We start from the raw sequence: 115,343 nt of genomic DNA on the forward strand, positions 1-115,343 counted from the left end.
CCGTATCGGCCAGGGCATAGAATTCGACTATTGCTGCGTCCATGCGGCATTGGCGCTGCGCGAAGACGGTTATGAGACCATCATGGTCAACTGTAACCCTGAGACGGTATCGACCGACTATGACACCTCTGACAGGTTGTACTTCGAGCCTGTGACCCTGGAAGACGTGCTGGAAATCGTCCGCATAGAACAGCCCAAAGGCGTCATAGTCCAGTATGGTGGCCAGACGCCGCTGAAACTGGCCCGTGCCCTGGAAGCCGCAGGTGTGCCGGTAATAGGCACCAGCCCGGATGCCATCGACAGAGCCGAAGACAGGGAGCGTTTCCAACAGGCGATTCAGCGCCTGGAAATGAAGCAGCCGGAAAACGAGACAGTTACCACGGTCGAAGGCGCAGTCATCGCCGCCGAGCGTATCGGCTATCCGCTGGTGGTGCGTCCATCCTATGTACTGGGTGGCCGGGCGATGGAAATCGTCTATGACAAGCAGGACTTGCTGCGCTACTTCAACGAGGCCGTCAGCGTGTCCAACGCCTCGCCCGTGCTGCTGGATCACTTCCTCGACGATGCCATCGAAGTGGATATCGATGCCGTCTGTGACGGTGAGACAGTGGTGGTTGGCGCCATCATGGAACACATAGAGCAGGCCGGGGTGCACTCGGGCGACTCGGGTTGTTCGCTGCCGCCTTACACCCTGAGCCAGGATATCCAGGACCAGATGCGCGTCCAGGTGCGCAAGCTGGCGATGGAACTTGGGGTTGTGGGTCTGATGAACGTCCAGTTCGCGGTCAAGGATAACGTCATCTATATGATCGAAGTTAACCCACGTGCCGCCCGGACCGTGCCCTTCGTCTCCAAGGCGACGGGTGTGCCTCTGGCCAAGATTGCCGCCAGGGTGATGGCGGGTCAGAGCCTGAAGTCACAGAACTTCACCGAAGAAGTGATCCCACCCTATTACTCGGTAAAAGAAGTGGTGTTGCCATTCAACAAGTTCCCCGGCGTCGACCCACTGCTCGGCCCTGAAATGCGCTCTACCGGTGAAGTCATGGGCGTGGGTGAAACCTTCGCCGAAGCCTATGCCAAGGCGCAGCTGGGCGCCACCTCAGAAGTACCCAAGTCTGGCCGCGCCTTATTGTCCGTGCGTAACAGCGACAAGAAGCGGGTCGCCGATTTGGCCGCCAAGCTGATCGAGCTGGGCTACGAGATAGATGCGACCCACGGCACCGCCATAGTCCTGGGTGAAGCCGGCATCAATCCCCGTCTGGTCAACAAGGTACACGAAGGTCGGCCACACATTCTTGACCGCATCAAGAACGGCGAATACACCTACATAGTCAACACCACAGAAGGACGTCAGGCGATCGAAGATTCGCGCCAGCTGCGTCGTGGTGCCCTGCGCTACAAGGTGAATTACACTACGACCCTCAATGCCGCGTTCGCGACCTGTATGGCCCATGCCGCCGATGACAGAAACAATGTCAACTCGGTGCAGGAGCTGCATCAGCGTATACTGGCAAAATGAGCCTAGGCTCATAGCGTGAGAAAGGCTGCAGTTATGCAGCCTTTTTGTTTTTCAGCACTTTCGTTATTTGAATTCGATATGGACCTATGCCATGCAAGCACAAGCCGACCCTTTCATCGCCCCCAGGTGTGATGCCGCCATAGACGTCCTGTATCAGGATGAGCACTTGTTATTGATCAATAAGCCCAGCGGCTTGCTGAGCCTGTCGGGCAAGCATCCGGCCAATAAAGACTCGGTGCATTATCGATTGGTGCAGGACTTTCCGGGCGCGACCCTGGTGCATAGGTTGGATTTTGGCACTTCGGGTATCATGCTGGTGGCACTGAATAAGACCATCAACGGCGCCCTCACCAAACAGTTTCAGGACCGCAGCATAGACAAGAGTTATACGGCGCTGCTGCATGGCCATCTCAGTGCTGACAGCGGCCGTATCGAGTTGCCGATAGCCAAGGATGTGGAGCGTTTCCCGCTGCAGAAGATCTGTTTCGCCACGGGCAAGCCGGCGGTGAGCGAATATCGGGTATTGGAACGCCTATCCACACCCAAGACGACCCGCGTCTGTTTCACGCCGGTTTCCGGCCGCACCCATCAGCTGCGTATCCACAGCCAGCAGATGGGCCATCCTATCCTGGGGTGCGATCTTTATGCCTCGGATGAGGCTTTTGGCCTGGCCAAGCGGCTGATGCTGCATGCCACCTCGATTGGCTTCGCGCATCCTGTGACGGGGGAGCGCATCCTGGCTGAGAGCCCTTGTCCTTTCTAGCAGGACAGCCGCCGCGGGCTAAACTATCGGCCGCGCCTATGACTGTGATGACGCCTATGCCCCTGGGCCAGGCGCAGCCGGCGACCATGATAGTAATGCCAGAGAAAACCACTGAACAGGGTCAGGCCCAAGGAGCTGTGGAGCAGGCTGGCGAAGAGCTGGCCCTGCTCAGATCCCAGGTAATACAGACCTATGCCGCTCAATGCCAACAGCAGCAGGCTGAAGGACATCAGCAGGCCGCTGTGGTGGTTATTCCGTTTGCGCCAGCCGGCACGGATATGGCTATGCCAGAGTGCGCCCAGCAGCATCAGCAGCAGCCAGCCGAAGAAGACATGCATGACGACGGCCGGCAGACGCAAGCCTGGCGCCAGCTCGACGCCCGGATCCCATTGCAGCTTGAATTCCAGCACCCAAGGCAACATGAAGAGCCCTGTGAGGGTGGCCGTCGCCGTGGCGGTGATGATCAGCCAAAAGAACCAGTTCGGGTAGCCACTCAGTCGTTTCATAAAATTGTTCGTTCATCTTGGTTAAAGCCGAGGATTTTACCCCCCAAGGCGGCGATTCGGCCAGTGCAATCCGCATCCGTCAGGTAACTTGCAACCTTGGTCAGGGCATCGGCCCGCCAGGCGAAACGGGCGGCCACGCTGACGACCCGCTCGGGAGCCTGCTCTGCACTATGGGGGCAGGCGGCAGGCTCCGGCATTGATGCCTCACCCGTGGGGAGCAGCAGGGCGGGATAGTCAGGGTCCAGCGTTAATGACACCCTGGAACTCGCCAGCGCCATCTTGCTGATCTGCAGCGCCCGGCTCATGCCCTGGGCGTTGCGTTGCTGCACCGCCAAAGAAGCACTGCCAAACACCTTGAGATCGCCACCGGCATTGACCCAACCGCCGGCCAGCCCCGCCTTCTTCAGCTCGGTCACGGCCACATCGACGGCATACCCCTTGGCAATGCCGTCCAGGGTGACGGCGATTGGCCGCAGCAGCTTGGCGCTGCCATGCCCCAAGGCGATATCCTGCCATGTACCTTGAGGCAGCACAGGGTGGGAGATATGCCCGGGCAAGGCGCGGCGGCGGATCAGCTCGCCGCCGACTGTGCAGTTGAACTGGTTGTCACTGGCCTTGCCCATCGCTTTGGCGAGGCGCAACACCCTCAGGGCGTCCAGGCTCATGGGCTGCCACTGCCCCGGGGTGGCGTTGAGACGGGACAGCTCGCTGTTGCCGTCATGGAAACTCAGGCTGCGGCCTATGGCGGCGATGCGTGCGAACGCCGCGGCTATGGCCTGATTGACCTCGGCATCATCCTGTGATGGTTTGGCCAGGGCGGCTATCTCGACCAAGGTGCCGAGCAAGGGGCGGGCGCGACGGATCAAGAGATTGGGTCTTGTGCCAGAAAGAGTTTATGTATCGCCAGCAGACGCTTAACCCCGTCGAGCAGGTTACGACAGCTCAGGGTAGCACCGCTGATGTTGCTGACGTCATTATCCAGCTTGAAGGGATCTTTGAGGGTCTTGCCTTTGAACTGTTGTCGCCAGGCGGCATCACGCACCTGCCCACCATGGGTCTCACGGTAACTGAGGATTTCCATGCTCAGCACTTCGCCTGCCGGGCTGATGCCTACGGCATAGGTGATGTACTCATGTTTGCCGACCACATCATCGACGATAAACCAGCCGAGGAATTTCCCTTCCTGTTCGACCCGCCAGATGGGTTGCTTATCATGACGCTGGCGCACACCGGCGAGATCTTTGATCTGATCTTTGGCGTCACTGGTCAGCAGTTTGCCTTGGTCGGTAAATTGGGCACCGGCGGGGAAGATCAGGGCCTGTGCCTGGGGAATTGTCAGGTAGTCGGCGGCAAATGCCGGTGCCGTGACCACGGCCATGGGCATGAACCAGAGGCTATTCCAATAGTTATGAGACATAGCTGTTCCTATCGAGTATAGGTTGAAATTAAAGGCAAACGCCGGCTGAACTGAAACGAATCAGTTAGCCGGCGTCCCTGCGCAATTCAGGCAAATTAGAAGTTAAACGCCACTTTCAATCTGACTTCCTGCTCGGTTTTTTCGATCAAATGCAGGCCGGTATCGGCCTGACCTTCGTATTGCTCACCGCCGCCGCTCAGCTGTGGCAACCAGGTCAGGGTCGCCCACCATTGTTGGCTGCCGTAATGCAGTGAAGGACCGGCGAAGACAGACCAACGTTCCTGACCCACTTCGGTTTCGAATTCGGTTTCAAACAGCACTTCGGCGCTCACGAACCAGTTGGGAGCGAAGCGGTAGCTCAGGCCCGTCCCCAGCTTGAGTTCGATTTCCATCTCGGGATCTGTTGGCCAGTCGAAGTCTTCCGGCAGGTTGTCTATGGCGGCGCGATCGGCATAGGTGGCTTCTGTGCCTATGTTGCCCACCCAGACCAGCTCGCCTTCGAGCATGTATTTCTGGGTTTGCAGGCCCAGATCCAGTGACAGTGTGTCCTTGTCTTCGCCCGAGTGCTTGTCCAGCCAGTCGTAGTCCAGGGAAACGGACGCCGACAGGCCTATGTCATCTTTGGCTGGGCTGAGGAACATATAGCTCAGGCCAAGCTCGGCACCCGAGGTCTTGAAGCCTATGTCTTTCTCTTCGGGCAGGTAGCCGTCGACGATCAGGCCTTCATTCTTGAGCGACATGAATTTGAAGGAACCGGAAACGGAGAACTTGTCCGTGGAGCCGTATTCGACTTCGGTTTCATAGTCTATGCCCCTGTAGGTGCCCTGGCCCTTGTCATCACGCAGGGTGACTTTCTGGTAAACTTCCATCGCCCCCTGTGGCAAGGCTTCTGCACCTTTGACATAACCGAATAAATCTTCACCTGCAATGGCACTATGGCTTAAACCAGAGGTAACGAGTGCCAGGGTGACCAGGCTGAAAGAATGACGAACTAAGGGTCCCATTTAAACAAATCTCCAAACTGCTGTTTACATAATGGGGCGGATTCTAAGCAATTGGATGCACTAATGCAAATCATTATCATTAGTGTTTTTTGATTTTTTGGCTGTGCCGGGGGAATTAGGAGAGCTTATGTAAATTAACCAATGGCTTACATCTTTAAACTGTCATCATTTTTTCAGGCCAAGGGGCCGTTGGCTAAAGGGTAATGAGCAGAATGGCACAATAGAGGCAAAGGAGCAGCACTATTGACGTCAGGCAGCGGCGCCGAAAACGCAGGCCATCGGTGTTGAGCAGACTGGGGAAGAGCATGAAATTCAGTGGATTGAAGAGGGTTTGATAGCAGAAGATGCCAATCCCTGGATTGCGGCCACGGTAAATCATCTTGGCGAAGTAGAACATGAACCTGAATAACAGCACTGGAAAGCTGATATAGATGAGCAGGGTCAGGGTCAGTTCGATCGAGACGCCCAAATCATTCATGCTCAGCATTCGCCCCTTTTGCCAGACTTCGGTCAGGCTGTTGGAAAACCACAGCAGCATGCCGAGTGTCATCAACAGGGAAAATGCCAGAAATAAGAGGGCATAGCGGAGTAATCTATACCAGTTGAATGTGATAGTTTGCATCTCAGGTTCGGCCCCACGTTCAAGCAACCAGAGGGAAGGCCGGCGTAGAGTCCATGTTGAAGGCCTTTATCAGCGCTAGCGTCGTGGGGTTGCGGTGCATCCTTCAACGAATATCCACAGTCCTGCCTTATAAATTTAGAGCATTCCCGACAAAAGGTAAGCTTAAACGGGACATTTTTGCGCCGCCTGCCTATGGCCTAAATAGCCTTGCAGCATGCCCGCCAGAATGATCAGGCTGCAGCCGAACAGTTGCATTCCATTCAGGGTTTCGGCAAACAGCCACCAGGCAAATACCACGACCGCCACGGGTTCGACATAGGCCAGGGTACCGAAGGTCGCTGCCGGAAGGTGGCGCAATGCCTTGACTGCAAACAGGATGGCGATAAAGCCGGGTAACACTCCTATGGCGACCAGCCAGCAGGCCTGAGTCAGGCTGGGCTGCAGCGGATGCTGGATGACCAGTGGCAGCATGCAGAGGGCACCGACCGAGAGTTGCACCAAGGTGCTCTGGTAGGGCGTGCTCTGGCTGGGTTTGCGGTTTATCAGCATGAATCCGCTGTAGCTCAACAGGGCCAACAGGGCATACAGATAACCTCTGGTTGCATTCACGTTGCCGCCGTCCGAGGCCGACTGTGGCAACATGAGCGCGAAACCTGCCAGTGCCATGACGATAGTCAGGCCACTGGCCTTCGCCAGCTTCTCACCCAGAAAACAGTGGGCAATGACGGCAGTCAGTGGCGGTGCCAGATAGATGAGCATCACAGCGTTGGCCATGTTGATGTACTGAATGGCTTCAACATAGAAGGTCATGAAACCGGCCAACATCACGCCATTGAGCAGGGTGCGCTTGCTCGGTCTATGGCGTATTTGCTGCGCCTTGCCCGTCACTGCCATATAGCTCGCCAGGCAGCATGCGCCGAGCAAGAGGCGGTAGAAGGTGATGTGCTCCGCGGGTAGGGCGGCATACCTGGCCAGTACGCCTATGGTGCCCATGAAAATGGCGGATAACAGGGCCAACAGGATGAAAGGCATGATGCTTGCTCACAATTAGGCTTGACTCGGGATGGACTGGTTTTTGGCTTTTGGTTCGGTCTTTTCGTTCGGCCTTTTAGTTCGGCTTAGGGCCGTACTGCGCCCATGCTAACTCAAGGCAGATGCCAACAGAAGCCGGCAAGGGTAAAATAGTCAACCCGAGCCGGCTGGTTGCCGGAACTTGGCTGGCGTAAGGCGACAGCCGTCCGGGACGGCGGAAAATTTACCAGGGCCTCTGGTAACTGAGACGCTGCTTGGTTAAGCTGTAGCTGGCATTCAGGGGGTGTATCCGCTGCATACTCGGGGTAGAATAGCTGTCTCGAGCTGCCAGGCCAGTGCCTTGCATTGGGCTGAGATATTAGCAGGTTTACACCGCTCGGGTTGCTATACCACCGACGCTTGTCTGCAGTTGGCATGAATTTGGGTATAATCCACACGATTTTTTTACTCTGTTGGCCCAGGTGCCGGCGGGGAAGCTTTTGTTTTAAAGGAGACGAAAGAAGTTATGACTAAGGTTCCTATGACAGTTGTTGGTGCTGAGCAACTGCGTAAAGAGTTGGATATTCTCAAATTTGAGCGTCGCCCTAAAATTACCGAAGCGATCGCCTCGGCCCGTGAACTCGGAGATCTCAAGGAGAATGCCGAGTATCATGCGGCGCGGGAAGAGCAGGGGATCTGCGAGGCGCGCATTCGCGATATCGAAGGCAAGTTGTCGAACGCCCAAATCATAGATGTGACCAAGATGGTCAACAGTGGTCGCATCATCTTCGGTGCCACTGTGACTATTTTGAATCTGGATACCGAGGTCGAAGTCACCTATCGCATAGTGGGCGATGATGAAGCCAACATCAAAGAGAACCTGATTTCGGTCAACTCGCCCATCGCCCGGGGCTTGGTCGGCAAGAACCTGGACGATGAAGTGTCGATTACCACGCCGGGTGGTCTGACAGATTACGAGATCACTGCGGTCGAATATCGTTAATTTCCTGCCTCTATGGCAAGAGCCAATAAAAAGCCACCCAGAGGGTGGCTTTTTATTTTGTCTGCTTGTCTGGCCAGGGCCAGAGCCGGAGAGCCTTACTTTGCCTTGGGTAAAGCAATCTTCATTTCTACCGACTGACGGTAAAGCACCAGCACATGACCTATCAGCTGCACCTTGGCGGCCTGGGTTTCACGTACTATGGCGTCTACTATGGCGTTTTTCATCTCTCTGTCGCTGGAGGCAACTTTCACTTTAATCAGTTCATGATGTGTGAGCGCGCTATCGATTTCAGCTAGTACACCTTCAGTCAGACCATTGGCACCAAGCAGCACCACTGGCTTTAAATTGTGCGCCAGACCTTTTAAATGCTGTTTTTGTTTGGTTGTTAAGTTCATTTCTACCAACTTTTGCTGAGTTACTGTTGAAAAGCGGCTATTCTACCCCTATATAGCCCTTGTGTAACTCTCATTTGTTGCGGATTTTAAATGTCAGCTAAAAAACGTACGGCCAGTTCCACCCGTTGGATGCAGGAACACTTTGATGATCATTATGTCAAACTCGCACAGAAACGGGGATTGCGTTCGCGCGCTGCGTTTAAATTGGAAGAAATTCAGCAAAAAGATGTGTTGATCCGCTCAGGTATGACAGTGGTCGATCTCGGCGCCGCCCCAGGCGGTTGGTCCCAGGTGGCGGTCAAGCTGGTGGGTGACAAGGGCAAGGTTATCGCCTGTGATATTCTGCCCATGGATCCCATAGTAGGTGTCGATTTCTTGCAGGGCGACTTTCGTGAAGATAAAGTACTGGACGCCTTGTTGACCCGGGTCGGCGAGGCCAAGGTGGATGTGGTGTTGTCCGATATGGCACCCAATATGAGTGGTTCCGATGGTGTCGATCAACCCCGCGCCATGTACTTGGTGGAATTGGCGCTGGACATGTGTCATCAGGTATTGGCACCCAACGGCAGTTTTGCGGTTAAGGTCTTTCAGGGGGAGGGCTTTGACGACTATATGAAAGCGGTCAAAGAAGCTTTCAAAACCGTTAAAACACGTAAACCTGATTCCTCGCGTGCACGCTCGCGGGAAGTCTATCTTGTGGCGACCGGGTACAAGTTGTAGTACTCTAGCCTTAATAATCGCAAGACTTTAATGAGGTCGAGTAATTTGAGTGACATGGCTAAAAATCTAATACTCTGGGTCGTCATCGCAGTGGTGCTGATGTCGGTGTTCCAGGGTTACTCCCCGTCTTCTACGTCATCGCAGAAGATGGAATATTCTACTTTCCTAGACAATGTCCGTGACGGTCAGATTGCCAAGGTAGTGGTCAAGAGTGATGAACGCACCATAGAAGGGACCAAGCGTACCGGTGAGAAGTTCACTACCATCATGCCCATCTACGATAAAGATCTGATCAACGATCTCAATCGTCAGCAAATAGACTTCGATGGCCAGGAAACCGAAGAGTCGGGTTTCCTGACCCAGATCTTCATTTCCTGGTTCCCCATGTTGTTGCTCATAGGTGTGTGGATCTTCTTCATGCGCCAGATGCAGGGCGGTGGCGGTAAAGGCGCCATGTCCTTTGGCAAGAGTAAGGCCAAACTGATGAGCGAAGACCAGATCAAGACCACCTTCGTCGATGTCGCCGGTTGCGATGAGGCCAAGGAAGAAGTCAAAGAGCTGGTGGATTACCTGCGTGACCCGACCAAGTTCCAGAAACTGGGTGGCCGTATTCCGACCGGCGTACTCATGGTTGGCCCTCCTGGTACGGGTAAGACACTGCTGGCCAAGGCTATTGCCGGTGAATCCAAGGTGCCTTTCTTCACCATCTCGGGCTCAGACTTTGTCGAAATGTTTGTCGGTGTCGGTGCCTCCCGGGTACGTGACATGTTCGAGCAGGCGAAAAAATCCGCCCCTTGCATCATCTTCATCGATGAAATAGATGCCGTCGGTCGCCAACGCGGTGCCGGCTTAGGCGGTGGTCACGACGAACGTGAACAAACCCTGAACCAGATGCTGGTGGAGATGGATGGCTTCGAAGGTAACGAAGGTGTGATCGTGATTGCGGCCACCAACAGACCCGACGTGCTGGATTCCGCCTTGCTGCGCCCCGGTCGTTTCGACCGTCAGGTGGTGGTGGGGCTGCCGGATGTCCGCGGCCGTGAGCAGATTTTGAAAGTCCATATGCGTAAGGTGCCCTTGTCGGATGACGTCAAGGCCAGTGTGATTGCCCGTGGTACCCCAGGGTTCTCGGGTGCGGACCTGGCCAACCTGGTCAACGAAGCCGCGCTGTTTGCCGCCCGTGGTAACCGCCGCGTGGTGGGGATGGAAGAGTTCGAACGTGCCAAGGATAAGATCATGATGGGCGCCGAGCGCCGCTCCATGGTGATGTCTGAAGCCGAGAAGGAAATGACTGCCTATCATGAAGCGGGTCATGCCATTGTGGGCTGCATGGTACCGGAGCACGATCCCGTGCATAAGGTCACCATCATCCCCCGTGGTCGCGCCCTCGGGGTGACCTTCTTCCTGCCGGAAGCCGATGCCATCAGTCAGAGCCGTCGCAAATTGGAGAGCCAGATCTCTGTGGCCTATGGTGGCCGTATTGCCGAAGAATTGATCTTCGGTACCGAGAGAGTCTCCACCGGCGCATCCCAGGACATCAAGTATGCCACTTCCATCGCCCGCAACATGGTGACCCAGTGGGGCTTCTCCGACAAGCTGGGACCCTTGTTGTATGCCGAAGAAGACGGTGAAGTCTTCCTGGGCCGCAGCATGGGTAAGGCCAAGCATATGTCCGACGATACCGCCAGCATCATAGACACGGAAGTCAAGGTCTTCATCGACAAGAACTACGACAGGGCCAAGCAGATACTGACAGATAATCTGGATATTCTGCATGCCATGAAGGATGCCCTGATGAAGTACGAGACCATAGATTCGCTGCAGATCGATGATCTCATGCATCGCCGTGAAGTGCGTCAACCTGCCGATTGGAACCTGGATGAAAATGGCGATTCCAACCGCGGTGACAGAGGCGGTAAGCCTGAGGCACAAGCGGGTGAAGATGAGCCTAAAGTGGATGCAGATCTTAAAGACATAGATGAATCACCGGCTAAATAATTATTTGATTTGAAAAAGAAAGCCCCGAAAGGGGTTTTCTTGTTTGCGGGAGTAATAAAGTGTTTGAGCTGATTGCTGCAAATAAGCGGTTGTCGCTGGCGTCCCCCCTGGTCATGGGCATAGTCAATGTCACCCCGGACTCTTTCTCCGATGGCGGCAACTATGCGGCGTTCGATGCCGCTTGCCGCCATGTGGACCTCTTGGTGAGTCAGGGGGCGGCCTTCATAGACATAGGAGGGGAATCGACTCGCCCCGGGGCCGCGGAAGTGACTCTGGCTGAGGAGTTGGAGCGGGTTATCCCTCTGGTCGAATATGTGGCCATGCACCACCCAGTGTGGATCTCGGTCGATACCAGCAAGCCGGAGGTGATGGCCGCTGCTGTCGCCGCCGGCGCCCACATGATTAACGATGTCAGGGCACTGCAACAGCCGGGGGCCTTGGCCATGGCGGCGAGTCTCGGGGTGCCTGTCTGCCTGATGCATATGCAGGGGCAACCCGACAGCATGCAACAGGCACCCGAGTATCTGGATGTGGTTACCGAGGTGAAGGCGTTTTTAACCGAGCGGGTGCAGGCTTGCCTGGATGCGGGTATCCGGCGCTCGCAGCTGGTCATAGATCCCGGCTTCGGTTTCGGCAAGAGTCTGGCACACAACTATGAGCTGCTGGCCAGGCTGGGGGAGTTTGCCCTGCTCGGGTTACCGCTCCTGGTCGGTTTATCGCGCAAGAGCATGCTGGGCAACCTCTTGCATAGGCCGACTAAGGAGCGCTTGGCCGGCAGTTTGGCCGGCGCTATGCTGGCGGCTCAGCAGGGAGCACACATCATTCGGGTACACGATGTGGCCGAAACCTTGGATGTGCTCAAGGTCTTGCAAACGGTACGGAATACAAAATAAGCATACTGAGTTCAGCTCAGATTAGGTTAATGTGAGTACACTGCCCCATGGGGGGGCAGTGTGATGGAGTTAAGCGTGAAGCAAAGAAAATTCTTCGGTACAGATGGTATTCGCGGCAAGGTAGGTTCAGGGCAAATGACTCCCGAACTGGCATTGAAACTGGGTTGGGCGGCGGGACGCGTCTTATCCAGAACCGGCACCAAGAAGGTTATCATAGGGAAAGACACCCGCATCTCAGGCTATCTGTTCGAATCGGCACTCGAAGCAGGTTTGTCTGCCGCTGGCCTGAATGTGATGCTGATGGGACCCATGCCGACCCCGGCCGTGGCCTACCTGACCCGCACTTTTCGCGCCGAAGCCGGGGTGGTGATCAGCGCCTCCCACAACCCCTATTATGATAACGGTATCAAGTTCTTCTCCACCGACGGCAGCAAGCTCGATGACGAGATAGAGTTGGAAATTGAAGCCGAACTGGAAAAACCTCTGGTGTGTGTCGAGTCCCACCTGCTGGGTAAGGTATCACGCATAGAAGATGCTGCCGGCCGTTACATCGAATATTGCAAGGGGAACTTCCCCGCAGATCAGACGCTGACCGGCTTGAAGATAGTGGTCGATTGCGCCAATGGCGCCACCTATCACATAGCGCCCAATGTGTTCCGTGAACTGGGCGCCGAGGTGATTGCCATAGGTGATAAGCCCAATGGTTTGAACATCAACGATAAAGTTGGCGCCACCTCCATGGGCAAGATCTGCGAGACAGTGGTCGCCGAGGGGGCCGACTTGGGTATCGCCTTGGACGGCGACGGCGATCGCATCATGATGGTCAACAGCAGGGGTGAAGTGATAGACGGGGATCAGATCCTCTACATCCTCGCCTGTGATGCCAAGAAACGCGGCATCCTGCGCGGTGGCGTGGTAGGCACCCTGATGTCGAATCTGGGCCTGGACCTGGCGCTGCAGGCGCTGGATATCCCCTTCAGCCGCTCCAAGGTGGGCGACCGCTATGTGATGGAACAGTTGAAAGCCCAGGATTGGCGCATAGGCGGCGAGAATTCGGGTCACATACTCAACCTGGATCACGGCACCACGGGTGACGGCATAGTGGCGGGCATCCTGGTGCTGGCGGCCATGCGTCGCCAGAATGCGACCCTGGATGAATTGACTGCGGACATGACCATGCTGCCCCAGGTATTGGTCAATGTGCGTTTCGAAGGCAAGCATGATCCTCTGACATCGGAGAAAGTGTTGGCGGCCCAGTCCTTGGTCGAGTCGCAGCTCGGCGCCCGTGGCCGGGTACTGCTGCGCAAGTCGGGTACCGAACCTTTGATCCGCGTCATGGTCGAGGGTGAAGTTCACGCCGACGTATTGGCGCACGCCAACGCCATTGCCGAGGCGGTCAAGGCGGCGTTTTAAGCCGTTTATCGCCAGGCTCATTTGGGATAACGGCTAAAAATTAGTACTTTAGCCGTTTAAATGACCCGAATGCTGGGTCGAAGGGTAAAAAACAAGCATTCCGACGCGATATCGTAAATATTCGGCATTTAGCTATTGTAACTTCATAAGTGGTTCGCTATTATTCACGCCGCTTTCAGAGGAGACAGTGATGGCACTCAGACGTCCTATGGTTGCTGGCAATTGGAAGATGAACGGCAGTGTGGCCTTGGCCAAAGAGTTGTTCGGTAAATTTGCCACTAAGCTCCAAAATGATTCTGCGGAAGTGGTTTTATGCCCGCCTTCTATATACCTGGAAAGCGTCAGGCAGCTGCTAGAAGCAAACAAGGAAGCCTTGGAAGGTTCCCTTGTCAGGATAGGCGCCCAGAACTTGAGTCAACATGACTTCGGTGCCTATACCGGTGAAGTTTCCGGTCAGATGCTAAAAGATTCAGGATGTCGGTATGTGATTATCGGCCATTCGGAACGTCGCCGTATGTACGGAGAGACGAGTAATATAGTAGCGGAGAAGTTTGCCGCTGCACAAAAACATGGACTCACACCGATACTCTGTGTTGGTGAATCAGGTCCGGCACGAGAGGCGAGACGCACCTTCGAGGTGATCGCAGAAGAGCTGGACATAGTGATTGAGAAAAACGGTACCATGGCTTTTGATAACGCCATTATCGCCTACGAGCCATTATGGGCGGTAGGGACAGGTAAGAGCGCTACACCAGAGCAGGCCCAGGAAGTACATGCGTTTATACGCAAACGCCTCTCTGAAGTGTCTCCGTTTATCGGAGAGAATATCAGGATACTCTACGGTGGCAGTGTGACCCCGAGTAATGCGGCAGACTTGTTTGCCCAACCTGATGTTGATGGTGGACTGATTGGCGGTGCCAGCTTGAACTCGAGCGAGTTCTTAAGTTTATGTACCATAGCGATGAGCGCATGATATGTATGAAGTTCTGATAGTTATTTACTTGTTGGTTGCCTTGGGTCTGATTGGTCTGATCCTCATCCAGCAAGGCAAGGGCGCAGACATGGGGGCCTCTTTCGGCGCCGGTGCATCTGGTACTCTGTTCGGTTCGAGTGGTTCAGGTAACTTTCTTACCCGTAGCACTGCAGTGTTGGCAATTGCGTTTTTCGTTCTCAGCCTGGTTATCGGCAACCTGAGCGCAAACCACACTAAACAAGAAGATCAATGGAAAGATTTAGGTTCGGCTGAGCAGGTCTCTGACCAGGCGCCAGCAAAAACCGAAAAGTCAGATACGAAAATACCTGACTAGTAAAAAGGTGTCGCCGAGGTGGCGAAATTGGTAGACGCGCAGCCTTGAGGTGGCTGTGACCTAACGGTCGTGCGGGTTCAAGTCCCGCTCTCGGCACCAAAATATAACCGATAGAGACGAGATAAGTTCTTTGTTGGTTATTGCAAGCAATGACAATAGTCAATATACTTGCACACAGTTGACGCGGGGTGGAGCAGTTTGGTAGCTCGTCGGGCTCATAACCCGAAGGTCGTCGGTTCAAATCCGGCCCCCGCAACCAGCTCCAAGCAATGAATAAAGTTTTGAATTCATTGCTGTTTACAGGTTCTTGAACATAATGACCTCGTGATTACGGGGTTTTTTGTTATCTGGGACTTTTAAATGTGTCGTAGTCGTCATAGGTTGCGACAGGGTAATGGGGCTATTAAGCCCTTTTTTGTTTTTTTGGGGGTCCTATTTGGCAACGTTAGAATTCAGACTGGCAGAAATGCTGAGAGTCCCGGTGGAAGCTTTGGGTTTTGAGCTTTGGGGCATAGAATATGTTCAGGCTGGTAAGCATTCCATTCTGAGGGTTTTTATCGACAGTGAAAATGGCATCAATATCGAAGATTGCGCCAATACCAGTCGTCAGGTCAGTGCTGTTCTCGATGTTGAAGACCCCATTTCTACCGAATATACATTAGAAGTCTCTTCGCCAGGTGTCGACAGACCCTTGTTTACCGCCGAGCAATACGCGGCCTATGTAGGCGAAGATGTAAAAGTTCAGCTGACTATGCCGGTTGCTGGTAGTCGCAATTTAAAAGGTGCCATTCTCAAGGTTGATGGGCAGATGCTCACACTGAAGGTGGATGGTAAAGAGTTGGTTGTCGCGCTGGATAATATCCGTAAAGGCAACTTGCTCGCTAAGTTTTGATGGTTTCAAGGTGAACGAGGCAAGACGAGATGAATAAAGAGATTCTGCTAGTCGCTGAGGCGGTTTCAAACGAAAAAGCTGTTCCACGCGAGAAAATTTTTGAGGCGCTGGAAATAGCGCTGGCCACGGCAACCAAGAAGAAATACGAAGGCGATATCGATGTGCGTGTTGCTATCGATCGTAAAACCGGTAGCTATGAGACCTTCCGTCGCTGGATGGTGGTTGAAGATGCCGGTGAGGCGTTGGAAAACCCTTACCGTGAAATCACCTTGGAAGCCGCGCGTTTTGAAAACCCGGATATCCAGCCGGGCGAGTTTATCGAAGATGACATCGAGTCTGTGGTTTTCGACCGCATCACCACTCAAACTGCCAAGCAAGTCATAGTGCAGAAGGTGCGTGAAGCCGAACGTGCCCAGATAGTCGAACAGTTCAAGGACAAAGAAGGCGAGCTGATCACAGGTATCGTCAAGAAGGGCACCCGTGACAGCGTGGTGGTCGATTTGGGCAGCAACGCCGATGGCGTGCTATTTCGCGAAGATCTGATTTCCCGCGAATCTTTCCGCCCAGGGGATCGCGTGCGTGCCTTCCTGTATTCGGTTCGTCCCGAGGCCCGCGGTGCCCAGTTATTCCTGACCCGTACCAAGCCTGAGATGTTGATCGAGCTGTTCCGTGTCGAAGTGCCGGAAATTGCCGATGAGATGATCGAAATCATGGGCGCTGCCCGTGATCCTGGTGCCCGTGCCAAGATAGCCGTCAAGTCGAACGATCGCCGCATAGATCCTATCGGTGCCTGCGTCGGCATGCGTGGTGCACGTGTACAGGCTGTATCGAATGAATTGGGCGGTGAGCGGGTCGATATCGTGCTGTGGGATGATAATCCGGCACAATATGTGATCAACGCCATGGCACCGGCCGACGTGGCTTCCATCATAGTGGATGAAGATAACCACTCCATGGATATCGCGGTTGAAGCCGACAGCCTGGCCCAGGCCATTGGCCGTAACGGCCAGAATGTGCGTCTGGCCACTCAGCTGACCGGCTGGGAACTGAACGTAATGACAGTGGAAGACATGAATAGCAAACACCAGGCCGAAAGTGCCAAGGTGGTTGACCTGTTCATCGCTTCTCTGGATGTCGATGAAGATTTTGCACAGGTATTGGCGGACGAAGGCTTTACATCGCTGGAAGAAATCGCCTATGTACCTGCCTCTGAATTATTGGCGATTGAAGGTTTCGACGAAGATCTCGTTGAAACCCTGCGTGAGCGTGCTAAGGCGGCGATCTCGACTCGAGCTCTCGCATCCGAAGAAGCACTGGATGGTGTAGAGCCAAGTGATGATTTATTGGCACTGGAAGGTCTGGAAAGACACTTAGCCTATGTTCTTGCGAGCAAAGGTGTGGTGACTTTGGAAGATTTGGCTGAACAAGGCATTGATGATTTGATCGAAATTGAAGAATTGACAGAAGAAAAAGCAGGTGAGCTCATCATGGCAGCCCGCAATATCTGTTGGTTTGGCGAAGAAGCATAAGTCGATCAACAGGGGGATTTAACTGATGGCAGATACGACCGTAGAGAAGCTGGCCACGGAAGTGGGTAAAAGTGTTGAACGTTTGATTGAGCAGTTCTCTCAGGCTGGAATTAACAAGAAGCAAGCAGACACTGTGTCTGAAACTGAAAAACAGCAACTGCTGGACTTCTTGAAGAAACAACATGGTGGCGAGAATGCGCCAACCAAGATGACCTTGCAGCGCAAGACTGTTTCGACCCTGAGTGTTGCCGGCAGCGGCGGCCAGGCGAAAGACGTCAAGGTTGAAGTGCGTAAGAAACGTACCTTCATCAAGCGTGACGGCAACGAAGCCGCGCTGAAGGCCGAAGAAGAAGCCAAGGCACAAGCGGAAGCCGCCGCCAAGGCCAAGGCAGAAGCCGATGCCGCAGCAGCCAAGGCTGCCGCCGAGGCGAAAGCCAAAGCCGATGCCGAAGCCAAGGCGAAAGCGGCTGCTGCGAAAGCCGCAGCCGAGCCTAAGGTAGCGAAAGACCTTTCTCCTGAAGCCGAAGCGGCCAGACTGGAAGCCGAGCGTATCAAGGCGGCTCAGGAAGAAGTGGCTAAGCGTAAGCAAGATGAAGAAGCGGCCAAAGCGGCTGAAACGGCCCGTCAACTGGCCGAAGAAAACTCCAAGCGTTGGGCCGAAGAAGAGCGTTTACGTTTGGAAGCCGAGAAGAATGGCGATCATCACATCACTACCTCTAAAGTTGCCCGTGCAGCCGAAGATACCTCGGATGCCGATGAAGAAAAACGTGGTCGTCGTGCCCGTAATAAGAGCACTGCCAAGAAACGTGGTGGTAAGGATGCCCGTGACGGTCGCGAAAGACACATGCGTAACCGCAGCACCGCTCCCGAGTCCATGGCACATGGCTTCAACAAGCCGGTTGCCGCGGTAAACCGCGATATTCGTATCGGCGAGACGGTAACTGTGGCCGAGCTGGCACAGAAGATGGCGGTCAAGGCTACCGAAATCATCAAACAGATGATGAAGATGGGCTCCATGGTCACTATCAACCAAGTGCTGGATCAAGAAACGGCACAACTGGTAGCCGAGGAGCTGGGCCATAAGGTGGTACTGCTGCGTGAAAACGAGCTGGAACATCAGGTTCTGCAAGATCGTGATGAAGACGTCAAGTTAGAGTCTCGTGCGCCTGTGGTCACCATCATGGGTCACGTCGACCATGGTAAAACGTCTCTGCTCGATTACATACGTCGTGCCAAAGTGGCTGCCGGCGAAGCCGGTGGTATTACCCAGCACATAGGTGCATACCATGTCGAAACCGACAATGGCATGATCACCTTCCTGGATACCCCTGGTCACGCCGCATTTACTTCGATGCGTGCCCGTGGTGCCAAGGCGACCGATATCGTTGTCTTGGTGGTGGCTGCCGATGACGGCGTGATGCCGCAAACCATAGAAGCTATCCAGCATGCCAAGGCCGGTAACGTACCTTTGATCGTTGCCGTCAACAAGATGGATAAGCCCGAAGCCGATATCGAGCGCGTCAAGAGCGAACTGTCTCAGCATGGCGTCATGTCGGAAGACTGGGGCGGCGATAACATGTTTGCCTTCGTTTCTGCCAAGACGGGTGAAGGTGTCGACGAGTTGCTCGAAGGCATCTTGCTGCAAGCCGAAATACTGGAATTGAAAGCGGTACGTGACGGCATGGCGGCCGGTGTGGTGATCGAGTCACAACTGGACAAGGGGCGTGGTCCGGTAGCGACCATCCTGGTTCAGGAAGGCACGCTGCGTCAGGGCGACATCGTGCTCTGTGGTCTGGAGTACGGCAAGATCCGTGCGATGAAAGACGAAAATGGCCGCGCCATCACAGAAGCGGGTCCTTCATTCCCTGTCGAGATCTTGGGTCTGTCGGGCGTACCTTCTGCCGGTGATGAAGCGACAGTCGTGCGTGACGAGCGTAAGGCGCGTGAAGTGGCCTTGTATCGTCAAGGCAAGTTCCGCGACGTTAAGCTGGCGCGTCAGCAGAAATCCAAGCTGGAAAACATGTTTGCCAACATGGAAGAAGGTGAAGTACAAGAGCTGAATATCGTCCTGAAAGCGGACGTCCAAGGTTCACTGGAAGCGATTTGTGATTCGCTCATGGGTCTGTCTACCGACGAAGTGAAAGTCAACATCATCGCCCGTGGCGTAGGTGCACTGACCGAAACCGACGCGACTCTGGCCGCCGCATCCAACGCCATCATGGTTGGTTTCAACGTCCGTGCCGATGCACAGGCGCGTAAGACCATAGAAAATGAGAGCGTGGATCTGCGTTACTACAGCGTCATCTATAATCTGATTGATGAAGTCAGAGCGGCGATGACAGGCATGCTGGCTCCTGAGTTCAAGCAACAGATCATAGGTCTGGCCGAAGTACGGGATGTGTTCAAGTCGCCTAAGATAGGTGCTATCGCAGGCTGTATGGTGACCGAAGGTACCATCAAACGCAGCGCGCCTATCCGGGTACTGCGTGACAACGTGGTTATCTACGAAGGTGAACTCGAATCACTGCGTCGCTTCAAAGACGATGTCAGCGAAGTTCGCAATGGCATGGAATGTGGTATCGGTGTGAAGAACTACAATGATGTTCGTGTTGGCGATCAGATTGAGGTCTTCGAAACCATCGAAGTGGCCCGTACCCTGTAACAACCAAGAGGGCGGCATTAGCCGCCCTTGTTGATTTTATGACTCCAGCTATGGCAAGAATATTATGGCTAAAGAATTCAGTCGTACCCGTCGCATAGCGCAACAACTCCAGCAAGAGCTGGCTGTGATATTGCAGCGCGACATGAAAGATCCCCGCATCGGCTTTGTGACTGTGAATGACGTCGACGTCTCACGGGATCTCAGCTATGCCAAAGTCTTTGTCACCTTCTTCGAAGAAGACAAGGATGTGGTTGAACAGAAGTTGGCGGCCTTGACTGCCGCCGCGCCTTATGTCCGCACCTTGGTGGCTGGGCGGATGAAGCTGCGTGTCATGCCTGAACTGAGGTTTGTCTATGACAGCTCCCTGGTGGAAGGTATGCGCATGTCTAACCTGGTGAGCCAAGTGATCACCCAGGATAAGGCCAAGCAGGAAGCATTCGGCACTGAAGAACCAGAGGCGGACCCGGACTCAACACCAGCGCAAGATACACCCGACTCGGAAGAGGGGGTTTAATGGCGCGTCGTCCCAAGGGCCGTTTCATCGACGGCATAGTGTTATTGGATAAAGCGACAGGCATGAGTTCCAACTTTGCCCTGCAGAGAGTGAAGCGCTTGTTCAATGCCGCCAAGGCCGGGCATACGGGCGCGCTCGATCCCCTGGCGACCGGCATGCTGCCCGTGTGCCTGGGAGAAGCGACCAAGTTCTCCCAGCATCTCCTGGATGCAGATAAACGTTACCTGGTGACGGCCAAGCTGGGACAGCGCACGGACACCAGCGACTCAGACGGAGAAGTGGTTCAAACCCGGACCGTCGATTTCAGCGAGGCACAGCTGCTCGAGGCGCTGGAGCATTTTCGCGGCGATACCCAGCAGGTGCCGTCCATGTACTCGGCGCTCAAGTATCAGGGCCAGCCCTTGTATAAGTACGCCCGCGAAGGCAAGACAGTCCCCCGGGAAGCGCGGCCGATCACAGTATTCGAGCTGAACTTCATCGGCCTGGAAGGCGATGAGTTGACCCTGGACATACATTGCTCCAAGGGCACCTATATACGCACCATCATAGACGACTTGGGGGAAATGCTCGGCTGTGGCGCCCATGTCATCATGCTGCGCCGGACTCAGGTAGCAGCTTATCCTTACGATAAGATGGTGACCCTGGAACAGCTCGAAGCCCTGGTGGCGCAAGCGGCCGAGACTCAGGTGGAGCCTTGGAGCCTGCTCGACCCCCTGCTGTTACCCATGGATACGGCGGTGGCCAATTTCCCCGAGATCAATCTGCCACAGGCGGTTGCACCCTATCTGATGCAGGGCCAGGCGGTACAGGCAGCTGGACTCAAACCGGACGAATTAGTGCGCATCACCATAGGTGAGCAGCACAAGTTTGTCGGTATAGGTGTCATGAATGAGGATGGCCTGCTGGCACCCAAACGCCTGATAGTCTTGCATGACGAGCCAGCGCCGGCATAAGCCATGGCCTGCTGGTTGCGCTGGGGACAGATAATGGGTAAAATAGCGCGCCCTCCGGCTGAGTTAGTGATCGGCTGGAGATACTTTATATTATTTTGGAGAAAACCATGTCACTAAGTACTGAAGCAAAAGCAAAAATCCTGGCTGAATTTGGCCGTGGCGAAAACGACTCAGGTTCAACTGAAGTTCAGGTTGCTCTGCTGACTGCACAAATCAACCACCTTCAAGGTCACTTTAAAGAGCACATCCACGATCACCACTCACGTCGTGGTCTGTTACGTATGGTTAGCGCACGTCGTAAATTGACTGCTTACCTGAAGCGTACCGACAATGCTCGTTACACTGCTCTGATCCAGAAGTTAGGTCTGCGTCGTTAATTCGATACTCACCGTAAAAAAGGAGGCCTTAGCCTCCTTTTTTATTGCCCGATTTTTGTATGGCTTTGCATGCACTATTTGGTAGTGGTAGCAATCTGATGGCAGGTCGTTGCCGGCAGTGTATTTTTAAGTTCGGCCATAGCCCGGTAAATTGACTGGCTCTCCTTGCCCAAAGCCTACCGATGATGCTGGTTACACGGCACTGATCCAGAAGTTAGGTCTGCGTCGTTAATTCGACACTTTCCGTAGAAAAGGAGGCTTAGGCCTCCTTTTTTATTGTCCGATTTTTGTATGGCTTTATTGGTATTGGCAGTAGCAACAATCTGATGGCATGCCGTTGCCGGCAGTGTATTTTTAAGTTCGGCCATAGCCCGGTAAATTGACTGACTCTCTTGGCCCAAAGCGTACCGACAATGCTGGTTGCACTGCTCTGATCCAGAAGTTAGGTCTGCGTCGTTAATTCGACACTTTCCGTAAAAAAGGAGGCCTTGGCCTCCTTTTTTATTGTCCGATTTTTGTATGGTCATGTGGCCTCTAGGCGCGCGGCAGCGGCGGAATCTTAGGCTAGGCAGGCTCCATCAGAGCAGCGAGACCTTAGTGTCGTGAGCCTGGACGTAGCGGCTTTCAAACTCGCTCAGCGGCAACGGCTGACTGAAATAAAACCCCTGGCCGATGGCGCAGTTATGGGTCTTAAGCCAGTCGAGTTGTTGCTCGTTTTCTATGCCCTCGGCGACTATGTTCAAGTTCAGTTGTTGTCCCAGCATCAGGATGGTGGCCGCTATGGCACTGTCGCCGGGGAGATCCGAGACGAAGCCCCTGTCTATCTTCATGGTGGTGATGGGCAGGTGGCGCAGGTAGGACAATGACGAGTAGCCGGTGCCGAAGTCATCGACGGCGATGCCGAAGCCGGCGGACTTGAGCTGTTGCAGCTTGTTGATCGCCAATTCTATGTCATTGATCAAGGAGGTTTCGGTGATCTCTATTTCCAATAACTCCGGCGGGATCTGATAGCGTAATGCCAGCTGTTTGATATCCGGTACCAGACTGGCATCGGCAAATTGCTGCGAGGCGACGTTGACGGCTATGGGGATGGCGTATTGGTATTTCTTTTGCCAATGCCTTATCACCTTACAACTCTCTTCTATGACCCAGCGACCTATGGGGATGATGATCCCGGTTTCTTCGGCGACCGGAATGAACGACATGGGGCTTATCAGCCGGCCTTCCTTCTGCCAACGGATCAGGGCTTCACAGCCTACGACCTTACCTGTGCTTAAATCGAATTTAGGCTGAAAATGCAGCACAAATTCCTCGTTTTTGAGGGCGTCGTGCAGTGAGGCTTCGGTTCTGAGGCGCACGGCGGCGCGTTCTGTCATCTGTTGTTTGAAGAAGGCCCATTGATTCGAGCCCGAGGCCTTGGCGCTGTACATGGCGATATCTGCATGGCGGATCAGATCTTCGGCACAGTTACCGTCTTCCGGGTAGATGGAAATGCCCACTGAGGCTGCCGGGTGTATCGCATGCTCGTCGAGCTGGACCGGGGTATTCAACTGAGACAGTAACCTGCCGACGAAGTCTGCCGCCTGATCCGCTGTCTGTACTTCGTCTGCCAGTATGACAAATTCATCGCCGCCCAGGCGAGCGACCGAGCCTTGGTCGCCTACGACCCGTTCCAGGATGCGGGCAATGCGGGCGAGAAACTGATCGCCCAGGGCATGGCCGAGGGAGTCGTTGACGTTTTTAAATCTATCCAGGTCGATAAACAGCAAGGCAAAGTTGCGTTTATGCAGCCGGGATTTCTGTATTGTGCTGGCCAAGGTTTCAAGCAGCAAGGCGCGGTTGGGTAGGCCTGTGAGTGGATCCCGGGTCGCCATTTTTCTCAGCTTGCTTTGGGTGCGACTGAACTGAATGAGGATCTGGTTGAATTTAGAGGTGACCAGGCCTAACTCATCGTCCTTGTGTGCCGTCGCCATGGGTAACAGGTTTTCATCCGGCGAGTCGGTATCTATCTTGTCTATGGCTTCACTGATCCTGGCTATGGGTTGGGTGAGGAAGCGATGAAACACCAGGGACAGCACTAAGGTCAGCAACAGGGCTCGCGCCAGGGTAGCCAGGAAACTCAAACGCAATTGGGAAAACAGGGTATCTGTCAGATCCTGGGTATCGTACCTCAGGGTGAGGGTGCCTATCTGTTGGTTGGCCTGGGTGCCCTCGAAGTAGGAGGGGCGGTACAGCAGGTGGGAAACAGTCTCCAAATCGGCGAATAACCAGCGGCTCAGCAGGCTAAAAGGGTGCGAATACTCGGCTTTGGGATTGCTGACGGCGACGAAGTCCGAGCCGTCATCCAGGATAATTTGGGCGGCGGCGAGATGTTCGACCTTGATGGCGCCCTGGAGTGTCTGTCTGGCGAGGTTGTCATCCAGCGCCCAAACCGCGTTGGCGGCCGGTTGTTCCACTGAACTCAGGAGTTCCTGTTGTTTCAGTATCAGTTGCTGCTTGGTCGAAATGACGACCAGGGCAATCTCGACCATGAAGACCACAATGGCGAAGAAGAGTGCACTGAATACCACAAGGTGAGTCTGTTTCCAGGTTAATGACTTGAAACGCCCTGTCATAGGTTTGGCTCTTGCCGGCAATTTTTCATCATAGGGGAGCGATTCCGTGTCAAAGTTTATGGCAACTCACTGTTGTTATGTCCACTTTAGAGAAAAGAAGGATCTTTGTCATCATTATCTGCTCTTTATCTATGTATGCTTATTGCAGTATACTTACGCGCGTAATTTAAGGTCATTAATTAAGGAATGGGTCACGTGAATCCTATTGTAAAGAGTTTTGAGTATGGTCAACATACAGTCACCCTGGAAACAGGTGTAATCGCACGTCAAGCCGATGCTGCCGTTTTAGCCAGCATGGGCGACACGACAGTATTAGTGACAGTGGTCGGTAAGAAAGAAGCCGATCTGAGCCGTGATTTTTTCCCTCTGACTGTTAATTATCAGGAAAAAACCTACGCAGCAGGTAAGATCCCTGGTGGTTTCTTTAAGCGTGAAGGTCGTCCTTCTGAAGATGAAACGCTGATCGCACGCTTGATTGACCGTCCCATCCGTCCTCTTTTCCCTAATGGTTTCAAAAACGAAGTCCAGGTTATCATCACTGTGGTATCTGTCGATCCTCAGATCGAGCCGGACATCATTTCCATGATAGGTACCTCGGCAGCCCTGGCTATCTCGGGTATTCCTTTCAGCGGTCCTCTGGGTGCCGCCCGCGTGGGTTATATCAATGGTGAATATGCCTTGAACCCAACGGTTGAACAGCTGGAAAGCAGCGAGTTGAACCTGGTTGTTGCCGGTACTGCGGGTGCGGTATTGATGGTTGAATCCGAAGCCAAAGCGCTGCCGGAAGAAATCATGCTGGGCGCCGTGGTTTATGGTCATGAACAGCAACAGGTTGTGGTTAGCGCCATTGCCGAGTTCCAAGCCGAAGCCGGTAAGCCAACCTGGAACTGGTCAGCACCGACACAAGATCAAGACTTGGTCGCCAAGGTTAAGGCCCTGGCCGAGGAAGGCTTCACCGCCGCATACCAGATCATCGCCAAGCACGAGCGTCGTGATGCCGTCATCGAAGTCAAGAATGCCGCCATCGCCAAACTGGTTGAAGAAAACCCAAGCCTGGATTTACGTGAAGTAGACGGCCTGCTGGGTAGCCTGGAGAAGAAAGTAGTGCGTGGTCGCATCATACGTGGTGAGCCGCGTATCGATGGTCGTGAACCCGACATGATCCGCGCCTTGAGCGTATTGGCCGGCGTCTTGCCACGTACTCACGGTAGCTCTCTGTTCACCCGTGGTGAAACTCAGGCATTGGTGACTTGTACCCTGGGTACAGAGCGTGATGCACAGAAGATCGACAGCATCATGGGCGAGCGCACCAACCGTTTCATGCTGCACTATAACTTCCCTCCATATTCTGTCGGTGAGACGGGTATGGTCGGCTCACCTAAGCGTCGCGAAATAGGTCACGGCAAGCTGGCATGGCGTGGTATCAACGCGGTTATGCCATCGGCTGCCGAGTTCCCATACAGCATTCGTGTGGTTTCTGAAATCACAGAATCCAACGGTTCAAGCTCCATGGCATCTGTCTGTGGTACTTCACTGGCATTGATGGATGCGGGTGTGCCTATCAAGACTTCGGTTGCCGGTATCGCCATGGGTCTGGTTAAAGAAGGCGATGATTTCGTCGTACTGTCTGACATCCTGGGTGACGAAGATCACTTGGGCGACATGGACTTCAAAGTGGCAGGTACCCGTGACGGTATCACTGCACTGCAGATGGATATCAAGATCGAAGGCATCACCAAAGAGATCATGGATATCGCACTGCAACAGGCCTATGGCGCCCGTGTGCATATCCTGAACGTGATGGATAAGGCTATCGGTTCACACCGTGACGATATCTCAGATCACGCTCCGCGCATCACCACCATCAAGATCAACCCTGAGAAGATCCGTGATGTGATAGGTAAAGGCGGCGCCGTTATCCGTGCTCTGACCGAAGAAACTGGTACTACTATCGAGCTGGATGACGACGGTACTGTGAAGATTGCTTCTTCAAACGGTGAAGCGACCAAGGAAGCCATACGCCGTATCGAAGAGATCACCTCGGAAGTCGAAGTGGGCCGTATCTACAATGGTAAGGTTATCCGCATCGTCGACTTCGGTGCCTTCGTTAACATTCTGCCGGGTAAAGATGGCTTGGTTCACATCTCGCAAATCAGCGATGAGCGTGTTGCCAACGTGTCGGATCACCTGGAACTGAACCAGGAAGTTGCCGTTAAGGTGATGGAAGTGGATCGCCAGGGCCGTGTCAGATTGTCTATTAAAGAAGCGCAGACTAAAGAAGCTGCTGCCGAATAATTTAATAGGCTGATAAAAAAGGAGATCTTCGGGTCTCCTTTTTTGTGCCCGGAATTTACGAATTGATCATTTATCGTGATTCGTCGATAGCCCTGCCGCAGTGGGGTTGCTATTATGGAATACAGTGGCATGACAGGCGCGTATGAATATGAGCGTCTCGATCCATGGCGTCTTCGACTGTAAAGGTAGGAATGGATGAATTTTAAACTAGCAAGCACCCTGGCAGCGTTATTGGCCACGGCCAGTCTCTCGTTAAGCGGCTGTGCATCGACCTCGTTGGATGACAGTCACGCAGATATCGCCGGCAAGCTGGTCGTCGCCCCCGTGATGCCTGACTATAAACTGGAAATTACCCTGGCCAAGCTGAATGAGATTTTGGCCATGATGGAGCTGACCGACGAGCAGAGAGCGAGGTTTCATTACGACAGGGGAGTGATCTACGACAGTGTCGGCCTGAGGTTGCTCGGACGCATCGACTTCCATCAAGCCTTGAAGCTGCAACCCAATCTCGCCGATGCCTACAACTACCTGGGGATCTACTACACCCAGGAAGGCGAGTTCGAGAGTGCCTATGAAGCATTCGAAGGGGTATTGGAGTTGGCCCCAGATTATGATTACGCCTATCTGAACCGGGGGATAGCGCTTTATTATGGTGAGCGCAATGAGCTGGCCATCGCCGACATGAAGTCCTTCTATCAGAAGGACGAGCACGATGGTTATCGCGCCTTGTGGTTGTATCTCATCGAAGCCGCCGTCGATGCGCCCGGCGCCAAATCAGAGCTGATGGCCAATCGCAGTAAGCTGGATGATGCCGCCTGGGCGACTGTGTTGGTGGATTACTACTTGGGTAAGCGCAGCAAACAAGCCGTGTTTACCGCCGCCAAGACGGGCCTGAGTCAACCCAAGGAGTACGCCGAACGCCTGTGTGAAGCCTATTTCTATCTGGCCAAGATGGCCAGCGCCAAGGGCGACTATCAGGAAGCGGCCAACTATTTCAAGCTGACACTGGCGACCAATATCTATGATTTCGTCGAGCACAGGTATGCCAGAATCGAGCTGGCCAAGGTTCAGCAACGGTTGGAAAATCGGGATTAATCACCCCAAGCGGGACTCAGCCCAGCCTTTGCCTAGCCAAGGCTGGGCTGAGACGGTATAATTTGCGCCTTTTTAGCGATCTCAGTGCACAGGTTAACATGTCAGGCAATAGAGTAGAGGTGGACAAACGTCGTACCTTCGCCATCATTTCGCACCCCGATGCGGGTAAAACCACCATCACGGAAAAAGTGCTGTTGTTCGGAAACGCTTTGCAAAAAGCCGGTACCGTCAAGGGCAAGAAGTCCGGTCAGCACGCTAAGTCTGACTGGATGGAAATGGAGAAAGACAGGGGTATTTCCATTACCACCTCTGTGATGCAATTTCCCTATGGCGGCGCCTTGGTTAACCTGCTCGACACCCCGGGCCACGAAGACTTTTCCGAAGATACCTATCGTACTCTGACCGCCGTCGACTCCTGCTTGATGGTGATAGATTCGGCCAAAGGTGTCGAGGAACGTACCATCAAGCTGATGGAAGTCACCCGGCTGCGCGACACCCCTATTGTCACCTTCATGAACAAACTCGACCGCGATATTCGCGATCCCATAGAGTTGATGGATGAAGTCGAAGACATACTCAAAATTGCCTGTGCGCCCATCACCTGGCCCATAGGTTCGGGCAAGGAATTCAAGGGGGTGTACCATCTGTTGCGTGATGAGGTGATCCTCTATCAGGGCGGCATGGGCCACACTATTCAGGACGTGCGCATCATCAAGGGCCTGGATAACCCAGAGCTCGAGACTGCCATCGGCAGTTATGCCGCCGACTTACGCGAAGAAATGGAACTGGTTGCCGGTGCTTCCCACGAGTTTAATCTGGAAGCCTTCTTGAAGGGGGAATTGACCCCGGTATTCTTCGGTACGGCTCTGGGGAACTTCGGTGTCGATCATATCCTCGATGGGATAGTCGAGTGGGCACCCAAGCCTTTGCCGCGCGAGAGTGATGTCCGCGATGTGACCCCAGACGAAGAAAAGTTTTCGGGTTTCGTGTTCAAGATCCAGGCGAACATGGATCCCAAGCATAGAGACAGGGTTGCCTTCATGCGTATCTGTTCCGGGCGTTATGAGCAGGGCATGAAGATGCACCATGTGCGCATCGGCAAGGATGTCAACGTCAGCGATGCCTTGACCTTCATGGCCGGCGACCGTGAGCGCGCCGAAGTGGCTTATCCGGGCGATATCATAGGCCTGCATAACCACGGCACCATTCGCATCGGCGATACCTTTACCCAGGGCGAGAAGTTGCGTTTCACTGGGGTGCCTAACTTCGCTCCCGAGATGTTCCGCCGCATTCGCCTGAGGGATCCGCTGAAGCAGAAACAACTGCTCAAAGGCTTGGTTCAGCTGTCCGAAGAGGGGGCAGTGCAGGTCTTCAGGCCGTTGGACAGTAACGATCTCATCGTCGGTGCCGTCGGGGTGCTGCAGTTTGAGGTGGTCGTAGGCCGCCTCAAGAGCGAATATAATGTCGAAGCCATCTACGAAGGTATCAATGTGGCGACCGCCCGTTGGGTTTACTGCAAGGATGAGCGCAAGTTGGAAGAGTTCCGCCGTAAATGCAGCCCCAATCTGGCGCTCGATGGCGGTGATAATTTGACCTATATCGCACCTACCATGGTCAATTTGAACTTGTCGATGGAAAGGTATCCGGATGTCGAGTTTGCCAAGACCCGCGAGCACTGAGTCCAGTGATCGAGGTTTTGAATGAAAGAGGCGGCTAATCACCGCCTTTTTTGTTGCCTGAAACGCAACTCCCTCGAGGGGATAAGTGCTATAACTTACATCGCTGGCCGGCGTTGCCAGATGTGGCTCAGGGTCAAAGGCTCAGATATTGGCTTTGCATTCAAGGGATAACCTCAAGAGGATTGCTATGTTGATAGACACGCATGCGCATCTGGACTTCAGCGAGTTTGATCCCGACAGAGCGGCGGTGTTTGCCGCCATGGCCGCCGTTGGGGTAACAGGGGCTATCATTCCCGGGGTGTCGCCGCGTCATTGGGATAAACAAGTGGCGGTGGCCGCCGAGTTTGACTGCTATTTTGCCTTGGGGATCCACCCCTGGCATTGCCCGCCGGCACTGGAGCCGGCCATGAGCGAACTAGAGGCCTTGGTGAATCGGCATCTCGGCAACAAACGTTTGGTGGCGATAGGCGAATGTGGCCTGGACAAGCGGCATTCACAGCCCTGGCCCTTGCAAGTCGCTTACGTACAGGCGCAACTCGATTTGGCCAAGCGGACCGACTTGCCCCTGATACTGCATGTGGTCAAGGCCCATGGTGAGATGCTGGCGCTGTTGAAGGCCTCCCGCCCGGCTCGAGGAGGGGTAGTGCATGCTTTCTCCGCCGGCCCAGAGGTGGCCCATGAGTATATCAAGCTGGGTTTCAAGCTGGGTGTCGGCGGCCTGGTGGTGAATCCCAATGCAAAGAAACTGCATAAAACCCTGGCTGAAATGCCGCTGAGCGCCTTCGTTTTGGAGACGGATTCTCCCGCCATGACCCCGATAACCTCTGCGGTTTCCCGCAATGACCCCACCAATCTAGTGCAATTTGTCGACGAAATAGCCCAAATCCGAAAAAAAACCAATGTTCTGATATCAGAACAACTCCAGGTCAATGCGCGTCAACTGTTTGACCTTTAGTTATTTTTGAATAAACAGGTTGTCGGGAGGTCTGACTACTTGAATAAACTTCTGAAATTTAGCGTCAAAAAGGCGATGAAAACAACGATTTTCAATTTTGGCTCGGGTATAATCTCCCGCGGAATATAGGTTGATTAACAACATAATTAAAAAATGTTAACAATAGGGTGATGGTTGATGAATATATTAATGAGTTTAGTAGGGGTGGTCACCCTGCTTGCGATAGGTTACCTCCTGTCGAATAACAAGAAGGCCATTAACTGGCGTACCGTTGGTGGCGCCTTGGCTATTCAGGCGGCCTTCGGTGGTTTCGTATTATACGTTCCCGTCGGTAAAGACATTCTGAAAAGCGTGTCTGATGCCGTATCCAGTGTCATAGGCTACGCACAAAACGGTATCGGCTTCTTGTTCGGCGATCTGGCTCACTTCAAGCTGGGCTTTATCTTCGCCGTCAACGTACTGCCGGTTATCGTGTTCTTCTCTTCGCTGATTGCCGTGCTTTATTACCTGGGCATCATGCAGTGGATTATCCGCATCATAGGCGGTGGTCTGCAGAAAGCCCTGGGTACCAGCCGTACCGAGTCTATGTCTGCTACGGCAAACATCTTCGTGGGTCAGACTGAAGCGCCTCTGGTTGTGCGTCCCTTCATTCCTACCATGACTCAATCTGAACTGTTCGCCATCATGGTGGGCGGTCTGGCTTCTATCGCAGGTTCAGTACTGGCCGGTTATGCCCAAATGGGTGTGCCTATCGAGTATCTGGTTGCGGCTTCTTTCATGGCGGCACCCGGTGGTCTGTTGATGGCCAAGCTGATGCACCCTGAAACTGAAACCACCAAGAACGAAATGGACGAGCTGCCAGAAGATCCGGACAAGCCGGCTAACGTGCTCGACGCGGCTGCCGCAGGTGCTTCATCTGGTATGCACCTGGCGCTGAACGTTGGCGCTATGTTGCTGGCCTTCGTGGGCCTGATCGCCATGATCAACGGTATTCTGGGTGGCGTAGGTGGTTGGTTCGGTGTTGAAGGTCTGACGCTGGAACTGATCCTGGGCTATGTGTTCATGCCTCTGGCATACCTGATAGGTGTACCTTGGAATGAAGCCTTCATCGCAGGTTCATTCATAGGTCAGAAGATCATAGTCAACGAATTCGTTGCTTACCTGAACTTCGCTCCTTACCTGAAAGACATCGCCGATGGTGGTCTGGTTGTTGCTGAAACTGGCCTGGCCATGACTCACAGAACTCAGGCTATCATTTCTTTCGCCCTGTGTGGTTTCGCTAACCTGTCATCTATCGCGATCCTCCTGGGTGGCTTAGGTGCCATGGCGCCAACGCGTCGTCATGATCTGGCTAAGCTGGGCATACGTGCCGTCATCGCCGGCTCTATGGCTAACCTGATGAGTGCGACTATTGCAGGCTTGTTCATCGCCCTCTAAGGCGAAGCGCTTCTCTGCAGCTAACTGGGTCCTGTGCCTCGAGGGCAGGACCCTAGTTAATCCAACCATTTTCCGAAGTAGATTTTTATTTATGTAGTTCAGGGCATTACCCATGCTGTGGGCTCTGGCTGTTGAAGTCCAAGACTGGCTTGTAGTTGTAAAGCTGTATACAAAAAGTCGCGACTTTGTTCACATTTAAGAATTTTGTGTTTGTGATTTTACCTCTGGTGATTGTGCTTTTTGTTAATCCAGGTAAAATGCGGGCGCCATAAAAAAAGAACGCTGTCCTCGATGACGGCACATTAAGATAAATGGGGTTGATGATGAAAAATGTTAAGTCTTTAGCACTGGCGGCTACCGCCGTTGCAGCTATCTCAGGTAACGCTTTCGCTGCCGATCGTACCGATCTGCACGCCACTGACTATAAGTGGATGCAGTTCAATGCCATGTACTCTATCGGCGAAAAGCCAGATAATCCAGCTTCAGGCGATCAACACAACTACCTGGAAATGGAATTCGGCGGTCGTTCTGGTGTTGTCGATCTGTACGGTTATGTTGACGTGTTCAACCTGGCTAACCAAACCACTGAGCATGGCGACAAGAACCCAGGTTCAGGCACCAGCAAGATCTTCATGAAGTTCAATCCACGTTTCTCACTGGATGCCATCTTCGGTAAAGACTTGTCTGTCGGTCCTATCCAAGAAGTCTACTTCTCTACCCTGTTCAACTGGGATGGCCAAAACGGCAACGGCGTTAACTCTACCTTCTGGGGTGTGGGTGCCGATGTTATGGTGCCTTGGTTAGGCAAAACCGGCATGAACCTGTACGGTTACTATGACATGAACGCTAAAGAGTGGAACGGTTACCAGTTCTCTGCCAACTGGTTCAAGCCTTTCTACTTCTTCGATAACAAGAGCTTCCTGTCATTCCAAGGTTACATCGACTATCAGTTCGGTGCCGATGCGGACAAAACTGCATTCGTACCTACCACTTCTACCGGTGGTAACATCTTCTTCGGCCTGTACTGGCACTCAGATCGTTATGCCCTGGGCTATGGCCTGAAAGGCTTCAAAGACGTGTATCTGCTGGAAGATAAAGCCGGTGCTCTGGCACTGGAGTCAACAGGCTGGTCACACTACCTGTCTGCGACATACAAGTTCTAATGTGTCTCCGGGCCGCAGTCGCTGCGGCCCGGTTTTTCTCTGCTATCTGAATCTTTATGTAAGCATGCTCTATCTCAGTCGAGCTTATTTAGCTAAAGGTTTGTGATTTTCTCGCGCTAAAATGGAATTTTCGCGGAAAGGCAGGAATCTAGTCTCTAGTTCCCCTTCCCGGTCTTCAAGGATTCAAGTCGTGACCCTAGCGCCAGCTAGTTGTTATCAACATTGAATACCCTAAAAATAAGGTGTCCTGCTCGTACAGGATGCCAGGCACAGCCCGAAGGCCCGGCCATAAGAATAATCAAGAAATGCCACTTCTATGCGTAGCCAAACGACGGATTGCTATTACTTTAATTTTCGTTTCGGAGAGCTAAAATGACAGACTTAAAACAAGCGGCCCAACGCGCCATCGAACTGATGGACTTGACCACACTGAACGATGACGACACTGAGCAGAAGGTCATAGAACTGTGCCACAAGGCCAAGACGGCGGCGGGCAACACTGCCGCCATCTGCATCTATCCCCGCTTCATTCCCATCGCCCGCAAGACCCTGGAAGAAATTGGCGCCGAAGATATCAGAATAGCCACAGTCACCAACTTCCCCCATGGTAACGATGATATCGCCATCGCGGTATTGGAAACCCGTGCAGCCATCGCCTACGGCGCCGACGAGGTCGATGTCGTCTTCCCTTACCGTGCCCTGATGGATGGCAACGAAACCTTGGGTTTCGAGCTGGTCAAGGCCTGTAAGGAAGAGTGTGGCGATGAGGTGTTGCTCAAGGTCATCATAGAATCCGGCGTGTTGGCCGATGCGGCGCTGATCCGCCGTGCCTCCGAGCTGGCCATAGATGCAGGCGCCGATTTCATCAAGACTTCGACCGGCAAGGTGGCTGTGAACGCCACTCTGGAAGCCGCGGAAATCATGTTGACTGTGATAGCCGAGAAGAATACCAAAGTGGGCTTCAAGCCTGCCGGTGGGGTGCGTGATGCGGCCCAGGCCGCCGAATTCCTGGGCGTCGCCGAGCGTATTCTGGGCGCCGATTGGATCAGCCCTCGCACCTTCCGTTTCGGTGCTTCCAGCCTGCTCAACAGCCTGCTGCATACACTGGAATTGGCCGATGCGCCTAAGCCTGCCCAGGGCTATTGATCTCTGTGATATAGCGGATGTCGGTGCTTATCGCCTTGGGGGTAAGCAGCCTATGCCGGTCATGCTACCGGCAGAAGAGCAGGACAAATCTTGCCGAATGTGAATTCGGCACAGTTTGGGAGGCAGTAAGATGTTTCTGGCGCAAGAAATTATTCGCAATAAACGCGACGGTAAAGCCCTGAGTACAGAAGAGATTCAATTTTTTGTCAAAGGGATCACAGACAATTCGGTATCCGAGGGCCAGATAGCGGCGCTTGGGATGGCGGTCTATTTCAACGACATGAATATGGATGAGCGCATCGCCCTGACTGAGGCCATGCGCGACTCAGGCACTGTGCTCGATTGGCAGTCACTCGGACTCGATGGCCCAGTCATCGACAAGCATAGCACCGGCGGTGTCGGCGATGTCATTAGCCTGATGCTCGGCCCCATGGCCGCCGCCTGTGGCGGCTATGTGCCGATGATTTCCGGCCGTGGCCTGGGACACACGGGCGGCACCCTGGATAAATTCGATGCCATCCCAGGTTATCGGACTGAGCCCGACAGCGCTTTGTTTCGCAAGGTAGTCAAAGAGGTCGGGGTGGCTATCATAGGCCAGACCGGCGACCTGGTGCCGGCGGATAAGCGTTTCTATGCTATCCGCGACAATACGGCCACAGTCGAGTCCATCTCGCTCATCACAGCCTCTATCCTGTCGAAGAAACTCGCCGCCGGTCTCGATGCCCTGGTGATGGATGTCAAAGTCGGTTCGGGCGCCTTCATGCCAAGCTACGACGCCTCCGAGGCGCTGGCGCGCAGCATCACGGCCGTCGCCAATGGTGCCGGCACCAAGACCACGGCGCTGCTGACGGACATGAATCAGGTATTGGCCTCGAGTGCCGGTAATGGGGTCGAAGTGAAGGAGGCGATCGACTTCCTCACCGGGCGCTACCGCAACCCCAGACTCCATGAGATCACCCTGGGCTTATGCGCCGAGATGCTGCAACTGGGCGGCTTGGCGGACAACGAAGCGCAGGCCAGAGCCAAGCTGCAGCGGGTGCTGGATAACGGCAAGGCGGCAGAGGTGTTCGGCCGCATGGTCTCCGGCCTGGGTGGCCCCACGGATTTTGTCGAAAATTATGCCAACTACTTGCCACAGGCACAGATCATTCGCCCCGTGTATGCCGATGTTTCAGGTTTTGCCCACAGCATGGATACCCGCGAGCTGGGACTGGCTGTGGTGACGCTCGGCGGTGGCCGGCGTAAACCCGGCGATGCCCTGGATTACAGCGTCGGCCTGAGCCGGGTCTGTGCCCTTGGAGATGAACTTGGCAGCGACAAGCCGCTGGCCTTCATCCATGCCCAGTCCGAGGATGCCTTCGCCGAGGCGGCCGACGCGGTTAAACGCGCCGTGCATGTCGCAGATACCAAGCCGGAAAAAACACCCGAGATTTATCGCCACATTCGTGCCGGCGATCTCTAAAGGAAATACAATGAAACGTACCATAATTATGATGCTGGACTCCTTCGGCGTAGGCGCCGCAGGCGATGCCGCGGCCTTCGGTGACACTGGCTCAGATACCTTCGGCCATATCGCCCAGGCTTGCGCCAATGGCGAGGCCAATGACGGGCGCGAAGGCCCATTGAAGCTGCCTAACCTGGCGCGTTTGGGCCTGGGACATGCGGCAATGGAAAGCACGGGCGCCTTCGCCGCAGGTTTCGATGACAAGGTCGAACTCATAGGTGCCTATGGCCATGCCCAGGAGCTGAGCACGGGCAAGGACACCCCGAGTGGTCACTGGGAAATGGCCGGCGTGCCTGTGTTATTCGATTGGGGCTATTTCAGCGACCTTACCGAGTCCTTCCCGAGCGCATTGACGGACAAGATCTTGGCCCGCGCCGGGCTGAGTGGATTTCTTGGCAATTGCCACGCTTCGGGCACCACTATCCTGGAGCAGCTGGGTGAAGAGCATATGCGCTCTGGGCTGCCGATTTTCTATACTTCGGCGGACTCGGTATTCCAGATTGCCTGCCACGAACAGAGCTTCGGCCTGGACAATCTCTACCGTCTGTGTGAAATCGCCCGCGAAGAGTTGGCACCCTACAACATAGGCAGGGTGATTGCCCGGCCTTTCGATGGCACGGGACCGGCGGATTTTGCCCGTACCGGCAATCGCCGTGATTATTCTCTGACGCCACCGGCCAAGACTGTGCTGGATAAGCTGAGTGACGCCGGCGGCGAGGTAGTGAGTGTCGGTAAGATAGCCGACATCTATGCCCACTGCGGCATCACCAAGAAAGTGAAGGCCAACGGGCTGGAAGCCTTGTTCGATGCCACTCTGGAGCAGGTCAAGCTGGCGGGTGACAGGACGATAGTGTTCACCAACTTCGTCGATTTCGACTCTCACTATGGCCATAGACGCGATGTGGCCGGCTACGCCAGGGCGCTCGAATATTTTGATTCACGCTTACCCGAAATACTGGCCATACTTGGCAAAGAAGATCTGCTGTTGTTGACCGCAGATCATGGTTGCGATCCCACTTGGCCGGGCACGGATCATACCCGTGAACATGTGCCTGTGCTGGCCTATGGCGCCGGACTGGCGGCGGGATCTCTGGGGCTGCGCCAGAGCTTCGCCGACATGGGCCAGTCGATTGCCAGTTACTTCGGGCTGGAACCTATGGAATATGGCGAATCATTCATCGCTGGCAGGTGAATTTGCCATGCGGCATAGCAGATTTGCATAGAAGGTTGGCGCCTCGCCGACGAATAGAATTTGCCGGCCCCATCTTGGGCCGGCAGTAAACAAAGACTCGAGTCTTACTAAAAATAAACAGGGGTTATTTCAATGGCAACACCACATATCAATGCTGTCGATGGCGCATTTGCTGAAACCATGCTGTTTCCCGGCGATCCGCTGCGGGCAAAATACATAGCCGAAACCTTCTTGGAGAATGTTGAGCAAGTCACAGATGTGCGCAACATGCTGGGTTTCACTGGAACCTACAAGGGCAAGCGTATCTCAGTCATGGGTTCAGGCATGGGCATCCCTTCCTGCTCCATCTACGCGACCGAACTTATCCGTGATTACGGCGTGAAAAACCTGATCCGTGTCGGTACCTGCGGTGCCATCAGCACAGATGTGAAAGTGCGCGACGTCATCATAGGCATGGGTGCCTGCACGGATTCTGCGGTCAACCGTCTGCGTTTCAAGGGCCAGGATTTTGCCGCCATCGCCAACTATGAGCTGATGAACGCGGTGATCGAGTCTGCCAAGAACAAGGGCACCAAGATCCGCGTCGGTAACATCTTCTCGGCCGATCTCTTCTACACCCCGGATCCACAGATGTTCGATGTGATGGAGAAGATGGGCGTGCTCGGCGTCGAAATGGAAGCCGCCGGTCTCTATGGCGTCGCCCACGAGTTCGGTGCCCGAGCCCTGTGTGTGGTTACCGTATCGGATCATATTCGTACCGGTGAGAAGACCTCTTCCGATGAGCGTCAAACCACCTTCAACGAGATGATCGAAATGACATTGGACGCCGCCATTACCCTCTAATGGCCGCTGAATGCAAAAGCCCCTGTGCGCTCGCGCCCGGGGGCTTTTTTATGTCCTGTGCTGCGACTGTCGTTGCCCGCTCAGGCCTGGTTGCCTGGCTTGGTTTTTTGTTGGCTGATTTGCCTCTGCTTCAGCCTATGGCGGCGGCGATCGAATTCGGCCCGCTTGAATGACAGGGCCCTGGCCAGCAGCAGGCCTATTACCCCTGCGACTATCAGCATTATCTGTTGCTGTTGCATGTTATGCAGATGGGCTTCTTTGATCTCATCGAAGAAGCGTTTGGGATCCAGCCTGACTTCCACATAACCCAGGTTCTTGCCGCCCTGAACCACGGGTTCGACATAGGGCGGGAAGGGGGCCAGCAAGTCGGCCATGGCCGGCGAATCCGGCTCCAGCTCTTCTGTGGTCAGGCTCTGGGCGAAAGACAGGCGCAACCCGGCTTCGCTGTAGATGGTGGCCGCCATGACCTTGGGATCTTCGACCAAGGCACTGGTCAGCCACTGGAGTTGCTCATCGTTTTGCAGCTGCAATGCCGGGGCGGCGCCATAGGCGGTCTGCTGTACCAATAATCTGGCCATCTTTTGTGTTTGGGACTTCAGAAGCTCTTGCCCTTGTAGTAGGCTTGTCTGCCACAGCTGAATGAGGCCCACCATCAGGGTCAGTGCTATGGCAACCTGTAGCAGTCGACTGATCTTATGGCGCTTCTTTAGCCCTTTAAGAAATAACACTGTGCCCCTTAATTGTTCGTGCGCTTGCCTAATCATAATGGATTCCGGGTGAGGCCGATAGCCGGAGAAGAAGACTTAATGGATAAGCCCAGCCAAGCCGCTTTATTTGTATGGTTAAGAGAGCAAGCGTCATCGGCATGCGCGTTTCAGGGCCGGATCATAGGCCGTTATCCGGAAGCCGACAGTGCCGGCACGGCGCACAGTTTCAGGCTAATCTACCGGGATCTCGAGACAGAGCCTGCGTTGGCAGACTGGCTGGCACGGCTTGAGTGTGATTTCAGCATGGCGCGGCTCCTGCGCGGCTGTGGCCTGTACGGCGCCGAAATCAGCCTGGCGCAGCCCTTGAGCCAGGCGCAGCGACTGGCCTTCCCCGGGCATCTTGGGGCCGAGCTATTCATACCCTCAGGGGCGCTGGCGCAGCTGAATAAGCCGGGGCTGCTGGTGATGGACATGGACTCGACGGCCATAGAGATAGAATGCATAGACGAGTTGGCTGCCATGGCCGGCGTCGGTGAGGCGGTTGCCGCAGTGACCGAGCGGGCCATGCTGGGTGAGCTGGATTTCGAGCAGAGCCTGCGCCAGAGGGTGGCGCAACTCGCGGGGGCCGACGCGGGGATCATAGACAGGTTATGCGCCGACTTGCCGCTGATGCCGGGGCTGAGGGAGATGGTCACAGAGCTCAAGTCCCACGGCTGGCGTTTGGTGCTGGCTTCGGGGGGCTTCACCCCCTTCGTCAGCCATCTGCAGCAGCTGCTGCAACTGGATGCCGCCTTCGCTAACGAACTGGTGATAGAGCAGGGTAAATTGCGCGGCGAAGTGAGGGGCAGGGTGGTGGATGCCCAGTTCAAGGCCGATGTGGTCAGCAGCAGCGCCGAGCGCTGGCAGATAGCCGAAGGCCAGCGCCTGGCCATAGGCGATGGTGCCAACGATATTCCCATGGTGACGGCCGCAGATTTCGGCATCGCCTTCCATGCCAAGCCTAAGCTGGCCGCCGCCGCCGATGCTGGCATAGAACGCTTGGATCTGCGGGTGCTGCCTTATCTGTTGCGGCTGGGCTAAGCTGCCGCTCCTGGCTTGCCCGTTGGCGGCAGGCCAGGCCGGGCGGTATTCAAACCGCTGATTTGAGTATTTACTCTTGTTTTCTGCTGCCTGGATGCTAATTTATTCGTATCTTAGTTTAGCCTGTGAATTCCCGTGTCCCAGCAAACCGCCTCAGCAGCAACATCTTCAGCAATATCTGCATCAACAGTAGCGCAAGACTCTGTTTTTATTCCCTATCGCGATGGTCGGCTGCATCTGAGGCGAGTGCAGCCGTCGACGCCGGATATGGGTAAGACCCCCATCCTCATGCTGCATGGCGCCATGTCCAACGGACGGGTATTCTACAGCCAGTCCGGCCGAGGCCTGGCCTGTTTTCTCGCCAGGGCGGGATTTGTGGTGTATGTGCTGGACACGGCCGGGCGGGGCCTGAGCACCCCGAGGATTAGCCGGGGCTTCGGCCTGGGACAGGGGGAGGTCATTCGCGAGCAACTCCCCCTGGTGCAGCGGGCGATCCTCGAGTGGCATCCGGATGCCGCCGGGGTACACTGGTGTGGCCATTCCTGGGGCGGGGTCCTGATGGCAAGTTGCCTGGCCCGTTTCGCCGACATTCGTCCCAGTGTCAGTTCCCTGCTGACCTTCGGCAGCAAACGCCGCATCAAGATAAAATCGCTGCAGAAATGGCTGATGGTGGATCTGTTCTGGAATCGTCTGGCCCCGGGCCTGGCCAAGGGCAAGGGCTATCTGGCCGCGGACAGGCTGCGCCTGGGAATGGACAACGAGAGCCGCGCCTCCTTGAGCCAGAGCATCGACTGGGTCAGGGGACCCTGGATAGATCATGACGATGACTTCGATTACGGAGTGGCCGCCAGGGATGTTCAATGGCCGCCGGCCTGGTTTATCGCCGGCCTGGGGGACAAGGTATTGGGCAATCCGGCGGATGTGCAGGAGATGCTCACCGAGTGCGGCATGCAGGAGGCAAAGTTTACCCTGCTGGCCAGGCGCAACGGTTTTCTGCACGATTATGGCCATGCCAACATGTTGACCCATATCGACGCCGAGCGGGACCATTTTCCACAGATCCTGGACTGGTATCGGGCCGGCTAGCCTTGGCGGAGCCCTGCTATGAGGCAGGACTCAGCTCGCCAGTGCCGCTGAGTTCGACTTCCCGGGTTATGTCCAGCAGCTCTGCTACCTCAGTATGCTATATGGGCTACAGCGGCTTTCGGCTGTGTGTTTGTTCCTGAGGCTGGACTCAATCGGTATGCAGCTTAGGGTATCTGAGCTCGACTTCCTGGGTTATGTCCAGCAGTTCACCTACTCCTATGATATGCCACAGCTGTTGTTCCAGTTGCTTGGCCCTGTGGCTGGCATGCACCCTGATGTATTCAAGTTCACGTCTTATGTATTGCATGTCCGGCTTGTCGGTGGCGCCGCGATAGACCCGCAGGGCGACGAAACGCCCCATGGTCCGCGCCTGGCGGATGAAGTCGATTTGGGCCCGGGTTTCTCCCAGCTCACAGGCGGCGACTGACTTCAGGTGCAATCTGCCGCTGGATGGCTGTGACACCTGGATAAAGACTTCGAAGAAATCCATGTTGTCACTGGCTTTCATCTGGCGGATAGGCTCGAGGAGCAGGCGTTTGAACCCGCCATCCTTGAGCAGGGGGGCCAGGTTGAAGCTCTGTGTTGCCGCCGCAGCCGCGAACAGGGCACTCAGGCGAGCGCCTGGGTTGCCGACTCCAAGACAAGCTATCTTGGCCGACTTCACGGTTTTTTCAACGAAGTAAGGTATGGAGTGCAGCTCGCGCAACAGCAGGTTCTTCATGCCATCGGCCAGCTCTTTCGCCTCGGCGTGGCGTTCGACCAGCTGTTCCAGCTTATCCTTGTTGTGGGCCAGCAAGCGGTTCAGGAACTCTATGCCCACATGCGGCGTATGCCCCATGACGGCATTGAGATGCAATACCTGGCCGCGTTTGCGCTGCCTGACCAAACGGTATGGCATCTGGCTCAAGTCTGTCTTGCCCGCCAGTGATTGCAAACTTGGGAAATTCAACAGCACGACTTGTTGCCTATCTTGCTTATCCAGTTGGGGAATCTTCTCCAGCTTGATCTGCAGTCCACGGCCCGAGATATCCTGGCTGATACCCGAGATCTCCTCTTGTCCCAGGTTGATCTTGACCTTGGTCTTGAAGGCAAACCTGGACTCCTGGCGCCTTTCACTGAACTCCATGGCGATCAGTTTAATGGGCTTGTCGGTGATTTTCGCCTGGCCGAAGCCCTTGAGGGCGTTGGCATCTGTATCGTATTGCCAGCCTTGGTAATGCTGCTGCCCCGCGGCGCTGCTCAGGTCCATCAACTGCAGCACATGGCTGAAGCCGGCCAGCTGTTGCTCCACCAAGGGAGAGTAGCGGTTGTCGTCGCCTGGCAAGATGGCAGGTTTGTAGCCTTTCTGGTGGCTGATCTCATGCTGCATGACCTTGAATACCCGCCAGCTGGCCTTGGTCGAGCCAAAGCCCAGGAACAGGGCCAACCTGGATTGTTGCTTGAGCTCGGCCAGGCTCGCCGAATAGAAGAAGAGTTTGCCCTGGACCAGATGGGTGAAACAGAAGAACAGGCAATGCTCGGCATTGTCCGGTTCCGTGAGCAGGGCAGTGAGCCTGGACTGGGTCAGCATGCCGGGAAGCTGGCTGATGTTATTTTCATCCTGAAAATAGTGCAGCAGTTGGCTGTTGTCCTGGCTGAGCAGCATGTGCTTCAGCACAGGGGCTGGGGCCGAGCCGGCGACAAACAGCGGCAGGTGGGGCAAGTGCGGCAGATAGTGACGTTCGAAGCCCAGGCCAGTGGTGCTGAGCAACACATCGTTGATGTCGACCTTATACCTCAACTTATAGCTGAGGATCACCTGTTCTAGCAGATCTGAGAGTGCCTGTGAGCCCCCGAGGCGTTTGAGCCGCATCCAGCTAAAGTCGTTGTCCGTCTCCAGCTCGATTATCTGATACTCTATCCCCTGTTGCAGATCCTGAAAATAATACTCTTCGCCCAGTTCCAACAACTTGATGCGCACCGGCTCACTGGGATCCACAACCACAGGATTTGGCAGCCGAATTCGGGCGCCGCCGACCGAGAGATCCAGGGTGACGCCGGCCACGGCCGGTTGCGACCCCTGTTGCAGTGAGATCTTGATGCTGTAGTTCATCCGCTGCTCGCAGCGATACAGATAATTACCCAGCACTACGCCCGGTACCAGAAAGTTGTCTGCCTGGCTCTTGTCCAGCGCCTTGTCTTGCCTCTGGCGTTGGCGCCGCTCCTTATGGGCCTGGAGCACATGCTCGTATACCCCCAGGGTATACTTGTCGCGGAACAGCGACATGGCTTCGAGCAATGCGCTCTTGGCCGGCGCGTCGAGAAAATGCCTCAGCTGGCCCTGGCGGACCTCGTCGCATGGCAGTTCGGACTTATCGCGCAGATCTATGATGCGGGTGCAGGGCGAGGCGAGACGGTTCAACTCCATCTTGACCAGGAAACGGGTGGAGTTGGACTCGTCGAGCGTCAGCTGCTGAAATACCTCGTCAAAATCGGGTTCCATCAGCAGAGGTTTGAGTTGGGCTATTAAGGCGCTATGTTCTTCTAGGCTCATCTACAGGTTCTTTTATAATGCTTATTATGTATCTGGCTGTTAGTCTTATGTCGGCCGCAATCCCGGCTACTTTATTGATTTTATATGAACCCCGATGAGTTATGGCAAAAAATAAAACCGCGTATGTATGCAATGAGTGTGGACAAGACTTTCCCCGTTGGCAGGGACAGTGTAGTGCATGTAATGAATGGAATACCATCACAGAAGTCAGGTTGGGTGCGATAAGCCCTGGGCGGGGCAGTAAATTTGCCGGTTATGCCGGTGCCGGCCCGAGTGCGGTACAGACACTGGATCAGATAGATCTCAACGAATTACCCAGAATCGCCAGCTATTTCGGCGAGCTGGACCGGGTGCTCGGCGGCGGCATAGTGCCCGGCTCGGCCATCCTCATAGGCGGTCACCCTGGGGCGGGCAAGAGTACCCTCTTGCTGCAGACCCTATGCCAGTTGGCCGAGGTGATGCCGGCCTTGTATGTGACGGGGGAAGAGTCCTTGCAACAGGTCGCCATGCGCGCCCACAGGTTGGGCCTGCCGACGACCCGCTTGCGCATGCTGTCTGAGACCAGCGTCGAGCAAATCTGCGAGATAGCCCTGCAGGAATTGCCCAAGGTGATAGTGATCGACTCTATCCAGGTGATGCACATGAGTGATGTGCAATCCTCCCCCGGCAGCGTATCCCAGGTGCGCGAGTCCGCCTCCTTCCTGACCCGCTTCGCCAAGCAGCATGGCATAGCCGTCATCATGGTGGGCCATGTCACCAAGGACGGCAGCCTGGCCGGCCCCAAGGTGTTGGAGCATTGCATAGATTGTTCCGTGATGTTTGAGGGCGACAGCGACAGCCGTTACCGCACCCTGAGATCCCATAAGAACCGCTTCGGGGCCATCAACGAGCTGGGGGTGTTCGCCATGACGGAGCGCGGCCTGAAGGAAGTGGCCAACCCGTCGGCTATCTTCCTGTCCCGCGGCGACGAAGCGGCCTCAGGTTCCTTGGTGATGGTGGTATGGGAAGGTACCAGGCCGCTGCTGGTGGAGCTGCAGGTGCTGGTGGATGATTCGGCGCTGGCCAACCCGCGGCGGGTCGCCGTCGGCATGGACGCCAACCGCTTGGCCATGTTGTTGGCTGTGATGCATCGCCACGGTGGCTTGCAGATGTCGGATCAGGACGTGTTCGTCAACGTGGTCGGTGGCGTCAAGGTCAGCGAGACCAGCGCCGATCTCACTTTGCTGCTGGCCATGGTGTCCAGCTTCAGGGGCGAGATACTGCCGAGCGAGCTGGTGGCCTTCGGCGAGGTGGGGCTGTCCGGGGAAATCCGCCCCGTGCCCAACGGCCAGGAAAGGTTGATCGAGGCGGCCAAGCATGGCTTCAAGCGGGCGATAGTGCCCAAGGCCAATGTGCCGAAGAAGTTTCCGCCGGGAATGCAGGTGATAGGGGTGACTAAGTTGTCCGAGGCGCTGGAGGCCATTTGAGCCTGGCCGTGATACCTGCAGGTAGAGGGCAGGGTAACGGCCGCTAGCCGTAGGGCTCAGTGTCATGGCGCTGGACGAAGCGGAGCAACTCCCGGTTCAGCAGGGAGGCGTCGCCCAGGTTCAGTTCCATCATGCGCCGCAGATGCGAGATGCTGTCTATGTCTATATGGGTACACTTGAGCCCCAGCTGGCGCCTGTCCCTATGGACCAGCAGGGTCTCCATCCGCACCTGGATATCCGAATCTGGCAAGTAAAGGCTCAGCCACAGCACTTCATCGGGTTTGGGATCAAAGTCTTGGGGTTCTTCGACCAGGGCGCCGTTGAGGCTCAAATCCAGTATATGGGTGGGCCAGCTCCGCAGCTTCTGGTGCAGTTGTGCCGGTGCGGCAAATAACACTCTCGAGAACATGCGCCTTTCATCCATAATGCTTCCTCAGGCGGCACGGGATCGCCGCCAGTCTGGTCTCTTTGCTTCTTGGCTTAGTGTAGCCCTTGTTGCTCCTTAAGCCCATTTCCCAGAGGTTTTTCCCGGCGATTGCCCTGGACGGTATGGCGCCGCTGGGCTCCCTGTCATAGCTCATAGGCGCAGAGCACAGAAAGCCGCGGTCAAACTGGGCTCAGGTCAAACTGGGCTCAGATCAAACTGGGCTCAGATCAAACAGGGTTCAGGTCAAAGTGAGGCCCAGGTCAACATTTAGTCGTCGGGGCACAGTCGGGCGGCAGCAAGATTTCGCATTCGCGATCAGAATCCAGTATGATCCGCGGCGCAGCCGAGGCTGGCGTACTCTACCAAAGATAAAACATACCCAAAGATAAAAATGGCCTTGCTTCGAGCGAGCGCGTTAAAGGTATAACAATATGAAATCCGCATCTATCAGTTCAACCGCCTTACCCCCTAAGGCCTTGCTCGACAATTATTTCAAGATTACGGCCAGGGGCAGTCATCTGCGCCAGGAAGTGATCGCCGGCCTGACGACGTTTCTCGCCATGGTGTATTCGGTGATAGTGGTGCCCAATATGCTGGGCACGGCCGGATTCGATCCAGGAGCCGTGTTTATCGCCACCTGTCTCATCGCCACCTTCGGCTCCTTGCTCATGGGGCTATGGGCCAATCTGCCCATGGCGATCGGCTGCGCTATCTCCCTGACCGCCTTCACCGCCTTCAGTCTGGTATTGGGCCAGCACATGTCCATTCCCGTGACCCTGGGGGCCATCTTCCTGATGGGCGTCTGCTTCACCCTGGTGAGTGTGACCGGCATACGTCAGTGGGTACTGACAAATCTGCCTGCGGGCATAGCCCATGGTACAGGCATAGGCATAGGCCTGTTCCTGCTCCTGATCGCCACCAACAGCGTGCAGCTGATCGTCGCCAACGACGCGGGTTTGCCGGTCAAACTCGGTGACATCAACAGCCTGCCCGTGATAGCAACCGTGCTGGGCCTGGCGGCGACCATAGGACTGGAGCGTCGCGGCGTGCCGGGGGGCATACTGCTGGTGATCATCCTCCTGTCTGTATTTGGCTTGGTGTTCGATCCTGCGGTCAAGTACCAGGGGCTGTTCGCCTGGCCGGATCTGGGCTCGGAACATTCGCTCATAGGCCAGCTGGATGTGATGGGGGCGCTCAATCCTGTGGTGCTGCCGATAGTGCTGGCACTGGTGATGACGGCCATTTTCGATGCCACAGGCACAATACGCGCCGTTGCCGGTCAGGCGGACTTGCTCGACAAGCAAGACAATATCATAGGCGGTGGCAAGGCCCTGACCTCTGACTCGGTCAGCAGCATGTTTGCCGGTGTTGTCGGTGGTGCTCCCGCCGCCGTCTACATAGAATCCGCGGCAGGCACGGCCGCCGGCGGCAAGACGGGCCTGACGGCGACCATAGTCGGGGTGTTGTTTTTGGTCATGATGTTCCTGGCCCCCTTGAGCTATCTGGTGCCTGCGTACGCGACCGCGCCGGCACTCATGTATGTGGGGCTGCTGATGCTGAGCAATGTGACCAAGCTGGATTTCAACGACAGGGTCGATGCCATGGCGGGCTTGACCTGCGCCGTGTTCATCATCCTCAGCTGCAACATAGTGACGGGCATCATGCTGGGGTTCGTGACTCTGGTGGTGGGACGTCTATGCAGCGGCGAGTGGCGTCGACTGAAACCCGGCGTGCTGCTCATTACCCTTGGCCTTGTGTGCTTCTACATGGGCGGCTGGGCACTCTAATCGGGTACGAGTCGGAGTCACATGCCTGGCCGGGGTAACGGCCAGGCATGGCGCCGCCTAGGCCAAGACTTCCGGCTCCTCGGTCGCCAGATTCAGCTCCGCCAGGTGGCTGTCTATGTAGCGGCTGCGCTTCTTATGCTTGAGTTTGTGGGTATCCACCAACACCAGGCCATCGATACAGTCGCCGAAGTCGACATCGACGCCGAAGGCCAGAAACTGCACCCCCTGCTCCTGGCATAACTCACCGTATTGTTTGTAGAGGGTTGGCACCGCCGCCCCCATGCTGGCCAGCGTCTGCTTCAGTTGTTTGAAATTTTCCTGATAGTCCTCATCCTGGTACAGGGCATCCAGCTTGGCTTTTTGCGCCTCGGACAGGCCGAAGGGCGACATGGATTGCGCCAGTTGGGTCGGGGTGCCGAATTGGCGCTGGTAGAAATGCACCAGCATTTCGCGGGCACTGCCGGGCAGCTGGTTGCTGATGGACACAGGGCCGAACAGATAGCGATACTCAGGATGTTTGCCCAGGAAGGCGCCTATGCCATACCAGAGGTAATCCAGGCTGCGTTTCCCCCAATACTTGGGCTGCACGAAGCTGCGTCCCAGCTCCAGGCCGCGCTCGAAGTAGGGGGCAAACTCGGCCGAATACTGGAACAGGGACTGGCTGTAGAGGGCATTGTCGCCCTGGAGCTCATGCACCTTGGCCGCACTGGCGAAGCGGTAGGCACCGACTATCTCCAGCTCCTGGGGATCCCACAGCACCAAGTGCTGGTAGTAAGGATCGTATTTATCCGTGTCGCGGCGCTTGCCCGTGCCTTCTCCCACGGCACGAAAGGCGATTTCCCTCAGCCTGCCTATCTCGCGCATTATGGGATTCCTGTCCTTATGCTGGTACAGGTAGATCAACTTCTTGTCCTGGGTTTCCCCCAATAATTCACATTGCTGCAGTGCCGCCTGCAACTCGCTGCGGGCCTCGGGGTGGGCGATGGCGCTCTGGGTGGTGAACAGCGGCTTTCTGTCCTTGCCTATGCGGTACAGGTGGTTCTTCAGCAGGCCGACCTTGGTCTTGAGCGGAAAATCGACGCTGCGCACGGCTTCGCTGGGGATCAGCTCGCCGATGCGGATAGGCATGTTGCGTTTGGCCTGTTTGAACATCTCCTTGACCAGCAGCAGGCTGGCCAGGGGCTTGTAGATCATCGAAGCGCCGTAGAAGGTGGCCGAGTTCTTGGCGTCGACGAACATGGGCAGCAGCGGCGCGTTGCAGGAAATGGCCAGTTTGAGGAAGCCGGACTGCCACTGGGTGTCCCTGACGCCGTTGGGGCGCAGCCTGGAGACTTCTCCCGAGGGGAAGATGAGCACGGCGCCTTCGTTGCGCAGATGCTGGCGGATCTTTTCCAGATGCTGCTTGGGGGTGCCGCCCGTCATGTTGCGCACCGGCAGCAGTATGGAGTGCAGCGGCGTCAATGCCATCAGCAGCTCGTTGGCCACCACCTTGATGTCGGGGCGGATCTCACTGATGAGTTTGATCAATGCCAGCGCATCCAGCGAGCCTATGGGGTGATTGGCGAAGATGACGACCCTGCCGTCGCAGGGGATGTTTTCAATTTCGTTGTCCGGCACGGTAAAGCTGAAGTCGAAGCTGGTGAGCACCTGCTCGACGAAGTCGACCCCTTGCAGGTAGGAGAATTGATTGGCTATCTCGTTGCATTGTTTCTCGTTGAGCAGGTAACGCAGCATGGCCTTGGCCGGTTTGGCCAGCCAGGGTTTCTGGTTGATGCCGGGAAGGTTATCTTCGACGACTCTATCTACGGTAAAAATCATGGGGTCCACCTTAGGTTCAGGCTACTTCTTCTTGTGTTGAGGTCGCCTGGGTAGGCATGCTTTTGTGGTCATGGGGGGCGGCACATGGTGCGGCCAGAGTGACGGCCGAGACGATGCGGGTGGTGCCTATGGCTTCGTCCCAGCGCAGCAGTTGCAGCTCCCCCTGGTTGGTTTCGGCCAGCAGGGTGCAGTTTTCTATCCAGTCACCGTCGTTGGCATAGATGAGTTCTTGTTGCAGCGACAACTCTGGCTGGTGGATATGGCCACAGATCACCCCATCGACCCCCTGGCGCCTGGCATAGTCCACCACCGCCTGACGATAGCGCCTGATGGCCTCCTGCGCCTTGCCGACCCTGAGTTTGATGTAGCTGGCCAGCGACCAGTAGGGGTAACCCAGGGGGCCGCGGACCTGATGCAGCTTGCGGTTGAGGAATAACAGCAAATCGTAGAGGTGATCGCCCAGGCGGGCGTAGAAGCGGCCGACACAGACCTGGGAGTCGAATTGATCGCCATGCACCATGAGCAACTGCTTGCCGCTCGAGGTCAGGTGGATATATTCCCGCGCCAGGGCTATGTCCCAGAGTTTGAGATCTGCGTAGGGCTTGAGCAATTCATCGTGGTTGCCGGGAACATAGAGGATGCGGGTGCCGTCGCTTGCCAGTTGCAACAGCCTTTGCAGCACCTGGTTATGACTTTCCGGCCAGTAGATGCGGCGTTTCAACGCCCAGAAGTCTATGATGTCGCCCACCAGATAGATGTGTTTCGCCTGGGTTTGCGCCAGCAATTGCAGCAGGAATTCGGCCTTACAGTCTTTGCAGCCCAGATGTATGTCGGATAGCCAGAGGGCATGATAATGGGTGGTCTTGTTGCCTGGGGCGTGGCCCGCGCCTGCGTCCTGTCGCTGCGTTTTGGGGGGAAATAGGGCCGTTGGATCTTGGGTCCGGGCTAATGTCATCTGTGATCACCTGAGCTAAGGTTTCTGGCTCAAGAGTAGGCATGGGGCTTGACCGATTGATGACAGCAAGATGACGTCTGAATGACATGGAAGAGCGATGACTGCGGCACTGAAGCGCCAGCTGGCCGGCGCTGCGGCTAAGGGGATGGCGGGGAGGTGGCCCAGGTATGGCCTATGGCCATACCTGGGTTCAGCACTAGAAAATCAGGTGCGAACGCTAGAAAATCAGGTGAGCGACACCGGCGATGACGGGCAGGGTCACTAAGGTGCGCAGTATGAACACCACGAACAGCTCGATGAAATTCACCGGGATCTTGCTGCCCAGCAGCAGGGCACCGACTTCGCTCATGTAGATCAGCTGAGTCACGGACAGGGCGGCGATGACGAAACGCGTCATGTCCGACTCTATGCTGCCCGCCAAAATCGAGGGGATGAACATGTCGGCGAAACCTACCACTATGGTCTTGGACGCGGCCGTGGCTTCTGGGATCTGCAGCAGTTCCAGCAAAGGAATGAAAGGCATGCCCAGGTAGTTGAATACCGGGGTATATTCGGCAACGATCAGCGCCACTGTGCCTATGGCCATCACCACAGGTATGATGCCGAACACCATGTCGACCACGGTTTTGATGCCTTCGCTGAGCAGTTGCTTGATGCCACCGGCGCGATCCGCCTTCTGCAGCGCCAGATCGAAGCCCCAGGAAAACACATGATGCCCGGCGGGGATCACTTCATCGTCCACATGGCGCGGGGTTTCATCGACATAGTTGTCTTTCTTCCACGACAGCGGCGGCAGTTTCGGCACTATGATGGCGGCGGCGAAGCCTGCCAGGCAGACTGTCAGGTAGAAAGGCACGAACATATGCCCCAGTTTCACCTGAGAGATGACCACTAGGCTGAAGGTGATGGACACGGCCGAGAAGGTAGTGCCTATGACAGCCGCCTCTCTCTGGGTATAGAAGCGACCTTCGAATTGCTTGCTGGTCAGCAGAATACCGACACTGCCGTCGCCGAGCCAGGAGGCCATGCAGTCGATGGCGCTGCGGCCGGGCAGGTTAAATACCGGGCGCATCACCTTGGTCAACAGGGTGCCGAATAACTCCAGCAGGCCGAAATTGAGCAGCAGCGGCAACAACATACCGGCAAAGATGAACACGGATAACAACACGGGCAAGAGATCGTTCAGCACCAGGGCGCCTGTGCTGGCGGAATGTATGGCCACAGGCCCCAGTCCCAGGTAGGTCATCAGGATGAAGACTGTGCCCAGGCAGCGGATAAAGAACCAGAGTGGGCTGATATTCAGCAAGCCATTGAGAAACTCGTTGTTGAGCACAAATTGGGGTCTGAATATCTTGGTCAGCAACGAGGCCAGGCCAGTGGCTACGACGACGCAGGTGACGACAAGGGTCGCATAGTCACCCAAGGCATTTTGCAGGGCCTTGGAGATGATGGCGATAGGGATAGTCACGGCGCCCTGGTAGCTTACCGGCGTCATGAATAACAGCAGGCCTATCAGGGAAGGAATGATGAAGGTGAGTATCGTCTTTATGTTGCGATGTTGTGCTTGTTCTGCCACCTGTGGTGCACCTTTTATTGGGGGCTGAGTGTTCAGACCTGCGCGCTCGGTGCCGGCTGTATTGGCGTTGCCATGCATGATAATTCACCCCTTGAAACGGAAAGGGGCAAAGATTACCGCCTTAGCCCTGGGATGTAAAACGATTCAGCTCGGGTCGCGAGAGATTTGCCGCCGCAGCATACTTATCTGGGGTTTATGCTTGGTTATTCCGTCGGCAGGAGAGTCGAATAAATCGGCGGTTTTCCCATTGTAATTAGACTGTTAATGGTTAGTGGCTGCGGCTGCCTGTGGCATGGATGCAACTGGGGGCCAGGGAGCCAGGAAGTTGAGCCTGCAGCCGGCCGCAAAACGGCCGGCAGCCCTCTGGCCTAACCGAAGGTATGACGCAATGCCCTGGCTTTATCGGCACTCTGTTGCAGCTCGAGTGCCGCTTCGCCTATCACCTGTGCAGCCGTTAGGTTCTCTGTGCTCAGCTGATTTATATCATTAATATTGTTGCTGATCTCGGCCACTACCTGGGTTTGCTGTTCGGCCGCCACGGCATTTTGCTGGGCGAACGCGTGTATGCCACTGACTTCCTGGTATATGGTGTCTATCTTGCCGGCCGAGGCGAGGATCTCCTGGGCACAGCTATCTGCCTGTTGCCGGCTGAGATCCATTTGTTGTGCCCAGCTGGTGAGCATGGAAAACATCTTATCCAGACTCTTGGAGATGCTTTCGGTCGACAGTTGGGTGCGGCTCGACAGGGCCCGTACCTCATCGGCGACCACGGCAAATCCGCGACCCTGCTCACCGGCCCTGGCCGCTTCTATGGCGGCGTTGAGCGCCAGCAAATTGGTCTGCTCGGCGATGGCGTCGATTTCACCCATGGCGTTGGCGACTTGTTCTGCCTCGATATTCAGCTGTTTGGCGTTGGCGGCCGCATCCGAGACCGCCTGGGCCAGCGCTTCCACGTTATGGGTGTTGGCATGCATGCTGTCGCGACTGTCGATACATAACTTATAGGCGGTTTCTATGCTGTTCGAGGTGCTGTGGGCATTGTGGGCGACCTCTGTGATAGTGCTGCTCATCTGCCCCATGGCCGTGGCTATCTGTTCCAGCTGGTGCTTCTCCCTGTCCAGACTGACGTGGGTCTGTTGGGTGGCGACGACCATCTGATCGGCAATAGAGTGCAACTGGTTGGCTTGATCTTGGGTCCGGCCCAACACGCCCTGCATCTTGGCCTGTTGCATCAGCAGCTGGAAGTCGAGCACCGAGGAGGTGTCGTTGCCGCAATAGATGAAACGACTCACAGAATCGTAATTCTGTTTCAAGGCCATCAGGCGGGCGGGGACACGAAAGGCCTCGTCATAGAAGATGGCCAGATTGAGCGCCATCAAGAGCCCGCCGGCGAGTATGACCTCCCAACCCCAGAAATACCCTGTCAACGCCAGTCCCAAGCCGGCTACCAGCGCCGACAACTGACGTTTTTGCAGCAGCGACAGCGGATCCCGCACCGGCTTGCCTTGGTTCAGGCGTTGGTAAATGCGCTCGGCCCGACTGACTTGGGCGGCCGTGGTCGGCACACGGACGGATTGATAACCGACAATTTGTCCCCCTTCGAACAGGGGAGAGACGAAGGCATCGACCCAATAATAACGGCCATCCTTACAGCGATTCTTGACTATGCCACGCCAGGATTGCCCCGCCTTGAGCTTGTCCCACAGTTCCTTGAAGGCGGCTTTCGGCATCTCTGGATGACGCACCAGATTATGGTTGCTGCCGAGCAGCTCCTGTTGGCTGTAGCCCGAGACCTCGATGAAGCGGGTGTTTACATAGCTGATGACACCACGCTTATCCGTGATGGAGATGAGTTCGTCGCCCTGATTGAGGCGAACTTCCTGATTCAACACTGTGGCATTCCTTTGATTCATAGTCATAATCATCCTGGACAAGGGGTGGTAATGGCTGGGGCCTGCTAATGAGCTAAAGGCATCATCTTCAGCTGTATTTGCCTAACCAGCTGGGGGCGCCTCTATTTGGCTTACAGCTGACGGCACCTTTATCTTAGCGCTGACGGTGCCTTTATCTTACCGCTGACGGTACCTGGGGCGGGCGGCCCGAAAACGGCTATTATCTCCGATCATCGGGATAAAGCCATACCAAGATGCAGTATTACTCATAAAAAATAGGGTTATAGGGATTCAAAGCGCCTGGCGCTGATGCTGTTTCCTTGTGCCTGCCGCCATCCCCGCATCCAGTAGCGGGTTCGATTGCCGATTTTTTGCCCATACCAGCTAGCCACTAGCTGATATACTCGTCAACATAGTTGCAACAGCGAAGCGCTTGATGGAGTCAGAATGTCTACCGAACACCAACTCTTGGTCGGTTTGTTAAAGAAACTCAAAGATGATGCCTTATTACTGCCCACCCTGCCGGAAGTGGCGATGCGGGTGCAGGAGGTCGTTGGCCGCAGCGACTCGGGTCTCAAGCAAGTGGCCGATGTTATTGGTCAGGATGCCGCCATTTCGGCCCGGATCATCAAGGTGGCCAACAGTGCCCTGTTCAGTCGCGGTGTGCCGGTCGACAATATCAACAGCGCCGTGACCCGCATCGGCCTGCAACAGATAAAGACCATAGCCACCTCGGTCGCCATGGAGCAGTTATTCATCTCCACCAACGAAATGGTGTGGGAAGTCATGGATGAAGTCTGGAGCACTTCGATAGAAGTGACGGCCGCCGCCTGTGCCATGTTGCAACTCTACAATGCCAAGCATGGCAACACTGGCTTGAATACGGATACCCTGACCCTGGCCGGGCTGGTTCACAACATAGGCGCCTTGCCTGTGTTGACCGAAGCCGAAGCCCATCCCGAGCTCTTCGGCAGCGTAGATCAGCTGCGTGCCCTGGTGCGCAAGCTGCAAGGGCCATTGGGCCGGGCCGTGCTGAAAAGCTGGGAATTTGCTCCCGAGGTGATGGAAGTGGTCGAGCGCTGGGCCGATCTGCCCTACCTGCCCGAGCAGGTGACTTACCTGGATTTTGTGCGCTGCGCCGCCTTCTATACCGGCGAGCTCAGGACAGGGGGCGAACTCGAGTCGCGCCTGGCCCCCTTCATCCAACGTGGCTTGCCGGTTTCCGCCAACGAACTGGCTGGCGCCGAGTTTCTGGATAAGTTTAACTCCATCAAGCAAAGCTATGAATAAGTTGAATTAACCCACCCACGGCCGAGTGCCGAGACTGGAGGCATGCGAGTGAGCCATAGGATTAGCAGAGGCAGGCCATGACTGGCCAACTGTGGTGGCCGGGTGCACTCGCCGGCATACTGACGGCACTCCTTGGGCTCTGGCTGTGGCAGCTACTGAGGCGGCGACGCTTTCTCGCCGAGCTGCAACGCCAGCTGGCGCAGCAACAGCATCTGCACCTGCCACTGAATATCTCTCCCGTTCCCGCGGCTTTTCAGCCCCTGTACCAGAGCCTGAGCGAACTGCTGCTGAGCCTGCCCGAAGACATCACCCGCGACAGGTTGACCGGGCTGGCCAACAGAGTCGGCTTTAAACGTTATACCTGTGCCTCCATGCCCCTGACCCGGGGGGCGCTGGTGTTGATCGATGTACACAGGTTCAGGTATGTCAACGATCTGCTGGGCTTCGCCTTCGGTGACGAGTTGCTGCGGCTGTTTTCCCAGAGACTGCAGCATCTGAAACAGGCACCCAGCTTCATCAGCCGGATGAATGGCGATGAGTTTCTGCTGTATTACGATACCCAGGTGGATGAGGCGCAGCTGCATAAGCTCAAGGGGCGGATGCAGGTGCCTTTCGACGTCAAGGGCACCCCCATAGCCATCAAGGTGCACATAGGCTTGCTCGACTTGGGACAACACCATGCGGATCTGAGCCAGATGCTGCGCCGGCTGGATCTGGCATTGAAGAAGGCCAGGAATGCCAGGGATGGGGTGGCCAGCTACGGTTCGGGCGACGACCTGGTACATCAGCGGGAATTACAGTTGATCAGCAGCCTGCCCAAGGACTTGCAGCTGGATAGGCTGCACATGGTGTATCAGCCCAAGTTGGCCCTGAGTTCGGGGCGTTGCACCCAGATGGAGGCCTTGATCCGCTGGGAACATGGCTCGCTGGGCACAGTGTCGCCGGCCGAGTTTATCCCCCTGGCCGAGTATGCCGGCATGATAGATCTGGTCAGCAAGTGGGCGCTGGAGCAAGTACTGGCGCAGCAAGCCGCATGGCGCCTGGCAGGGCTAACGTTTCAGGTGGCGCTCAATCTTTCCACCAGTGATCTGGACAACGACGGCCTGGCCGAAGAGATAGCGGCTCGGCTGGAACATTACCGGTTGCCGGCCGATGCCCTGGTGATAGAGATCACCGAGAGCACCCTGATGACAGATCTGCAGCGGGCGCTGACCACCTTGCATCAATTGCGTGCCATAGGCGTCAGGTTGGCGATCGATGACTTCGGCACTGGGCATTCTTCGCTGGCTTATCTCAAGCATCTGCCCGTCGATGAGGTCAAGATAGACAAGGCCTTCCTCGAAGACTTGCTGGTGGATGAACAGGCGGCCCACATCATGGGCGCCAGCATCAGCCTGGCGAAGAAACTGGGGTTCGAGGTCACGGTCGAAGGGGTGGAGACCAAGGCGGTGCGGGATGCGCTGCAGGTCATGGGCGCGGATGTCATTCAGGGGGATTTCTTCGCCCCCCCAATGACGGCATCCGAGCTGGAGGGCAGTTGGCCACAGCTGCAGGCGCGCGCGGCAAACAAAGACTAGTTCGGCGGCTATAACCCGGGCGGCGCTGCGAAATCCTGGCTGAGGCTGTGCAACAGGGCCTCCGGCATGGGGCATAGCCGGCGCTGGCTATCCATACACACCATCTCTATGGTGGCGCTGACGGCGGCTTTCTTGCCGCCTTCGCGCCAGATCTCCTGCAACCAAACCGTGCGGTACTTGCTTTCGAAATAGAAGCGGGTTCGTACCTGAACCAGATCGGCAAACTCGACGCCTTCGAGGCAGAGCATCTCCGTCTTATACACGGCGAAGCCCAATTGCTGCTCATGCCAGAGTCGGCTCAGCACCCCGGCTCCTATCACATGTTCCCTGGCCCGTTCGAAATACTTAAGAAAGTTGGGGTGATACACGACCCCGGAGAAATCCGTATCTTCGTAGTAAATCTGCACATTGTGACAATAGTCCGGGCTGTAGTGGGGTGAGGCGTTATTCGGCATAGGTTTAGATCTAGGTTACTTCCGTATCCTGCAAGGGCAGGTGAGTGGTTCAGGCCTGTGGTGTACACAGGCGCCTTAGGGACGGCCGAGCGGGCCCAATTGTGCCAGCAACTTGGCGTATTCTCCGTTCTGTTGCAATTCTGTCAGGCCGAGATCCAGCTGTTGCGCCAGGGTCTTTGCGGCCGGATTCTGTTTCGAAAACGCCAGGAAGATATCGCTGCTGTGGTTGGCGAAGGCCGGCACTATCTCGTCGGCGACCCCCATAAGTTGCAGCTGCTCCCGGGCGACGGCGTCATACATGATGGCGCCATGGATCCTGCCTATCAAGAGCAAGTTGATCAGCTGTTGCTGATTATCCACCTTGACGAGTTGCAGCTGGGTCAGTTTGGCCAGCTCATCACCGTATTCATAGCCGCTAATTATGCCTATCACAGTGCCCTTGGGCAGCGACCATTTATCCTTGGCAGCCAGTCGTTTATCCACCTTATGGTAGAAGGAGGCACTGGCGGTAAACAAGGGCCGCTCCCCGAAGACGAAACGCGTCCGGGTGCTGCTTTGACGGGCAACATTGAAGACACCGTCAACATTGCCTTTCTCGGCCATCATCATGGCCCTCTGATAGGGCACCACCAGGCTTTCGACCTCGATCCCGCGCCGTCCGAAAGCCGCGGCAATCAGCCGGTGAGACAGGCCATGGCCCAGGTCATCGGCGAAGGGCGGCCAGCTGTCTTCGGCGGCTAACATGAGTTTGGCTGGCAGCGGCGCCGCCGTAACAGCTATCGCTTCTCCGGCCTGTGACAAGCACCATGGCTGAAAAAATATCACTGCCAAATGGAGTAAAAACACTATGCGTTTCATCGTCATCCCTATCATGAATATCCCTGCCAGAGTCGCGGCCGGCCTATCATACCTCAGTCTCATACCTCAGTCACCGCCGGGATATCGTATGTCGCCGTCGCTTTCGATCCAGTGTAAATTTGCCTGGGAAGCTGGGAAGCCGAGAAGAGGAAAGGGCGCCGAGGTAAGCCGCATGCTGTGGCCTGAGCCTGGCCACAGCAACTCGCGACTTAGACTATGTCACATGGGCTGTGGCTGGCTTAAGCGCTCGGCTCAGGGCGGCGCGGGAAGTTGCTCAAGGCCAGTCGCGCCACTTGCAGCAGGTCGTCGCTGCTGACGCCATGGGTTGCCTGAATGGCCATGCCCTGCAGCACAGTCCCTATGTAGCGTGCCAGGACCTTGGGATTGATATCGGCAGGCAGATCTCCCTCTTGCTGGGCTGCCTCGAAACGTTGGAATAGGGCCTGTTCACCTTCGCGCCTGCGGGTGATCAGTGCCTGCTTCACCGAGGCGGCGGCTTCGCTGCAGGAGAGGGCTCCCTGCACCACCAGGCAGCCCTGGGGCAGGCTGCTGTCAGCATAGCTCCTGGCGGCGCCATAAAGCATGAATTCGGCCACGGCCAGCGCCGTCGGTTGTGTCAGCGCCGGATAGAAGAAGGCGCAGGGGCGGTTCTCATAGAGTTCTATCGCCTTGAGAAATAACTGCTCTTTGTTACCGAAGGCGGCATATAGGCTGGGTTTGTTGATCCCCATGGCCTCGGTCAAATCCGTTAACGAGGTGCCTTCATAACCCTTGCGCCAAAAAACGCCAAGGGCTTGCTCCAGTGCTTGATCTATGTCGAAACAACGTGGACGCCCGACGCTTGGGGGGCAGTTGGCTGCTGACATTCTATGGCTCCTCTGTTCTAAAGTGCCCATAGGATAAACACTGGTTTTACCCCTGTCCATCTATTGGCACATCTAATGAAAGCCCCTGATTGGCTGCTTTCACTCCGCTCGGGCACATTCCCTGACGGCTGTCGTCAGTCTCGTCTTGGGCACATCCTATGCTGACAAATCGGCATCAGCCGACTTTGGGAATTAAATCCTTACTCCTGGTCAGGTTATCCCCGGCCTGTCTGGCCTGTCAATTTAATTTCATACTACTCGGTATAAAATTCGTTGACAGAAATATTTTAGGCTATATATTACCGTTCGGTACAGAACTTTTTTACCGCTTGGTACATATATGCCGAGGGGCAAGATTGACGTAATGAATCCGGGGAAGACAGAGACGTGCCCCGACAGCGAACTGAGGATATGACTATGAGCAATACACACTTTCGACATCTTGTCTTAGCCGGGGCGGCCCTGGTCCTGAGCGCTTGTAGTCAGCCACAGGCGGAGCAGGCTGGCCAACAGGCGCTGCCTCAGGTGGACGTCGCCCAAGTGATCCAGGAGCGCATCACAGAATGGGATGAGTTTACCGGTCGCTTGCAGGCGCCGGAAACCGTGACCCTGGTGCCCAGGGTATCTGGGTATATCCAGGAGGTGCACTTCAAGGAAGGCGCCATGGTGGAAGCCGGCGAGCTCTTATTCCAGATAGATCCCAACGCCTTCATTGCCGAAGTGCAACGCCTGAGCGCCGAATTGACCAGTGCCCAAACCGCACAGCAACTGGCTGCCAACGATTTCGAGCGGGCGAACAAGCTCTTCGGTCATAACGCAGTGTCGGCAGAATTGCTCGACTCACGTCTGGCCCATAAACGCCAAACCGCGGCGGCGGTGGCTTCGGTGCAGGCGGCGCTGGACAAGGCCAAGTTGGACCTGTCTTACACTAAGGTCACGGCGCCGATAGCGGGCCGGGTGTCTTACGCTCTGGTGACGGCGGGCAACTATGTCAGCGCCGGCCAGAGTCAGCTGACCCGTCTGGTATCGACCGCCAACATGCATGCCTATTTCGATGTCGATGAGCAGACATACCTCAAATACGCCCGTTTAACGGCCCAGGGCAAGTTGGCCGACAAGCGCGACGGTGGCAATCCTGTGTACATGGCGCTGGCCAACGACAGCGACTTCAACTACGTGGGCAAGGTCGATTTCGTCGACAATGCCGTCGATCAGCGCACGGGTACCATCAGGGTCAGGGCCAGTTTCGACAACAGAGACAATCTGCTGTTGCCCGGTCTGTTTGCCCGCATCCGTGTGGCGGGCAGTGCCAGCTATGATGCCGTGTTGATCGATGACAAGGCCATAGGCACAGATCTCAACAACAAGTTTGTACTCCTGGTCAATGAACAGAATCAACTCGAATACCGCGGGGTCACCCTGGGGGAGAAGGTCAGGGGCCTGAGGATCATCAGCCAGGGCTTGAGCGCTAACGATCGCATAGTGGTCAAGGGCCTGCAGCGGGTGCGCCCCAAGATGCAGGTCGAGCCCAAGCCGGTGGCTATGGCCGCACCCGAGCAGCTGGAGTCCTTGCGTTCACAACAGGTGCTGTTGGACAAGAGCCAGGACGACGAAGTGGCGGAAGTGAGCACGGCTGCGGCGCATGGGGTCCAAGCTTCAGGCAACGCCAGGGCCAGCCGCGGCTAAGGCCGCAGTAGCAAATTAGACGAGTTAAGGAAAGGCCATGTTTTCGCAATTCTTCATCAAGAGACCGATATTTGCGGCAGTGATCTCCCTGCTGTTCTTTATCACTGGGGCCATCGCCGTCTGGCAATTGCCCATCACAGAATACCCGGAAGTGGTACCGCCGACGGTAGTGGTAACGGCCAACTATCCAGGCGCCAACCCCAAGGTGATCGCCGAGACGGTGGCCTCGCCGCTGGAGCAGGAAATCAACGGCGTCGAAGACATGCTGTACATGTCTTCCCAGGCGACCTCGGATGGCCGCATGACGCTCACCATCACCTTCGCCATAGGCACGGATGTGGACAGGGCGCAGACCCAGGTGCAGAGCCGCGTCGACAGGGCCAAGCCGCGTTTGCCACAGGAAGTGCAGCGTCTGGGGATAGTGACTGAGAAGTCGTCGCCGGATCTCACCATGGTGGTGCATCTGACCTCACCGGATCAACGCTATGACATGCTGTACCTGTCCAACTATGCGGCGCTCAATGTCAAAGACGAGCTGGCGCGTATCGAAGGGGTAGGTGCCGTGCGTCTGTTCGGCGCCGGTGAATACAGCCTGCGCATCTGGCTGGATCCCAACAAGGTGTCGGCCCTCGGACTGGCGCCCCAGGACATAGTCAATGCGGTGCGTGAGCAGAACCAACAGGCGGCGGCCGGCAGTCTCGGCGCCCAGCCCAGCGGCAACGCCGACTTCCAGTTGCTGATCAACGTCAAGGGTCGTCTCACCGAGCTGTCTGAGTTCGAAGACATCATCATCAATGTCGGCCCCCAGGGGCAGATCACCCGCCTCAAGGATGTGGCCAGGGTCGAACTCGGCGCTTCTACCTATGCGCTGCGCTCCCTGCTGGATAACCAGGATGCCGTGGCTATTCCCGTGTTCCAGGCCTCGGGCTCCAATGCGATTCAGATCTCCGACGATGTCCGTGCCAAGATGGCCGAACTGGCGCAAAATTTTCCCGAGGGACTGGAATATTCCATCGTCTATGATCCGACGGTATTCGTGCGCGGCTCCATCGAAGCCGTAGTCAAGACGCTGCTGGAAGCCGTGCTGCTGGTGGTGCTGGTGGTGGTGCTGTTTCTGCAAACCTGGCGTGCCTCCATCATTCCTCTGGTGGCCGTGCCCGTGTCTCTGGTCGGCACCTTCGCCTTCATGCACCTGTTCGGCTTCTCGCTCAACGCCCTGTCGCTGTTCGGCCTGGTGTTGGCGATAGGCATAGTAGTGGACGATGCCATAGTGGTGGTCGAGAACGTCGAGCGCAATATCGCCTCGGGTTTGAGCCCGGTGGCGGCGACCCAGAAGGCGATGAAGGAAGTGACAGGGCCCATAGTGGCCACCACTCTGGTGCTGGCGGCTGTGTTCATCCCCACGGCCTTCATGTCGGGGCTGACGGGTCAGTTCTACATGCAGTTCGCCCTGACGATCACCATCTCGACCTTCATCTCGGCGATCAACTCCCTGACCCTGAGCCCGGCGCTGTCGGCCCTGTTGCTCAAGGAGCATGATGCCCCCAAGGACGCTCTGACCCGGCTGATGGACAAGTTGCTCGGTGGCTGGCTGTTTGCCCCCTTCAACCGTTTATTCAACCGCGCCTCCAGCGGCTATGGTTTCCTGGTACGCAAGGTGATCCGCTTCGGTGGCATCATAGGCCTGGTGTATCTGGGGCTGGTGGCCCTGACCGGGGTGCAGTTTGCCAACACCCCGACCGGCTATGTGCCAGGCCAGGATAAGCAGTACCTGGTGGCCTTCGCGCAATTGCCCGATGCCGCCTCCCTGGACAGAACCGAGAGCGTGATCAAGCGCATGTCGACCCTGGCCCTGGAGCATCCTGGGGTCGAGCACTCGGTGGCTTTCCCCGGGCTCAGCATCAACGGCTTCGTCAACAGTCCCAACTCGGGCATAGTATTCGTTGCCCTGAAAGATTTTAAAGAGCGTCGCAGTCCATCCCAGTCGGCGGCAGCCATCGCCGCCCAGCTGAACCAGCAGTTTGCCGGTATTCAGGACGCTTTCATTGCCATCTTCCCGCCGCCACCTGTGCAAGGCCTCGGCACCATAGGAGGGTTCCGTCTGCAAATTCAGGACAGAGCCAACCTGGGTTATGAGGCCTTGTATCAGGTGACCCAACAAGTGATGTACAAGGCCTGGGCGACGCCCGAGCTGGCCGGAGTCTTCTCCAGCTATCAGGTCAATGTGCCTCAACTGGATTTGGATGTAGATCGAACCAAAGCGAAACAGCAAGGGGTATCGCTCGATCGTGTCTTCCAGACCCTACAGACCTATATGGGCTCGACCTATGTCAACGATTTCAATCGCTTCGGTCGTACCTATCAGGTCAATATGCAAGCCGATGAGAGCTTCAGGCAGAGTCCGGAGCAGATAGGCCAGCTGAAGGTGCGCAACCTCGAGGGTGACATGATCCCCCTGGGTTCCTTCATCAAGGTGTCTCAGTCCTCTGGGCCGGACAGGGTGATGCATTACAACGGTTTTACCACCGCCGAGCTCAACGGTGGCCCGGCCATGGGTGTCAGCTCGGGTGAGGCCCAGGCGGCGATCGAGAAGATCCTGGCCGAGACCCTGCCCAATGGCATGACCTATGAGTGGACCGAGTTGACTTACCAGCAGATATTGGCGGGCAATACCGGCTTGCTGGTGTTCCCTCTGGTGATCATCCTGGTGTTCATGGTGTTGGCGGCCCAGTACGAGAGCCTGAGTCTGCCACTGGCGATCATTCTCATCATCCCCATGACGCTCTTGTCCGCCCTCAGTGGGGTGCTCATCTATGGCGGCGACAACAACATCTTCACCCAGATAGGCCTGATAGTGCTGGTGGGGCTGGCGACCAAGAACGCCATCCTGATAGTCGAGTTCGCCAAGGAGAAGCAAGATCACGGCCTGTCGACCATGGATGCCATATTGGAAGCGGCCAGGTTGCGACTCAGACCCATACTCATGACGTCCATCGCCTTCATCATGGGGGTAGTGCCCATGGTATTTTCCAGTGGCGCCGGCGCCGAGATGCGCCAGGCCATGGGGGTAGCGGTATTCGCCGGCATGATAGGGGTGACCGTATTCGGCCTGATACTGACACCTCTGTTCTACCATGCCCTGGCCAAACGCGGTGAACGCCGCGCCGCCGGGAACCTGGCTGACGGGCCAGCTGCAGTGACAGAGCCGCATCCCGCGCCTGGGTTAGCATCCAGGTCCGGCACTCTGAGATAATTTACACCTCATCTTGCCCTGCACATTTTAGTGGCAGCCTGGGTTCCCCGACTCAGGCTTTTTTTTGTGTGTGGCCGCCGTTGCCGCATCCATAGCTGCAATACCAGTCGTTGCCATTCAGCCGCTGCAATCCAGCACCGAGATCCCCTGGCAGGCACTCTCTATGCCTGAGCCATGGCTCCTGTATCAGTCCTTGTGTCAGCCCCGGAAAGCCAGAGCCGAATTTGTGGTCTCAGCTTGATGTCGGTCATTAGAGTCCTGGGATCTTCTGTTGTAGAATGCCCGGCCGTAGCGCCGCTGGGCCGGCGGAGAAGGCGAATCATTGATTGAGGTCGTACAATAAATGAAACTTTATTTTAAGCGCATGAAGCCCAAGGCGGTATGCCCGCCGCGAAAACCCCTGAAGAAAATTGTCTGGTCATGGGTCGGCGCCTTCGCCGGTATCTATCTGGTGGCGAGCCTGGGTGACTGGCTGAGCACGGGTGGCGTCGGGCAAATGTTTGTCATCGGCTCCTTCGGCGCTTCGGCCGTGCTGCTCTATGGCGCTCCCCTGGCGGAATTTTCCCAGCCGCGCAATTTAGTCTTAGGCAATCTGCTCTCCGCCGCCCTGGGGGTGAGCGTCTATCAGCTCTGTGGCGATAACCTCATTTTCGCCTCGGCCCTGGCGGTATCCCTGGCGATAGCCGCCATGCACCTGAGCCGTACCATGCATCCCCCCGGAGGGGCCGCGGCGCTGATCGCCGTGATAGGCGGCGACGGGGTGCATGAGTTGGGCTATCTCTACCCACTCACCCCAGTGCTGGCAGGCTCGCTGGCTCTCTTGCTGGTGGCACTGTTGGTCAACAATCTCTCCACCAATCCCAAGCGCCATTACCCCGTCTATTGGTGGTAATAGGCTGCCCCAACAGCTTCTCGCTATCAGCGAGTCTGTTATTTCCCTGTTGTTTAGGGGGAACCATGGGCCAGTGGCGAGAGAATATTTCGTTATTTGCCACAGGTTTATTGCGAAATACGGCAGTTGGATTAATCTTATTACGGGCATAGAACACAAAGGGCAGCGGCAAACCCGCTACCCGACTCGGTATTCCCGGCCCATATCAAAAGGGCAAAAGGGCAAAGGCGCTTAGTCTGCAAAATATCAGCGCTCGCAGGCCAATGCCTGGACCGCAATCTTGCCTGGTCAATCGCCATGTGTCCGGAACTGTTAATTCGGGCTCGGTTAACAGCCCTCGGGTTGCAGGTTAATTAAGCTGTATCTTGGGTTTCAATTTAGTCTAAGATGTGGGTGTTGTGTGACTTACCGAGTTAAGCATGAGTCTATTGCTTGAGCTCATAACCTTCGGCTTTCTTTAAGATTAATATCCTAGGTTCATTATCAAACTAGGAAAGGGATTTCTATGAAACAGACAGCTCTCACCGCCCTATTACTGACGCTGGTCAGTTTGCCCAGTCAGGCACATTGGTTCATCAAGGCCGATGTCGGCGGCAGCTGGGCCAGACAGTCATCCGAACATCTCTCCGCCTTGCCGGTCAGTTCCAGGGTCGATATCGACGACTCGGATCTGGCCTGGTCATTGGGGCTGGGCTATGAGTTCAAGGATAATTGGCTGCTGTCTGCCCGTTACCTGGATCTGGGAGAGGCCACCACCCGGCTCGAGGCCGAGGTGTTGGATCCCCAGAGTTACCACCAGGCGGTAGCACTCATCACGCCAACCCTGGGGTCGGGGATCGCCGCCGAGCTGGGCTATCGCTTCTGGGAAGATAATGGTTTCAGTGCCCTTGCCAGCGGTGGATTATTCCGCTGGGATACGGATTATTCCAGTCGCTATCTGGACGATAACATCAAGCATGAGAGTGACGGCACAGATCCTTTCGTTGGGCTGGAGCTGGAGTATAAGTTCAGCGAGCAGTGGCGCGCGGGCGTTGGCATCAAACGTTATTTCCTCGAGCGCAACTCGGTCGATACCTTTGGCGTATCACTGAGCCTGAGCTTCTAAAGGATAGGCGGCATAAGCTGCAACTCTCGAGCCTTATGTCGGTCGATACCTTTGGGGTATCGCTGAGCCTGAGCTTTTAAAGGATAGGCATCATAAGCTGCAGTTCTCAAGCCCTGTGATTGGCCTGGGTCTCGCAGCGTACACTAAAGCAAAGCCCGGGAATCGCCAGCGCGGTTCCCGGGCTTTTTTGTCTGTGCCCTTGAGCCTTGCGTTGTTAAGACAGGCAAGGCGCTCGCTTCGACAGTGTGCCCGCGCTGGCTGCCGGGTTAGAGCAGCAGGCCCTCGTCTATCGGATGAAACTGCCCGGCGGCGTCCATCAGCGACTTGGCCGTCAGTCCAGGCACCCCATAGACCTGGGTCTGGGTAGCGTATTTTTGGTTGATTTTTTGCAGCAGCAGATCGAAGTCACCGTCGCCGGACAGGAGTATGACAGTGTCGACCCCGGCAGCGGCCTCCAGCACATCTATGGTGATCCCCACATCCCAGTCGCCCTTGGCCGAGCCGTCGCTGCGCTGGATGAAGGGCTTGAGCTTGACCTGGAAACCTATGTGTTTGAGCGCGTCCTGAAACTTGAGCTGGCCGTCATCGCCTCTGTGGATGGCATAGGCGGTGGCTGAAACTATCTCGCCCTCGTGACTCAGATGCTGCCAGAGCCTGCGGTAATTGAACTGGCGGCCATAGGCCTGCTTACAGGTGTAATAGATGTTCTGCACATCGACAAACAGGGCAATTTTCTTCAAACCTATTCCTGACAATCAAACAGAGCCTTGGACTATAACACAGGCCGGCGCCAAAGCGGGGACGCCGCCGGCATGCAGGACCCTGGATATGCCGGAGAGCCGGCGCCGCAATCCCCCATTTGGCATAAAAAAGGGCAGCCCAGCGGCTGCCCTTAATCTTATCGCTTTGCCGGCGGCGTGTTAGGCCTCCAGCTTGGCGAACTCTGTCTTCTGCTCGCCCAGCTTGTCCATGTCGCGTTTCAGCTCGACCATCTTGGCGCGCTCCTTGTCGATCACAGCCGCAGGCGCCTTGGCGACGAAGCCTTCGTTGGACAGCTTGCCTTCGATGCGGCCGATTTCCTGGGCCAGCTTCTCCAGCTGCTTGTCGATACGGGCCATCTCGGCGGCGACATCTATGAGGCCTGCCATGGGGATCAGCAGCTCCATCTCGCCAATCAGACCCGTGGTCGACATGGGGGCGGTTTCACCCTCGGCCAGTATCGTCATGCTTTCCAGCCTGGCGAGCGTGGTGAAGAAGGTCTGGTTGGCCTCGACTCGTGCCTTGTCCTGGGCGCTTACGCCGCGCAGCAGGGCGTTGAGTGGCTTGGATGGCGCTATGTTCAGCTCGGCGCGAATGTTGCGCACCGCCACTATCACTTGCTTGACCCACTCGAGATCTGCCATGGCGGCCGTGTCGACCTTGGCGGCATCGAATGTCGGGAAAGGCGCCAGCATTATGGTGTCGCCTTCGACGCCTGCAAGCGGCTTAACCCGCTGCCAGATGGTCTCAGTGATGTAAGGCATCATGGGGTGCATCAGGCGCTGCATGGCTTCCAGCACAGTCACCAGGGTGTGACGGGTGCCGCGCATCTGCGCCTCGCTGCCGTTCTGCAGCACAGGCTTGGTCAGCTCCAGATACCAGTCACAGAACTGGTTCCAGGTGAACTCGTACAAGGTATTGGCCGCCAAGTCGAAACGGTAGGCCGCCATGTGCTCGTCGAAGGTCTTCACCGTCTGGTTGAACAGACCCGTGATCCAGCGATCCGCCAGCGACAGTTCCATCTCGCCGCCTTGGAAGGCCGGCGAGCCCGGGCCGCAGTCCTGATCTTCTGTGTTCATCAGCACATAGCGAGAGGCGTTCCACAGCTTGTTACAGAAGCTGCGATAACCGTCCAGGCGCTTCATGTCCCAGTTGATGTCGCGGCCGGTGCTGGCCATGGCCGCCAGGGTGAAGCGCAGCGCGTCTGTGCCGTGGGCTTCGATGCCCTCGCTAAATTCCTTGCGGGTGCTCTTTTCTATCTTGGCAGCGAGCTGTGGCTGCATCATGTTGCCGGTGCGCTTCTCGACTAGGGATTCGAGATCTATGCCGTCGATCATGTCCAGCGGATCCAGCACGTTGCCCTTGGATTTGGACATCTTGTTGCCGGCTTCGTCACGGATGAGGCCGGTCACATACACGGTCTTGAAGGGCACCTGCGGCTTGCCGTCTTCATCCTTGATGAAGTGCATTGTCATCATGATCATCCGCGCGACCCAGAAGAAGATGATATCGAAACCCGTCACCAACACGTCGGTTGGGTGGAAGGTTTTCAAGTCTTCAAGATTGTCCGGCCAGCCCAGGGTGGAGAAGGTCCACAGCGCCGAGCTGAACCAGGTATCCAGCACGTCTTCGTCCTGGCGCAGCGTCACAGTATCGGCCAGCTGATGCTTGGCGCGCACTTCGGCCTCGTTGCGACCCACATAGACCTTGCCGCTGTCGTCGTACCAGGCAGGGATGCGATGACCCCACCACAGCTGGCGCGAGATACACCAGTCCTGAATGTCGCGCATCCAGGAGAAGTACATGTTCTCGTATTGCTGGGGCACAAACTTGATGTCGCCGTTCTCCACGGCTTCGATGGCGGTTTTGGCCATGGGCGCGACCGCCACATACCATTGGTCCGTCAACATAGGTTCTATCACCACGCCGGATCTGTCGCCGTAAGGCACTTTCAGGCCATGGGGGGCAATTTTTTCCAGCAGGCCCAGGGTCTCGAATTCTGCGACCACGGCATCACGGGCCTTGAATCTGTCGAGCCCGGCGTAACGTGCCGGCAGGCTGGCATCTATTTCTGTGTTGAGAGTGCCGTCGGTGTTGACCACTTCGGCCTCGCTGCGGATGGCCGCATCCAGGGTGAGTATGTTGAACATGGGCAGCTTGTGGCGCTTGCCCACTTCATAGTCGTTGAAGTCGTGGGCCGGGGTGATCTTGACGCAGCCGGTACCGAACTCCATGTCGACATAGTCGTCGGCTATGATGGGAATGCGGCGGTTGACTATCGGCAGCAGGATGAACTTGCCTATCAGTGCCTGATAGCGCTCGTCATCCGGATGCACCGCTACTGCGCTGTCGCCCAGCATGGTCTCGGGGCGGGTGGTGGCCACTTCCAGGTAGTCCTTGCCGTCGGCCGTCAGGGCACCGTCGGCCAGTGGATAGCGCAGGTGCCACATGTGTCCCTGTTTTTCCTTGTTTTCCACTTCCAGATCCGAGATCGCCGTGTGCAGTTTGGGATCCCAGTTCACCAGACGCTTGCCGCGGTAGATAAGCTCGTCTTCGTACAGGCGCACGAACACTTCCTGCACCGCCTTGGACAGACCTTCGTCCATGGTGAAACGCTCTCTGTCCCAATCCACAGAGGCGCCCATGCGGCGCAGCTGCTTGGTGATGGTGCCGCCGGACTGTGCCTTCCATTCCCAGACCTTGTCCATGAAGGCATCGCGGCCCAAGTCGTGGCGATTCTTGCCTTCTTCGGCCTCCAGCTTGCGCTCGACCAGCATCTGGGTGGCGATACCCGCGTGATCTGTGCCCACTTGCCACAGAGTGTTCTTGCCCTTCATCCGCTGATAGCGGGTGAGGGTATCCATTATGGTGTCCTGGAAGGCGTGGCCCATATGCAGGCTGCCCGTCACGTTCGGTGGCGGGATCATGATGCAATAGTTGCCTTTGGACTCATCGCCGTGGGGCTTGAAGTAACCTTGCTCTTCCCAGTTTTGGTAAAGGGCCTGCTCTATGGACTGAGGATCGTATGTTTTTTCCATGGGATCGTGTTTTTCTCAAGCTAAATTAAGTGGATGCGTTGCTAAGTCCTGGGTCTGCAATGCGACCCCCAGGTTGCGATACTGCTTGTAGCGTTCGCGGGCGACGGCCTTATGGCTGTCGTCGTTGGCAACAAAATCGATAATGTGGCCAAAGTTTACCGCAAAAGCAGGCGCTTGGTCTGCAAGATTAATCAGTAACTGGCGAGTTTTATTGGGCCCGAGGCGATCGAAACCTATCTCCACCGGCGCGCCGGTCAGCGGGCCTTCGCCCTTGAGGTTGTGGGGCACGAAGGCCGTCGGCTCAAACTGCCACAGCAATTCGTCGATTTCGAACGCCGCTGTCTTGTCTTGGCAGTGGATATACACCAGCTGTTGCCTCTCGTAGGCCTGGCGGGCCAGGCGGCAGGCCAGCAGCCGCATTGCCGTCAACGCCGGATCTGGGCCTGCGTCGGTGGCCGCGGGCGGCATGAGGTAAAACAACGCTTGGGTCATGATTTCAATGCCTTATCTCTAGGTCGATGCAATAGCCAGTAGTAAAAGTCGGGTGGCGGACGAAGAGGGGAGTTTACACTAAAAACTTATGGTGGTTAATGCCAGGGCATGAGCCGAGCTTGGTTTCATGGGAGGCAGTCTCTGGTGGAGAACAGACATGAGCGCCTTGGCTAGGCATGTCACTTTCATGGCCAAGCCCAGGAATATGGGAGCGGGATTCACTTTTCTTTCAGTTTATTGGGCTGCCTTGAGCGACTCTTGGCGGCGATACGCAGGATGCGCAAAAACTTGGGGCATTCGAAATGACTCTCGGCCCGGCACTGGGCCGCGTGCCGCAGGCCATCGCGCATTGTGGTAAGTTCACTGATTTTGCTATCCAACTCATCGGCCTTGGCCGTCAATAAGCTCCTATCTATATTGCCGGCGTCGGTGCTGAACATGCGCACCATGTCGTCGAGGCTGAAACCCACAGCGCCACCGAGAGAGATCAACGCCAGGCGCTCCAGCACAGAATCGCTGAATTGACGTCTCAGCCCGCTGCGACCAGAGCTCTGGATAAGGCCCTTTTCCTCGTAATACCTCAGGGTAGACGCAGGTAACCCCGAAGCCTTGGCAACCTCGGCTATGTCCATCATATCTTCGCCCCCGCTGCTGATTTCATTCTTGAAAGGTTCCTCACTCCCAGGGCTCCGCATTCTGACAAGGCATGTGAAAAGCCCTATTGACTTAAAGTCGACTTGAACTCGTAAACTACTCCACAGACGCCCCCTGGGCAAGCAGCAACTTAGGCCTGGTTACCCTGTGCCGAGAAATTAACGAGGGAGGAGGACAAACATGAGTGCAATGAACAGCAGACAAAAGCTATCTCAGGTGGGTGAATGGCGCGCTGTTGCCGGGGCAAGCTTGCCTCCCGGGTTTTGGCCGTATGGCGGCAACAGGGTTTTGAAGCACAACAGCATTATTCAACGTCTGCTTGCGAGGTTTTCATGTTAAGTATCGAATTTCTGTTGCTGTATTTAGCCCTTGGCGGTTTTGTTGGCTTCATGGCCGGACTGCTTGGGGTTGGGGGCGGAGGCATATTGGTGCCGCTGCTGGCTCTGCTGTTCGGCTATCAGGGGATGGCATCCGGGCAGGTTATCCACCTGGCGCTCGGCACGGCACTGACCTGCATGATAGTGTCATCCGCCGCCAGCATCCGTGCCCATGCATCCCGCGGCGCGGTGCAATGGCATATAGTTGCCAGCATGGCCGCCGGGATATTGGTCGGTGCCTTTATGACGGCCCGCTGGTCGTCCCATATCAATCCAGCCTATATCGCGCTGTTTTTCTCTCTCTTCATGGCAATCATAGCATTGCAAATGTTCATGAATTGGAAACCCAGGCCAAGCCAATCTCCCGTCAGTCTGCCGGGACTGCTGCTTGCCGGTTTGGGCATAGGCGCGGTATCGGCGCTGGCTGCCGTCGGCGGGGGCTTTCTCACCTTGGTCTACCTGGGTTACAAGAATGTGGAGCTGAGAAAAACCATAGGCACCTCCGCCGCTATCGGTTTTCCCATTGCCATCGCAGGATCCCTGGGCTACCTGGTGAGTGGCTGGTCACACACCTCGGAAATCCCCTACACCCTCGGCTACATTTATCTGCCGGCCTTTGTGACCATAGCCCTCGCCAGCATGGCCGCCGCACCTTTGGGCGCCCGCTGTTCACACAACCTGCCCGAGGTGCAATTGAAGCGGATCTTCGGTCTGGTCTCGCTGGCCTTAAGCATCAAGATGCTCGCGGTATTTGTCTAACCCAGGTTGAACAGCGATAGGACCCTAAGGGCGAGGATCGGCAGAGTCGTGTTTTCCAGTTCCCATGAGGTAAATCACGTGCCGCCCCACGAAGTTACTCTTGTACAAACAATGGTCCTCGAACTTCGAAGGGAATTGGTGTTTTCGGTAGCAGATGGGGGGTCTTGAAGATGAAAATTGACACCAGATTGCAAAGGTAGGGCACCAAACAGGCACTGTTGCACCAATGACCTTCGGCGAAAGGGATTTTGCCGCAGAGCATTCAGGGACGAACTTGCTGCGTGTCATTGGAGTAACAGTGCGAAGGCCCACGGCAGGTGGTTTGCTGCAAATTCACTTTGCAGCGACGCTAGGCTAATGGGTCACTGCTTCTCTGCCGAGAGTTTCATCACCCTGCTTGTCCTATCGAGTGTTCTACCATTTGGAACAGCCAGTTAGGATAAAGCGCATGCTGAAAATGAGTGCGACTGACCTCTCCTCCAGATTTAACATCATGGCGCATGTCGGGTTCCCGTTTGCGCGGGAATGATGGCGTGAATTCGCGGGGTAGCAACAATAGTCCCCATAATTCTTGGCGGCTTGCCTTTCCTTAACTAGGCCTGGTTATTTATACAAACGCGCATGCGTGTATAGCCGGAGCGCTTGGAGTGAAAATGAAGCTTTATACTTTACATAACAGTCACTTGTGCTAGTCTGGGGTGAATCTTATAAATGTACATATGCGCATGCACACTATTTAAATGTTAAGTAGTTGATATGAATTGGATCAATTTTCTTCAAGTAGATCAAAGAGCTATATATCGAGGGGCAGTGTTTTGTTTCCCTGCTGAGCACCCTTTTGAGGACACTGTGCACTTTATGCTCATTGAAGAACCAGAGTCGGATTCTGGTTATAAATTCATATGCTCAACGGGGTATCATGCAGGCCAGACGGAAGTCTTGTTGCCGAAGGTTGCAAAGGATAGCAATGGTGGTATTAACCTGAAATGGTTGCAAGATAACTGGTGTAAATGGGTTTACTCTAAGACACCAGTTGAGGAAGTGACATACCTTGAAAGCTATAGCGCTGAAACTACTTAACAATGCCAGCCAGAGGGACGCATCCTGCGCCCCTGCTGGCAGGCGTTAAGTGTCTATAGCGACAGCATTGAGGCAAGAAGGAGTTTGAATGAAAAAAATGTTTTTAGCGTCATCTTTCGTGGATGTTGCAGATCTATTTTTAAAATTTACTGAAGGAAAATGTGCAGGAAAAACCGTTACATTCATACCCACTGCAAGCCTCGTAGAAGAGGTTAAATTTTATGTGGAAACAGGTAAAGAAGCCCTCGAAGAATGCGGGCTAATTGTTGATGAACTTGAGATTTCAACTGCTTCATATGAAGAGATAGATAGCAAGCTCAAAAAAAATGACTACATCTATATCACTGGCGGAAATACCTTTTTTTTGCTTCAAGAGTTGAAAAGAAGCGGTGCAGATAAAATCGTTAAGGAGCAAGTAAGTTCAGGAAAAATATATATCGGAGAGTCTGCCGGTACTATTGTAATGTCGCGGAACATTGAGTATGTAAAGGATATGGACGATTTTACGGCAGCGTCTAATATATGTTCGTTTTCATCACTAGGCATGATTGATTTCTATCCTGTTCCACATCATACAAACTTTCCATTCAAAGAATCTGCTGAAAGCATAATCACTAGCTATAGCGCAAATATAGATCTTTGCCCAATTAGCAATGCGCAAGTAATTATCGTAAATGGTGGTGAGTCTGAAGTCTGGACCGCCGAAACTTAACAAGGCGCAGCAGTTAGCGGCCTGTGGCCGCCGGACGCCTTAGCGTTAGACATCCGAATCCCCCCAAAAATTTACAACTGATGTCGATTTCGAAATTTCTCGTACGACTATATAGAGGGCTAAGGTCTGGCCGATCAAGATCGACCGGCCTTGTCATCCTTGTATATTCTTTCGAGAGGATTTCACAATGAATAAAAGAATCGTCATGCAGCTTCTGCATTTAACCACAACAGTAGCAATATTCACTTTCGGGGGCGTTGCGCCAACAGCAGCACAGAATGCGGAGCAATCAGCAATGAATCAGAACCCACAAGCAGTCCAGACAGGCTACGCTCCTATCAACGGTCTGCGCATTTACTTCGAGATCCATGGCATCAAGAACTCAGCGCAGCCGCCTCTGGTACTGCTACACGGCGGTGGCGATACAATCAATACGTCGTTTGGTCACATCCTGCCAGAACTCTCCCGCTCCCGGCAGATCATTGCATTCGAACAGCAGGGCTATGGACACACCGCAGACATCATCGAACGGCCATTCAGCTTCGAGCAGTCGGCCGACGACACTGCCGCACTCTTGGACTACCTGCATATTGAAAAAGCCGATCTCTTCGGTTTCAGCAACGGTGGTACCATAGCTTTGCAGGTGGCGATTAGGCATCCAAAGGTAGTGCGCAAGCTAGTACTGGCCTCGACCCTTCTTAAGCGCGATGGCGCGTATCCGTGGCTCTGGGACGCGATGGCTAATGCCAAGTTAGAAAACATGCCACAGGAGCTGCAAGAAGAATATCTCAAGGTTGCGCCTCACCCAGAGAATCTACGACTATTTCACGACAAGGCCGCGCGACGCGTGCTGGAATTCAAGGATATTCCAACTGATGCGATCCGCAGCGTTTCCGCGCCGACGCTGGTTGTTGTCGGCGACGCCGACGTCATACGCCCGGAACACGCCGTAGAAACATTCCGGCTCTTCCAACACGCTCAGCTCGCCGTGCTTCCCGATACAGATCACATGCAAGTGACGACGCGGGTCGATTGGTTGGTGCCGATGATCAAAGGTTTTCTGCAAGCACCGACGGCAAAGTAATGGAGGCCTTTCAGTTTTGCTTTACATAGGGCCAGGATTAACCATACAAAGCGCTGCTGTCGGACAAATTTACGCTGCGATCCAAATTTGCCGCAGAGCGCAGCGTTATACGGCACCGCACGAATGGCCGTTTTTGAAAGAAACGAGAGAAACGAGGACACCCAGCATAAATAGCTTGATGTGGCAGCCTCGACTAGACTGAACTAAGTTGTCGATGTTGGATTGATGCCATGCCGCGCCCCCGAAGAAGCCAGATTAGCTTGGAAGACACGCCTTATTACCATTGTTGCAGCCGTGTGGTGCGGCGGGCCTACCTTTGTGGTGAAGACAAATACTCGGGTAAAAATTATGACCATCGCCGAGGCTGGGTCGAGTCGCTGTTATTTGAGCTGGCTGAAGTCTTCGCGATTGATGTGGCGGCTTTTGCTGTAATGTCAAATCACCTGCATGTGGTGCTTCGTATCGACATAGCTACTGCGAACAATTGGAGCGACAGGGAAGTGCTTGAGCAATGGCATAAGTTGTTCAAGGGGAATGAGTTAACCCAAAAATTTACCCAGGGTGAGCTGGTTGAGTCACATGAGGTGGTCAATTTAAAGCACTCCATTGCTACCTATCGCAGCAGGTTATGCGACATATCTTGGTTTATGCGCTGCCTGAATGAGCCCATTGCCCGGCAAGCTAACCAGGAAGATAACTGCTCGGGCAGATTTTGGGAGGGAAGGTTTAAATCGCAAGCCTTGCTTGATGGGGCTGCATTGCTTGCCTGTATGGCCTATGTCGATTTAAACCCCATTCGTGCGGCTATTGCAACAACGCCAGAGCAGTCAGACCATACCAGTATTCAGCTACGCATTCAGGCGGCACTTAGAGGCGAACAGCCCACATGTCTACTCCCTTTCATTGGCAATGAGCGAGAGCAGCAGCCGGAAGGGATTAATTTTTCATTAAAAGATTACCTTCAGCTGGTTGATGATACCGGACGCATTATTCGGGAAGATAAGCGTGGCGCTATCGGTGAGAATAGCGCCAAGGTGCTGACCAAGCTGAATATTCCAGCAGAAAACTGGCTTAAGCTCACCACTGAGTTTGGTAAGTTATTTCACGGCCCAGTGGGGACGCTGCCAGAGCTCACCTGCTATTGTGAGCATTTGGATAAACGACGACGGCACTTCGCCACCTGTTGTCAGTACCTCAAAGCGGGCTGAACCATCTCCAATCTGCCTAACGGCATCAAAGACTTTCTGCATTAACCAGGCGCGAATAGGTTGTGCCTGACTCTCAGCAATGACGGTCAAAAGTTACGACTTTTGACCGTTATCCGCAAATATTGTAAGTCTGAACCCCTTTGTTCATGTTCTACAAGCTTTCCTGCGCCAGGGCGACACCCCCATACTTTGTAACTCGCCTGAAGCGCATTATCTTGTTGTTTTATAATGGATGGCCAGAATTGTGCTCAGCAATGACGGTCAAAAGTTACGACTTTTGACCGTTATCCGCAAATATTGTAAGTCTGAACCCCTTTGTTCATGTTCTACAAGCTTTCCTGCGCCAGGGCGACACCCCCATACTTTGTAACTCGCCTGAAGCGCATTATCTTGTTGTTTTATAATGGATGGCCAGAATTGTGATGCAGAAGGGAACTGGTGTTTTCGGTAGCAGATAGGGGGTCTTGAAGATGAAAATTGACACCAGATTGCAAGGATAGGGCACCAAACAGGCACTGTTGCACCAATGACCTTCGGCGAAAGGGATTTTGCCGCAGAGCATTCAGGGACGAACTTGCTGCGTGTCATTGGAGTAACAGTGCGAAGGCCCACGGCAGGTGGTTTGCTGCAAATTCGCCTTGCAGCGACGCTAGGCTGGTGGGTCACTGGTTCTCTGCCGAGAGTTTCATCACCCTGCTCGTCCTATCGAGTGTTCTACCATTCTGAACAGCTATATTAGAGGGGAATGGCCATATATTTCAGATGTATAGGCTATGCGCTACTGGTGCTTAGTATCAAAATATGTGATGATCCCCGCGTTAAAATGGATTTTCAATGTAACAGGTAAGCCCAAGGAGGGAATATGACTTGTCCAATCGATGGCGTCCGCTTCGGACCTGAAAGCAAAGCTGCAATCAAAGACATGAGGGAGCTTACAAGGCGAGCTAATTGGCTTGGCACAGCGTTAGGCTTATCAATTCTCAACGACATTTTTACCAAAAATGGCCCACTCTCATCTTCATATAAAATACAAACAACAGATTTCGAACTTCTTGGGAATGCAATGGCATCATCTACCCCGATTTTAAAACGTAAGGTTAGTGACATTGCAGGGCAGATGGTCATTCTTAAAGCGCGTTCCTTGAGTCTTAAAGAGCAGAAGTTCTGGAGGTGTGTCTACAATGAAGCTCGTTAATACTCTTGCTGCTGCGGTGCTGCTGACGACTGCTGGTCATGCCCTGGGCATAGAGCCTACTTACTACCAGATTTATGAATCTAAAGTATCGGAATGCGTGGCTATTGAAAAAAGCAAAACGCCAGTTCAGGCAAGTGATTTGGCCGGTATAGACAGAGAAACTGCTGCAGTTGGCATTTTTTATCTAAAAGATAAACGCATAGTTGACTGCTCCGCTACAGATGAACTGAGAGCTTTGGCGCATGAGTTGCTGAATAAAAAGGCGGATGTATCAGAGCTGAAACATAAGTACATGTCGATTGACTCTGTCGAACGTGAACAGGAGTTTTCACAGCTTGCAGAGCCTCAACGGCATCGACTTGTCTCCGCCGTGGAAGGTAAGAGTCTAGAGGTTGATTTGGTCAGCCTTTTTGATGAGTTGGACGCTCGAAAATAAGTCGAGGTTGGGAAAGGCCGAGTCAGATTTTGTGCACCTAAATCATGGCACATTGCGATGTCGAACCGGCCTTTTTGTATGGATGCAATTGACCCGCTGCTCTCTCGGTCGTAAGGCTGTCAATCGCCAAACTACATCGCCATGGGCCTAGTAAGTGGCAATGCAGGCATGGGTAAGGCGGAGATATCTGCCGTTAAATCAACGGAAAAGGTAATTTTAGTCAATGGGGTCTCAGCCAACTGCCATCTAGGACGCGGGTAAATGACAACCAAGCCCCCCGGCATGCTTAACATCTGGCAATCCTATAGGAAGAAAGGGCTATTCGCCCTTTCTTATGTAGCGCCGCTGCAGATTAATCACTTGGATGGGCCACTTAGAAGAAGTCACTTAGAAGAAGTCACTCAGAAGAAGCCTAAGGGGTTCACATCGTAACTGACCAAGAGGTTCTTGGTATTTTGATAATGGTTGAGCATCATCTTGTGGGTTTCACGGCCGATGCCGGATTTTTTGTAGCCGCCGAAGGCCGCGTGGGCCGGATAGGCGTGGTAACAGTTGATCCAAACGCGGCCCGCTTGAATGCCCCGTCCCATGCGTTGGGCCCTGTTCATATCCCGCGTCCACACGCCTGCGCCTAAGCCATATTCGGTATCGTTAGCGATCGCCAGTGCTTCGGCTTCATCTTTAAAGGTGGTGACAGAAATCACAGGACCGAAGATCTCCTCCTGGAAGATACGCATCTTATTGTGGCCCTTCATGATCGTTGGGCTGATGTAATAGCCTTGACTCTGGGCACCCTCGAGTTGGCAAAGGGTGCCGCCCAACAGGACTTCCGCGCCTTCATTCTTACCTATGGCCAGGTGACTTAAGATCTTGTCGAACTGTTCTTGGGACGCTTGGGCACCGACTTGAGTCTCTGTATCCAAGGGATCGCCTTGCTTGATGCTTTGGGCGCGGGCGAGCACTTTTTCGATGAAGCGATCGTAAATTGACTCTTGGATTAACACCCTGGATGGACAGGTACAGACCTCACCTTGATTGAAGAAGGCCAGCAACATACCCTCGACGGCCTTATCTAAATACTCGTCCTCGTGGTCCATCACATCGGCAAAATACACGTTAGGTGACTTGCCACCCAGCTCAACCGTCGACGGGATCAAGGACTCGGCGGCGCATTTTAAAATGTGATAGCCAATTTCGGTCGAGCCGGTAAAGGCCAATTTGGCTATGCGTTTGCTGGTGGCCAGCGCTTGTCCCGCCTCGGCGCCAAAGCCGTTGACTATGTTGAGAATACCCGCTGGTAATAGGTCTTCGATGAGTTCGACTAATACCAGAATCGACACGGGTGTTTGTTCGGCGGGCTTGAGCACCACACAGTTACCTGCGGCCAGAGCCGGCGCGATTTTCCATGCCGCCATCAACAGAGGGAAATTCCAAGGGATGATTTGGCCGACCACGCCCAAAGGCTCGGGGAAGTGATAGCTCACTGTATTGTCATCGATATCGGCGGCGCTGCCTTCCTGTGCCCGGATGCAAGCTGCAAAGTAGCGGAAGTGATCGACGAATAAAGGCAAGTCGGCATTCAGGGTTTCACGCACGGCTTTACCGTTTTCCCAGGTTTCGGCCACGGCCAGGTATTCCAGGTTTTGCTCGACCCTATCTGCGATGCGCAGCAACAGGTTCGAGCGCTCGGTGACAGAGGTTTTACCCCATGCATCCTTAGCCGCATGGGCGGCATCCAATGCCAATTCAATATCCTGGGCGTCGGAGCGCGGAATTTGACAGAAGTTTTGGCCATTCACGGGTGAGCGATTGTCGAAGTATTTACCATTGACCGGGGCGATCCATTTGCCGCCGATGAAGTTGGCGTATTTTTCTTTAAAGTTAACCAGTGCGCCTGGGGTTCCGGGTTGAGCATAAATCATAGCATCATTCCTTCTTGTGGATGGCATGCGGTAGCGACAGGTATTTTTGCATCCTGCGCCTAAGCAAGTGAGTCTTGTCGAGGCATCTCCTGTGGATGCCTTTTGTATTTTATGGGTTCGGCTATTGGGCCAATCCTATTGATTGGCCTAGTGTTCTCTTATGCAACAGCTGAGACTGCACACTAGGGATGCATCGCAAGGAGAGTGCCAAACTGGCAAGAGTTGTACACTTGTTGTGCTAACAGTATGATGAAAAGCTGATTTTGCAGATGCGAATCAGCATGGGCGCTCATGGATAGCAGCTTGCCCTGAGGTCTCTTTGTCATCGAATGGCACATGGCAAGTGTGCCGAATTGGAACAGCGTCCGGGAGCACGGCTATGACAGTTAAACCGCATTTACCATCGACACAGGCTTGGTTGGCCGATTCGTGGCAGCGCAGCATCGGCGCCGGCCTGTCAGAGTGTCAGTCGTCCCGGGAGTTAAGGCTGGACGCCAGCGAGTTAAAACAAAAACATGAGCAATATCAGATGCTCATAGCCTTAGTTCAGTCCCATGCCTTGCCCTTGTTCAATCAGTTGATGGCCCATTCCAATAGCCGGCTGCTGCTCTCGGATGCCGACGGCTATGTGCTCAGGCACTGGGGCGTGAGCCATTATTCCACTAGGCTTGCCGACGTTGCCCTGGATATCGGGGTCAATTGGCTCGAACAATACAAGGGCACGAATGCGATAGGCACTGCGCTGACGGCAAAACAAGCGGTTTCCGTGGTGGGCGAGCAACATTTTATTCGCCAGAACCGTTTCATGAGTTGTACCGCTTGCCCGATATTTTCCCCCCAGGGTGAGATGCTCGGGGTGATAGACATCACCAGCGAGCAGCAAAGGCATACACAGCAGACCTTAATGTTGGTGTCGAGCCTGGCGCTGCAGGTTGAGACAGCGCTCCTGTGTCATTTGCCCGATAGCCACTATCGAATCGATCTGGCGGCGCAGCCAAATTTGCTGAATTCGGGTTGGCAGGGCATAGTGATTGCCGACCGAGATGGCCGCATAGTGGGTTGTAATCCCATGGCGAAACAATTGCTTAACCATGCCAAGGTGGGCGATGCCGTCGACCAGTATTTAGGGGGCAATTGGAGTCGTACCTGTGGCTTCAATCGGCACTTGGCGCTGCATTTACAGACTCAGGCCTTGAATATGCCGGGTGCAAAGCAGCGTGTTGCTATGACGGATAAAGCGCCCAACCCATTGGGCGTTCGATTCCGAGATCCTCTGCTCGAGCGTGCCTGGCTGTATGCCAATAAGGTGATTACCAAGCAAATTCCACTGCTGGTGCTAGGTGAAACCGGGGTGGGCAAAGAGCAATTTGTCAAAAAACTGCACGCCCGGAGTGCGCGCCGTGCCGGGCCCTTGGTGGCGGTGAACTGTGCGGCATTGCCTGCCGAATTGGTGGAGTCTGAACTCTTTGGTTATCAGGCCGGCGCCTTCACTGGGGCGAACCGTACCGGGTTTATGGGCAAGATTCGCCAGGCCCACGGCGGCTTCTTGTTTCTGGACGAAATAGGTGAAATGCCGCTCGCGGCCCAGAGTCGTTTGCTCAGGGTGTTGCAGGAGCGCGAAGTCGTTCCCGTTGGCAGCAATCAAAGCTTCAAAGTCGATATCCAAATTATTGCCGCGACCCATATGGATTTGGAACAACAGGTGGCCCAGGGACTGTTTCGGCAGGATTTATTCTATCGGCTTAATGGTCTGCAAGTGTGCTTGCCTGCATTGCGTGAGCGGCAGGATATCGAGCGCATCATACATAAATTGCACCGCAAGCATCGCATTGCTGCGCAGGCCATCTGCCCCGAACTCTTGGGGCAACTGATGCAGCACCATTGGCCGGGAAATTTGCGTGAGCTAGATAATCTCATGCAGGTGGCCTGTTTGATGGCCGAGGGGGATGACACTCTGAGTTGGCAGCATCTACCCGATTATCTCGCCGCGAAGTTAGCTTGCCCGGTATTAAACGCCGGGCCGTTACAGGGAGAGCCTGAGGCGGGCCTGGAGCAAAGCGCAGGATCTCCCTTGCAACGGGAAAGCGGCGCGTCGCGGCAAAGGAGTGCAGCAGTGAATGCGGATTCCTTGAATGAGGCAATTTACAGCAATGTACTGCAGGCGTACCAGGCCTGTGAGGGCAATGTGAGCCAATGCGCCAAACGCTTGGGGATCAGCCGCAATGCTTTGTATCGTAAATTAAAACTGATGGGGCTCAAAGAGTGAGCCGGCCTTGTTCTTGGCAGCGTCGACAGCATTGACAGCGTTGACAGCATCGAAGCGTCGACAGCGCGTTAACCTCATATTTGTCTCTACACTGGCATATGCCCATGCCTCTTGGGCCATTGCCGCCGGCTACCCTGACATCGACCCGTCTTAGCCGTGGAGGGCAAAGGTCTAACGCCTGGAGGCTGATTGGGTTAGCCTTTTGATGGGTTGGTGCTCGAAAGCAAGCCTAAGTTGGGGAAGAGCGGGTCAGAATAGGATTTTTCGCGAGAGCGAGAAAATCGCCAAATGTCATGTGGGCTTTGGCGAGTTGCCAATGTCGTTGTGGGCGACATGTTCCTCTGCTGTGTTGGTGGTCAAGGACAAGATACCGAGTGTGACGCTAGTTAGCGCGCTTGCCCTTCGCCGAACCATACTCCGAGCTTATTACTCCGAGCTTATTACTCCGAGCTTATTACTCCGAGCTTATTACTCCGAGCTTATTACTCTGGGTTCATATGACTCACTTGCCTATCGGCTTGGCTGCTGTATCATCTGCAAGTAACAATTAACTAACACAATGTTTTTGAAGGCTTACTATGCAGGCAAAGGTGAACCGGCTGTTTCCCCTCCTGGCGCTGTTCGGTGCCATGACGGCTTATTGGCTGCCGGCTTGGTTTAGCGGGCTCAAGTTCCTGATAGTGCCGCTGCTGGTCATCATAATGTTGTCCATGGGGCTCACGCTCAGCTTGGCGGATTTTTCCCGGGCATTGACCCGGAAGAAGGCGGTGTTGACCGGGCTGGTGCTGCAATTCAGCATAATGCCACTGAGTGCCCTGGGCATCAGCCTGCTGCTGGGGCTGGATCGCGAGCTGACGATCGGCATGGTGCTGGTGGGCAGTGTCGCGGGGGGCACGGCATCCAATGTCGTCTGTTATCTGGCGAAGGGGGATGTGGCCCTGTCTATCAGCATGACGGCGCTGTCGACCCTCGCCGGGGTGCTGCTGACGCCGCTGCTCATCAATCTCTCGCTCGGTGAGATGATAGCCATTCCCTTCACCGGCATGCTGATGAGCCTGGTGAAGATAGTGCTGCTGCCCGTCGGGGTTGGGGTGTTCATTCACCATAGGTTCAGGCCGCTGGTCGGCAGAGTCGCTGCGGCATTGCCTCTGGTGTCCGTGCTGGCGATAGTCATGGCCATCATGATTATCGTCGCCCTGAATGCCAGCCAGTTCGACAGCGTCGGCCCCATCATACTGCTGGCGGTATTTTTACATAATGGCATGGGGCTGGCGCTGGGTTACGGCTGCTGCCGCTTGTTGGGGTTCGAGCATAGCGTCTGCAAGACCATCTCCATCGAGGTGGGGCTGCAAAACTCCGGCCTGGCGACGGCGCTGTGCATCAAGTTTTTCAGCCCCATGGCGGCCATCCCCAGTGCGATATTTTCTGTCTGGCATAATCTGTCGGGCGCCATGTTGGCCGGCTTCTGGGCTAACAAGGCGCAGCGGCAGGCAGTACCGAGTTCCGGAAACTAACCAAGGGAAGGGATCCACTATGCAGCATTTTTTTACGCGAAAATTGCCTGGGCTAAGCGCCGGGCCGCTTGTTTCCATGGCGGTCGCCGCCGTCTTGCTGAGCGCTTGCGTCCGGCAAGACGCTTCGCCGGCCGGGCAGTCCGATGAGGCCCGCCCGGCTGCGACCGTCTATGCCGCCTATAGCCTGCTGGCGCCGGCCGACGATGGCGCGACGCTCATCTATGCCAGGGTGATCCAGGCCGGTGTCCATACAGAGGATGGCCTCTGTCCCGTCCTCGAGGGCGACGACGGCAGCAGGGTGGCAACCCGGGTGCGGGGAATGCACCCGGACACGGGCAACTTCCCCGTGACCCTGTGTGAGGCAAAAATCGCCGCCGGGATCGGCTATCACTCGGCCGGCGGTGACATAAAACTCGCCGCCGTGACCCTGGGGGCCAAGCATGTGCTGGTATATGGTGATTCCGGCTGCAAGAGCGAGGTATGCGCGGCGGGCACTGCGGCCGAGCCTTTCGCGACTTTGGCGCAACAGGGGCTTAAGTTACAGGCGCAAGGGGGCCAGGGCAGCCTGATCCTGCATATGGGGGATTACAACTATCGCGGCACCGGCGGCAGCATCGCCAACGGCATATACGCTTATGATGCCGGCGACGACGACTATGGCGGCCCATCCTGTGGCCTGGATGAAACCTATTACAGCCAGAATGCCGCTGGCAGTCCCAAACCGGACAACTGGCAGACCTGGTATGAGGACTTCTTCCTGCCGGCAAAAGAGCTCCTGGCCAGCGCGCCCTGGGTCTTCGCCCGCGGCAACCATGAGTTATGCAGCAGGGCGGGCCCAGGCTGGTTCTATTTTCTCGGCCCAGGCTCGGCGCTGCCAGGTGGCATAGCGCAGCAATCCTGCCCGGCGCAGGGCCAGTTCGACTCGCCGCCGCCAAAGGCTGTCGGCCATATCAAGCTGCTGCCACCCTACCGCCTGAGCCTGGATAAGCTGCAACTATGGGTGCTGGATTCGGCCAACGCCTGTGACGACAGGAGCGCCAATGCCCTGACGGCGCAATACCAGGCCCAGTTCGAGCAGTTGCAACAGGCAGCGGCCGCATTGCCGGACGAGCCCATCTGGCTGATGACCCACAGGCCGCTATGGGGCGTTTCCGGACCGAGCCAAACTCTGAACAAGATGTTGCAGACGGCGCTGGCGCAGACGCCGACGGGCCAACTGCCGCCACAGCTGGCCCTGTCCCTGTCAGGTCACATGCATAGCTACCAGTCGCTGAGCTTTGCCGCGACCGCCCAGCGCCCGCCGCAACTCGTGGTTGGCAACAGCGGCGTCAGCTTAAGTTCGACCCAGGCGAACCAGGATTTTGCCGTCCAAATCGACGGGCAGGAGGCACAGGGCAATGCCCAGGGCAAGTTTGGCTTTCTGTCCATAGAGACCGGGCCGGACAAGGCCTGGCAGGCGCGGATGCTGGATACCCAGGGCAAGGCCTTCATCCGTTGTGATTCTACGAATGCCGCCGAGGGCGGTCGCATATGTGAGTGAGGTTTCGGCCCAGGCGGACCTATTCCAGCCATTGTTGGTTAAATACAGGCCAGGAGTCAGGTTTTACCCTTGTTTGCTATATTTATAGTGCTAGGCAGATAAGTTGCTTTTTTTCAAACAAAAGGAGGAAGTGATGAACAATGCCATAGTATTAGTCGCCCGGGTGTTGCTGGCGCATATTTTTCTGTTGGCCGGCATAGGTAAACTCGGTGCAGGTTATGCCGGCACTCAGGGCTATATGGAGTCCATGGGGCTGCCGGGTGCCTTGTTGCCACTGGTGATCTTGCTGGAGATAGTCGGCGGCCTGGCACTGATCGCCGGGTTTTTCACCCGCTGGGTGGCGCTGGCCCTGGCCGGATTCAGCATTGTTGCGGCACTCATCTTCCACAGCAACTTCGGTGATCAGATGCAGATGATCATGTTCATGAAGAACTTTGCCATGGCGGGAGGTTTGCTGATGCTTTATGTGCATGGTGCAGGTGAATTCAGTGTCGACGCCAAGGCCAAGCGTGCCTAGTGTGCTTACCTAGTTGCCTGGTGCTTAGTGCTTAGTGTGCCAGTCGCTGCAGGTGATGCACTGTGGTATGCCCACAGTGCATAGCCACGGCTTTGCCGCCAGTGCCAAGGATCACAGGTTATCCAGGATGCCGAGTGTGGCATCCTGTGCCAGCTGGATCCTGTCGCCGCCGAGTCGCTTGGCGAGGTACATGGCGCGATCGGCGGCCGCCAGCAGGCTGTGCTCATCCCGGGCGTGTTTGGGGTAGGTGGCCACGCCTATGCTGGCCTGAATGACGTAACTGTCAGCTGCCGCCGTTGGCAGCGAAGAGGCCGGCGGCGTTCGCAGCTGGCTCAAGATCTTGTTGGCAATCATCAGCGCCTTGTCTTCGTCTTCTATCTCATCCAGGATCACCACAAACTCATCCCCGCCGAAGCGGGATACTGTGTCTGAGTCACGCACGCAGCCGGATAAGCAGTGGGCGGTTCTGAGCAGCAGCCTGTCGCCCGCTTGATGACCCTCAGTGTCATTGACGTATTTGAGTTTATCCAGATCGACAAACAATAAGGCCAACTGGGTCTGCTCGCGCCTGGCCCTGGCGAAGGCCTGCCGCAGGCGATCGCTGCAGAGGGCCCTGTTGGGAAGTTGGGTGAGCTGGTCATAGAAAGCCAGGTTTTGCAGTAAGCTCAGCTGTTCCTTATGTTTGGTAACATCACGGGCGACGGCGATCCTTACCTTATCCGTGGCATTCCATTGGGCGCACCACTGAATATCGACAATTTGGCCATCCTTGCGCAGGTAACGGTTTTCGAAATCCACCTTGGCGCCATCGGCCATAATTTCCCGGGCGGCTTTCAGGGTGCGTTCCCGATCGTCGGGATGGACAAACTCCAGCATGGAGCGTCCGAGCAGCTCTTGGATTTCATAGCCTAAAATCCGCTTGAAGCCCGAGCTCAAATAGAGAAATTTGCCGTTCTCATCCACTACACATATGGCTTCCAGCAGTTGATCTAGATAGTCGCTTAACGAGGAAAACATCCAGCCTCCGACGGCTAATGGAGCGAGTGATGCAGTGAGTATTCTATGTTGACGCGCTCACCGCTATTAATATTTATAGTACATAGGTTTGTTTCCATTTATTTGCCTATGAGAGTAACGAACGCGCGGCGGAATGTCCCGGCTTATGTCATCCGGGTCGTTATTCAGGACTGTGTGACTGTACTGGTCCGGATTATGAGGTGTCCAAAAGCCTAAGCTCGGACCATAATTAATCCTAAGTCCGTTTCATGTCATAGGCCATGTCTGGGTAACCCAAGTGTCCTTTCAAGGCGTTACCACCTGGGCATGGCGACAGCGACACTTGCGATTATGGAGGATATTTGATGAAAAACTTTCTGGTGATAGCCGACAAACCCGGGGAGCCACAGAGTGCTTTTCTGAAGGCGAAGGAGCTTGCGCGTACGTCCGGTGCCAAGATCCATCTCGCCGCATTTTGTTATGAGCCAGGGGTCGACATCAGCGATCCCGAGATCAATGGCCCGCTGCTCAAGCAAAGGATCATGTTGGAGCTGCAAAACTGGTGGCAAGGCTTCATAGATACCCATGCAGGTGAGCAGAGCGTCAACCTGGAGGTCATTTGGCAGAAGAACCTGTATGAGTGGATACTCGCCAGCTGCCAGAGCCATCAATATGATCTCATCATCAAGACGGGACACCGCAGCGAAGGTATGTTCTACACACCAACGGATTGGCTGTTATTCCGCGATGCCCCTATCCCAGTCTATATAGTGGCGAAGGAGCAATTCAACGCCAAGAAGCGGGTGCTGGTCGCGCTGGATGTATTGGCCAAGTCCGCCGATAAACAAGCGCTGAATGCCCAATTGCTCGAGTGCGCCTTTCGTCTGGCGGTTCAGACCGACGCCGAGTTGCATTGTGCCTATGCCATCAAAGTCCCCACTCTGCTGAAAGACTTGGATCTGGTCGACCCCCATGCCTATGCCCACAAGATCATGGGGGCGGCGCAAGCGAATATGGCCCGGCTGGTCGAAGATTATGATATTTCACCGGATTGCATCCACATAGAGGAAGGGGAACCTTGGGGGGCGATTGCCAGGCTGGCGAAAAGGCTTCACAGCCAATGCCTGGTGGTCGGTTCCATGGGGCATAAGGGGCTGATGGGCAAACTCATAGGAAATATGGCGGAAAAGATCATTCATGTGACCAATACGGATCTCCTGGTGATAAGCCCTGAGGTCAAGGTCAAGATAGCCATCTAATACCATCGCCTTGTGGCGGGAGCCTTGCTTAAGTGCAATTCAAAAACTGTGCAGTGGCATCGTCTTGGGGAAGTACAAATACAAAAAGGGCGAAGCATGATGTCTTCGCCCTTTTGGCTGCGAGCTATATCAGTCGACCCGCGTCAAGGTCGGCAGCCGGCTTATTCGCCCAGCTCAACGCCGGCGCGGTTGATCAGGAACTGGCTCAACAGGGGAACCGGACGTCCGGTAGAACCCTTGTTGGCGCCGCTATTCCAGGCTGTGCCTGCCACATCCAGATGCGCCCAGTTGTACTTCTTGGCGAAGCGCGACAGGAAACAGGCGGCGGTGATAGAGCCGGCCGGACGACCACCCAGGTTGCTCATGTCGGCAAACGGGCTGTCGAGCATGTCCTGGTATTCGTCCCACAGCGGCATGCGCCAGGCGCGGTCGCCACTCTGCTCGCCGGCATTGAGCATCTCATGCGCCAGCGGGTTGTGGGACGAGAATAGGCCGGAGGCGTGTTTGCCCAGGGCGATGACGCAGGCACCGGTCAGGGTGGCCGTGTCTATCACCAACTCGGGATCGAAGCGTTCGACATAGGTCAGCACGTCGCACAATACCAGGCGGCCCTCGGCATCCGTGTTGAGCACTTCGACCGTCTGTCCGGACATGGTCGTCAGTATGTCGCCAGGACGATAGGCGTTGCCCGACGGCATGTTTTCACAACCCGCCAGTACCCCAACTACGTTGATCGGCAGCTTCATCTCGCACAGGGCCTTCATGGCACCTATGACACCGGCGGCGCCACCCATGTCGTATTTCATCTCGTCCATGCCTTCGCCTGGCTTGAGTGAAATACCGCCCGAGTCGAAGGTCAGGCCTTTGCCTACCAAGACGATAGGCTTCTCTGTGCTGTCGACGGCACCCTTGTATTCCATCACTGTCATGATGGATTCATTGTGGCTGCCACGGCCAACGGCCAGATAGGAATTCATGCCCAACTTGGCCATCTGTTCTTCGCCGACTGTGGTCACAGTCAGTTGCGGGTGAACTTCGGCCATTTGCCGGGCTTGGGACGCCAAATAAGCCGGATTACAGATATTCGGTGGCATGTTGGCCACGTCGCGGCACAGGTGCATGCCGGCAGAGACGGCCATGCCATGCTCTATGGCGCGTTCACCAACCGTCAGTTCACGACGGGTCGGCACGTTGAACACCAGCTTGCGCAGTGGTCTACGGGTCTCACCCTTGCGGGTCTTGAGGGCATCGAAGCTATAGAGGCTGTTGCTCGTGGTCTCGATTGCCTGGCGTACCTTCCAATAGGTATCCCGTCCCTTAACGTGCAGCTCTGTGAGGAAGCATACGGCTTCCATCGAACCCGTTTCATTTAAGGTGTTGATGGTCTTGGCAATGATCTGCTTGTATTGGCGCTCGTCCAATTCCCTTTCTTTACCGCAACCGACCAGCAGGACGCGTTCGCTCAGCACATTGGGAACATGGTGCAGTAATAACATCTGTCCTGGCTTACCTTCCAGATCGCCACGACGCAGCAGGTTACTGATGTAGCCTTCGCTGATTTTATCCAGTTGTTCGGCAATACCGGACAGGCGACGCGGTTCGTAGACACCGACGACGATACAAGCCGAGCGTTGTTTTTCGGGGCTGCCGCTCTTTACGCTAAACTCCATGAGCACTCCTAGATTCTTAAAGACAAATTTTTATATTTATTGGATAATGTCTGCTTGTGCCCTCGCGGGCGTAAGTTCTTACTCCAAAAGGTGTATTAGCCTTGGCAGTTATGTCTGCCAGCAACCCCTGAAGTTGGTCAGAAAACTATCAAAAGTAGACAGTCTACATGAATGTTACTCTGTTACCAGCAAAAAGATAAGTTTAGACACCGGATCCTGCCTGTGATTGTATTTAGATACTTGATTCGCGAAGTTTTAAAAGCGCAAATCGCGGTACTTTTGGTACTGCTAACTATTTTTATTAGCCAGCATTTCGTGCGCGTGCTGGCCGATGCCTCCGACGGCGAGTTTCCCGCTTCCTTAGTCATGACCCTGTTGGGCCTTAATCTGCCTTATCTCGCCGTACTGGTACTACCCTTGAGTCTGTTTCTGGGGATTTTGCTGGCCCATGGGCGCATGTATGCCGAGAACGAGATGGTGGTGTTCCACGGCGTGGGCGTCAGCGAATGGTATGTCACCCGGGTGACCCTGTTGTTGGCGCTGGCCAACATGATCTTCACCGGCTACCTGTCCCTGTATGTCGCCCCCTGGGCCGAGGAACGCCAGAATCAGGTGTTGGAGCAAGCCCAGTCGGAAGCCGGGCTGGCGGCCCTGGTTCAGGGACGGTTCCAGGCCAGTCCCAATGGCAGGGCCGTGCTGTTTGTCGAACGCATAGGCAAGGATAACCAGCTGGAGAAAGTCTTCGTGGCCCAGCTGCCGGATCCCGAGGATGAATCCGGAGTCACCAATGTGGTGGTGGCCAAGAGTGGCCGGGTGGTGGAAGACAAGAGCCGGGCCCAACAATTGGAGTTGGATGACGGGGTGCGTTATCAAGGCAGCCCGAGGGCCATGGACTACCAGCTGATAGAGTTCGGTGGCTATAAGATGCAGATCAAAGAGCAGGAGGTCGATGAGCGCAGACGCAAGCTGTCGGCACTGCCACTCAAGAATTTGCTGGATATCGAAAGTCCCGAGGCCGTGGCCGAGTTTCATTGGCGCCTGGCGATCCCGCTGGCAATTCCATTGATGACACTGATCGCCGTGCCGCTGGCCAGGGTCAATGTGCGCCAGGGCAAGTTCGCCAAGATGTTTCCGGCGGTGCTCCTGTATCTGGGCTATTTTGGTTTGATGGTCGCCGGCCGCAAGGCGCTCGAGGATGAGATCATTCCTGCCTATCTGGGGATGTGGTGGATACATGCCTCGGCCCTGGTGATGGGATTCCTGTTACTGGGTAAGGACAGGCCATTGGGCAGTCGCTTGAGCTTGCGTTTCAAACGCAGGGGGCTGGCGGCATGAAGATACTGGACCTCTATATAGCGCGGGTGCTGCTCAGCACTTCGACCCTGTGTCTGCTGATCCTGACCGGACTGTCGGGCATCATCAAGTGGGTGGACCAACTGCGCTTGGTGGGCCGGGGCGCCTACAGCATGACGGATGCCGGCATCTATGTGCTGTTTCTGGTGCCCCGCGACATAGAAATGTTCTTCCCCATGGCAGTGCTGCTGGGGGCGCTCATCGGCATGGGCATGCTGGCATCCAATTCCGAGCTGGTGGTGATGCAGGCATCCGGCATGTCGCGCTTGCAGATCACTCTGTCGGCGATGAAGACCGCCGTGCCTCTGATGCTGCTGGTCATGGCGCTGGGGGAGTGGGTCGCCCCGGCCGCCGAGCAAAAAGCCAGCGAGCTGAAGGCGACCCAGATCTCTGGTGGCAGCTTGCTCAAGTCCCACCGGGGGATCTGGGCCAAAGACGGGGATCTGTTCGTCAACATAGGCGAGATTAACGATATCGACCGGCTGACAGACGTCACCCTGTATGAGTTCAGTGCGGATCTCAAGCTCGTTGGGGTAGTGCATGCCGAGCAGGCCGAGTTTATCGACAAACATTGGCGCATGCTCAAGGTCAGGCGTACCAGCATCACGGATGAGCGGGTCAAGTTGAGCTATCTGGAACACCTTGCCTGGCAGTCGACCCTGACGCCGGACAAGCTCAGTGTGGTGTCGGTAAAGCCGGATGCCTTGTCGATTCGCGGCCTGGTGGGCTATCTGGATTATCTCAAGACCAACAGTCAGGATCCCAGTCGTTATGAGTTGGCCCTGTGGCGTAAGCTGGTGCAGCCCATCACAGTGGCCGTGATGCTCCTGGTGGCCCTGTCCTTCATCTTCGGGCCATTGCGGACAGTGACCATGGGGGCCAGGGTGTTGCTCGGCGTCGTGGCCGGCTTCAGCTTCTATATCTGTAACGAGATTTTCGGCCCCATGACCCTGGTATACGAGTTGCCGGCCGTGCTGGGCGCAGTGATCCCCAGCCTGCTATTTAGCGGCGTCGCCTTGTATTACATTCGGAAATAGCCATAGCGCCAGCCCAAGAGCCAAGTGCGAATAGCAAAGAGCACAATAAAAAAGACGCCGCGAGGCGTCTTTTTTATTGTGGCAGGGCAAATATCTGCGGCTTGGGCTTGGGTCAGGCGCCGTGCCAGTTGCGCATCTGATTGGCCTCGACCGATAACACCACCACCTCGGAGCGGGTCATCCTATCCTGCAGTGCCAGCTTGTCGCCGTCGAGCAATATCCACAGATTACCTATGCCCAGCAGCGACCAGACGAGGCGGGCATAGGCAGTGACCAGGCTGAGATTCTGGCCGTTGGGATGTTGTACCTTCAAGCGCCAGGCGCGCATGCCGAGGGTTTGGCCGCCGCGGCTCCAGAACAGGGCGTAGAAGGTGCCGACACAGAGCACCAGCCATAACTGGTATAGGCCGTGATACAAGGGCGTGCCATTGAGCAGATCCGAGACATGCTCGAAGCCATTCATGGCGATGAGTTCAGTGCTGGTCAGCAGCCAGAAGCCGCCGAAGCCCAGGGCGCCAAAAAACATGTATACCGCCACCGCCAGCAACAGGTCATAGATCATGGCGCCCAGGCGGCGGAAAAAGCCGGCGCGGGGAAAGTTTGCGTGTTCTGTGTTAAGCATAAGCTAGTCCTGTGTAAAGAGATCTTCTAATAACGTGTCTTGAGATGGGTTGTCCCTGGATAAGGGCCAGGGCCATGCCGCCCGGGCCGCTTGCTGCCGGCGAACGTCCGCTAGTCAGCGTCTTCCTCGTCTCTGACGAAATGTATGTTGCTGAAGCCGAAACGGGCAAACTCGACTTTCCTGAACTCTTTCTCCGCCTTGGCGCCTTTGCGCGAGGTCATGGCTATCTGCTGCTCCATCGCCAGAAAGCCTTTGAGATCTATGCCTTCGGCTTCGGCCACGGCTTCGTAGAGGTCATGATGTTTGTCGTAGCTGAAGGCTATGGTCTTGGTCTGGCCTTTAAAGGTGTAGGTCACTTGGCGTGCCATGGAAAACTCCTGAAACTAGGTTAATTCACTTCTGAATATGAAATAGACTGCGCCCAGAATGCAGAGGCCTGCCCACAAATAATCCAACTTGAGGGGTTCTTTGAGATACCAGAGCGCAAAGGGGACGAACAGACTTAGGGTAATCACTTCCTGCAAGATTTTCAGCTGGCCGACATTCATCACAGTGTAACCTATGCGGTTGGCCGGTACCTGCAGTAAATATTCGAACAGGGCTATGCCCCAGCTGAGCAGGGCGGCTAACACCCAAGGTTTGCCGCTCATGGTCTTCAGGTGCCCATACCAGGCGAAGGTCATAAAGATGTTGCTCAGGCACAGGAGGCTGATGGTGACTAGGCTGGGGTGCATATCAGGCGTCGTCATCCAGAATCATGACCATGTAACAGGCATCCTGGGTGTAACTGTCCAGGCTCTTGGCCAAAGGTTTGGCCCTGAAGCCCATCTTCTGCCAGTAGCCGGCCGCACCTTGCACAGCCACCAGAGACAGGGAGGTCAGCCCGAGTTCCCGTGCCCTTTGCTTCAGTCTGGTCAGCGCCTGGCGACCGGCCCCAAGTCCCTGGGCATCGGCTGAGATCGCCATATCATGCAGATACAAGGTTTCAGCCTGTGGCAGCTTGTCGATGCAGTGATAGAGCGGCGGCGGGGTGCCGCCAGCCCAGGGGTGCGCCAGGCAATAGCCGACCAAGGTTTGCCCCGCCTGGATCACGAAGCAAGACTCGGGCGCGACCCGCCACTTGCTCTGGAGCACGGCCAAAGATTCCGGCGCCAGCTGCGAATAACATTCGTCCTGGATCTTAACTATGGCTTCCCAGTCACTTGGGGCAATGGTGCGCAATAACATGCTTGAGGTCACTCAGGGCTAAAAGAGCCGAACAGGCGGCCATTGTAACCAAAAGCCGCCGGTCAGGATATCCTTGTCTCAGAGATATCTTTGTCGCAGATGGCGCTCCAGATACTTGCCATCCAGGGCCTCACCACAGGCGCCCAGCATCAGCTCATCCGTGGTCAGCAAGCAGCCCTTGGACCAGATCTTGTCCTCGAGCCAGGCAAACAGGGCCTCGAGTCTACCCTGAGCCAACAATTCATCCATGGGCCCCAGGGTCTGCTCCATCGCAAACCTGAACTGGGCGGCATACATGGCACCCAGGGTGTAGCTGGGGAAATAGCCCAGTTCGCCCAAGGTCCAGTGAATGTCCTGCATGCAGCCGTCGCGATAGTTGCCGTCGGTATTGATCCCCAGCAGGCGCTGCATCTGTTGTGACCAGAAGTCAGGCAGATCGGCGACACTTAGGCTGCCGTCGATCAAGGCTTTCTCGGCCTCGAAGCGCAGCAGTATATGGCATGGGTAGGTGACTTCGTCGGCGTCGACCCTGATGAGGCCGGGTTTGACCCTGGTGTAGAGCCTGGCGAGTTCGTCTTGGGTCATAGGGTAATGCAAGTGCCGCTGGATCTTGGGCTGCAGCATGGCGAGGAAGGCCGGGCTGATGCCCAGCTGCATTTCACAGAACAGGCTCTGGCTCTCATGGATCCCCATGGAGCGCGCCAGCCCAGCGGGTTGCCCGCGCCAGGCCAGGGGCAGGCCTTGCTCGTAACGGGCGTGGCCGGTTTCATGTATTATGCCCATCAGGGCGCTGGTGAAATCGGCCTCATCGAATCTTGTGGTCAGGCGAATATCTCCAGGCACGCCGCCGCAGAAGGGGTGGCTGCTGATATCCTGGCGGCCCTGGTTGAAGTCGAATCCCAGCAACTGCATCAGGTCACGGGCCAGGTGCTGCTGGGCCTGGACTCCGAACTTGCCATTCAGGCTGACGCCGGGCTCACCGGCCTGTTTGTCCGTCACCTCTTGGATGAGGTTGGGCAGCCAGAGCTGCAGTTGGCCGAAGTTGGCATCCAGCTTGGCCGTGGTCATGCCGGGTTCGAACTTATCCAGCAGGGCATCATAGGGCGGGATCCCCAAGGCGTCGGCGCGGATCTGGGCCTCTTCGCGGGTGAGGGCGATGACCGCCTCCAGATTGGGTTTAAAACCATGCCAGTCGTTATGTTTTCTCTGTTCACGCCAGGCATTCTCACACTTATAGCCCTGCAGGGTCTTGGCCTGCACCAGATCGCCAGGGACCAGGGTGGCCTGTTGATAGTGATAGCGCATCTCCCTGAGATTGGCCTGTTGCTCGCCGGTCAGCGGCTCTCGGCTCGCCTGCGCCAAGCCCTCTGCCAGCATGGGGGCTGTCTTGAGTTCATGGAGATGCAGTGCCAGCTCGGCCATGGCCTCACCGCGGGCGGCCGCGCCACCCATTGGCATCATGGTTGCCTGATCCCAGTCGCCCAAGGCATTGAAATGTTCGAAATGGGAAATTTTCTGGAAATGCCGAGCCAATTTGTCGTAACTTGGGTGGCTGTTAGCTGTGCTGTCAGGCGTATCATTCATGCCGGCGGCGTGTTTGTCTGTGGCTGTCATAGGCTGTCTTGTTCAGTCCTTGGCTTGTGTCTTTGCGTTTGTGTCTCAGGAGAAACCTGACCATGCTAGCATGAGTCGGCCAACATGGACCATGGACCTGTATTGTTATCTTAGATTGAGGAACTGCCATTGAAATCCAACATGAAGTTGATGCGCTCGACCCTGGTACTCGGCCTCGGACTCCTGTTATCGCCTTTGACGGCAATGGCGGGGCTGGACGCTTTTCAGCCTGGGCCTGTGTTCAAGACCTATGGCCGTATCGCCAAGGTGGATACCAGTTGGGGGATCCCGCAGGGGATGAAGTTCAAGGTGGTCTTCGACATGAGCAAGGCGGCCCAAGCGGGTGAGCTTAACCCTGGCTTAGATAGCATGGCGCGTTTCATCAACATGCATGTGGCCGCCGGCGTTAAACCCGAGGACATAGAGCTGGCGATGGTGGTGCATGGTGCGGCGGTGGTCGATCTGAGCAATCAGGCTTTCTATGCCCGCCAGCACGATGGCAGTGACAAGGTCAATGCCAATGCCGCCTTGATAAAGGCATTGAGTGCCCAAGGTGTTCACTTTTATGTTTGTGGCCAGAGCGCCGCTTACTATGGTCTGGGACGCGAGGCGTTATTGCTAAGTGTCGACATGGCGCTGTCTGCCATGACGGCCCATGCCGTGCTCGCAGGCTCGGGTTATAGTTTGAATCCGTTTTAAGCTATTGTTTTAAGTGCGCCGGGACTTGCTATATGTAGTTTAAATGTTAAATTATAAAGAGCCGTGATGTGAATGGAAGCCGTATATGCTCAGGGAGAGATGATGATGGCCTTTTTGATGGTTCAGGCCAATGTGCCCTACACAGTGTCCTTGGTATTGGTATTGACCCTGGGAGTGGTCGAGATAATGACACTCCTGACCGGGGTGAGCATGCTCAATGCCATAGACAGATGGGTGCCAGTGGATGTCGATTATGACAATCCCGAGTCCAGTCTGAGCCTGTCCGCCTTGTCGGGCTGGCTGAGCGTTAACCGCTTGCCGTTGCTTATCTGGTTCGTGTTGGCACTGAGCAGTTTTGCCCTGGCAGGCTTCGGGGTCAACCTCATCAGTCTGCTTTACTCAGGGCAGATGTTGCCTCAACCCTATTCATTGCCCTTGGCCGTATGTTTGGCTTCCTTATCCTGCCATTACTGCGGCTGTTTCCTCGCCCGCAGGCTGAGCCAGGATGCCCCCGAGGCTTTTTCCGACGATGATCTCAGTGGCTGTATCGCCACTATTACCTTAGGCTGCGCGACCAAGGGCGCCCCGTCGGAAGCCCTGGTCTGGGATCAATATCAGCGGCCACACTATGTCCTGGTCGAGCCAGAGTCATCTGGGCGAACCTTGGATGTAGGTGCCCGGGTGATGTTGCTCAACTATGATGGCCAGGCATGGTCTGCGACCCAGTTTGACAACGACCCGGTTCGACAGAGACTCGGTTAGACAAAACCCCGATTTTACAGAGAAAGCTAGCCTTAGGCACCAGAGACCCAGGGCCTGTAGCGGTCCATCCTGGGCATAGGTCCAGGTGGTGCTTAGACCAGCAGGCATAGGGCATCGAGCCTGTTGGCCGGCCTCAGGCGGTAGGCCTTATGGTGTTTTACCAATGAACTCTTCTTATTGCCTTGGCTCAGCAAGAGTCCGTTGGCGAGGGCGGTTTCGGCCAACAGCTTCTCATCGGCGCGCACATAGAGGGTGATGGGTTTAATCAGCTCACCGTCTTGGATATGGCGTTCAAACTCACCGGCAGAAATGATCAGGCTGGATTGACCTTCGCTGTCGAGTTTGAGTTTAGTGTCTACCTCGGCGTCGGTGAAAATGAGCCACCCCAGAGCCTGCAGCTCAGTCAGCATGGCCTTGAGGCCTGTGCCAAGTCCCGTTTCCTTGTCTAAAACCTGCCGGTATTGGCTAACTATGCGCCCGAGTAAAGAGGGGAGATTGGCACCGGCCCCCAGGCTGCGGCCTTGGCGTATCCAGGTTGCGAGATCTTCGGCTACCAGTTTGGAGAAACGTTTTTCCTTCAGCGAGTCTGCCATCCAGCTGCACAGGAAGTGGCTCTCTTGTGCCGGAGTGCGCTGGGCCCTGTTATGACCCGAGGCCTCGAGTGCGGCGAGACCGGCGACAGCCAGTTCGAGCACTGCCTGATTATAGCTTTGAGTTGGGGTTTGAGAATTCATCTTGGCTCCGCCGCAGGGTTGATGCCGATAATGTCGGCGCGGCGCCGCTAGTTTAGCAAAATGCGCTGGGTAACTGTCTAATCATTTTGACCTTTTGCTGCGGCAATGGAGCCGGCCGGCTTGAAGGCGTCAGCGGGAAACTAAAACGGGGCCGCAGCCCCGTGTGTCGTTATTTGATCTTCTTCAGTTTGGCCTGGGTGGTCTTGCCTACCTTGACCCTGCGGCCCTGCATATTCTTCTCGGCTATCACCTGGGCACCCGCGTTGTCGCCGCGCTCTTGTTTCTTGGCGAAGCTGCGGCGTTTCTGCAGTTGCTTGAGCAGCAAATCCCGGTTACCCACTTCATAGCCAGGTACAGTCACCCGGCGGATTTTCTGACCTATCAACTTCTCGATATCGGCCAGGGTGCGCTCTTCCTCACGGCTGACGAAAGAGATAGCCACCCCTGTCTTGCCGGCGCGGCCGGTACGGCCTATGCGGTGGACATAGTCTTCGGCGAGGAAAGGCAAGTCGTAATTGACTACATATTCCAGCCCCTGAATATCCAGGCCGCGGGCGGCCACTTCGGTGGCGACCAGCACCCGCATCTTGCCTTCGACAAATTCGCGCAAGGCACGACGGCGACTGCCCTGGGCCTTCTCGCCATGCACCACTGCCGAAGGTATGCCGTCGAGGTTCAATTCTTTGACCAGCTCATCGGCCGCATCACGGGTGGCGGTAAACACCAGCACCTGGCGCCAGTTCTTGGTGCCGATAAGCTCGGACAGGAGTTCGCGCTTGCGGCGCTGCTCCACAGGGTAGACAACCTGGCTGACGGTTGCCGCCGTGGTGTTTTGCTTGTCGACGCTGATCACCTTGGGCTTGACCAGCATCTCGTTGGCGAGTTGCTTCACCGAGCTGGAGAAGGTGGCCGAGAACAGCAGGTTCTGGCGGTTTTTATTTACCGCCTGGAGGATCTTCTGGATGTCGGCACTGAAGCCCATGTCCAGCATGCGGTCGGCCTCGTCCAGCACCAGGAAGTCGACATTGGACAGACTCAGATTACAGGCGGTGAGATGCTCCAACAGGCGTCCCGGGGTGGCGACTATCACATCGGCACCGCGTTTGAGTTTTTGCGCCTGGGTATCCAGCTTGACGCCGCCATAGATGGTCAGCACGCTGAAATCCAAATATTGGCTGTAGGCACGGATGTTGTCGGCCACTTGGGAAGCCAGCTCACGGGTCGGTGTGAGGATGAGCGCCCGGGCATTGGAATTCTGCACCTCGCGTGGTTTTTCAACCATCTTCTGCAGTATTGGCAGGGCGAAGGCGGCAGTCTTGCCCGTCCCCGTCTGGGCGCTGGCCAACACGTCCTGGCCGCGGCGAATGGCAGGTATGGCTTGTTGTTGAATGGGCGTCATGTCCTGATAACCGCAATCTGAGATAGCGCGCAAAATCTCGGGTGAAAAACTAAAAGATTCAAATCTCATCTTGGGTTCCTGTGCTTGACTCATGCTAACAACTCAGCGTCTGTGGCTAAGGCTGGCTTAACCTATGTATTTGGCCTGTTTCTGCCCAGCGCCTGGTCTCCAGCTTACTTTAAGCTATCCGGCGCAACATAAAAATGGCGGCCGCGGAGTATAGCAAATTTTCTGCCTAAAACCTGTTCTTTTATCCCTGAGCCGAAAAAGTGTGCGCCCCTGTGTTTGCGGCCGCTAACAGGGCGAATGCTGGCGTGGGGGCGATTGAAGTTTTAAGGTATAGCGCACGGTAAATGTATTAATATTGTTTCATTTGTTAACCACTTGTTATATTTATTTCCCTGTGTTAATTTCTGACCGCCTGAGTACCTGACACAGCATCACAGAATGTGACATAAGAAGCAGTAAATAAGCTGCTATGGGCTGAGGTGTAGTGCTTTTATCTTAAACAACAATAATATGGAGCAAGCAGAATGAAATTAACCAAGGTCGCAAGTGCACTCTTAGCCCTGTCTGTCGGCGTTATCGCCACTGCCGAGGCGGCGGATGACAGGTACGTTATTCAAGTGGACAATGGCCATAAGGGCGTGGTCAAGGCGCTGGCAAAGAAATTAGGGGCTCAGCTGAATGTGGACGGTGACGGTTTCATCGCCGCAACCTTCAGTGGTAAAGATCTGGCTCAGGTGAAAGGCCTGTTGAATAACCCGCACGTCAAGGCAGTAGAAGCCGATGAGCGTCGTATGCCCATGTCATTGTTCAGCGATGATGCCGGTGACCCAATGACACAGCAGGTTACTCCTTACGCCGTGTATCAATCTCAAGCCAACCAGGTTAACTTCAATGCCAGCGCCGGCATGAAGGTCTGTATCATAGACTCAGGCCTGGATAGCTCAAACCCGGATTTCGACTGGAATAACATCACGGGCGACAACGATTCCGGCACGGGTAACTGGTTCGAACAGGGCGGCCCACACGGCACCCACGTCGCAGGCACCATAGGTGCAGCGGATAACAACATCGGCGTGATCGGCATGGCGCCCGGTGTTGCCATGCACATAGTCAAGGTATTCAACGAAGCAGGTTGGGGCTACTCCTCAGATCTGGCGCTCGCCGCCAGCAAGTGTAGCGCCGCCGGTGCCAACATCATCAGCATGAGCCTGGGTGGCGGTGCTGCCAACAACACAGAAAAGAATGCCTTCGATGCCTTCACCGCCGCCGGTGGCCTGGTGGTTGCCGCCGCAGGTAACGATGGCAACAACGTACGTTCATACCCTGCTGGTTACCCTTCTGTGATGATGATTGGCGCCAACGATGCCGACAACCACATCGCCGATTTCTCGCAATTCCCCAGCTGTAAGAGCGGCCGCGGCAAGAAGGCGACCAATGACGAGACTATCTGTGTCGAAGTCACTGCCGGTGGTGTAAACACACTGTCGACTTACCCTGCGGGTCTGGCGACTGTGCCAAGCCTGTCTGCCGATGGCGTCACTTATGCGTCTGCAGCCATGGAAAATGTGGGCTCTGCATCCGGCAGCACTTACTTCATGGGCACCGCCGAAGCGGTAGATGCGGGTGCCAACGGTAAGGTGTGTGTCATCGACCGTGGCGTGATTTCCTTCCACGACAAGGTGCTGAACTGTGAAAACTCGGGCGGCGTCGGCGCCATCATAATCAACAATGAGCCCGGCATGTTGTATGCCACTCTGGGTGACACCAATGTCACCAGCATCCCTGCCGTGGGCGCGGCGCAAGAAGACAGAACTGCGCTGCTGGCTGCGTCTGCTGCCGTGGTTGATATCGCCAGCGCCGATTACGGTTACATGAGCGGTACCTCCATGGCGACGCCTGCTGTCTCAGGTATGGCGGCATTGGTTTGGTCTAACCATTCAGAATGTACCGGCACCGACATACGCAACGCCTTCAAGGCCACGGCCATGGATGCGGGAGCTGCGGGTAAAGACGATTACTTCGGTTACGGCATAGTCAATGCCGCCGCGGCGAACGCTTACCTGACGACTTACGGTTGCTCAGGTAACTAACAGTCATAGACGCGAAATGCGGTAGATTTTTTAAAGCCATCTAGATGGCAAAGTTGAAGCCGGCAGCAATGCCGGCTTTTTTATGCCTGGCGTACAGGCACGTCGATTTCTTGTAAATGAAATCAAGCCTATGTGGGAGCTTGGCCCGTCCGGATTGCCACATGGGGACTCGCCAATTTTCGTCCCTGGGCTCCCCTGTCACCGCCTGTTAATGCCGAATTTGCCCTCGGGAGAGGCCCAGACCGACATTAGATGGTCGACTTTCACCGGCTTTCTATGTCAGGATGCTGACTCGGGTTACATGTTTTAAACATGTTTTACCTTATGGCTACAAGCAGCAAAGCTAAAAATTATAAGAAAGATTATAGGAAGCACCTCATGTCACAACATAAACCTGCGACCCTGTTAGACGCACTGATCCCCATCTTGGCGCTGATTAGCATGTTGATCGCCTCAGTGTATCTCTTTTCATCCGACAGCTCCTCGGGAGCCAACCAGATAGCCCTTATCCTGGCGGCCTGTATCGCGATCGTCATAGGGGTCAAGAATGGTTACTCCTGGGCCGAGATGGAGCAGGGCATAGTCCGCAGTATCGGGGTTGCGACCGGGGCCCTGTTGATCCTCTTCAGCGTCGGCTCTCTGATAGGGACCTGGATCCTCGCCGGCACTGTGCCCACCATGATCTATTACGGCATGCAGATCCTCAATCCGGATTATTTTTATGCCGCCTGTTGTCTGCTGTGCGCCGTGGTTGCCCTGAGTATCGGCAGCTCCTGGACTGTGGCCGGCACCCTGGGTATCGCCCTCATAGGCATCTCCCAGGCCATGGGACTGAATATCGAGATGACTGCCGGCGCCATCATAAGTGGGGCCTATTTCGGCGATAAGATGTCGCCCATGTCAGATACCACCAACTTGGCCCCCGCCGTTGCTGGAACAGATATCTTCAGTCATATCAAGCATATGACTTGGACAACCATCCCCAGTATACTGCTGGCGCTGCTGGGTTTCCTCTTCCTTGGCTTGAGTGGTCCGGCCCGTGAGGTGCAGACAGATCTCGATGTCACCCTGAGCCTGCTCGAGCAAAATTACCATCCGGGACTGGAGTTGCTGTTGCCCTTGTTGGTGGTATTGTTCCTGGCCTATAAGAAGATGCCGGCATTCCCGACCGTGATTCTGGGAACCCTGGCGGGGGCCGTTTGTGCCGCGTTATTCCAGTTCGACGGCATACTGAGCTTCGTCAACGACGACAGCCTGCTGCCGGCGGTCGCCTTGATCAAAGGCATCTGGATCGCCATGTTCGATGGCTACACGGCCAATACCGGCGACAAGGTGCTAGATAGCCTGCTGAGCCGGGGTGGCATGGGCAGCATGGTCAATACCGTCTGGTTGATCCTCTGCGCCATGGCCTTCGGCGGTGTGATGGAAGTGACAGGGCTGCTTGGGCGCATACTTAAGAGTATTCTCAAGCTGGTGACCGGCAGTGGCAGCCTTATCATCACCACTCTGGGCTGCTGCATAGGCGCCAACATCATCACAGCGGATCAGTTTATCGCCATAGTCTTGCCTGGGCGCATGTTGAAACTCGAATATACCAAGCGTGGCCTGGCACCCGTCAACCTGAGCCGGGCGCTGGAAGATTCGGCCACCCTCACCAGTCCCCTGGTGCCCTGGAATACCTGCGGTGCCTACATGAGCAGCACCCTTGGGGTCGCAACCCTGGCGTATCTGCCCTTCGCCTTCTTCAACCTTATCTGCCCCCTGGTCAGTGCCGCCTATGCTTACTTCAACATCAAGATAGAGATGTTGCCCGAGGCGGCAATGGAGACCGGGGCCGAGACTGGGGCCCAGGAGGCTGCAACTCAGGCCGACAAGGACAGCAAGCGCGAGGCGCTGGCGTAAGCCTCGGCTCGATACGCTATCCGACAAAAGGGCCAGCTAAGCTGGCCCTTTTTTGTGTACGTGGATAAAGCCCTTAGCCCAGTCTGTCCTTCAGCCAGCCGTAGTGATAATAACCCCATTGTCCCAGGCGTCTGGCGCCGGCGAAGGGGAACTGAGGCAGCGGCTGGCGATACAGAGGCAAGTCCGGCACCGCCTGGCCCGCAATTGTCTGTGCCAGGCGATAGGCGGCCTGGGCGCTGAAAGACACCCCGGCACCGCAATAACCCAGGCTGTAAGCCACTCCCTGAGTGCCATACACATGAGGCATGTCATCCAATGCGGCGGCTATCCAGCCGGTCCAGTTGTATTCCACCGCCTTGTGGGCCAACGCCGGGAAGCAGAGATCCAGCGCCTGTTTCAGCCTGGCACCATACTTGGGATTGGCGGCATCCTTGCCCCAGACGGCGCCGCGGCCGCCGAACAGCAGCCTGTTGTCCGGCAGCAGGCGGTAGTAGTACTTGAGAATGCGGGTGTCCATGGTCACCTGGTGGGTCTTGAAGCCGGAGGCCGCAAGCTCATCAGAGGTTAAGGGCGCAGTGACTATCACATTGCTCAGTATCGGCAGGTATTTATTGTCCAGCCGCGGGTTGAAGCGTTTTGGGGTATAGGCGTTGCCGGCACAGACGACCCGCTTGGCCAGCAACTCGCCCGAGTCGGTTATCAGTCTGTGATTGCCCGGCTCTTCCAGCCATTCCAGCACACAGGAGCGCTCCGACAGGCCTATGCCCTTGGCCAGCAAGAGTTCCTTGTAGCCCAGCAAGAGTTTCAGCGGATTGACTCCGAAACCATCCTTGAGGCGCAGGGCGCCATAGGCCTGGTGGTGATCCATGTAATTGGCGCGAAAATCCGTGCCCGAGATAAACTCGGCATCGTCGCCGAAATGACTGGCGATGAAACCTGCGGCGGCCTCAAGTTGCCCCAGGGCCTTGGCATTGTGGGCCACCTTGAGGTAGCCCTTCTCCTGCGGCTCGCAGTCTATCTTGTTGCGGCCGATGAGATCGTCCACCCTGGCAACCGCCTGGGTAAATTCCTGATAGATGCCCTTGGCGGTGGCGAGATCCCAGCGTTTGGCCATCTGGGCATAGCCCAGTCTGCCCGAGCCCTTGAGCACGAAGCCGGCGTTGCGGCCACTGGCGCCGAAGCCGACCTGGTTGGCCTCCAGCACCCGACAGTCGAGGCTGAATTCTGTCGCCAGATAGTAGGCGGTCAAGAGCCCGGTGAAACCGCCCCCTATGATGGCGACATCACAGCTGTGGTTGCCGCTGAGCGCGGCCTGGGCGGGGGGCAAATCGACGCCGGATGCCCAGTAGGATTGAGGCCAATCCTGCTGAGCCGGGTAAGCATTCACTAGGGGATCGTACATAGGGGTCCTTGCTTGGCGTTGTAGTTTGGAAAAGGTCGGGGAGCGTCCGGATAAGCCATGCAGGCTAGTGCCTAGCGGCCGAATTCGAGCAACATTTCCACCGCGGTGCAGTGGCAATCGTCACCACAGCGAACACAGACATAATCCGGGTTATCCAGGGCCTGATTCCAGCGGCTGGGGTGTTCTTTGATCAAACGCCCGCCGGCCTTGCTGAAGTAGCGCACCGCGGCGTTATTGGGGCTTTCCTTCCACAGTTGCGTCACTCCGGCCTCGGCCCCCTGAGACATTGCCGCCGCGATCGAGGCCGCGAGCAGGCGCCCCCCCAGGCCCTGACCGCGGGCCGCGGGTGCCAGGGTGTTGGACTTGAAATAACACACCCGCTCGGGCGCTATGCCCCATAATTCTGGGCTGCACCAGGGGTCCAATTGCCACTGTTCCGGCGCATAGGTGAGACGAAAACCGATAAGCGCCTCATCATAGTCCCCGGCCGTGGCGACGAAGCTGGCGTTGACCCCATGCTTGATACCCTGATGGTATATCTTGTCGAGTTCGGCCAGTGTTATATAGCCGGCGCCGTGTACCAGTTCGCCCAGGGCTATGACCCGGTCGAAATCACCCGGGGAGAGGGGACGTATCATAAATTCGCCTGTTAATCTTATGTGTGAAAAAGGTTGCATCAGTCCAGGTCAAGATAACATACACAGACAAACGAAAACCAGCGACGCCATGGGCTATTCCCCCAAACAGTCGCGGGATACAAAAAAAATCAGGGCCTCGAATGAGGCCCTGAAGGAGGTATCTGTGGCTTTGGCTTTCAACCGGCCTTAGATGGCCTGGGTCGCCCTTTCCAGCCAGGCCAGCTCGGCGCCCGTCATCAGCGGCGCCAGGGTCGCCAACACCCTGGCGTGGTAGTGGTTAAACCAGTCGATTTCTGTCTGGGTCAGCAATGTCTTGTCTATCAGGCGCGCGTCCATGGGGATCAGCGTCAGGGCGTCGAATTCATACATCTCCCGCTCGGCCCCCGCGAGTGCCGCGCAGTGCTGAATGGCCACCAGATTTTCCAGGCGGATGCCGAAGCCATCGGCGCGGTAGTAGCCTGGCTCGTTCGACACCACCATGCCAGGCAGCAGGGGGACGCCGTTGCTGTTCTTGCCTATGCGCTGCGGCCCCTCGTGGACGTTGAGGAAGTGACCCACGCCATGGCCCGTGCCGTGATCATAGTCGAAGCCATGTTGCCACAGATACTGGCGGGCGAAGGCATCCAGCTGTTGGCCCGTGGTGCCCTTGGGAAAGTGTGCGCTATCCAGAGCTATGTGCCCCTTGAGCACCAGGGTGACCATCTTGCGCTGCTCGGCGGTGACTTGGCCTATGGCCAAGGTGCGGGTCACGTCTGTGGTGCCGTCCAGATACTGGGCACCCGAGTCCACCAGATAGATGCTGTTCATCGTCATCCGCGCCGGGGTGCCATTGTTATGGTTGTAATGGCACATGGCGGCGTTGGCACCGACGGCCGAGATGGTATCGAAGCTGGGCTCGCGGTAGAGGGGATCTTGCAGGCGGAAGCTTTCCAGCTTGTCGGCCAGGGTGGCCTCGTCATGCATCTTTCCTGCGTCGACTTCGGCATCGAGCCAAGCGAGGAAACGGCTGACGGCCACCCCGTCACGCACGTGGCAGGCACGCATGCCGGCCAGCTCGGCGGCATTCTTCTGCGCCTTGGGCAGGGCGACGGGATCCAGACCCGCAACCAACTTGGCCCCGGCGGCGCGGGCCGTCAGTTGCGACCAGGCGTTGGCGGCGTTGGGATCGGCCAGCAGTTTCACGCCATCCAAGGCGCTCAGTGCCGTCTCGAGCTCACTCTCGGCCTTGAAGTCCACCCCTGGACCCACATGGTCGAGTGTCCCCCTGGGCAGTTTATTCAGGTCGGTGAAGAGTGTCATGTCGCCGTTGGCATTGAGCAGGGCGGAACCCAAGATCACCGGCAGGCGCGGCACATCGCTGCCACGCAGATTCAGCAACCAGCAGAATGAATCCAATGCGGCTATCAGCGCCACTTCGGCGCCGGCTTTCGCTATGGCGGCGCCTATCTCGGTGCGTTTCTGCAGGCTGCTCTTGCCGGCGCCATCGGCATCGAAGAGGATCGCCGGGGCCGTGGTGAGTTGCGGCCTGTCTTGCCAGTGGATATCTATCGGATTCTCAGCCAGGGACACCAGGCTCATGTCGGCCTTGGTCAGCTCGGCATCGGCTTGCTCGAACCAGGCCAGGGTATGCAGCCTGGCATCCACGCCTATCTTGCTGCCGGCGCCGAGGGTCTCGGTCAACCAGGGGATCTGCGGCACTTCGTGCAGACTCAGGTAATCGAACTGGCTGGCATCGACCTGCTGGCGTACCTGTACCGTGTAGCGGCCATCGATGAAGATAGTCGCGCTGTCTTTCAATACTATGGCCATGCCGGCCGAGCCGGTGAAGCCTGTGGCCCAATGCAGACGTTCGTTGCGCTCCGGCACATATTCGCCCAGGTATTCATCGGCGCGGGGAATGATGAAGGCGTCGAGATCGGCTTTGGCCATCTCGCTGCGAATGGCGGCCAGACGTGAGGCGATGGTTTGTGACATAGTTTGTGGCATGGCTTGTGACATAGGGGAGAGGCTCCTGAGGTCGCTGGCTTTGGCCTGGGGCACGCCAGTAATTATGTTGGTCTCGCCGCCGGGCTCGGTCGCTGCCCCAAAAGCAGCGCAGGGGATGCCTGACGGTAAAATGTGCCCCGATTATCGCAAGGCGCGGGCAAGTTAAGCAAGGCAAGGGCGGATGAAAAAAAATCGACGCTTGTCGCTTTTGCGTGCCGTCCCCGTCGACGCTCCTCCTTTATAGTCTATTTGTGCCACTTTGTATACTGTATCCCGGTTATCGTGCTAGAGTCATACGCAGTGATTTTCAGCCATTAAGACCCAGCGCCGGCTGCCGGCAGGGGATGGACATTCGAAGGAGGCAAGTATGACTTTAGGTGTAGGTGGTGCCGATGCGGCCCAGGAATTAGCCAAGCTGGCGGATATGACGGCGGGCGTCGAAGCCATTTCCAGGGATGAGTTTGCCCGGCGGTTAACACGGGCCCAGGCCCTGATGCAGGCGCAGGGCATAGCCGCGATTTACCTCAATGCCGGCACCAGTCTTTACTATTTCACCGGTACCCCTTGGTATGCCAGTGAGCGCATGGTGGGCGCTATCCTGCCCGCCCGGGGGGCGCTGGAGTATATAGCGCCGGCCTTCGAATTGGCTACCCTGGAAGGCTTCATGGAAATCAGCGGCCGGGTCAATACCTGGCACGAAGACGAGAGCCCCTATGTCCTGTTCGCCTCTGTGCTGCAACGTATGGGCATAGGCTCGGCCATGAACAGCGCCAGGATAGGCATAGACGAAGCCACGGCCTTCTTCATCTTCGACGGTCTGCGTCAAGCCTGTCCTGGAGTCAGTTTTGTCGATGCCAAGCCTGTGATCTCAGGATGCCGTATGTTCAAGTCTGCGGCCGAGCTGGCGCTGTTGCAGAGGGCGAAGGACATGACGCTGGCGGTGCATAAGGCGGCGGCGCGCATCCTGAGAGTCGGGATCACCAGCGCCGAGGTGGAAGCTTTCATCCACCAGGCCCATAAGGCGGTTGGGGCACCTAAAGGGTCCTCTTTCTGCATAGTGCTGTTCGGCGAAGACAGCGCCTATCCCCATGGCGTCAAGTCGCCCAAGGCGTTGGAACTCAACGACATGGTGTTGATAGATACGGGTTGCCGCCTGCAGGGTTACAACTCGGATATTACCCGCACCTATGTGTTCGGTGAGCCAAATGAGCGTCAGCGGCAGCTATGGCAGCTGGAGCAGGCGGCGCAACTGGCAGGCTTCGAGGCGGCCCGGGTTGGCGCCAGCTGTGCCAGCGTCGATGCCGCGGCGCGCGGCGTGCTTGAGAACGCCGGCTTCGGCCCGGGCTATCGGGTGCCTGGCTTGCCCCACAGGACGGGGCATGGCGTGGGACTGGACATACATGAATGGCCCTATCTGGTGTTGAACGATGACACGCCTCTGGCGCCCGGCATGTGTTTCAGCAATGAGCCCATGCTGTGTGTGCCGGGGGAATTCGGGGTGCGCCATGAAGATCATTTTTACCTGACTGAGGATGGCCCAGTGTGGTTTACCCGGCCAGCTCATTCGATCGACGATCCCTTCGGTTATCAGGCCTGATAGACGCCCGCCGGCGCCGACCCGTTTCAGCCTGGGTCGGCGCCGCTTTAGCTGGCGCTTGCCGCTTAACGGCTTGTTTATTCAGGCGCTTATTGGCCGTCATCTGCCATCCGATTAAATGCTATGGCGTTCCGTAAAGTCTGCATTTTTTATCTTTACTATCAAAAACTTCGATCAAATGATAATAAAATGTTGCAAAGTCTTTGCGCTTGGGCCTATGCTTACACCCGACAATGACAACGTTGTCATTGTCGATGGGAAGAATAAGAAAAAGGGAAAGGCAAACCAATCTAAAGGTTGGGACGCAAAGCCTCCGGTCTAAGGGCAATGCCTAGGATAGCGGGGACACCGCAGGATCTTTGTCATGTTTGTTGGTTGTCTGGCATCAGTTGTTTTCCTGTTCGCTTTGTTTGCCTTGTTGAATTCAAGCTCGCAATAAGGACACCGAAATGTTTAAAACAACTCTGTCTGCTTCCGCACTCCTGGTCGCAGGTGTATGTGCCGGTCAGGTGCATGCCGCCTTGCCTGGCAAGCCGACCCTGGCCTGGGGCGAAACCAAGTTCGCCATCATAGAAGTCGACCAGGCCGCCACGGCCTACAACCAATTGGTGACAGTCAAGGATGCCGCCGATGTGTCGGTCAGCTGGAGCCTGTGGAGCGGCGACTCGGGTGACATGGCCAAGGTATTGCTTGACGGCGTCGAGGTCTGGCAGGGACCGGCGGGCGCCTCGGGCACGGCGAACTTCAAGGTCAACAAGGGCGGCCGCTACCAGATGCGGGTCGCCCTCTGCAATGCCGAGGGCTGCAGTGCCAGCGATGCCAAAGAAATCCTGGTCGCAGATACAGATGGCAGCCACCTGGCGCCACTGAACAGCCCACTACAGGAAAATAACCGCCCCTACGCCAACAAGTCCGGCAAGGTGGTCGGCAGTTATTTCGTCGAGTGGGGGGTCTATGGCCGCAAGTTTCCGGTCGACAAGATCCCGGCACAAAATCTGACCCACATTCTCTACGGCTTCACCCCCATCTGTGGCGGCGATGGCATCAACGACAGCCTCAAGGAAATCGAAGGCAGCTTCCAGGCACTGCAGCGCGCCTGTGCCGGCCGGGAAGATTTCAAGGTGGCTATCCACGATCCCTGGGCCGCGCTGCAGATGCCCCAGTCAGGGGTGAGCGACTATTCGGATCCCTACAAGGGCAACTTCGGCCAGCTGATGGCGTTGAAACAGGCCCATCCCGAGCTGAAAATCTTGCCCTCGGTCGGTGGCTGGACCCTGTCCGATCCCTTCTACTTCCTCGGCGACAAGAGCAAGCGCGACACCTTCGTCGCCTCGGTGAAGGAGTTTCTCAAGACCTGGAAATTCTTCGACGGGGTCGATATCGACTGGGAGTTCCCCGGCGGTCAGGGCGCCAATCCGGCGCTCGGCAATGAAAGCGACGGCGCCACCTATGTGCTGCTGATGCAGGAACTGCGGGCCATGCTCGATGAACTCGGCAGCGAGACGGGGCGCAGCTATGAGCTGACCTCGGCCATCAGCGCCGGCGATGACAAGATAGCCAAGGTGGATTACCGGGCGGCGCAGCAATACATGGATTACTTCTTCCTGATGAGCTACGACTTCAACGGCGCCTGGAGCAATACCGAGCTTGGGCACCAAAGCAACTTGTATGAGGCGAGCTGGGACTCCAATACCCGATATACCGCGGACAAGGGGGTACGGCTGCTGCTGGCCCAGGGCGTGACGCCGGGCAAAATCGTCGTCGGCACCGCCATGTACGGCCGTGGCTGGAGCGGGGTACAGGATTACCAGGCGGGCAATCCCTTCACAGGTACCGCCACAGGCCCGGTCAAAGGCACCTGGGAGAATGGCGTCGTCGATTATCGCCAGATAGCCCAAGAGTACATGTCATCTGGCTGGGAATATGCCTATGACGCGGCCGCCGAGGCCCCCTATGTGTTCAAGGCCTCGACCGGGGATCTCATCAGCTTCGATGATGCCAGATCGGCCAAGGCCAAGGGCCAGTATGTGCTGAGCAACCAACTGGGCGGCCTGTTCGCCTGGGAAATAGACGCAGATAATGGCGACATTCTCAACGCCATGCATGAAGGTCTGGGCCATGGTGAAGGCACCACGCCGCCGGCGAACAAGGCGCCGATAGCCAATGCCGGCAGCGATGTGAATGTCACGGGTCCCGCCGGCGTGACTCTGGATGCCTCAGGGTCCAGGGATCCCGAAGGCGAGCCGCTGAGCTACCTTTGGGCCCAGGTGTCGGGCCCGGCGCTGAGCCTGCAAAATGCCGACATGATGCAGGCCAGCCTCAACCTGGATGCGACCACGAGCGACGTCGGCTATGAGTTCAGCGTGACAGTGACAGATCCCCAAGGCCTGTCGGCGACCGACACTCTGCGGCTGACCAACAAGGCAGCTACGGCCAACAGGGCACCGAGCGTGACCCTGGCCGGCAGCTACAGCGCGCATCCAGGCGACAGCGTCAGCCTGGTAGCCAGTGGCAGCGATCCCGATGGCGATGCCCTGGTCTACAGCTGGGCCGTACCGGCAGGGGTGAGTGCCACAGGGCAGGGCAGTGCGACCCTGGTGGTGACGGCCCCGGCCGTGACCGAGGCGACGAACTACTCCCTGAGGGTGACGGTTTCCGACGGCGCCCTGGATGCCGGTGCCACGACCGTGCTGACAGTGACACCACCGAGCGGCGGCTGCAACGCCACGGATCCCGATGCGGCTAACTATCCAGCCTGGTCCGGGTCGCAGATCTACAACGCCAATGAGCTGGTGAGTCATAACCAGCTGGTGTGGAAGGCCAAATACTGGACTCAGGGTAACGAGCCTTCGGTCACTGCGGATCAGTGGGCGCTGCAGAGCCAGGTGGAGCTGGGCTGGAATGCCGCTGTGGCCTACCTGGGTGGCGACAAGACCAGCCATAACGGCCGGATGTGGCAAGCCGGTTACTGGACCAAGGGCGATGAGCCGGGTGTCGCGCCTGTATGGGTCGATGTCGGGCCTGCCCAGAGCTGCCCCTGAGGCTTGGGCTCCTTTTATTCCATGAGTCCGGCAGCCGGTTCTCCATACCAGGAGAGCCGGCTGACATACAAGGAGAGTAAGATGAAATTATCGACAATAGCCGGCCTGGTTTTGAGCTGCCAGGCTTTGAGCGGCCAAGCCCATGGCGCCGAAGCCGTGCATTTCAGCGCGGCCGAGATAGCGGCCATAGAAACCGGATTAACCGACTTTCCGCTGATGCGGGCGGTCAAGGCCTCGATAGCCACCCGCGACAATGCCGAGGTCGAGGCCGTGGTGCCCGGGCGGGCGGACAACCCTGTCAATGTTAAGCGCATCGAAGCCATAGTCAGCAACGCTGACTTCGAGTATCTGTTTCCCGCCAGGGCGCCCGAGTACAGCTACCGCGGCCTGTTGCAGGCGGCGGCCAAGTTCCCGGCCCTGTGCAGCGACTACGAGGATGGCCGCGACGCCGAGGCCATCTGCCGCAAGTCATTGGCCACCATGTTTGCCCACTTCGCCCAGGAAACCGGCGCCCACGACAAGTGGCGCAGCGAACCCGAATGGCGCCAGGGGCTGCACTGGGTGCGGGAGGTGGGCTGGACCGAGGCCTCCCGCGGCGGCTATAACATGGAGTGCAACCCGGGCAGCTGGCAGGCCGAGGCCTGGCCCTGCGGCACCTTCGCCAGCGGCGAATACAAGAGCTACTTCGGCCGCGGCGCCAAGCAGCTGTCTTATAACTACAATTACGGGCCTTTCTCCGAGGCCATGTTCGGCACTGTGCGCACCCTGCTCGACAGCCCTGAGCTGGTGGCCGACACCTGGCTGAACCTCGCCAGCGCCGTGTTCTTCTTCACCTATCCCCAGCCGCCCAAGCCCTCCATGCTGCATGTGATAGATGGCACCTGGCAGCCCAATGCCCAGGACATTCAGAGCGGCCTGCTGCCGGGATTCGGGGTGACGACCCAGATAATCAACGGCGGCATAGAATGCAACCAAGGGACTGAGAAGCCGCAGTCGCTCAATCGCATGGCCTATTACCTGGCCCATGCCCAGAACCTGGGGGTGCCGGTGGCGGCCGATGAAGTGCTTGGCTGCAAGGACATGAAGGCCTTCGCCGCCGGCGGTGCCGGTGCCATGAACATCTTCTGGGAGCAGGATTGGGCCTATATTCCCGGCAATCCCAACGGCGGCAAGAGTTACGCCTGTAAGCTGGTGGGCTACCAGACGCGTTACAGCGCCTTCAAGGCGGGCGACTATGGCCGCTGCGTGCAGCACTTCTTCCCCGAAGTGGTGATTGACCCTGACACGGGCGGCGGTGCGAATCTGCCGCCGGTGGCCCTGATCCAGGGGCCGAGCACCGCAGATGCGGGGACGAGCCTGGTACTGTCGGCGCAGCAGTCGAGCGATCCCGAAGGCATGCCGCTGACTTACCTCTGGCAGCTGCCGGCGGGCGTCGGTGGCGACAGTCTGAGCCTGAGCCGCATCAGCCTCACTCTGCCGGCGTCCGAGCAAGATCTCAGCCTGAGCATAGGCCTGACGGTGACTGACGCCGCCGGTGCCAGCCACAGCACCATGCATTCACTGACGCTCAGGGGCAGTGGCGGCGGGGACGGTGGCGGCACTTATCCTGCCTATGTCGCCGGCACTCAGTACCTGGCCGGTGACAGGGTCAGCGCGGCCGGTGGCAACTATGAGTGCAAGCCCTATCCCTACTCGGGCTGGTGCAGTGCGGCCGCCTGGGCCTATGGGCCGGGCACGGGTTCGGCCTGGCAGGATGCCTGGTTAAGGCTCTGAGGCCAAAAAAATGAGGCAGCCATGGCTGCCTCATTGTTTATCTCTCAAGTCCGGATAGCGGCGGAGATTAGGGATTGATGTCCAGCAGTTTGACGTCGAACACCAGCACCGAGCCGCCCTCTATCTTCCCCGTGCTGCGGTTGCCATAGGCCAGTTCGCTGGGGATGAAGAAGCGCATCTCGTCGCCCACCACCATCAGCTGCAGTCCTTCGGTCCAGCCCTTGATCACCCGGTTGAGCGGGAAGGCGATAGGTTCGCCGCGCTCGACTGAGCTGTCAAACACAGTGCCGTCGATCAGTGTGCCGTGATAATGCACTCTGACCGTGTCGCTGGCCTTGGGATGTTCGCTGCCGCTGCCCTGTTGCAGCAGCAGGTACTGCAAACCTGAGGGGGTCTGGATGACACCGGGTTTGGTCTTATTCATCGCCAGAAACTCACTGCCCAGGCGGATATTTTCCTGGGCGACTTTTTGGCTGTTCATCGAGGTGAAGAAATAAAAAATCACTCCGGCGATGACCAATACTGCGAGTAACATTTTCATAAAGCAGGCATCCGTGTTAGGTTTTTCGTTATCTTATCAGTTCTTTGTGGCGGCTGGCTATTGGCCTGCGACTTTTGGCTTCCCCCTTGGGTTGGGGCCATGGCCGGGAGCCTGCTGCCCTGAAAATAATAAAGCTAGTCGAGGAAGATGATGTTAAATCGCGCCGCTAAACCTCTGGTCAAATTGGTCGACAGATACCTGCCCGATCCCTACGTCTTGGTGCTCCTGCTCACCCTGATAGTGTTTCTCGCCGCCATCTTGACCCAGGACAAGACACCGCTGGCGGTCATCGACTACTGGGGCCAGGGCTTCTGGGGTTTGCTGAGTTTCTCGATGCAGATGTTGCTGGTGCTGGTCTGTGGCTTCATGCTCGCCAGCACCCCCCTGGTCAAACGCGCCCTGGACTCGACGGCGGCGCTGGCGCGCTCACCGGCCCAGGCGATACTCATGGTGACCCTGGTTTCCCTGGCCGCCAGCTGGCTCAATTGGGGCTTCGGTCTGGTAGTTGGCGCCCTGTTCGCCAAGGCGCTGGCCCGCAGCGTCAGGGTCGACTATCGGCTGTTGGTGGCCAGTGCCTATTCCGGCTTCCTCATCTGGCATGGTGGTTTGGCGGGCTCCATCCCCCTGACCATAGCCACGGAGGGGCACTTCGCCCAGGCACAGATAGGCATAATAGACACGAGTCAGACGATCTTTTCCGGCTTCAACCTGCTGTTGGTATTGGTGCTGGTGCTGGTGGTGCCCTTGATTAACTGGGCCATGCTGCCCAAGGCCGAAGACAGTGTGTATGTGGATCCCCGGCTGTTGGCTGAAACCGACACCCGCGTCAAGGAAAGGCAACGGCCGGCGGATTACCTGGAACATAGCCGTTTGCTGGCCATGCCTGTGGGCCTGGCCGGACTCGGCTATCTGGGGTATTACTTTCTGGTGCAGGGCGGTGGCCTCAACCTCAATATAGTCAACGCCTTATTCCTATTCCTCGCCATAGTATTGCACCAAACGCCGCGCAGCTTGCTGACCAGCCTCGAACAGGCGATCAAGGGCGGCGCCGGGATAGTGATCCAATTTCCCTTTTATGCCGGCATCATGGCCGTGATGGTGCAATCCGGCTTGGCCCAGAGCATGTCTGCCGCCTTCGTGTCCCTGGCCAGTGCCGACAGCCTGCCATTCTGGAGTTTCATCAGTGCCGGCCTGGTCAATCTCTTCGTGCCCTCGGGTGGCGGTCAGTGGGCGGTACAGGCGCCTGTGATGTTGCCGGCGGCCCAGGCATTGGGCGCCGATGTGCCCAGGGTCGCCATGGCAGTCGCCTGGGGGGACGCCTGGACCAATCTGATTCAGCCCTTCTGGGCTTTGCCCGTGTTGGCCATCGCCGGACTCAGGGCCCGCGACATCATGGGCTATTGCCTGATGCAGCTGCTGATCACCGGCGGGATCATCGCCGCCGCCCTCAGCTGGTTTTAACCTGTCAGCGCCGGCTCAGGCATCAGGCGTTCGGCTCGGAGACGGAGGCCTCTATCCGGGACTCGGGCGAGACCTTGGCCTTTTTTCTGGCTCCGGAAAGCGGGTAGGCATGGCCACAGATGAGATTATGGTAGACCCAGCCCACGGCCAGGATCAGCAGTGCGCCACAGGCGACGGGGTCGAGCACGAAGCCCCAACCCGGCGCCGTGAGCATCACCAACAAGGGATTGGCACCGGCAGGGGGATGCAGGGTCCCGGTGAGCATCATGAGTGTTAGTGCCAGGCCGACCCCCAAGCCCAGGGTCAGTGGCGATACCCCTAAGCAGCTCAGGACGCTGAGCCCGACCAGGGTCGTCAATACATGGCCGAAGAAGATGTTTTTGGGTTGGGCCAGGGGGCTGTCCGGCAGCCCGAACAAGATCACCATGCTGGCGCCGAAGGGGGCCATCAGCCATAGGCTGCTGTCTTGTATCCTGTCCAAGGCGGCGAGTATTGTGATGCATAACATGGCACCGCCGCCTGCTAACAGGGCGGTCTTGAGTGCTTGTCGCGATAGCGTTGGCATTGTCTTATCCTCTGGTGATGGGCCAATCCTGGCCATGATGTTGTTGTGTCTATTTCACTTTAACAAGGTAGACAGGTCTGTCTACTTCGGCAAAGCTTAACAGCGGTAGACCGAGTTGTCTACCCATGTTAAGCTGGCCCCAGGCTTGGCGGCTTTCCCCTGTGTATGTTCTGGATGGCCGGGCGATAGGGAATGCCGGGAGCGTCGGGGCCGCAATCAGGCCATGGCTTGGATTTGCAGCCGATATTTGTGATTGAATGGGGTAATAGAGATGTCGCTAACGGTGGCGGGCATAGGTCAGGAGCAAGGCCAGGATAAGCGGCAGCAGCTGATTGCGGCCGCCTTTCGGCTGTTTTATGTTCACAGCATTCATGGCATAGGTATCAACCAGATATTGCAGGAGTCCGGGGTCGCCAAGAAGACCCTGTACCATCATTTTTCCGGCAAGGATGAGTTGATCGAGGCCGTGGTGTCCTACCGCCACCAGGTCTTTTACCTCTGGCTCAGCGAGCGGATGCAGGCGGCCACAGCCGGCCTGGCGGCCATAGAGGCCATGTTTACCGCCCTGGATGACTGGTTTAATGACAGGGTGCCTTGCCTGCATGATTTTCGTGGTTGCTTCTTCATCAACAGTTGCGCCGAATTTACCGATGCCGGGCATCCTGTGCATAAGCTCTGCGTG

Annotated in this window: 94 protein-coding genes, 2 tRNA genes, 1 pseudogene and 1 riboswitch (2 of these 98 only partly in view); of the genes and pseudogenes, 60 read left to right on the forward strand and 37 right to left on the reverse strand. The window is 56.1% G+C overall.

What is annotated here, in order from left to right; translation table 11 throughout:
- Both carB and LZP73_RS09125 read left to right on the forward strand, forming a co-directional pair.
- Positions 1-1,519, forward strand: partial view of a carbamoyl-phosphate synthase large subunit gene (gene carB / locus LZP73_RS09120; protein WP_234234464.1) — the 3' end only. It extends 1,706 nt beyond the left edge of the window; only the last 1,519 of its 3,225 coding nucleotides appear in the window; its start codon lies off the left edge, out of view; it ends in the stop codon at positions 1,517-1,519.
- A 91-nt stretch (positions 1,520-1,610) separates the two neighbouring features.
- A complete protein-coding gene (locus tag LZP73_RS09125; protein WP_234234466.1) occupies positions 1,611-2,282 on the forward strand; it encodes an RluA family pseudouridine synthase in 672 nt (223 codons plus the stop codon).
- A gap of 23 nt (positions 2,283-2,305) precedes the next feature.
- Here the strand turns inward: LZP73_RS09125 and LZP73_RS09130 are convergent, their stop codons facing one another.
- The 6 genes from LZP73_RS09130 to LZP73_RS09155 all read right to left on the reverse strand — a co-directional run bounded on the left by LZP73_RS09130 (position 2,306) and on the right by LZP73_RS09155 (position 6,863).
- Positions 2,306-2,788, reverse strand: a complete 483-nt coding sequence (locus tag LZP73_RS09130; RefSeq protein WP_234234468.1) for a hypothetical protein — start codon at positions 2,786-2,788, stop codon at positions 2,306-2,308.
- A complete protein-coding gene (locus LZP73_RS09135; protein WP_234234470.1) occupies positions 2,785-3,654 on the reverse strand; it encodes an FAD:protein FMN transferase in 870 nt (289 codons plus the stop codon). Before LZP73_RS09135 ends, LZP73_RS09130 begins: the two co-directional genes overlap by 4 nt.
- Positions 3,651-4,205 carry an FMN-binding protein gene (locus LZP73_RS09140; RefSeq protein ID WP_234234472.1) on the reverse strand — a complete coding sequence of 185 codons (555 nt, stop codon included), beginning with the start codon at positions 4,203-4,205 and terminating at the stop codon, positions 3,651-3,653. Before LZP73_RS09140 ends, LZP73_RS09135 begins: the two co-directional genes overlap by 4 nt.
- 95 nt (positions 4,206-4,300) lie before the next feature.
- The gene (locus tag LZP73_RS09145) at positions 4,301-5,209 is read right to left on the reverse strand and encodes a DUF6662 family protein (RefSeq protein WP_169565260.1); all 909 of its coding nucleotides are present in this window, start codon (positions 5,207-5,209) and stop codon (positions 4,301-4,303) included.
- Between the two features lie 193 nt (positions 5,210-5,402).
- The gene (locus tag LZP73_RS09150) at positions 5,403-5,831 is read right to left on the reverse strand and encodes a hypothetical protein (protein ID WP_234234475.1); all 429 of its coding nucleotides are present in this window, start codon (positions 5,829-5,831) and stop codon (positions 5,403-5,405) included.
- A 162-nt stretch (positions 5,832-5,993) separates the two neighbouring features.
- Positions 5,994-6,863, reverse strand: a complete 870-nt coding sequence (locus LZP73_RS09155) for a DMT family transporter (RefSeq protein ID WP_234234477.1) — start codon at positions 6,861-6,863, stop codon at positions 5,994-5,996.
- 505 nt (positions 6,864-7,368) lie between these two features.
- On the opposite strand from LZP73_RS09155, the gene greA reads away from it, so the two are divergent.
- On the forward strand, positions 7,369-7,845 hold the full coding sequence (greA, locus tag LZP73_RS09160; RefSeq protein ID WP_169565263.1) for a transcription elongation factor GreA: 477 nt from the start codon (positions 7,369-7,371) through the stop codon (positions 7,843-7,845).
- 95 nt (positions 7,846-7,940) lie between these two features.
- Here greA and yhbY read toward each other — a convergent pair whose 3' ends face one another.
- On the reverse strand, positions 7,941-8,240 hold the full coding sequence (gene yhbY, locus LZP73_RS09165) for a ribosome assembly RNA-binding protein YhbY (RefSeq protein ID WP_169565264.1): 300 nt from the start codon (positions 8,238-8,240) through the stop codon (positions 7,941-7,943).
- 90 nt (positions 8,241-8,330) lie between these two features.
- Here yhbY and rlmE point away from each other — a divergent pair, with 90 nt between their 5' ends.
- From rlmE to rpsO, 14 genes are all read left to right on the forward strand, one after another.
- Positions 8,331-8,960 carry a 23S rRNA (uridine(2552)-2'-O)-methyltransferase RlmE gene (gene rlmE, locus LZP73_RS09170; protein WP_234234479.1) on the forward strand — a complete coding sequence of 210 codons (630 nt, stop codon included), beginning with the start codon at positions 8,331-8,333 and terminating at the stop codon, positions 8,958-8,960.
- Between the two features lie 30 nt (positions 8,961-8,990).
- Positions 8,991-10,958, forward strand: a complete 1,968-nt coding sequence (gene ftsH / locus LZP73_RS09175) for an ATP-dependent zinc metalloprotease FtsH (protein ID WP_234234481.1) — start codon at positions 8,991-8,993, stop codon at positions 10,956-10,958.
- 59 nt (positions 10,959-11,017) lie between these two features.
- Positions 11,018-11,851 (forward strand): dihydropteroate synthase, encoded by an 834-nt coding sequence (gene folP / locus LZP73_RS09180; protein WP_234234483.1) that lies wholly within the window; start codon positions 11,018-11,020, stop codon positions 11,849-11,851.
- 75 nt (positions 11,852-11,926) lie between these two features.
- The gene (gene glmM, locus LZP73_RS09185; protein WP_234234485.1) at positions 11,927-13,264 is read left to right on the forward strand and encodes a phosphoglucosamine mutase; all 1,338 of its coding nucleotides are present in this window, start codon (positions 11,927-11,929) and stop codon (positions 13,262-13,264) included.
- Between the two features lie 190 nt (positions 13,265-13,454).
- Positions 13,455-14,237, forward strand: coding sequence for a triose-phosphate isomerase (gene tpiA, locus LZP73_RS09190; RefSeq protein ID WP_234234487.1), 783 nt, complete (start codon positions 13,455-13,457; stop codon positions 14,235-14,237).
- Position 14,238: 1 nt separating this feature from the next.
- Positions 14,239-14,571, forward strand: coding sequence for a preprotein translocase subunit SecG (secG, locus tag LZP73_RS09195; protein WP_169565270.1), 333 nt, complete (start codon positions 14,239-14,241; stop codon positions 14,569-14,571).
- A 12-nt stretch (positions 14,572-14,583) separates the two neighbouring features.
- Positions 14,584-14,670, forward strand: a tRNA-Leu gene (locus LZP73_RS09200).
- Between the two features lie 83 nt (positions 14,671-14,753).
- Positions 14,754-14,830 (forward strand) — tRNA-Met (locus LZP73_RS09205).
- 177 nt (positions 14,831-15,007) lie between these two features.
- Positions 15,008-15,463 (forward strand): ribosome maturation factor RimP, encoded by a 456-nt coding sequence (gene rimP, locus LZP73_RS09210; RefSeq protein ID WP_169565271.1) that lies wholly within the window; start codon positions 15,008-15,010, stop codon positions 15,461-15,463.
- Between the two features lie 29 nt (positions 15,464-15,492).
- Positions 15,493-16,992 carry a transcription termination factor NusA gene (nusA, locus tag LZP73_RS09215; protein WP_234234488.1) on the forward strand — a complete coding sequence of 500 codons (1,500 nt, stop codon included), beginning with the start codon at positions 15,493-15,495 and terminating at the stop codon, positions 16,990-16,992.
- Between the two features lie 25 nt (positions 16,993-17,017).
- Positions 17,018-19,654 (forward strand): translation initiation factor IF-2, encoded by a 2,637-nt coding sequence (gene infB / locus LZP73_RS09220; protein WP_234234490.1) that lies wholly within the window; start codon positions 17,018-17,020, stop codon positions 19,652-19,654.
- Between the two features lie 64 nt (positions 19,655-19,718).
- Positions 19,719-20,168, forward strand: a complete 450-nt coding sequence (rbfA, locus tag LZP73_RS09225; protein ID WP_234234492.1) for a 30S ribosome-binding factor RbfA — start codon at positions 19,719-19,721, stop codon at positions 20,166-20,168.
- On the forward strand, positions 20,168-21,121 hold the full coding sequence (gene truB, locus LZP73_RS09230; protein ID WP_234234494.1) for a tRNA pseudouridine(55) synthase TruB: 954 nt from the start codon (positions 20,168-20,170) through the stop codon (positions 21,119-21,121). The genes rbfA and truB overlap by 1 nt, the downstream gene beginning before the upstream one ends.
- A 107-nt stretch (positions 21,122-21,228) precedes the next feature.
- Positions 21,229-21,498, forward strand: a complete 270-nt coding sequence (gene rpsO, locus LZP73_RS09235; RefSeq protein ID WP_234234496.1) for a 30S ribosomal protein S15 — start codon at positions 21,229-21,231, stop codon at positions 21,496-21,498.
- Positions 21,499-22,076: 578 nt separating this feature from the next.
- Here the strand turns inward: rpsO and LZP73_RS09240 are convergent.
- Positions 22,077-24,113: a putative bifunctional diguanylate cyclase/phosphodiesterase gene (locus tag LZP73_RS09240; protein WP_234234498.1), complete on the reverse strand. Its 2,037-nt coding sequence runs from the start codon at positions 24,111-24,113 to the stop codon at positions 22,077-22,079.
- A 195-nt stretch (positions 24,114-24,308) separates the two neighbouring features.
- Here LZP73_RS09240 and pnp point away from each other — a divergent pair, with 195 nt between their 5' ends.
- The 10 genes from pnp (at position 24,309) to deoD (ending at position 37,422) form a co-directional block, all read left to right on the forward strand.
- Complete coding sequence (gene pnp / locus LZP73_RS09245) at positions 24,309-26,408, forward strand: polyribonucleotide nucleotidyltransferase (protein ID WP_234234500.1); 2,100 nt, start codon at positions 24,309-24,311, stop codon at positions 26,406-26,408.
- A 195-nt stretch (positions 26,409-26,603) separates the two neighbouring features.
- The gene (nlpI, locus tag LZP73_RS09250; RefSeq protein WP_234234501.1) at positions 26,604-27,503 is read left to right on the forward strand and encodes a lipoprotein NlpI; all 900 of its coding nucleotides are present in this window, start codon (positions 26,604-26,606) and stop codon (positions 27,501-27,503) included.
- A 98-nt stretch (positions 27,504-27,601) separates the two neighbouring features.
- Entirely contained in the window at positions 27,602-29,182 is a 1,581-nt protein-coding gene (prfC, locus tag LZP73_RS09255; RefSeq protein ID WP_234234503.1) for a peptide chain release factor 3, read from the forward strand.
- 190 nt (positions 29,183-29,372) lie between these two features.
- On the forward strand, positions 29,373-30,137 hold the full coding sequence (locus LZP73_RS09260) for a TatD family hydrolase (RefSeq protein WP_234235244.1): 765 nt from the start codon (positions 29,373-29,375) through the stop codon (positions 30,135-30,137).
- Between the two features lie 177 nt (positions 30,138-30,314).
- Entirely contained in the window at positions 30,315-31,574 is a 1,260-nt protein-coding gene (locus LZP73_RS09265; protein WP_234234505.1) for a NupC/NupG family nucleoside CNT transporter, read from the forward strand.
- Positions 31,575-31,897: 323 nt separating this feature from the next.
- Entirely contained in the window at positions 31,898-32,737 is an 840-nt protein-coding gene (locus LZP73_RS09270; protein WP_234235245.1) for a nucleoside-specific channel-forming Tsx family protein, read from the forward strand.
- 372 nt (positions 32,738-33,109) lie between these two features.
- A complete protein-coding gene (deoC, locus tag LZP73_RS09275; protein WP_169565282.1) occupies positions 33,110-33,883 on the forward strand; it encodes a deoxyribose-phosphate aldolase in 774 nt (257 codons plus the stop codon).
- A gap of 130 nt (positions 33,884-34,013) precedes the next feature.
- Positions 34,014-35,345, forward strand: a complete 1,332-nt coding sequence (deoA, locus tag LZP73_RS09280; protein ID WP_234234506.1) for a thymidine phosphorylase — start codon at positions 34,014-34,016, stop codon at positions 35,343-35,345.
- Between the two features lie 10 nt (positions 35,346-35,355).
- Complete coding sequence (locus LZP73_RS09285; protein WP_234234509.1) at positions 35,356-36,579, forward strand: phosphopentomutase; 1,224 nt, start codon at positions 35,356-35,358, stop codon at positions 36,577-36,579.
- 132 nt (positions 36,580-36,711) lie between these two features.
- On the forward strand, positions 36,712-37,422 hold the full coding sequence (gene deoD, locus LZP73_RS09290) for a purine-nucleoside phosphorylase (RefSeq protein ID WP_234234511.1): 711 nt from the start codon (positions 36,712-36,714) through the stop codon (positions 37,420-37,422).
- Positions 37,423-37,502: 80 nt separating this feature from the next.
- On the opposite strand, the gene LZP73_RS09295 is transcribed toward deoD, so the two are convergent.
- Positions 37,503-38,186, reverse strand: a complete 684-nt coding sequence (locus LZP73_RS09295) for a YtjB family periplasmic protein (protein WP_267960139.1) — start codon at positions 38,184-38,186, stop codon at positions 37,503-37,505.
- Between the two features lie 42 nt (positions 38,187-38,228).
- Between LZP73_RS09295 and serB the strand changes: the two genes are divergently transcribed.
- On the forward strand, positions 38,229-39,209 hold the full coding sequence (gene serB, locus LZP73_RS09300) for a phosphoserine phosphatase SerB (protein WP_234234513.1): 981 nt from the start codon (positions 38,229-38,231) through the stop codon (positions 39,207-39,209).
- A 267-nt stretch (positions 39,210-39,476) separates the two neighbouring features.
- Positions 39,477-40,295: an alpha/beta fold hydrolase gene (locus LZP73_RS09305; protein ID WP_234234515.1), complete on the forward strand. Its 819-nt coding sequence runs from the start codon at positions 39,477-39,479 to the stop codon at positions 40,293-40,295.
- Between the two features lie 148 nt (positions 40,296-40,443).
- On the opposite strand, the gene LZP73_RS09310 is transcribed toward LZP73_RS09305, so the two are convergent.
- The gene (locus LZP73_RS09310) at positions 40,444-42,828 is read right to left on the reverse strand and encodes a PilZ domain-containing protein (protein ID WP_234234518.1); all 2,385 of its coding nucleotides are present in this window, start codon (positions 42,826-42,828) and stop codon (positions 40,444-40,446) included.
- A gap of 101 nt (positions 42,829-42,929) precedes the next feature.
- On the opposite strand from LZP73_RS09310, the gene radA reads away from it, so the two are divergent.
- Positions 42,930-44,294 carry a DNA repair protein RadA gene (radA, locus tag LZP73_RS09315; RefSeq protein WP_234234520.1) on the forward strand — a complete coding sequence of 455 codons (1,365 nt, stop codon included), beginning with the start codon at positions 42,930-42,932 and terminating at the stop codon, positions 44,292-44,294.
- 43 nt (positions 44,295-44,337) lie between these two features.
- On the opposite strand, the gene LZP73_RS09320 is transcribed toward radA, so the two are convergent.
- Positions 44,338-44,718: a PilZ domain-containing protein gene (locus LZP73_RS09320; RefSeq protein ID WP_234234521.1), complete on the reverse strand. Its 381-nt coding sequence runs from the start codon at positions 44,716-44,718 to the stop codon at positions 44,338-44,340.
- A gap of 434 nt (positions 44,719-45,152) precedes the next feature.
- On the opposite strand from LZP73_RS09320, the gene LZP73_RS09325 reads away from it, so the two are divergent.
- Complete coding sequence (locus LZP73_RS09325) at positions 45,153-46,508, forward strand: NCS2 family permease (protein WP_234234523.1); 1,356 nt, start codon at positions 45,153-45,155, stop codon at positions 46,506-46,508.
- Positions 46,509-46,565: 57 nt separating this feature from the next.
- Here LZP73_RS09325 and LZP73_RS09330 read toward each other — a convergent pair.
- The 4 genes and pseudogenes from LZP73_RS09330 to LZP73_RS09345 form a co-directional block, all read right to left on the reverse strand.
- Positions 46,566-48,347 (reverse strand): annotated as a pseudogene (locus LZP73_RS09330) (GNAT family N-acyltransferase); the annotation flags it as partial.
- On the reverse strand, positions 48,343-49,281 hold the full coding sequence (locus LZP73_RS09335) for a UDP-2,3-diacylglucosamine diphosphatase (protein ID WP_234234527.1): 939 nt from the start codon (positions 49,279-49,281) through the stop codon (positions 48,343-48,345). The gene LZP73_RS09335 and the pseudogene LZP73_RS09330, both read right to left, overlap by 5 nt.
- A gap of 217 nt (positions 49,282-49,498) precedes the next feature.
- Positions 49,499-50,776, reverse strand: coding sequence for a YjiH family protein (locus LZP73_RS09340; protein WP_267960154.1), 1,278 nt, complete (start codon positions 50,774-50,776; stop codon positions 49,499-49,501).
- 449 nt (positions 50,777-51,225) lie between these two features.
- On the reverse strand, positions 51,226-52,776 hold the full coding sequence (locus tag LZP73_RS09345; RefSeq protein WP_442800727.1) for a methyl-accepting chemotaxis protein: 1,551 nt from the start codon (positions 52,774-52,776) through the stop codon (positions 51,226-51,228).
- A gap of 420 nt (positions 52,777-53,196) precedes the next feature.
- Between LZP73_RS09345 and LZP73_RS09350 the strand changes: the two genes are divergently transcribed.
- On the forward strand, positions 53,197-54,039 hold the full coding sequence (locus tag LZP73_RS09350; protein WP_234234530.1) for an HDOD domain-containing protein: 843 nt from the start codon (positions 53,197-53,199) through the stop codon (positions 54,037-54,039).
- Between the two features lie 77 nt (positions 54,040-54,116).
- Positions 54,117-55,616 (forward strand): putative bifunctional diguanylate cyclase/phosphodiesterase, encoded by a 1,500-nt coding sequence (locus tag LZP73_RS09355; RefSeq protein ID WP_234234532.1) that lies wholly within the window; start codon positions 54,117-54,119, stop codon positions 55,614-55,616.
- An 8-nt stretch (positions 55,617-55,624) separates the two neighbouring features.
- Here the strand turns inward: LZP73_RS09355 and LZP73_RS09360 are convergent, their stop codons facing one another.
- The 3 genes from LZP73_RS09360 to LZP73_RS09370 form a co-directional block, all read right to left on the reverse strand.
- Positions 55,625-56,071: a thioesterase family protein gene (locus LZP73_RS09360; protein WP_234234534.1), complete on the reverse strand. Its 447-nt coding sequence runs from the start codon at positions 56,069-56,071 to the stop codon at positions 55,625-55,627.
- Between the two features lie 75 nt (positions 56,072-56,146).
- The gene (locus tag LZP73_RS09365) at positions 56,147-56,944 is read right to left on the reverse strand and encodes a substrate-binding periplasmic protein (protein ID WP_442800728.1); all 798 of its coding nucleotides are present in this window, start codon (positions 56,942-56,944) and stop codon (positions 56,147-56,149) included.
- Between the two features lie 224 nt (positions 56,945-57,168).
- Complete coding sequence (locus tag LZP73_RS09370) at positions 57,169-57,795, reverse strand: TetR/AcrR family transcriptional regulator (protein ID WP_234234536.1); 627 nt, start codon at positions 57,793-57,795, stop codon at positions 57,169-57,171.
- A 417-nt stretch (positions 57,796-58,212) separates the two neighbouring features.
- On the opposite strand from LZP73_RS09370, the gene LZP73_RS09375 reads away from it, so the two are divergent.
- The 4 genes from LZP73_RS09375 to LZP73_RS09390 all read left to right on the forward strand — a co-directional run bounded on the left by LZP73_RS09375 (position 58,213) and on the right by LZP73_RS09390 (position 64,731).
- Complete coding sequence (locus tag LZP73_RS09375; protein WP_234234537.1) at positions 58,213-59,481, forward strand: efflux RND transporter periplasmic adaptor subunit; 1,269 nt, start codon at positions 58,213-58,215, stop codon at positions 59,479-59,481.
- A 37-nt stretch (positions 59,482-59,518) separates the two neighbouring features.
- Entirely contained in the window at positions 59,519-62,734 is a 3,216-nt protein-coding gene (locus LZP73_RS09380) for an efflux RND transporter permease subunit (protein ID WP_234234539.1), read from the forward strand.
- A 343-nt stretch (positions 62,735-63,077) separates the two neighbouring features.
- Positions 63,078-63,626, forward strand: coding sequence for an HPP family protein (locus LZP73_RS09385; protein WP_234234541.1), 549 nt, complete (start codon positions 63,078-63,080; stop codon positions 63,624-63,626).
- Between the two features lie 505 nt (positions 63,627-64,131).
- The gene (locus LZP73_RS09390) at positions 64,132-64,731 is read left to right on the forward strand and encodes an outer membrane beta-barrel protein (protein WP_234234543.1); all 600 of its coding nucleotides are present in this window, start codon (positions 64,132-64,134) and stop codon (positions 64,729-64,731) included.
- 266 nt (positions 64,732-64,997) lie between these two features.
- Here LZP73_RS09390 and LZP73_RS09395 read toward each other — a convergent pair whose 3' ends face one another.
- From LZP73_RS09395 to LZP73_RS09410, 4 genes are all read right to left on the reverse strand, one after another.
- Complete coding sequence (locus LZP73_RS09395) at positions 64,998-65,471, reverse strand: LabA-like NYN domain-containing protein (RefSeq protein WP_234234545.1); 474 nt, start codon at positions 65,469-65,471, stop codon at positions 64,998-65,000.
- 180 nt (positions 65,472-65,651) lie between these two features.
- Positions 65,652-68,528 (reverse strand): valine--tRNA ligase, encoded by a 2,877-nt coding sequence (locus LZP73_RS09400; RefSeq protein ID WP_234234547.1) that lies wholly within the window; start codon positions 68,526-68,528, stop codon positions 65,652-65,654.
- Positions 68,529-68,543: 15 nt separating this feature from the next.
- Positions 68,544-69,020 (reverse strand): DNA polymerase III subunit chi, encoded by a 477-nt coding sequence (locus LZP73_RS09405; RefSeq protein WP_234234549.1) that lies wholly within the window; start codon positions 69,018-69,020, stop codon positions 68,544-68,546.
- 218 nt (positions 69,021-69,238) lie between these two features.
- Positions 69,239-69,652 carry a helix-turn-helix domain-containing protein gene (locus LZP73_RS09410; RefSeq protein ID WP_234235249.1) on the reverse strand — a complete coding sequence of 138 codons (414 nt, stop codon included), beginning with the start codon at positions 69,650-69,652 and terminating at the stop codon, positions 69,239-69,241.
- Between the two features lie 354 nt (positions 69,653-70,006).
- Here LZP73_RS09410 and LZP73_RS09415 point away from each other — a divergent pair, with 354 nt between their 5' ends.
- The 7 genes from LZP73_RS09415 to LZP73_RS09445 all read left to right on the forward strand — a co-directional run bounded on the left by LZP73_RS09415 (position 70,007) and on the right by LZP73_RS09445 (position 76,525).
- Complete coding sequence (locus LZP73_RS09415; protein ID WP_234234551.1) at positions 70,007-70,810, forward strand: sulfite exporter TauE/SafE family protein; 804 nt, start codon at positions 70,007-70,009, stop codon at positions 70,808-70,810.
- Positions 70,811-71,566: 756 nt separating this feature from the next.
- Entirely contained in the window at positions 71,567-71,890 is a 324-nt protein-coding gene (gene imm45 / locus LZP73_RS09420) for an Imm45 family immunity protein (protein WP_234234553.1), read from the forward strand.
- Positions 71,891-71,978: 88 nt separating this feature from the next.
- Positions 71,979-72,602, forward strand: coding sequence for a peptidase E (locus LZP73_RS09425; protein ID WP_234234555.1), 624 nt, complete (start codon positions 71,979-71,981; stop codon positions 72,600-72,602).
- Positions 72,603-72,789: 187 nt separating this feature from the next.
- On the forward strand, positions 72,790-73,686 hold the full coding sequence (locus tag LZP73_RS09430) for an alpha/beta fold hydrolase (RefSeq protein ID WP_234234557.1): 897 nt from the start codon (positions 72,790-72,792) through the stop codon (positions 73,684-73,686).
- A gap of 230 nt (positions 73,687-73,916) precedes the next feature.
- A complete protein-coding gene (locus tag LZP73_RS09435) occupies positions 73,917-74,894 on the forward strand; it encodes a transposase (protein WP_234234559.1) in 978 nt (325 codons plus the stop codon).
- 862 nt (positions 74,895-75,756) lie between these two features.
- Complete coding sequence (locus LZP73_RS09440; RefSeq protein WP_234234561.1) at positions 75,757-76,089, forward strand: hypothetical protein; 333 nt, start codon at positions 75,757-75,759, stop codon at positions 76,087-76,089.
- Complete coding sequence (locus LZP73_RS09445) at positions 76,076-76,525, forward strand: hypothetical protein (RefSeq protein WP_234234563.1); 450 nt, start codon at positions 76,076-76,078, stop codon at positions 76,523-76,525. Before LZP73_RS09440 ends, LZP73_RS09445 begins: the two co-directional genes overlap by 14 nt.
- A gap of 401 nt (positions 76,526-76,926) precedes the next feature.
- Here the strand turns inward: LZP73_RS09445 and exaC are convergent, their stop codons facing one another.
- Positions 76,927-78,447 carry an acetaldehyde dehydrogenase ExaC gene (gene exaC / locus LZP73_RS09450; RefSeq protein ID WP_234234564.1) on the reverse strand — a complete coding sequence of 507 codons (1,521 nt, stop codon included), beginning with the start codon at positions 78,445-78,447 and terminating at the stop codon, positions 76,927-76,929.
- Between the two features lie 379 nt (positions 78,448-78,826).
- Between exaC and LZP73_RS09455 the strand changes: the two genes are divergently transcribed.
- The 4 genes from LZP73_RS09455 (at position 78,827) to LZP73_RS09470 (ending at position 84,284) form a co-directional block, all read left to right on the forward strand.
- Positions 78,827-80,713 carry a sigma-54-dependent Fis family transcriptional regulator gene (locus LZP73_RS09455; protein WP_234234566.1) on the forward strand — a complete coding sequence of 629 codons (1,887 nt, stop codon included), beginning with the start codon at positions 78,827-78,829 and terminating at the stop codon, positions 80,711-80,713.
- 578 nt (positions 80,714-81,291) lie between these two features.
- Positions 81,292-82,227, forward strand: coding sequence for a bile acid:sodium symporter family protein (locus tag LZP73_RS09460; protein ID WP_234234568.1), 936 nt, complete (start codon positions 81,292-81,294; stop codon positions 82,225-82,227).
- Positions 82,228-82,246: 19 nt separating this feature from the next.
- A complete protein-coding gene (locus LZP73_RS09465) occupies positions 82,247-83,767 on the forward strand; it encodes a metallophosphoesterase (RefSeq protein WP_234234570.1) in 1,521 nt (506 codons plus the stop codon).
- Between the two features lie 133 nt (positions 83,768-83,900).
- Positions 83,901-84,284, forward strand: a complete 384-nt coding sequence (locus LZP73_RS09470) for a DoxX family protein (protein WP_169564397.1) — start codon at positions 83,901-83,903, stop codon at positions 84,282-84,284.
- Between the two features lie 111 nt (positions 84,285-84,395).
- Here the strand turns inward: LZP73_RS09470 and LZP73_RS09475 are convergent, their stop codons facing one another.
- A complete protein-coding gene (locus tag LZP73_RS09475) occupies positions 84,396-85,301 on the reverse strand; it encodes a sensor domain-containing protein (RefSeq protein ID WP_234234572.1) in 906 nt (301 codons plus the stop codon).
- Positions 85,302-85,645: 344 nt separating this feature from the next.
- On the opposite strand from LZP73_RS09475, the gene LZP73_RS09480 reads away from it, so the two are divergent.
- Positions 85,646-86,539 (forward strand): universal stress protein, encoded by an 894-nt coding sequence (locus LZP73_RS09480; protein WP_234234574.1) that lies wholly within the window; start codon positions 85,646-85,648, stop codon positions 86,537-86,539.
- A gap of 161 nt (positions 86,540-86,700) precedes the next feature.
- Here LZP73_RS09480 and pepA read toward each other — a convergent pair whose 3' ends face one another.
- Positions 86,701-88,209: a leucyl aminopeptidase gene (gene pepA / locus LZP73_RS09485; RefSeq protein ID WP_234234576.1), complete on the reverse strand. Its 1,509-nt coding sequence runs from the start codon at positions 88,207-88,209 to the stop codon at positions 86,701-86,703.
- A 222-nt stretch (positions 88,210-88,431) separates the two neighbouring features.
- Here pepA and lptF point away from each other — a divergent pair, with 222 nt between their 5' ends.
- Together lptF and lptG are read left to right on the forward strand one after the other, a co-directional pair.
- The gene (gene lptF / locus LZP73_RS09490; RefSeq protein ID WP_234234577.1) at positions 88,432-89,544 is read left to right on the forward strand and encodes an LPS export ABC transporter permease LptF; all 1,113 of its coding nucleotides are present in this window, start codon (positions 88,432-88,434) and stop codon (positions 89,542-89,544) included.
- Positions 89,541-90,599, forward strand: a complete 1,059-nt coding sequence (gene lptG, locus LZP73_RS09495) for an LPS export ABC transporter permease LptG (RefSeq protein WP_234234579.1) — start codon at positions 89,541-89,543, stop codon at positions 90,597-90,599. The genes lptF and lptG overlap by 4 nt, the downstream gene beginning before the upstream one ends.
- A gap of 112 nt (positions 90,600-90,711) precedes the next feature.
- On the opposite strand, the gene LZP73_RS09500 is transcribed toward lptG, so the two are convergent.
- The 5 genes from LZP73_RS09500 to LZP73_RS09520 form a co-directional block, all read right to left on the reverse strand.
- The gene (locus LZP73_RS09500) at positions 90,712-91,221 is read right to left on the reverse strand and encodes an RDD family protein (RefSeq protein WP_234234582.1); all 510 of its coding nucleotides are present in this window, start codon (positions 91,219-91,221) and stop codon (positions 90,712-90,714) included.
- Between the two features lie 110 nt (positions 91,222-91,331).
- Positions 91,332-91,589: a DUF2960 domain-containing protein gene (locus LZP73_RS09505; RefSeq protein ID WP_169564404.1), complete on the reverse strand. Its 258-nt coding sequence runs from the start codon at positions 91,587-91,589 to the stop codon at positions 91,332-91,334.
- Between the two features lie 15 nt (positions 91,590-91,604).
- Entirely contained in the window at positions 91,605-91,955 is a 351-nt protein-coding gene (locus tag LZP73_RS09510; protein ID WP_169564552.1) for a DMT family protein, read from the reverse strand.
- Between the two features lies 1 nt (position 91,956).
- Positions 91,957-92,448, reverse strand: a complete 492-nt coding sequence (locus tag LZP73_RS09515; RefSeq protein ID WP_234234584.1) for a GNAT family N-acetyltransferase — start codon at positions 92,446-92,448, stop codon at positions 91,957-91,959.
- Between the two features lie 78 nt (positions 92,449-92,526).
- The gene (locus LZP73_RS09520; protein ID WP_234235250.1) at positions 92,527-94,032 is read right to left on the reverse strand and encodes a carboxypeptidase M32; all 1,506 of its coding nucleotides are present in this window, start codon (positions 94,030-94,032) and stop codon (positions 92,527-92,529) included.
- Between the two features lie 171 nt (positions 94,033-94,203).
- Between LZP73_RS09520 and LZP73_RS09525 the strand changes: the two genes are divergently transcribed.
- A complete protein-coding gene (locus tag LZP73_RS09525; protein ID WP_442800736.1) occupies positions 94,204-94,761 on the forward strand; it encodes a DsrE family protein in 558 nt (185 codons plus the stop codon).
- Positions 94,762-94,833: 72 nt separating this feature from the next.
- Positions 94,834-95,523, forward strand: a complete 690-nt coding sequence (locus tag LZP73_RS09530) for an OB-fold-containig protein (protein ID WP_234234588.1) — start codon at positions 94,834-94,836, stop codon at positions 95,521-95,523.
- Between the two features lie 92 nt (positions 95,524-95,615).
- Here LZP73_RS09530 and LZP73_RS09535 read toward each other — a convergent pair whose 3' ends face one another.
- Positions 95,616-96,257 (reverse strand): DUF2913 family protein, encoded by a 642-nt coding sequence (locus tag LZP73_RS09535; RefSeq protein ID WP_234234590.1) that lies wholly within the window; start codon positions 96,255-96,257, stop codon positions 95,616-95,618.
- Between the two features lie 169 nt (positions 96,258-96,426).
- A complete protein-coding gene (locus LZP73_RS09540) occupies positions 96,427-97,725 on the reverse strand; it encodes a DEAD/DEAH box helicase (RefSeq protein ID WP_234234592.1) in 1,299 nt (432 codons plus the stop codon).
- A gap of 464 nt (positions 97,726-98,189) precedes the next feature.
- Here LZP73_RS09540 and LZP73_RS09545 point away from each other — a divergent pair, with 464 nt between their 5' ends.
- Positions 98,190-99,755, forward strand: coding sequence for a S8 family serine peptidase (locus tag LZP73_RS09545; RefSeq protein ID WP_234234594.1), 1,566 nt, complete (start codon positions 98,190-98,192; stop codon positions 99,753-99,755).
- A gap of 378 nt (positions 99,756-100,133) precedes the next feature.
- Positions 100,134-101,657, forward strand: a complete 1,524-nt coding sequence (nhaC, locus tag LZP73_RS09550) for a Na+/H+ antiporter NhaC (protein WP_234234596.1) — start codon at positions 100,134-100,136, stop codon at positions 101,655-101,657.
- Positions 101,658-101,730: 73 nt separating this feature from the next.
- On the opposite strand, the gene LZP73_RS09555 is transcribed toward nhaC, so the two are convergent.
- The 3 genes from LZP73_RS09555 to LZP73_RS09565 all read right to left on the reverse strand — a co-directional run bounded on the left by LZP73_RS09555 (position 101,731) and on the right by LZP73_RS09565 (position 105,671).
- Complete coding sequence (locus LZP73_RS09555; protein WP_234234598.1) at positions 101,731-103,059, reverse strand: NAD(P)/FAD-dependent oxidoreductase; 1,329 nt, start codon at positions 103,057-103,059, stop codon at positions 101,731-101,733.
- Positions 103,060-103,130: 71 nt separating this feature from the next.
- Positions 103,131-103,697: a GNAT family N-acetyltransferase gene (locus tag LZP73_RS09560; RefSeq protein WP_234234600.1), complete on the reverse strand. Its 567-nt coding sequence runs from the start codon at positions 103,695-103,697 to the stop codon at positions 103,131-103,133.
- Positions 103,698-103,883: 186 nt separating this feature from the next.
- Positions 103,884-105,671 (reverse strand): aminopeptidase P family protein, encoded by a 1,788-nt coding sequence (locus LZP73_RS09565; RefSeq protein ID WP_234235251.1) that lies wholly within the window; start codon positions 105,669-105,671, stop codon positions 103,884-103,886.
- A 379-nt stretch (positions 105,672-106,050) separates the two neighbouring features.
- Between LZP73_RS09565 and LZP73_RS09570 the strand changes: the two genes are divergently transcribed.
- The 3 genes from LZP73_RS09570 to LZP73_RS09580 all read left to right on the forward strand — a co-directional run bounded on the left by LZP73_RS09570 (position 106,051) and on the right by LZP73_RS09580 (position 112,094).
- A complete protein-coding gene (locus tag LZP73_RS09570) occupies positions 106,051-107,280 on the forward strand; it encodes a M24 family metallopeptidase (RefSeq protein WP_234234602.1) in 1,230 nt (409 codons plus the stop codon).
- Between the two features lie 269 nt (positions 107,281-107,549).
- Positions 107,550-107,633: riboswitch (cyclic di-GMP riboswitch) on the forward strand.
- A gap of 96 nt (positions 107,634-107,729) precedes the next feature.
- Positions 107,730-110,321, forward strand: a complete 2,592-nt coding sequence (locus LZP73_RS09575; protein WP_234234603.1) for a glycosyl hydrolase family 18 protein — start codon at positions 107,730-107,732, stop codon at positions 110,319-110,321.
- Between the two features lie 81 nt (positions 110,322-110,402).
- Positions 110,403-112,094, forward strand: a complete 1,692-nt coding sequence (locus LZP73_RS09580) for a glycoside hydrolase family 19 protein (RefSeq protein WP_326490339.1) — start codon at positions 110,403-110,405, stop codon at positions 112,092-112,094.
- A 67-nt stretch (positions 112,095-112,161) separates the two neighbouring features.
- Here the strand turns inward: LZP73_RS09580 and LZP73_RS09585 are convergent, their stop codons facing one another.
- Positions 112,162-112,635 (reverse strand): FKBP-type peptidyl-prolyl cis-trans isomerase, encoded by a 474-nt coding sequence (locus tag LZP73_RS09585; protein WP_234234605.1) that lies wholly within the window; start codon positions 112,633-112,635, stop codon positions 112,162-112,164.
- A gap of 150 nt (positions 112,636-112,785) precedes the next feature.
- Between LZP73_RS09585 and LZP73_RS09590 the strand changes: the two genes are divergently transcribed.
- Entirely contained in the window at positions 112,786-114,096 is a 1,311-nt protein-coding gene (locus LZP73_RS09590) for a short-chain fatty acid transporter (protein WP_234235252.1), read from the forward strand.
- 22 nt (positions 114,097-114,118) lie between these two features.
- Here the strand turns inward: LZP73_RS09590 and LZP73_RS09595 are convergent, their stop codons facing one another.
- The gene (locus tag LZP73_RS09595; protein ID WP_234234607.1) at positions 114,119-114,661 is read right to left on the reverse strand and encodes an HPP family protein; all 543 of its coding nucleotides are present in this window, start codon (positions 114,659-114,661) and stop codon (positions 114,119-114,121) included.
- Positions 114,662-114,932: 271 nt separating this feature from the next.
- Here LZP73_RS09595 and LZP73_RS09600 point away from each other — a divergent pair, with 271 nt between their 5' ends.
- On the forward strand, positions 114,933-115,343 hold the 5' portion of the coding sequence (locus LZP73_RS09600; protein ID WP_234234610.1) for a TetR/AcrR family transcriptional regulator. Its footprint extends 219 nt past the window's final position; only the first 411 of its 630 coding nucleotides appear in the window; its start codon is at positions 114,933-114,935; the stop codon falls past the right edge of the window.

The organism is Shewanella sp. AS16 (assembly GCF_021412365.1).
Taxonomy (GTDB): Bacteria; Pseudomonadota; Gammaproteobacteria; order Enterobacterales; family Shewanellaceae; genus Shewanella; species Shewanella salipaludis.

Bases quoted from the DNA above. Each gene is read 5' to 3' on its own strand.
- LZP73_RS09370 (WP_234234536.1), bottom strand. From the start codon at position 57,795: ATGTCAGCAGCCAACTGCCCCCCAAGCGTCGGGCGTCCACGTTGTTTC.
- LZP73_RS09455 (WP_234234566.1), top strand. From the start codon at position 78,827: ATGACAGTTAAACCGCATTTACCATCGACACAGGCTTGGTTGGCCGAT.
- rpsO (WP_234234496.1), top strand. From the start codon at position 21,229: ATGTCACTAAGTACTGAAGCAAAAGCAAAAATCCTGGCTGAATTTGGC.
- LZP73_RS09380 (WP_234234539.1), top strand. From the start codon at position 59,519: ATGTTTTCGCAATTCTTCATCAAGAGACCGATATTTGCGGCAGTGATC.
- deoA (WP_234234506.1), top strand. From the start codon at position 34,014: ATGTTTCTGGCGCAAGAAATTATTCGCAATAAACGCGACGGTAAAGCC.
- LZP73_RS09400 (WP_234234547.1), bottom strand. From the start codon at position 68,528: ATGGAAAAAACATACGATCCTCAGTCCATAGAGCAGGCCCTTTACCAA.
- LZP73_RS09570 (WP_234234602.1), top strand. From the start codon at position 106,051: ATGACTTTAGGTGTAGGTGGTGCCGATGCGGCCCAGGAATTAGCCAAG.
- LZP73_RS09510 (WP_169564552.1), bottom strand. From the start codon at position 91,955: ATGCACCCCAGCCTAGTCACCATCAGCCTCCTGTGCCTGAGCAACATC.
- exaC (WP_234234564.1), bottom strand. From the start codon at position 78,447: ATGATTTATGCTCAACCCGGAACCCCAGGCGCACTGGTTAACTTTAAA.
- prfC (WP_234234503.1), top strand. From the start codon at position 27,602: ATGTCAGGCAATAGAGTAGAGGTGGACAAACGTCGTACCTTCGCCATC.
- LZP73_RS09130 (WP_234234468.1), bottom strand. From the start codon at position 2,788: ATGAAACGACTGAGTGGCTACCCGAACTGGTTCTTTTGGCTGATCATC.
- LZP73_RS09435 (WP_234234559.1), top strand. From the start codon at position 73,917: ATGCCGCGCCCCCGAAGAAGCCAGATTAGCTTGGAAGACACGCCTTAT.
- deoC (WP_169565282.1), top strand. From the start codon at position 33,110: ATGACAGACTTAAAACAAGCGGCCCAACGCGCCATCGAACTGATGGAC.
- LZP73_RS09390 (WP_234234543.1), top strand. From the start codon at position 64,132: ATGAAACAGACAGCTCTCACCGCCCTATTACTGACGCTGGTCAGTTTG.
- infB (WP_234234490.1), top strand. From the start codon at position 17,018: ATGGCAGATACGACCGTAGAGAAGCTGGCCACGGAAGTGGGTAAAAGT.
- nlpI (WP_234234501.1), top strand. From the start codon at position 26,604: ATGAATTTTAAACTAGCAAGCACCCTGGCAGCGTTATTGGCCACGGCC.
- LZP73_RS09355 (WP_234234532.1), top strand. From the start codon at position 54,117: ATGACTGGCCAACTGTGGTGGCCGGGTGCACTCGCCGGCATACTGACG.
- LZP73_RS09480 (WP_234234574.1), top strand. From the start codon at position 85,646: ATGAAAAACTTTCTGGTGATAGCCGACAAACCCGGGGAGCCACAGAGT.
- LZP73_RS09385 (WP_234234541.1), top strand. From the start codon at position 63,078: ATGAAACTTTATTTTAAGCGCATGAAGCCCAAGGCGGTATGCCCGCCG.
- LZP73_RS09155 (WP_234234477.1), bottom strand. From the start codon at position 6,863: ATGCCTTTCATCCTGTTGGCCCTGTTATCCGCCATTTTCATGGGCACC.
- LZP73_RS09410 (WP_234235249.1), bottom strand. From the start codon at position 69,652: ATGGACATAGCCGAGGTTGCCAAGGCTTCGGGGTTACCTGCGTCTACC.
- LZP73_RS09345 (WP_442800727.1), bottom strand. From the start codon at position 52,776: ATGACTATGAATCAAAGGAATGCCACAGTGTTGAATCAGGAAGTTCGC.
- LZP73_RS09360 (WP_234234534.1), bottom strand. From the start codon at position 56,071: ATGCCGAATAACGCCTCACCCCACTACAGCCCGGACTATTGTCACAAT.
- greA (WP_169565263.1), top strand. From the start codon at position 7,369: ATGACTAAGGTTCCTATGACAGTTGTTGGTGCTGAGCAACTGCGTAAA.
- LZP73_RS09140 (WP_234234472.1), bottom strand. From the start codon at position 4,205: ATGTCTCATAACTATTGGAATAGCCTCTGGTTCATGCCCATGGCCGTG.
- LZP73_RS09365 (WP_442800728.1), bottom strand. From the start codon at position 56,944: ATGATAGGGATGACGATGAAACGCATAGTGTTTTTACTCCATTTGGCA.
- LZP73_RS09240 (WP_234234498.1), bottom strand. From the start codon at position 24,113: ATGACAGGGCGTTTCAAGTCATTAACCTGGAAACAGACTCACCTTGTG.
- secG (WP_169565270.1), top strand. From the start codon at position 14,239: ATGTATGAAGTTCTGATAGTTATTTACTTGTTGGTTGCCTTGGGTCTG.
- LZP73_RS09425 (WP_234234555.1), top strand. From the start codon at position 71,979: ATGAAAAAAATGTTTTTAGCGTCATCTTTCGTGGATGTTGCAGATCTA.
- serB (WP_234234513.1), top strand. From the start codon at position 38,229: ATGGATAAGCCCAGCCAAGCCGCTTTATTTGTATGGTTAAGAGAGCAA.
- LZP73_RS09335 (WP_234234527.1), bottom strand. From the start codon at position 49,281: ATGACATTAGCCCGGACCCAAGATCCAACGGCCCTATTTCCCCCCAAA.
- LZP73_RS09125 (WP_234234466.1), top strand. From the start codon at position 1,611: ATGCAAGCACAAGCCGACCCTTTCATCGCCCCCAGGTGTGATGCCGCC.
- nhaC (WP_234234596.1), top strand. From the start codon at position 100,134: ATGTCACAACATAAACCTGCGACCCTGTTAGACGCACTGATCCCCATC.
- LZP73_RS09565 (WP_234235251.1), bottom strand. From the start codon at position 105,671: ATGTCACAAACCATCGCCTCACGTCTGGCCGCCATTCGCAGCGAGATG.
- LZP73_RS09350 (WP_234234530.1), top strand. From the start codon at position 53,197: ATGTCTACCGAACACCAACTCTTGGTCGGTTTGTTAAAGAAACTCAAA.
- LZP73_RS09530 (WP_234234588.1), top strand. From the start codon at position 94,834: ATGGAAGCCGTATATGCTCAGGGAGAGATGATGATGGCCTTTTTGATG.
- LZP73_RS09320 (WP_234234521.1), bottom strand. From the start codon at position 44,718: ATGGATGAAAGGCGCATGTTCTCGAGAGTGTTATTTGCCGCACCGGCA.
- LZP73_RS09270 (WP_234235245.1), top strand. From the start codon at position 31,898: ATGAAAAATGTTAAGTCTTTAGCACTGGCGGCTACCGCCGTTGCAGCT.
- LZP73_RS09430 (WP_234234557.1), top strand. From the start codon at position 72,790: ATGAATAAAAGAATCGTCATGCAGCTTCTGCATTTAACCACAACAGTA.
- LZP73_RS09475 (WP_234234572.1), bottom strand. From the start codon at position 85,301: ATGTTTTCCTCGTTAAGCGACTATCTAGATCAACTGCTGGAAGCCATA.
- yhbY (WP_169565264.1), bottom strand. From the start codon at position 8,240: ATGAACTTAACAACCAAACAAAAACAGCATTTAAAAGGTCTGGCGCAC.
- pepA (WP_234234576.1), bottom strand. From the start codon at position 88,209: ATGGAGTTTAGCGTAAAGAGCGGCAGCCCCGAAAAACAACGCTCGGCT.
- LZP73_RS09525 (WP_442800736.1), top strand. From the start codon at position 94,204: ATGAAGTTGATGCGCTCGACCCTGGTACTCGGCCTCGGACTCCTGTTA.
- nusA (WP_234234488.1), top strand. From the start codon at position 15,493: ATGAATAAAGAGATTCTGCTAGTCGCTGAGGCGGTTTCAAACGAAAAA.
- LZP73_RS09545 (WP_234234594.1), top strand. From the start codon at position 98,190: ATGAAATTAACCAAGGTCGCAAGTGCACTCTTAGCCCTGTCTGTCGGC.
- LZP73_RS09340 (WP_267960154.1), bottom strand. From the start codon at position 50,776: ATGACGCCGGTAAGCTACCAGGGCGCCGTGACTATCCCTATCGCCATC.
- LZP73_RS09560 (WP_234234600.1), bottom strand. From the start codon at position 103,697: ATGATACGTCCCCTCTCCCCGGGTGATTTCGACCGGGTCATAGCCCTG.
- LZP73_RS09445 (WP_234234563.1), top strand. From the start codon at position 76,076: ATGAAGCTCGTTAATACTCTTGCTGCTGCGGTGCTGCTGACGACTGCT.
- LZP73_RS09505 (WP_169564404.1), bottom strand. From the start codon at position 91,589: ATGGCACGCCAAGTGACCTACACCTTTAAAGGCCAGACCAAGACCATA.
- LZP73_RS09515 (WP_234234584.1), bottom strand. From the start codon at position 92,448: ATGTTATTGCGCACCATTGCCCCAAGTGACTGGGAAGCCATAGTTAAG.
- LZP73_RS09470 (WP_169564397.1), top strand. From the start codon at position 83,901: ATGAACAATGCCATAGTATTAGTCGCCCGGGTGTTGCTGGCGCATATT.
- LZP73_RS09150 (WP_234234475.1), bottom strand. From the start codon at position 5,831: ATGCAAACTATCACATTCAACTGGTATAGATTACTCCGCTATGCCCTC.
- LZP73_RS09295 (WP_267960139.1), bottom strand. From the start codon at position 38,186: ATGATTAGGCAAGCGCACGAACAATTAAGGGGCACAGTGTTATTTCTT.
- LZP73_RS09440 (WP_234234561.1), top strand. From the start codon at position 75,757: ATGACTTGTCCAATCGATGGCGTCCGCTTCGGACCTGAAAGCAAAGCT.
- LZP73_RS09500 (WP_234234582.1), bottom strand. From the start codon at position 91,221: ATGCTTAACACAGAACACGCAAACTTTCCCCGCGCCGGCTTTTTCCGC.
- LZP73_RS09310 (WP_234234518.1), bottom strand. From the start codon at position 42,828: ATGAGCCTAGAAGAACATAGCGCCTTAATAGCCCAACTCAAACCTCTG.
- imm45 (WP_234234553.1), top strand. From the start codon at position 71,567: ATGAATTGGATCAATTTTCTTCAAGTAGATCAAAGAGCTATATATCGA.
- LZP73_RS09375 (WP_234234537.1), top strand. From the start codon at position 58,213: ATGAGCAATACACACTTTCGACATCTTGTCTTAGCCGGGGCGGCCCTG.
- LZP73_RS09145 (WP_169565260.1), bottom strand. From the start codon at position 5,209: ATGGGACCCTTAGTTCGTCATTCTTTCAGCCTGGTCACCCTGGCACTC.
- LZP73_RS09325 (WP_234234523.1), top strand. From the start codon at position 45,153: ATGAAATCCGCATCTATCAGTTCAACCGCCTTACCCCCTAAGGCCTTG.
- lptG (WP_234234579.1), top strand. From the start codon at position 89,541: ATGAAGATACTGGACCTCTATATAGCGCGGGTGCTGCTCAGCACTTCG.
- truB (WP_234234494.1), top strand. From the start codon at position 20,168: ATGGCGCGTCGTCCCAAGGGCCGTTTCATCGACGGCATAGTGTTATTG.
- LZP73_RS09265 (WP_234234505.1), top strand. From the start codon at position 30,315: ATGAATATATTAATGAGTTTAGTAGGGGTGGTCACCCTGCTTGCGATA.
- ftsH (WP_234234481.1), top strand. From the start codon at position 8,991: ATGAGGTCGAGTAATTTGAGTGACATGGCTAAAAATCTAATACTCTGG.
- rbfA (WP_234234492.1), top strand. From the start codon at position 19,719: ATGGCTAAAGAATTCAGTCGTACCCGTCGCATAGCGCAACAACTCCAG.
- LZP73_RS09590 (WP_234235252.1), top strand. From the start codon at position 112,786: ATGTTAAATCGCGCCGCTAAACCTCTGGTCAAATTGGTCGACAGATAC.
- LZP73_RS09595 (WP_234234607.1), bottom strand. From the start codon at position 114,661: ATGCCAACGCTATCGCGACAAGCACTCAAGACCGCCCTGTTAGCAGGC.
- deoD (WP_234234511.1), top strand. From the start codon at position 36,712: ATGGCAACACCACATATCAATGCTGTCGATGGCGCATTTGCTGAAACC.
- LZP73_RS09585 (WP_234234605.1), bottom strand. From the start codon at position 112,635: ATGAAAATGTTACTCGCAGTATTGGTCATCGCCGGAGTGATTTTTTAT.
- LZP73_RS09580 (WP_326490339.1), top strand. From the start codon at position 110,403: ATGAAATTATCGACAATAGCCGGCCTGGTTTTGAGCTGCCAGGCTTTG.
- LZP73_RS09520 (WP_234235250.1), bottom strand. From the start codon at position 94,032: ATGAATGATACGCCTGACAGCACAGCTAACAGCCACCCAAGTTACGAC.
- radA (WP_234234520.1), top strand. From the start codon at position 42,930: ATGGCAAAAAATAAAACCGCGTATGTATGCAATGAGTGTGGACAAGAC.
- LZP73_RS09405 (WP_234234549.1), bottom strand. From the start codon at position 69,020: ATGACCCAAGCGTTGTTTTACCTCATGCCGCCCGCGGCCACCGACGCA.
- LZP73_RS09575 (WP_234234603.1), top strand. From the start codon at position 107,730: ATGTTTAAAACAACTCTGTCTGCTTCCGCACTCCTGGTCGCAGGTGTA.
- LZP73_RS09285 (WP_234234509.1), top strand. From the start codon at position 35,356: ATGAAACGTACCATAATTATGATGCTGGACTCCTTCGGCGTAGGCGCC.
- LZP73_RS09305 (WP_234234515.1), top strand. From the start codon at position 39,477: ATGGGTAAGACCCCCATCCTCATGCTGCATGGCGCCATGTCCAACGGA.
- LZP73_RS09535 (WP_234234590.1), bottom strand. From the start codon at position 96,257: ATGAATTCTCAAACCCCAACTCAAAGCTATAATCAGGCAGTGCTCGAA.
- tpiA (WP_234234487.1), top strand. From the start codon at position 13,455: ATGGCACTCAGACGTCCTATGGTTGCTGGCAATTGGAAGATGAACGGC.
- LZP73_RS09460 (WP_234234568.1), top strand. From the start codon at position 81,292: ATGCAGGCAAAGGTGAACCGGCTGTTTCCCCTCCTGGCGCTGTTCGGT.
- LZP73_RS09540 (WP_234234592.1), bottom strand. From the start codon at position 97,725: ATGAGATTTGAATCTTTTAGTTTTTCACCCGAGATTTTGCGCGCTATC.
- rlmE (WP_234234479.1), top strand. From the start codon at position 8,331: ATGTCAGCTAAAAAACGTACGGCCAGTTCCACCCGTTGGATGCAGGAA.
- LZP73_RS09465 (WP_234234570.1), top strand. From the start codon at position 82,247: ATGCAGCATTTTTTTACGCGAAAATTGCCTGGGCTAAGCGCCGGGCCG.
- LZP73_RS09415 (WP_234234551.1), top strand. From the start codon at position 70,007: ATGTTAAGTATCGAATTTCTGTTGCTGTATTTAGCCCTTGGCGGTTTT.
- LZP73_RS09555 (WP_234234598.1), bottom strand. From the start codon at position 103,059: ATGTACGATCCCCTAGTGAATGCTTACCCGGCTCAGCAGGATTGGCCT.